Source organism: Noviherbaspirillum sp., from assembly GCF_035254865.1.
In the GTDB taxonomy this organism is placed as follows: Bacteria; Pseudomonadota; Gammaproteobacteria; order Burkholderiales; family Burkholderiaceae_D; genus Noviherbaspirillum.
In genome coordinates, this window is record NZ_DATFAF010000025.1 from 1 (window position 1) to 90,683 (window position 90,683).

Consider the following 90,683-nt stretch of genomic DNA (forward strand, 5'->3'; position numbering starts at 1 on the left):
GCGTTCGCCTACCTCGGCACGGTGGAGCCGGAAGCCTACAGCCTGGACCTGTCCTTCCGCATCCTGTTCATGATCATCATCGGCGGCGTCGGCTCCATCATCGGCGCCTTCTTCGGTTCGGCCTTCATCGTGCTGCTGCCCATCCTGCTCAACATCGTTGCGCACGGACTGGAGCTGCCGACCTCGGTCGCATCGAACCTGGAATTGATGGTATTCGGCGCGCTGATCATTTTCTTCCTGATCGTCGAGCCGCATGGTCTGGCGCGCTTGTGGCAGATCGCGAAGGAAAAGCTGCGCTTGTGGCCGTTCCCGCATTAATCGGTACGTTGGTTTAACAGTCGTCATTGCTGTCTTATAACAAGGAGGAGCACCATGAAGTTGATCAAGTCAGTCCTGCTCGGCGCCGCACTCGCCGGCACAGTCAGCGTCGCTGCAGCACAGGAACAGTACATTCCGATTCTGTCGTATCGCGTCGGCCCCTATGCAGCTGGCGGCTCCGGCTTCTACGGCGGCGCCATCGACTACTTCAACCTGATCAACGCGACCGGCGGCATCAACGGCGTCAAAATCAGCTGGGAAGAATGCGAAACCGAATACAACGCCTCGCGCGGCGTCGAGTGCTATGAGCGCCTGAAGTCGAAGAGCGGCGGCGCTTCGCTGGTGGAACCGCTCTCGACCGGCATTGCCTACGGCATCCTGGACCGCGTCGCTTCCGACAAGATCCCGCTCACGACCCTCGGCTACGGCCGTTCCGACGCCGCCAACGGCAAGGTCTTCCCCTACGTCTTCCCGCTGATCAGCAGCTACTGGAATCAGGCAGCCGCGATGATTACCTATCTGGGCAGCCTCAACGGCGGCGTGGAAAAACTCAAGGGCAAGAAGATCGTCGACCTGTATCACGACTCGGCATTCGGCAAGGAACCGTTCCCGGTTTTCGACGAGCTGTCGAAGAAGTACGGCTTCGAGCTGATCAAGATTCCGGTCGCGCATCCGGGCAACGAGCAGCAGTCGCAATGGCTGCAAATCCGTCAGGCCAAGCCGGATTACGTGATCCTGTGGGGCTGGGGCGTGATGAACGCGGTCGCGATCAAGACGGCGCAGCGTAACGGCTTCCCGCGCGAGAAGATCCTCGGCGTGTGGTGGGCAGGTTCGGAAGAGGACGTGATCCCGGCCGGCGACGCCGCCAAGGGTTACACCACGATGACCTTCAACACGCCGGGCAATTATCCGGTGCTCGACGACATCCGCAAGAAGGTCTATGACGCCGGCAAGGGCAACCTGGACGACAAGAGCCGCCTCGGTTCCGTGTACCACATGCGCGGCGTGACGGCCTCCATCCTGTGGGTCGAAGCGATCCGCAAGGCGCAGGAAAAGTACGGCAAGGGCAAGGTGATGACCGCGCAGCAGATCCGCTGGGGCTTTGAAAACCTGAACATCGACGAGGCCCGCCAGAAGCAGCTCGGCGCGCTCGGCATGTTCCCGCCGGTGAAGACCTCCTGCGACGACCACGAGGGTTCGGGCGCGGTCAAGGTGCAGCAATGGAACGGCAGCAAGTGGGTGCCGATCTCCAAGACCTGGGTGACCGGCGACAAGGCGCTCACGCGCAAACTGGTTGACGAATCGTCTGCCAAGTACGCCGCCGAGAAGAACATCACCCCGGCCTGCGCAAGCTGAGTATCTGAGTAGCGAGAATGGGCCACTCCTGCGGGAGTGGCCTCGCGCGAAGGCTTCCCCGCCGCTCCGGAGCCTTTGCGCGAGACACCTCCATTCCGTTTGAAACCGATTCAAGAAGAGACATCATGACAACGCAAATCGGAACGCCGGCCGCCAATGGCCAGTCCTCTGCCGGGCGCCCTTATCTATCCGTCAACAACATCGAGGTCATCTACGACCACGTGATCCTGGTATTGAAAGGCGTTTCGCTGCAAGTCCCGCAAGGGAAGATCGTTGCGCTGCTGGGCGCCAACGGCGCCGGAAAATCCACCACCATGAAATCGATCTCCACGCTTCTGCGCGGCGAACGCGGCGACGTGACCAAGGGCAGCGTCGAATTCAAGGGCGAACGCGTGGATCAGCTCACCCCGAACGAACTGGTCAAGCGCGGCCTGTCGCAGGTGATGGAAGGCCGCCACTGCTTCGGCCACCTGACGATCGAGGAAAACCTGCTGACCGGCGCCTATACGCGCAGGATCTCGCGCGCCGAACTGAAGGATTCGCTGGAAATGGTTTATCACTATTTCCCGCGCCTCAAGCAGCGCCGCATGTCGCAGGCCGGCTACACCTCGGGTGGCGAACAGCAGATGTGCGCCATCGGCCGCTCGCTCATGGCCAAGCCGTCGATGATCCTGCTGGACGAACCGTCGATGGGTCTGGCGCCGCAGATCGTGGAAGAGATCTTCGAGATCGTGAAAGACCTCAACAGCAAGGAAGGCGTGTCCTTCCTGGTGGCCGAGCAGAACACCATGGTGGCGCTGCGCTACGCCGACTTCGGCTACATCCTGGAGAACGGCCGCGTCGTGATGGAAGGCGACGCCAAGGATCTGGCCGCCAATGAAGACGTGAAGGAATTCTATCTCGGCGTGTCGGGCGCGGGCCGCAAGAGCTTCCGCGACATGAAGTTCTACCGCCGCCGCAAGCGATGGCTGGCCTGATGGTGCACCCGGAATGATTTGTCCACGGAAGGCACGGAAAGCACGAAAATTTTCGCCGGCCACTATTCGTTTTTTTCCGTGCCTTTGGTGTTTTCCGCGGACTAATCGGTTTTTTCTTAATTACTCGCGACCTGCGCACTACGCGCTTGCTCATCAGAAGTAGGCTCATCATGACCGATTTTTTCGATCCCCTGGAAACCCGCGACCCGGCACAACGTGAACGCGAGCTCATGGCTCGCCTTCCGCAACTGGTCAAACGTGCGCAGGGCGCGCCGGGATGGGCGCGCATCCTGCAGGGCGTGAACGCGTCGGATATCCATTCGCGCGCGGCGCTGGCGCAGTTGCCGGTCACGCGCAAATCGGATCTGAAGGATCTGCAGGCGAACGACGCGCCCTTCGGCGGACTGACCACGACGACGCCGCGGCAATTGCGCCATCTGTTCATGTCGCCCGGCCCCATCTTCGATCCCGAAGGCCATGACAAGGACTGGTGGCGTTTCGCCCGTCCGATGGCGGCGCTCGGCCTGCGCGCGGGACATGTCGTGCAAAATTGCTTTTCCTATCACTTCACGCCGGCCGCTTTCATGACCGAAGGCGGTGCCGCGAAGCTGGGCTGTCCGGTGATCCCGGCGGGCACCGGGCAGACCGAAATGCAGGTGCAGGCGATGGTGGAGCTCAAGCCGGATGCCTATGTCGGTACCCCTTCCTTCCTCAAGATCATCATCGAAAAAGCGCGCGAGATGCAGGCCGACATCAGCAGCGTGACACGTGCGCTGGTCGGCGCGGAAGCGCTGCCGCCCTCATTGCGCAAGTGGCTGCAGGACAATGGCGTGCAGCACGTGCTGCAGATGTATGGCTCGGCCGACATCGGCAATATTGCGTACGAAACGCAGACCGACGGCGAAGTCAATCCGGGCATGGTCCTCGACGAAGACCTGATTCTCGAAATCGTTCGGCCGGGAACGGGCGACCCGCTGCCGGAAGGCGAAGTGGGCGAAGTGGTCATCACCTCGTTCAATCCCGATTATCCCCTGATCCGTTTCGCCACCGGCGACATGTCCGCAGTCATGCCGGGTGTCTCGCGCTGCGGCCGCACCAACACCCGCATCAAGGGCTGGATGGGGCGCGCCGACCAGACCACCAAGGTGCGCGCGATGTTCGTGCATCCCTCGCAGGTGGCGGAAGTCGCGAAGCGTCATCCGCAAATCCGCAAGGCGCGCCTGGTCGTGACCGGCGAGATGGCCAACGACATCATGACGCTGCATTGCGAAGTGGATGGCACCATCGTCGAGGACGCGATCGTCGACACGATTCGCGATGTGACCAAGTTGCGCGGCGAGGTCAAGCTGGTTGCCTGCGGCAGCCTGCCTAACGACGGCAAGGTGATCGAGGATGCGCGCAAGTACGAGTAAGCGCGAGAAGGCAAGATTCAATATGGCTTCTTGATGACCTTGTCCGGCGATTTCCCGGGGCGCGGATTGACCACCGCGTCCACCCCGCTCGTTTCGCGCAGGTCCGTGTCCACCTGCCCGTTCTGCAAATCAAGATAGCCCTGCTTCATATCGTCACGCACCGTGCTTTCCTGGCTGTCGTCGGACTCGTCGCGTTCATGCGGCAGGCGCGGCGTCGCCTCCGGTTTGGTGGGCCGCTTGGTCTTGACCTGATGCTGCTTCAATGCGGTTTTCATGGCCTGCTCCCGGTAATGACAAGCAATAGGGTTTCGAGCCCGCGCCGCCATAAAGATTCCCCGCAGCCGCACTGATTCCGGGATTGACCGTCAAACTTTTCCGCTGGCAAGCATCTTTGCCACGCGTCTATTGCATTTCGCCGTCTTTGCATCCCATCAGCATCAAGTACGGGAATCATGCCGGCGCACCTGAGTCCAATCAACTGGCGATGTGCGCCGGCACATGTTTCGGCTAAAGAAGAGCGCTCTACTTGCGTTGCCCGCACCGACGCTCCCCCGCAGACGATCACGCCGGTTACTGCATTCCCGAAGATCGGGACGGTGAAAGCGATGCAAGATTTTTCAGGCGGCAAAAACGATGCGGAGGAGCGTGCGCTGCTGCGCTCGATGCTGTCCACGATGCTGGATTCCGTCATCGTGATCAATGAACGTGGCATCGTGGAAACGATGAATCCGGCCGCGGAGAAAATGTTTGGCCTCGACGCTGGCGAAATGGTGGGCCGCAATATCAGCGAATTGATGCCCTCGCCGCACCGCGAAAGCCATGACGAATATCTCATGCGCTATCTGCGCACCGGTGAAGCCCGCTTCATCGGCAGGAATCGGGAGATGACGGCGCTGCGCAAGGACGGCACGGTGTTTCCGATCGAGCTGGCGGTCAGCGAGATGATGATCGACGGCCAGCGCAAGTTCACCGGCGTGATCCGCGACATTACCGAACGCAAGCGCAACGAGGAAGCGCAGGCGGATCTGGACCAGCGCTTTCGCGCCGTCTATGAAAACGCTGCGATCGGCATTGCCGTGCTCTCGCCTGAAAAGCAATTCCTTTACGTCAATCGCAAGCTCACGCAGATCGTCGGCTATTCGCAGGAGGAAATGCTGGGCCGATCCACCGATGAGTTCGCATATCCGGTCGACATCGTGATGGGCGAAGAGCAGCGCCGTCGCTTGTTGGCGGGCGAAGAAGACAGTATCCAGGTCGAAAAGCGCTTCCGGCGCAAGGACGGTACGACGATCTGGGTGGACGCCAGCGTATCCTGCGTGCGCAAGACGAACGGCGATCCGGCCTACATGATCGCCGTCATCGAAGATGTGAGCACGCGCAAATCCGCCGAAGAAGCGCTGCAGAAGAGCAAGCAGGACTTGGACGTGGCGCTCGAAGGCGCGAATGTCCATTTATGGCATCTCGACTGCAACGCACGTCTGGTGCATTACCTCGACAAGCTGCCGAATGCGCTCGGTCTCGCGCAGGAGGATGCGCGCCCCGAACTGGAGTTCTGGCTGGCGCTGCTTCATCCGGAAGACCGCGAGCATATCCTGCATTGCCTGGCCGAGGTCGGCCATGCGCCGCCAGGCCCGATGGACAAGGAACTTCGCGTGCACTGCGCGGATGGCAGCTGGAAGTGGATGTTCGTGCGGGCGCAAGTGGTGGGGCGCGACGACCAGGGCATGCCGCGGCGCGTGGCCGGCACCTGCCTCGACATCACCGCGCGCAAGCTGGCGGAAGAAAAGATGCTGCTGCTTGCGCAGCATGATGCCTTGACCGGCCTGCCGAACCGGGCGCTGACGCGGGAACTGGGCGAGCGCGTGCTGGCATCCGCCCGGCGCGACGGCCTGCGCAGCGCAGTGTTGTTCGTCGATCTCGACCGCTTCAAGCCGATCAACGACAGCTACGGCCATGATGCCGGCGATGCTGTGTTGCGGGAAGTGGCGGCGCGCCTGTCGCACTGCATTCGCGCGGAAGATGTGGTTGGGCGGATCGGCGGCGACGAATTCATGATCGTGCTGGCCGACGTCGCCGGTGCGCGCGGCGCAGCGCATGTGGCGGCGCAATGCACCACGGTGCTTCGCCAGCCCTGTTTGTACGGTGAACTCTCCTTGCAAATATCGTCGAGCATCGGCATCAGCCTGTTCCCGGCTGACGGCAAGGATATCGATACGCTGATCAAGCATGCCGATACCGCGATGTACCACGCGAAGGAAATGGGGCGCGACAATTACCAGTTCTTCACCGGCGAGCTGAACCGGCGCGCGGCCAAGGTATTGAGCCTGGAAAGCCGCATGCGGGTCGCGCTTCAGAAGCATCAGTTCAAGCTGTATTACCAGCCGATCGTGGAAATCGATTCGGGCGCGGTGATTTGTGCTGAGGCATTGCTGCGCTGGCCCGATTCGGGTATCACGCCTGACCAGTTCATTCCGGTGGCGGAATGCACCGGGCTCATCAACCCGCTGGGCGAGTGGGTGCTCAACGAGGCCTGCCGTCAGCAGAGCGCCTGGCATGCACGAGGTGTCGGCGATATCCCGGTGTCGGTCAAGATAGCGACCGGGCAGTTCCGGCAGCCAGGATTCCGCTGCATGGTGGCGCGTGCGATGAAGAACAGCGGCATCGCGCCGTACCGGCTGCGCCTGGAGATCGGAGAGAACGCGCTGCTGCAGAATTTTTCCGCGGTCGTGGATGCACTGCACGCGCTCAGGCAGCTCGGCCTGTATGTCGTGCTGGAAGATTTCGGCAAGGGGAACGCGAGCTTGTCTTATCTAAAACAGCTTCCGGTCGACGCCATCAAGATCGACAAGGACTTTGTCCACGATCTCAACAGCGACCGCGGCAACATGGCCATCGCCGCGGCCATCATCCATATCGGCAAGGAGCTCGGACTGCAGGTGATCGCCGAGGGCATCGAATCGGAAGCAATCCTGCAATCGCTGCATGCGCGCCACTGCGAAGCGATGCAGGGATTCTATGTCTGCGAGCCGCTGGCAAGCGCCGATTTCGAGAGCTGGTACCGCAGTCGTGCCGGCGTGGCAATGACCCAGGGTTGAATGTTCTGCAACTGTTGCTGCACGCAATACTGCTGTAGGATGGCACCCGTGCGGCGGATCGGCCGCGAGAATCATTCAACACTTTGCCCTGAGGTCCGGCATCATGCCCTACAAAATCGATAGCGAATTCCACCGAGACAAAGCGCGTGCACTGCTCGCCGACGCCGAGCTCATTTTTGACGAAGCCGCCGTGCAGCAAGCCGTCGACAAGATCGCGCATGACCTCAACAAGCGTTTCAACCGCACCGAAGGCGCGGCGTTTCCGCTGGTGTTGGGCGTGATGGGTGGCGCGGTGGTTTTCTGCGGACAGTTGCTGACGCGCTTGAAGTTTCCGCTGGAGTTCGATTACATGCACGTCACCCGCTACGGCAGCAAGGATCAGGGCGGAAAGATCGAATGGAAAGTCATCCCGCGCTCGAACGTCGAAGGCCGCACGGTGATCGTACTGGATGACATTCTCGATGAAGGCGAAACGCTTGCGCATGTGAAGGAACGTCTGCTCGAGATGGGTGCTGCAGAGGTCGTGCTTGCGGTGTTTGCCGACAAGGACATCGGCAAGACGAAGCCGGTGGCTGCGGATTATGTCGGACTGGTTTTGCCGAACAAATTCGTGGTCGGCTATGGGATGGATGCCTACGGCTACTGGCGCAACCTGCCTGCGATCTGGGCGATCAAGACGCAGGGGTAGTCCGCTAAAAGCAGGTGTCCACGGAAAACACGAAAGGCATGGAAAAATTCCTTGAGGTTTCTTTCCGTGCCTTCCGCGTTTTCCGTGGACCCGATCCCTTACAGCGCCAAGCGCTTGCGCGCTGCCATGTACTCCGCCTTCAGCTTTTCCACCACTTCCGCCACGCTCAACACCTGGTCCATCAGACCGACGCCTTGACCGGCGCCCCAGATGTCGCGCCAGGCCTTGGCCTTGCTGCTGCCGCCGGAGCCGAAATTCATCTTCGTCTTGTCGGCGACCGGCAGGTCGTCCGGATCGAGGCCGGCGGCAATGATCGATTTCTTCAGATAGTTGCCGTGCACGCCGGTGAACAGGTTGGTGTACACGATGTCGGCCGCGGTCGAGTCGATGATCATCTGGCGATAGGCGTCGTCGACATTGGCTTCCCTGGTCGCCAGCCAGCGTGAGCCGACGTAGGCGAAATCCGCGCCCATGGCTTGCGCCGCGAGGATGGCGTCGCCGCTGGCGATCGAGCCGGACAAGGCAATCAAGCCGTTGAAGAACTTGCGCACTTCGCCCACCAGCGCGAACGGCGACAGCGTACCCGCATGGCCGCCTGCGCCGGCCGCGACCAGGATCAGGCCGTCGACGCCCGCCTCCAACGCCTTCTCCGCATGGCGGATCGAGATCACGTCATGCATCACGATGCCGCCGTAACTGTGGATCGCGTCCAGCATTTCCTTCGGCGGCGCGCGCAGGCTGGAAATGATGATCGGCACCTGGTGCTTCACGCAGACTTCCACGTCGTGCGCGAGGCGGTCGTTGGATTGATGCACGATCTGGTTCACCGCGAACGGTGCGACCTTGGTGCCGGGATGCGCTTGCCGAAAGGCGTCGAGATCGGCCTTCATGTCGGTCAGCCAGGTATCGAGCATTTCCGCCGGCCGGGCATTCAATGCGGGGAACGAACCGACGATGCCCGCCTTGCATTGGGCCTTGACCAGCTCGGGACCGCTGGCGATGAACATCGGCGAAGCGATGACGGGCAGGCTCAGGTTTTGCAGGGCTGCCGGGATGCGATTGCCACTCATGAATACTCCTTTGGTTAGGCACGAACGCCCGGCGCAACAGGGAGACCACTGGCGTTCATTGCGAAATTTTCAACACGTTTCTCGGAAATCCGATTGCGTTTTTCTGCAGTCTGTTTATCATGTTATCAGAAAAAACAATGTTTTTGTCAAACGGATTTTTGAATGAAACCCAGAAAACAAGCTGTTGGCGAGCGTGCTCCGATTGACTTCCGCCAGGCCCAGGAAGACCTGCGCGTCAACCTGCGCCAGGGAATGCTGGACGCCGCGACGCGCCTGCTGACCGAGGAAGGTCCGTCCGCGCTGACGGTGCGACGCGTGGCCGATGCGGTCAACTGCTCGACCACCCTGCTCTACTCTTTGTTCGGCGGCAAGGACGGGCTGGCCAATGAGCTGTATCTCGAAGGCTTCGCGCGGCTGAAGCAGGAATTCGCCGCCGCGAACGCACAGCCGGCGAAAGGCAAGGACAACAAGGACGGGCTGGCGCCGCTGCTGCAACATGCGCGCATCTATCATCAGTATGCGAAGCGCAACCCGAGCTACTACATGGTGATGTTCGGCGACGCGATCGCCGGCTTCGTGCCGCCAGTCGAGTCGCGCAAGAAGGCGTGGGAATCGCTCGCCGCCCTGATCGACACCTTCGAGCAAGTCATGCAGAGCGGCGCGCTGCCGCCGTCCAATCCGACCGCCGCCGCGCGCCTGTTATGGGCCGCGATGCACGGTGCGGTCAGCCTGGAACTCAAGGGCTACTACCTCAAGAGCGAGCGCGCCGATGAACTGTTCGACGCCGCAGTGAACGCCGTGCTGCGTTCGCTGCAAATGGGTCCCGCGGATGCCAAAGAGACACCGTCAAAACGATAACGACAAGCAAAGGAGCCGTCATGCCGTATCAATGCTTTGAACTCAGCATCACCGACAAAATCGCCCACCTCGTGCTCAACCGTCCCGCCGCGCTGAACACGATGCAGCCGGTCATGTGGCGCGAACTGACCGAGATCCTGCAGGAGCTGCAGCGCAACGCACCGGCACGCGCGCTGGTCATCTCCTCGACCGGCAAGCACTTCACCGCCGGCATGTCGCTCGACGTCTTCGCGGGCGAATCGAACGTGTCGATCAACGACAGCACCGCCGGCGGACGCGCCAACGTCGTGCCCGTGCTGGAAGACATGCAACGCGTGTTCAACCTGATCGAGGAATTGCGCATGCCGGTCATCGCCGCCATCCAGGGCGGCTGCATCGGCGGCGGCGTCGACATGATCTGCGCCTGCGACATCCGCCTTTCGACCAGGGATGCCTTCTTCTGCATCCAGGAAATCAACATCGGCATGACCGCCGACCTCGGCACCCTGCAACGCCTGCCCAAACTGATTCCGGAAGGCATCGTGCACGAACTCGCCTACACCGGTCGCCGCCTGCCGGCGCAACGCGCACTCGCAGTCGGCCTGGTCAACGACGTGTTCGACACGCAGGAAGCGATGCTCGAAGCGGCGATGCAAATGGCGCGCGAAATCGCCGAGAAGCCGCCAGTCGCCATCTGGGGCAGCAAGCAAGCGATCCATTACGCGCGCGACCATTCCACGCAAGACGCGTTGCGCCAGATGGGCTGGCTGCAATCCGGCATCTGGCGCACCGGCAACCTCGTCGAATCCTTTCTGGCCAAACAGCAAGGGCGCGCCCCCAACTTCGACGATCTGCCTCCGCTGCACTCCTTCGCCGAAGCGAAGTATGAATTGAAATAAGAGGCCACGGTCAAACAAGGCGACAAGCCAAGGGCAAATACGGCTGCGCCCAAGGCTGTTGCCTTCCCGCTGTGAGCTGCCGGCAAATGGGACGGCGAAGCGGATAAAGAAGCGAAACATGTCTGAGCCGAAGGCGAGTTGGTTTCGCTTCCCGCTTCGGCGTCCCATTTGCCGGGGACCCCGCAGGGGCAGCTCGCCGCGGTCGCCTTTTTTGCCTACTTTTTTGGCGAAGCAAAAAAGTAGGTGGCCCGCCGGGGCCGGTCCCGGCAAGCCTCCACGGAGAACCTCCAGCACCGCATCACCGAAGAAAAACCCCCGCCTACCACCAAAAAAAGGAGAACAAGATGTTCCAACCCAAGCTCATGCAAGGCAAACGCATCCTCGTCACCGGCGGCGGCACCGGCCTCGGCCGCGCGATGGCGGAAAAATATCTCTCCCTCGGCGCCGACCTCTACATCTGCGGCCGCCGCAAACCGGTCTGCGACGACACCGCCGCCGAAATGATGGCCCAATACGGCGGCAGCGTGAAAACCTTCGGCATCGACATTCGCGATGCGGCAGCAGTGGACGACATGGTGGAACAGATCTTCGCCGACGGCCCGCTCACCGGCCTGGTCAACAACGCCGCCGGCAACTTCATCTCGCCGACCTCCGCACTATCGCCACGCGGCTTCGACGCCATCGCCAACATCGTCATGCACGGCACCTTCTACGTCACGCACGCGGTCGGCAAACGCTGGGTCGAGATGGCGGCAAAAGGACAATGGAAGCCCGAAGACGGCTACCGCAGCGTGGTCTCGATCATCGTGACCTGGGTACTGAACGGCGGGCCCTTCGTCGTGCCATCGGCGATGAGCAAATCCGCGATCCATGCGATGACCATGTCGCTGGCGACCGAATGGGCGCAATACGGCATCCGTCTCAATGCCATCGGACCTGGCGAAATTCCGACCGAAGGCATGAGCAAGCGCCTGAACCCCGGCGAAGCGCCTGGCGCGCGTTCGGCCAAGATCAATCCGATGGGCCGCGCCGGCAAGATGGAGGAATTGCAGAATCTCGCGACCTTCCTGATGGCCGACGGCTGCGACTGGCTGACCGGCCAGGCGATCATGATGGACGGCGGCAATCACCTCGCCACCGGCGGCAATTTCTACGAGTTGCGTTCGTGGACGCCGGAGCAGTGGAAGGAAGCGCGCGATCGCATCGAGGCGCAGAACAAGAAGGACCGCGAGCAGCGCACGGCCTGAGCCGCTGTCACTGCCCGATCGCCGTCCGGTGATCGGCACGCGACAGGCTGGGCGGCGCGTCTTCAAATTTCTTCCACACGCGCCGCAACTGCCGGCTCGAATGAAAGCCGGCCCGCTCCGCAACACGCTCCATGTCGAGCTGCGATTGCGTCAGCAGGTCGCGCGCCAGGGCAATGCGGATGCGGTGCAGATATTCCACCACGCCGGTGCCGGTATGCTCGCGGAACAGCCGCGTCAGATGCCGCTCGCTGGTGCAGGCGATCTCCGCCAATTGCGCGTTGCTCCAGTCATTGGACGGATCGGCGACGATCGCATCCTGCACGCGGTGAATCGCCGGATGCAGGTGATTGCGATACGCGAGCCATGGCGACAACTGCGGATCGCTGCCGGTACGCCGCATGTAGATGACCATATGCCGTGCAATCGCGGCGCTGCACGCGTAGCCGGCAATCTGCGCCACCACATGCAAGGTCAGGTCGATGCCGGCGGTTGCCCCGGCGCTGCTGAAGGTCAATCCATCTTCAACGAAAATCCGGTTCTCCAGCACGTGCGCGCGTGGCGCGAGTTGGCGCAAACGGTCGCAATGCGCGTGATGCGTGGTGCACTGCTTTCCGTCCAGCAGGCCGGCATATCCCGCCAGTTGCGCGCCGGAACAAATGCTCAGCACCCGATAGCTCGGCTTCACCATGCGCTGCAACCATGCGACGGTGGCCCGCGCCGCGTCGCTGCTGAAATCATCGTCACTGCCGATGCAGGCGACGATGATCAGCATGGCATTGTCGGGAAGCGCATCCGGCAAGGGACTGAAGCCGGTGAGCCCCAATCCGATCGAGGTGTTGATATGCGATTCCGCGCTGATGTAGTGCACGCGAAAGTAGGGCGCCCTGCCGCCCTCTTCCGCGAAACGGTTCGCATAACGAAAGATTTCCGCAGGGCCGACGAGATCGGTGGCGAAGGTGCCGTCACGCAGCACGAAATAAACCGGGATCGTTTGATCTGACATGTTCGGTGCTTCCATTGGCATCCCATCGATATTCCATCTGTTTCGCCGTTGCCAGCGCCAGTTGCCGCCCGGCCAGCCGCTCGACCAGGTGCAGGCTCATGTCGATGCCGGCCGAGATGCCGGCTGATGTCACTACTTTACCGCAGTCCACCCACGGCGCATCGTGCTGCACGCGCACGGCCGGATAGCGCCGCTGCAAGTCATCGCCATCGTCCCAGTGCGTGGTGGCGGGCAAGCCCTCCAGCAGCCCTGCTTCCGCCAGCAGGAAGGCGCCGGTGCAGACCGATGCCGTGATCGTCGCGCTACCCGCCTGGGTGCGTATCCATGCGACCAGCTCCTTGTTGCCGAGCACGCCGGAGACATCGCCGCCCGGCACGATCAGCACATCGATATCCGGCGAGGGTGGCGGCACACAATCCGGCAAGATTTTCATGCCGCCTCGCGCATGCACCGGCCGCATCCCGGGCGCGACCAGGAAACAGCGGAACAGCGGTGCCGCATGGCACATGCGCGCCTGCACCCGCGATGCGGTGGAAAATACTTCAAAAGGACCGGCGAAATCGAGAACTTCGACCTCGTCAAAAACCAGTATGCCTATGCTCAGCATGATTCGCCTCTCGTGTCGATGCCTTGTTATCTGCATCGTAGGAGACGGCAGCGCAAGTCGATAGACGCGCGGAAGACAAGAAGCGGACAAAAACGGACATGCGCCGGAGGGAAGACTGGCGGTCCGCATAGATCAATATGCAAGCCATGTCTTGTCGCGCTGTCTTAGAACCTGTTTAGTGGTCCGAGCACGATGAGTGTCCAGGGAAAACACGGAAGTCACGGAAATCGGCAGAGATTTTTCCGTGTTTTTCGTGTCTTCCGTGGACAAGATTTTCCGCGCAGTGGATGCCGGACTAGCTAATCCTTGTTGACGAGCTGATCGACATGCACCTGCGCGGCACCGGCGCGCACCAGTTGCGCGACAGTCCAGTGCGCGAGTTCGGACGGTGATTTGTGCAGGTAGCGCCGATTCGCTTCCTCAAACAGGGAGATGCCGGACAGCAGCGACTCGAGTTGCGACAACGGAATGCTTTGCCTTTCCAGCAGCAGGAACTTGAGCAGCACCTTGACCGCGTTCTGCGCATTGCGCACCGGATCGCCGACGAAGTAGTCGAGGCGCGAGAAGGCGGTGTCAAGCGCCTTCTCGACCTCGGTGAACGGCGCGCCGTGGCCGGGAATCACATACTTCACATCGAGCGAGGCGATCAGCTTGAGCGTGTCGCGCACTTCCGCGAATCCGGACGCGCCTTCGAGTTCGGGAAACACGACGCCGAAGCCGTTCTCCCACAATGCGTCGGCGGAAATCAGGATGCGCTCATCGGGGCAGTAGAGGATCAGCGAATGTGGATCATGCCCCGGTGCGGCCAGCGCCTGCCATGTCATGTCGCCCAGCGTGAGGACATCGCCCGAGGCGATGGTGTCGTCGAAATCAAAGCGCTCGCATTGCTGGCCGGTCGCCTTGTAGGTCAACTCGTCATCATTCCAGGCACGCACCTTTGCGGCCTCGGCGGCGGGAATCGCGGTGCGGCAGGCGAAAGCGCGCTGCAGGCTCGCATTGCCGCCGCAGTGGTCGGAATGCAGATGGGTGTTGATCAGCAAATCGAGATGCCTGCCCTGCAGCGCGTTCCGCACCAGCGCCACGGTCTGCGCGGCATGCGTCACATAACCGCTATCGACGAGCGCAGTCTGCGCATGTCCGAGGAAGAGGATGTTGTTCGACGACAGCCAGCCGCGTTCGAACACGCGCATCGTTGCAGGCAGTTTCATTTTTTCATCTGGTAGGCCAGGGAAATCTTGGCGAATTCAACCAGCACCGCTTGCGAGCCGCCGTTGAACGTGGTGAAGGAATTCCCGGTGCGCACCACGAGGCGCGGCGGAAAAATCGCGCTCAGGAAGGGAATGCCGATCATCTTGGCGCTGCGGATATCGCGCCATTCGACATGGCGGTTGTACATCCAGCTTTGGGTGATGCCTTTGTCATCGACCGTGACGGTCGAGCGCAGGAACCAGTAGTAGCTGATCGCCAGCATCACCGCTGCGCCGAGCAGCAATGCCTTGACGCCGATCCCGTACTGCAGCAGCGGAAAGCGCGTGGCGATATTCACGCCGTATGCAGCGAGCAAGGCGGTCACCGCGGTGGCCAGCAATTTGAACCACGGGTTGTATGCGGGGCCGGAGACGGTGCGTTCCGGTTTGTAAAATTCGAATTTCATGGAGTTACCTGTTACGTTGTATGCCCTGCGGCAGGGTCTGCGCGCGCTTGAATGCGTCCGAGTCGAAGAACGGATCGCCACGCAGATAGGCCATCAGCATGTCGGTCGAATCCAGCCCCCAGAAGCAACGATTATCCACGACTGCGGTCGGGACGCCAAATACTCCTGCGGCGACGGCCTGTTCGCCATTGCTGCGCAACTGCTGTTTCACTTCCGGCGCGTTCAGCATTTCCGGGCTTGCATGCCGTTCGCGCAACAGTTCCTGCCAGTTGGCCTCCTCGGTCGGCAGCTTGCCTTCGCGCCAGACGTAACGGAACAGACGGTGCACCACCTCCGGCGTAATGCCGAGCGCAATGCACAGGCGCAGCAGCGGCAAGGGATTGAACGGATGATGCGCCGGCGGCTGCATGGGGATGCCGTGCTTGTGCGCCAGCCAGGCGCAATGCTCGTAGGTCCAGATGCGCTTGGGCAGGATTTCGGCGGGGCCCTTGTTGTCCCAATGCTGCAACAGGCCGGCGAACAGGACGGGCTTGAAATTGATCTGCACGTCGGCGGGCAGCGTGTGCAGCAGCTCGCTCTGCAGGTAGGAGAAGGGAGAAATGAAATCGAAATACCAGTCGAGTTGCTTCATCGCTTGCCTGCCTTTCGGTATTCAAATTGCATCGCGCATCTTCTCGATGGATTCAGAACAATGCTTCGCGCCGCCTTCTGATCTCCACCCACACTTGCCGCTTCACCTCTTCCGATGCAGTGCTCCACGCGGCGATCTCGTCGATGCTGCGCAAGCATCCCTCGCACAGGCCGGTCTGCGGATCCATTCTGCAGATGCTGATGCAGGGCGAAGGCACCTTGCCGGTATCGGTGGCCGGGTCGAAATCGATCATCACGCGACGGCGCTCGCCCTGGCCTTTTTCTCATCCAGCCTGGCGTTGAATTTCTCGGGCAGGATGATCATGCGTTCATGCTCGCCTTCAGTGATCTTGTCCACGCCGTCCCAGGCCTCGACCCAGAATTTGACGCGGCGCCCCTCGACGGCAGTCACCTTGCCGCGGATCTGCAAGCTCATCCCTGGTGGCGTCGCCGCGAGGTGCGAGAAATTCACATGCACGCCGACACTCTGCTCGCGCGGCCAGTCGACGTAGGGCATGATGCCGTTGGTGCAGGCCAGCTCCATCAGGCCGACCATATAGCCGGTCGCGAGCACGTCCGGCATGTCGCGGCAGAACGCGGTGTCGTGATAGAGCTGCGGCACGGTCGAGCGCTCCGGCACGACATAGGTCCATTCAAATGCGATACCTGGTTTGAGATCCGGGCTCATCTTGTCTCCTTCTCGTGTTTCTTTTCAGGCGGTCGTTTTCAGTGCCACGTCGGCCACCGGCGCACCCGTCATCTTCACCAACTGCTGCGGCGTCAGGTTGAATACCGCGTGCGGATGTCCGGCCGCGGCCCAGACGCTGTCGAGCTTGAGCAGATCTTCATCGACCAGCATCACGGTCTTCTGCAGATGCCCGATCGGACAGACGCCGCCGATCGCGTAGCCGATGCGTTCCTTGACGAATTTCGCATCGGCCTTGCCGAGCGCACCGACGATCGCCGCAACCTTCTTTTCATCCACGCGGTTGGCGCCGCTGGCCACCACCATCACCGCCGCGTCGTCGGACAGGCGGCGGAAGACGATGGACTTGGCGATTTCGGCAACGCTGCAACCAAGTCCGGCGGCGGCTTCGGCAGAGGTCTTGCCGGTTTCAGGCAGCATCACGACCGGCTTGTCATGGCCGATCGCGCGCAGCAGGTCGGCCACGCGTTGCGCGGTGTCGGGCAGTTTTTCTTGTGTTGAATCGTGCATGGGGTTTCAATCCGTGATCAGCAGGGCGACGCGGCGGCGCAATTCAGGCAGCAAGTCGCGTTCGAACCAGGGGTTTTTCTTCCACCAGGACTGGTTGCGCGGACTCGGATGCGGCAGCGGAAAATAGCGCGGCAGATATTCCTCCCAGGCCGCGACCGTCTCGGTCAGGGTCGGCTTGCCATTTTCGCGCAAATAGAACTCTTGTGCATAACGGCCGATCAGCAACGTCAGTTGCAAGTTCGGCATCGCCTTCAGCAGGCGCGGATGCCAGGCCGGCGCGCATTCCGGGCGCGGCGGAAGATCGCCGCTCTTGCCCTTGCCGGGGTAGCAGAATGCGGTCGGCACGATCGCGACCTGCTGCGCATCGTAGAACACCTCGCGCGACAGGCCGAGCCAGTCGCGCAACCGGTCGCCGGAAGGATCATTCCACGGGATGCCGGTGTCATGCACGCGCCTGCCGGGCGCCTGTCCGACGATCAGCAGGCGCGCACTCGCGCCCGCCTGCACCACCGGACGCGGACCATGCGGCAAATGCAGCTCGCATAGCCGGCAGGCACGGATTTCCGTCAGCAGCGACGGTAACTTGCGATGACTCACCTTCGCGGTATTCCCTGTACTTTCCTATCCTGCGCGCTTGGCGGCAATCGCATTGCCGGCACGGCTGACCGCCTTGCGTCCGAGATGCTGCGAGATGAACTGCCCCGCATCGACCACCTTGTCGAGGTCGATGCCGGTGTCGACGCCGAGACCGTTCATCATGTACAGCACGTCTTCCGTCGAGACATTGCCGGTTGCGCCCTTGGCATAGGGGCAACCGCCCAGTCCCGCGACCGAGGAATGGAAAGTCGCGATGCCGACTTCCATGCTGGCATAGATATTCGCCAATGCCTGGCCGTAGGTGTCGTGGAAATGACCGGACAGCTGCGCGATCGGGAATTCCTTCACGGCCCGCTCCATCACGGCCTGCACCTTTTTCGGCGTGCCCACGCCGATGGTGTCGGCGATGTCGATTTCATCACAGCCCAGCTCGCGCAGGCGGCGCACCACATCGGCCACACTTTCCGGCGAGACATCGCCCTGGTAGGGGCAGCCGAAGGAACAGCTGATGCTGCCGCGCAGGCGGATCTTGTTCCGCTTGGCGGCTTCCGCCACTTCGCGGAAGCGTTCGATGGATTCCGCGATTGAACAGTTGATGTTCTTCTGCGAGAACGCTTCCGACGCCGCGCCGAAGATCACCACTTCATCGGCTTTCGCCGCGAGTGCCGCTTCAAAGCCTTTCATGTTCGGCGTCAGCACGGAATAGATGACGCCCGGCTTGCGCCTGATGCGTGCCATCACTTCCGCCGAGGTGGCCATCTGCGGCACCCATTTCGGCGAGACGAAGGACGCGGCTTCGATGTTGACGAAACCGGCATCGGTCAGGCGGTCGACCAGCTCCACCTTGACGTCGGCGGAAATGGTTTCCTTTTCATTCTGAAGGCCGTCGCGCGGACCGACCTCGACGATCTTTACCTTGTTCGGCAATCCCATGTGCATCTCCTTGTCAGGCGGCCTTGAAGGCGAGCAGCTGCGCACCCTCGCTCACCTGGTCACCGACTGCATACAGCAGGTCTTCCACCGTGCCGTTTGCCGGCGCGGCAATGGTGTGTTCCATCTTCATCGCTTCCATGATCAGCAGCGGCTCGCCCTTTTCGACGCTCCGACCCTTGTCGACCAGCACCGCGACGATCTTGCCCGGCATCGGCGCGGTGAGGCGACCGCCTTCGGCTTCCGCTTCGCCGGCGTGCGCCAGCGGATCGTTGTAGTTCAGCGGGAAATGCGCGCCGCCGGTGAATACATGGAACATCTCGCCGTCGCGCACCACGGTGCCGCGCACCGTCGTGCCGTCGAGCTTGATGACCAGATGATCGCCCTTGCGCTCGACCAGGGTCATGGCGGAAGAGTGCGCGCCCAGCGTCACCGACCAGCCCGCGTCACGATATCCGACCGCTACTGGGTAAGCGCTTGCTTCGTCGGCAAAGTCCAGCTGCCGCAACAGCGTGCCGTTCATGCGCCATCCGCTGGTGTCGGCCCAGGGATCGTTGGCGGCGGCGTCGGCACTCCGCTCCGAGCTGAGGAGTGCTGCTGCCGCGAGTGCGAGCACCTGCACGGCAACCGGCTGCGTCGGCGGGAACAAGGCCGCGTGATGGCGTTCGATCAAGCCGGTGTCGAGGTCGGCGTGGGAGAACGGCTGGCTTTCCACTAGGCGTTTCAGGAAAGCGACGTTGGTGGCGAGGCCGACGATCTGGTATTCCGACAAGGCCTGCGCCATGTGGCCCAGCGCTTCCGCGCGGTCCTTGCCCCAGACGATGAGCTTGGCGATCATCGGGTCGTAGAACGGCGAAATCGCATCGCCCTCGCGCACGCCGGAGTCGATGCGCACCGCGGCCGGCTCGGTGGCGATGCTGCCCTTGCCGAGTTCGAAGCTCACCGCCTGCGGCGTGCGCATGTGACGCAGCGTGCCGATCGACGGCAGGAAGCCTTTCTCCGGATTCTCCGCATAGATGCGCGCTTCCAGCGCATGTCCGTGGATCTTCAGTTCGTCCTGCTTCTTCGGCAGCGCTTCGCCCGAGGCGACGCGCAACTGCCATTCCACCAGGTCGAGGCCGGTGATCATTTCCGTCACCGGATGCTCGACCTGCAGGCGGGTGTTCATTTCCATGAAGTAGAAGGAGCCGTCCTGGTTGGCGATGAACTCGACCGTGCCGGCACCGACATAGCCGACTGCCTTGGCCGCGGCGACCGCGGCTTCGCCCATCGCGTTGCGCCGCTCGGGCGTCATGCCCGGCGCGGGCGCTTCTTCCAGCACTTTCTGATGGCGCCGCTGCACCGAGCAGTCGCGCTCGAACAGGTAGACGCAATCGCCCTTGGTGTCGGCGAACACCTGGATCTCAATGTGGCGCGGACGCGTCAGATATTTTTCGACCAGCACCTTGTCGTCGCCGAAGCTGTTGATCGCTTCGCGCTTGCAGGAGTCGAGCGCGGCCTTGAAGTCGGCACTCTTCTCGACGATGCGCATGCCCTTGCCGCCACCGCCCGCGCTGGCTTTCAGCAGCACCGGATAGCCGATCTTGTCGGCCTGCTCCTGCAGGAAGTCGGCTTCCTGGCGGTCGCCGTGATAGCCGGGCACCAGCGGCACGTCCGCCTTTTCCATCAGCGCCTTCGCCGCGGACTTGGAACCCATCGCACGGATCGCCGAGGCCGGCGGGCCGATGAAGACCAGGCCGGCCTTGGCACAGGCTTCCGCGAACTCCTCGTTCTCGGACAGGAAGCCGTAGCCGGGGTGGATCGCCTGTGCGCCGGTGGCAAGCGCGACTTCGATGATCTTGTCTGCGCGCAGGTAGCTTTCCTTCGCGGGCGCCGGCCCGATCAGTACGGATTCATCGCATACGGCAACATGCTTGGCGTTGGCGTCCGCTTCCGAATACACCGCGACGGTTTTGACGCCCAGACGATGTGCGGTTGCGGCAACACGGCAAGCGATCTCGCCGCGGTTTGCAATCAGGATTTTGGTGAACACGCTTGCTCCTTTGAGCGCTTGCCCCGGCGGGCAGCCAAGGCAGGCGACGGGTTGTTTTATTGGTGGTAAATCTTCCCTGCCATCCCTCGCCCTGAAGGGGAGGGAATGTTCTTGATGACTAAATCAGCATTTCACTTCCTGCGTCACGTGCTTGGCGTGCATGCCCAGCTTCTCCAGCAGTGCGCTGTCGGCATCCGCATCCGGGTTGCCGGTGGTGAGCAGCTTGTCGCCGTAGAAAATCGAATTCGCGCCCGCCAGGAAGCACAAGGCCTGCACCGACTCGCCCATCTCGCGACGACCGGCCGACATGCGTACGCGCGCGGTCGGCATCGTGATGCGTGCCACCGCGACGGTGCGCACGAATTCCAGCGGGTCGATCGGCTCGGCGCCATGCAGCGGTGTGCCTTCCACCTGCACCAGGTTGTTAATCGGCACCGAATCCGGATAGGGATCGAGATTGGCGAGCTGCGCGATCAGGCCGGCGCGCTGGCGGCGCGATTCGCCCATGCCGACGATGCCGCCGCAGCAGACCTTGATGCCGGCATTGCGCACCTTGTCCAGCGTGTCGAGGCGGTTTTCATAGTCGCGCGTGTGGATGATGTTGTTGTAGAACTCCGGCGCGGTGTCGAGGTTGTGGTTGTAGTAATCGAGGCCGGCTTCCTTCAGCCTCTCGGCCTGTCCGTCTTCCAGCATGCCCAGCGTGGCGCAGGCTTCCATGCCGAGTTCCTTGACGCCGCGCACCATTGCTTCGACATGTTCCAGATCGCGATCCTTCGGACTGCGCCAGGCGGCACCCATGCAGAAGCGGGTGGCGCCATGTTCCTTCGCCTTGCGCGCGGCGGCGAGCACCGTTTCCAGTTCGAGCATCTTCTGCGCCTTCACGCCGGTGTCGTAGCGCGCGGCCTGCGGGCAGTAGCCGCAATCCTCGGGGCAGCCGCCGGTCTTGATCGACAGCAGCGTCGCCAGTTCGATTTCCTGCGGATCGAAGTTTTCGCGATGCACCTGCTGTGCGCGGAACAGCAAGTCGTTGAACGGCAGGTTGAACAGTTCCAGCACCTTATCGACCGGCCAGCGCTGCGCCACCATGGCCTTGCGCGCGGCGGGGGTCGAGACTTCGTGGAACGTAATCGTTTGCGACATGAATCACTTCCTTTGCACTAATTTGAAACGGGACAAACCGGCCGGCCTTGCGGCCAGCCCGGCAAACTTGAAAAATCGAGATGATCCGCCGCCGCCGAGGGCGACGCCGCAGCCATGCGGGGAATGCAGCCGAGCGAAGGCGCCGGCAGGCGAGCCGCCAAGGCTTCGAGATTATCCATGCCGTAGCGCATCTCTAGGTCGACCACATTGCCGACCCAGCCGGCCAGCTTCAGGCCGCGCGCCGCGATCGCCTCGGCGGTCAGCAGCGCATGATTCAGACAGCCCAGCCGCAGGCCGACCACCAGGATCACCGGCAGGGCGAGCTGCTGCGCCAGGTCGGCGGTGTCGCAGCTGTCGGACAAGGGCACGCGGAAGCCGCCGACGCCTTCGACCACCACCGCATCGGCCGCCGCCGCAATGCGGTCATAACAAGCATGGATATGCCGCAGGTCGATGGCGACGCCTTCCTGTGCTGCGGCGATATGCGGCGCCGCGGGTTCACGCAGCAGATAAGGCGTGGTCAGTTCGGTGGGCAGCGCGACGCTGGACGCCGCCGCCAGCAGGTCGGCGTCCTCGTTATGCAAGGCGCCGTCGCGCAGTTCCGCGCCCGCGGCAACCGGCTTCATGCCGGCAGCGCGCAAACCCTGCTGCGTCAGTGCGTACAACAAGGTACTCGACACCAGCGTCTTGCCGATTTCGGTGTCGGTGCCCGTCACGAAATAAGCGATTGAAGCACTCATGCAAATGCCTCCAGTAGATTGATCGCGCTGGCCAGTTCCGCCACGTCGCGGGCGTTATGCGCCGCCGACAAGGTCACGCGCAGGCGCGCGGTGTCGGGCGGAACGGTTGGCGGGCGGATGCCCGGCACCCAGAAGCCCTGCCCGTACAGCGCGGTCGCGGCGCGCATGGTTTCGTCATTGGCGCCGATGATGATCGGCTGGATCGCGGTTTGCGAAGGGACCAATTCCCAGCGCTGCAGGTTCAGCGCGCCGCGCAGTTGTTCGATCAGCGCCTTCAGATGCGCGCGCCGCGCCGCGCCCTCGTCCCCGGCGATGATATCCATGCTGGCCATCAAAGCATGCGCCAGCGCGGGTGCCGCCGCGGTCGTGTAGATGTAAGGACGGGCGCGCTGCACCAGCCACTCGATCACGGTCTCGTGCGCGGCGACGAATGCGCCGCCGACGCCGGCCGCCTTGCCGAGCGTACCCATGTAGATGAGGTAAGGCGAACGCAGCTCGAAATGCTCCAGCGCGCCGCGCCCGTTGGCGCCGAGCACACCGAAACCGTGCGCGTCGTCAACCACCAGCCAGGCGCCGTACTGTTCGCACAGGGAGAGCACGGCCGGCAGCGGCGCGAGATCGCCATCCATGCTGAACACGCTGTCGGTGACGACCAGCTTGTTCTTCGCCTTGCTCTGCTTGAGCATGCTTTCCAGCGCATCGGTGTCGCCGTGCGGATAGACCTTCACTTGCGCGCGTGACAAGCGCGCGCCGTCGATCAGCGAGGCATGGTTCAACGCTTCCGAAAAGATTTCCGCATCGCGTCCGCCGAGCGCACTGATGATCGACAGGTTGGCCATGTAGCCGGTGCAGAAATACAGCGCGCGCGGCGATTCCAGATGCGGCGACAGGAATTCGGCGAAGCGCTCTTCCAGCTGCGCATGCGCGCGCGAGTGGCCGCTGATCAGATGCGATGCCCCGCTGCCGACGCCGTAACGCGCGGCGCCTTCCTGCAAGGCTTCGACCAGGCGCGGATGCGCGGCCAGGCCGAGATAGTCGTTGCTGCAGAAGGCCAGCATGTCGCGGCCGTCGACCTTCACATGCGGCGCGCAGGGCGTCTCCGCGATGCGCAGGCGGCGGCGCAGGCTTTGCGCATCCAGATGCTGCAGTTCGCGTTCAAGTGTCACCAGCAGTTCCATGTTCATGCTCCGATCACTTTGTCGAACACGGCTTGCGTGCGGGATGCGAGGCCGGCGATTTCCTCGTCGTCGAGGATGTAGGGCGGCATCAGGTAGACAGTGCGTCCGATCGGGCGCATCAGCAATTCGTTATTCAGTGCTTCGGTGAAGAAGCGGCGCGAGAAGCTGCTTGCGGCGGCCACGTCGTCGATCACCGCATCAAACGCCCAGATCATGCCGCGCTGGCGGAAATTCTTCACGCGCGGATGTTCGGCGAGCGGCGTCAGCGCTTCGGTCATGCGCGCGGCGCGTTCACGATTGCGCTTGAGCACATCGTCGTCGTCGAAGATCGCCAGCGTCGCCAGCGCGGCGCGGCAGGCGAGCGGATTGCCGGTGTAGGAATGCGAATGCAGGAAACCGCGCCGCACATCGGCATCATAGAAAGCTTGGTAGATTTCATCGCGCGTCATCACCAGCGACAAGGGCAGGTAGCCGCCGCTGATGCCTTTCGACAGGCAGACAAAATCGGGCCAGATATTTCCCTGCTCGCAGGCGAAGAAGGTGCCGGTGCGACCGCAGCCGACCGCGATCTCATCGGCGATCAGATGCACCTGGTAGCGGTCGCACAGGGCGCGTACTTCGCCGAGGTAGACCGGATCGTACATCGCCATGCCGGCGGCGCATTGCACCAGCGGTTCGATGATGATGGCGGCGATATGCCTGCTGCGCTCCTGCAGCAACGTTTCGAATGCCTTCGCTGCGCGACGCGCGACATCGGCCGGCGTCTCGCCCTGCTCGGCGGCACGCGCATCGGGCGACATCACCACATGCGCTTGCTGCAGCAAGGGGCCGTAGGCATCGCGGAACAATTGCACGTCGGTCACCGCCAGCGCGCCGACCGTTTCGCCATGATAGCTGCCCTGCAGGCACACGAACTCGCGCTTGTCGGCATGGCCGGTATTGCGCCAGTAATGGAAACTCATCTTCAGCGCGATCTCGGTCGCCGATGCGCCATCGGATGCATAGAAACAATGGCCGAGCACATGATTGGTGCGCGCCGACAATTGTTCCGACAGGGCGATCACCGGTTCATGCGTGAAGCCGGCCAGCATGGCGTGCTCCAGCGTATCGAGCTGCTCCTTGAGCGCGGCGTTGATGCGCGGGTTGGCATGGCCGAACAGGTTGACCCACCATGAACTGATCGCATCCAGATAGCGCTTGCCATCCGTGTCGTACAGCCATGCGCCGCGCCCGTGGTTGACCGGCACCAGCGGCACCGTTTCGTGGTGCTGCATCTGCGTGCACGGATGCCAGACGCTCTTGAGGCTGCGTGCGACCTGGTCGGTTGCGGCACGGTGGGTTTTCAGACTTGCGTTCAAATACTGCTCCAAAACTGTTCCGTTCACTTCCCGTTCCTTCCTCGCGCAGGAGGAAGGAACGCGTTCTTCCTAAGTCAGCCAGTTCGGCTTGCGCTTCTCCAGAAACGAGCGCACGCCTTCCTTGCCTTCCTCGGAACTGCGGATGTCGGCGATGCGCGTTGCCGTATCCGCGATCAATGATTCAGTCAACGGCTGTCCCGCCACATCCTGCACCAGACGCTTGGCGTCCTTCACCGCATTCGGACTGTTGGACACCAAAGCCTTCACGATGTCCGCGGTGGATGCGTCGAGCGCATCGGCGGATACCACCGCATGCACGAAACCGATGCGCATCGCTTCCTGCGCGGAAAAGCGTTCCGCCGTGAGGAAATACCGGCGGGCGGCGTTTTCGCCCATGGCCTTGATGACGTAAGGCGAGATTGTCGCAGGAATAAGGCCCAGTTTTGCCTCGCTCAGACAAAAATTAGTTGCCTCATTGCAAATCGCGATATCGCATGCAGCGACCAGGCCCATGCCGCCGGCGTAGCAATCCCCTTGCACTTTTGCCACTACCGGTTTCGGGCAGGCATAGATCGTTCGCAGCATCTCGGCCAATTGCATCGCATCCGCACGGTTTTCCTCGTACGTATACCCGGCCATTTTCTTCATCCAGTTGAGATCGGCGCCGGCGCAGAATGCCGGGCCGCTGGCGGCGAGCACGATGGCGCGCATGGCCTCGTTCTGTCCAAGTTCGCGGAAGGCCTGCGTGATTTCGGCGATGGTGGTTTCGTTGAACGCGTTGCGCACCTCGGGGCGGTTGAGGGTGACCGTGGCGACGCGGCCTTCCATGGCGACAGTGAGTGTTTGGTAAGACATGATTACATCCTGAATACGCCGAACTTCGTGTCCGGAATCGGCGCGTTCAGCGATGCGCTCAATCCCAGTCCCAGCACCATGCGCGTATCCGCCGGATCGATCACACCGTCGTCCCACAGGCGTGCTGACGCGTAGTACGGATGGCCCTGATGCTCATACTGCTCGCGGATCGGCGCCTTGAATGCCTCTTCCTCCTGCGCCGACCAGGTGCCGCCCTTGCCTTCGATGCCGTCGCGCTTGACGGTCGCCAGCACGCTGGCCGCCTGCTCGCCGCCCATCACGGAGATGCGGGCGTTCGGCCACATCCACAACATGCGCGGGGAAAAACCGCGTCCGCACATGCCGTAATTGCCGGCGCCGAAGCTGCCGCCGATGATCACGGTGAATTTCGGCACCGAAGCGGTCGAGACGGCGGTCACCATCTTCGCGCCATTGCGCGCGATGCCTTCATTTTCATATTTGCGGCCGACCATGAAGCCGGTGATGTTCTGCAGAAACACCAGCGGGATCTTGCGCTGGCAGCACAGCTCGATGAAGTGCGAACCCTTCAATGCCGATTCGGAAAACAGGATGCCGTTGTTGGCGATGATGCCGACCGGCATGCCGAAGATGTGCGCAAAGCCGCACACCAGCGTGGTGCCGTAGCGCGCCTTGAATTCGTCGAATTCGCTGCCGTCGACGATGCGCGCAATGACTTCGCGCACGTCGAAGGGCTTGCGCGTGTCGGTCGGGATCACGCCGTACAGTTCGCGCGCGTCGTACTTCGGCGCGACCGGCTCGCGCAGCACCATCTGCTGCGGCTTCTGGCGATTCAGGTTGGAGACGATCTTGCGCGCCAGTGCGAGCGCATGCATGTCGTTCTGCGCCAGATGGTCGACCACGCCGGACAGGCGCGTATGCACGTCGCCGCCGCCGAGGTCTTCTGCGCTCACCACTTCGCCGGTCGCGGCCTTCACCAGCGGCGGGCCGCCGAGGAAAATCGTGCCCTGCTCCTTCACGATGATCGATTCGTCGCTCATCGCCGGCACATACGCGCCGCCTGCCGTGCAGGAACCCATCACCACGGCGATCTGCGGAATGCCCTTGGCCGACAGGTTGGCCTGGTTGTAGAAGATGCGGCCGAAGTGGTCGCGGTCGGGGAACACGTCATCCTGGTTCGGCAGATTGGCGCCGCCGGAGTCGACCAGGTAGATGCACGGCAGGTTGTTCTGGTCGGCGATCTCCTGCGCGCGCAGATGCTTCTTCACCGTGATCGGATAATAGGTGCCGCCCTTGACGGTGGCGTCGTTGCAGACGATCACGCATTCCTGCCCGGCCACGCGCCCGATGCCGGTGATGATGCCGGCCGCGGGCGCCGCATTGTGATACATGTCGTAGGCGGCGAGCTGCGAGAATTCCAGGAAGGGTGTGCCCGGATCGAGCAGCATCTGCACGCGGTCGCGCGGCAGCAGCTTGCCGCGCGACGTATGCTTCTTGCGCGCCTCTTCGCCGCCGCCCAGCGCGATCCTGGTGACCTTTTCCTTCAGGTCGTCGACCAGCGCCTGCATCGCCGCGGAATTGTCCTTGAACTCTTCGCTGCGCGGATTGAGTTTGCTTTCTAAATGCGACATTTCAACATCCTTTGTTGTGATTTTCCGCGCGCTTACGCGGTCTTTTCTTCATCCAGCTGCAGCTCTTGCTTCATCAGTTCGCGCATCTTGAATTTCTGCACCTTGCCGGTGATGGTCATCGGGAAGGCGTCGACGAAACGGATGTAGCGCGGCACCTTGTAGTGCGCAATCTGACCCTTGCAGAATTCGCGAATGCTCTCTTCATTCACGGTCGCACCGGCGCGCGGAATGATCCACGCGCACAATTCCTCGCCGTACTTCTTGTCGGGCACGCCGACCACCTGCACGTCCTGCACGCCGGGATGGCGATACAGGAATTCCTCGATCTCGCGCGGGTAAATGTTTTCGCCGCCGCGAATGACCATGTCCTTGATGCGGCCCGAAATATTGACGTAGCCTTCCGCATCCATCACCGCGAGGTCGCCGGTATGCATCCAGCCTTCGGCATCGATGGCTTCGGCGGTCTTTTCCGGATCGCCCCAGTAGCCGTGCATCACCGAATAGCCGCGCGTGCACAGCTCGCCGGAGGTGCCGACCGGCACCGTCTTGCCGGTGTCGGGATCGACGATCTTTACCTCCAGGTGCGGCTGCGTCTTGCCGACCGTGGACACACGCTTTTCGAGCGGCGTATCGGTCGTGCTCTGGCAACTGACCGGGCTGGTTTCCGTCATGCCGTAGGCGATCGTGATTTCGCTCAAGTGCATGTCGCTGACCACGCGTTTCATCACTTCGATCGGGCAAGGCGAGCCAGCCATGATGCCGGTGCGCAGCGTCGACAGGTCGAACTCCTTGAAGCGCGGATGATCGAGTTCCGCGATGAACATGGTCGGCACGCCGTGCAGGCCGGTGCAACGCTCCTGCTGTACCGCCTGCAGGACCAGCAGCGGATCGAAAGCGTCGTTCGGATAGACGATGGTGGCGCTGTGCGTCAGGCAGGCCAGGTTGCCGAGCACCATGCCGAAGCAATGGTAGAGCGGCACCGGGATGCACAAGCGGTCAGCCGGCGTGAGGCGCATCGCCTCGCCGATGAAGAAGCCGTTGTTCAGCACATTGCGATGGGTCAGCGTCGCCCCCTTGGGGAAGCCGGTGGTACCGCTGGTGAATTGAATGTTGATCGGGTCGGTGTTCTTCAGTGTCGCACCGATCTGCGCAAGACGAGGATCGGCGGGATCGCCGGTCGCCATCAGGTCGGAAAAACGCATCATGCCCGGCACCTGTTCTTCACCGAGCTGTATCACCGTTTTCAAGGATGGCGCGCGTGCCGCGCTCAGCCTGCCCGGCGTGGCGTTATCGATTTCCGGCGCAACGGCGCGGATCATCTCGAGGTAATCGCTGGTCTTGAAGGTCGTCATCGTGATCAAGGCCTTGCAATCAACCTTGTTCAACGCGTATTCGAGCTCCGCGATCCGGTAGGCCGGATTGATGTTGACCAGAATGATGCCGGCCTTCGCCGTCGCAATCTGGGCCATCAGCCATTGGGCGTTGTTGTGCGACCAGATGCCGACACGGTCGCCCGGCTGCAGTCCCAGGCCGAGCAGCGCGCTGGCCAGTCGGTTGGACTCCTGCTGCAGCTCGCGATAGGTATAGCGAAGCTGCTGATGGCAGGACACCAGTGCTTCGTTCTCGGGAAAACGGCTGACCGTGGCATCGAAGAAATCGCCGATCGTCTGTTCGATCAACGGCGACTCCTGACTGCCCCGGTCGTAGCTTGTAACCAACTGCGCCATTTACTCTCTCCAGTCATTTTGTTGTAAAAAAACTGCCATCGACGTAATACCACCGGCCCTCTTCGCGCACGAAGCGACTGGTTTCGTGCAAGCGGTGCGCGCGACCGCCGATCTTGTAGCGCGCCACGAATTCGACCGTCGCGGCATCACCCGCCGGAACATGCTTGCGCACTTCCAGACCCAGCCATTTCGTGTCTTCGTCCTGCGCCACCGCCTCGGCCGGCCGCGTGCTTGCATGCCAGGTCGATTTCACATAATCCTCGTTGTGCAAGGTGTAGGCGGTGTAACGCGAACGCATCAGCTGCTCGGCGGTTTGCGGGATGTCACCCTGGTCGATGAAACGCCCGCAGCACTGCGCGTAGTGATTGCCGCCACAGGGGCACGGGGTCGGCTTGGAAATGCGTGTCATGAGTTCTTTTGAAAATGCTTGTCCACGGAAATCACGAAAAACACGGAAAGAAAACCAATGAATTTCTTTTTCCGATGAGGGGTATTTGTGAAACCAAGACCGGTCAGATGAGTCCTTGAACTTTTCCGTGATTTCCGTGAACAAACAAGAATCAATGCTGGCCCTTGCTCTCTTTCACGCCGACCGGCGCGCCTGCCGCCTTCCATGCGCCGAAGCCGCCTTCGATGTGTGCGACGTTTTCCAGCCCCATGTCCTGCACGGTCTTGGTGGTGAGCGCGCTGCGCCAGCCGGCGGCGCAGAAGAAGATGAATTCCTTCTTTTCGCCGAACACCGGCTTGAAGTACGGCGAATCGGGGTCGACCCAGAATTCGATCATGCCGCGCGGGGCGGAGAAAGCGCCGGGAACGATGCCTTCGCGTTCCAGCTCGCGCACGTCGCGCACATCGACGAACTGCACGTTCGGGTCGCCGAGCTTGGCCCTGGCCTGCTCCACGCTGTAGGTCTTCACCTGCGCCATCGCCTCATCGACGAGCGCCTTGTATCCTTTTTTCATTGGCATGATGTCTCCTCCGGTGTCAGATCTTTCCGTACTTTAGAAATGCCTCGAGCTGGTCGAAGCGGTCGAAGCCCCAGAACGGTTCGCCATCGACAATCACGAAGGGCGAGCCGAATACGCCGCGCGACATTGCCGCGTCGACATCGGCTTTCAACTGCTCCTTGACGGGCGCACTGTTGGCGCCGTCGATCACCGCCGCCGTATCCAGTCCTGTCTTGCCGGCGATCGCTGCGATGGCATCGGTATCGGCGATATTGCTGCCGTCAACGAAATAGGCGCGGTACACCGCCTGCGCGAACTCGACTGCCTTGCGCTCGCCGTGTGCCTGCCGCACCCACAGCATGGCGCGCGCGGCCAGCTGCGTCGCCAGCGGAAATGCGGGCGGGCGCTGATACGGAATGCCGTAAAAGCGCGCGCTGCGCTCGAAATCGCGATACGCGTATTCCCCCTTCAAGGGCACCATCGGCAAAGGCACGCCGCCGGTCGTCTTGAACACCGCACCCAGCAGCAGCGGATGCCAGTTCACCTTGCGGTCGTACCTGGCCGCGAGATGATCGATGCGCGTCGATGCGAAATAGCCGTAGGGCGATGAAAAATCGAAATAGAAATCGATGGCATTGCTCATGGTCTCCTCCGTCTTTTATTTCACGCCAGCGCGCGGCCGATCAGGATCTTCTGGATATCGCTGGTGCCTTCGTAGATCTGGCAGACGCGCACGTCGCGATAAATCCGCTCGACCGGAAAATCGCTGACATAGCCGTAACCGCCATGGATCTGAATTGCATCGGAACAGACGCGCTCGGCCATTTCGCTGGCGAACAGCTTGGCCATCGCCGCCTCCTTCAGGCAGGCGCGGCCCGCGTCCTTGAGGCTGGCCGCATGCCAGATCAACTGGCGCGCCGCTTCGATTTGCGTCGCCATGTCGGACAGCTTGAACTGCACCGCCTGGTGCTCGAACAGCGGCTTGCCGAAGCTGGTGCGTTCCTTGGCGTAGGCAAGCGCGGCGTCGAACGCGGCGCGCGCCATGCCCACCGATTGCGAGGCGATGCCGATGCGACCGCCTTCCAGTCCGGACAAGGCAATCTTGTAGCCCTGCCCTTCGTCGCCGATCAGGTTCTGCGCCGGAATGCGGCAGTTGTCGAACAGGATCTGCGCCGTGTCGGAGGAGTGCTGCCCGAGCTTCTCTTCGAGGCGCGCCACGACGTAACCGGGTGTGTCGGTCGGGACCCAGAATGCGCTGATGCCGCGCTTGCCGGCCGCCTTGTCCGTCACCGCCATCACGATCGCGACATCGGCATACTTGCCGCTGGTGATGAACTGCTTCACGCCGTTCAACACGTAGTGGTCGCCATCCCTGGTCGCCGTAGTGCGCAAGGCGGCGGCGTCGCTGCCCACATGCGGCTCGGTCAGGCAGAACGCGCCCAGCATCTCGCCGCGCGCCAGCGGCTTCAGCCATTGCTCCTTCTGCGCGTCGTTGGCATACATCATGGCGATGCTGCACACCGGGCAGTTGTTGACCGAGATGATGGTCGAGGTGCCGCCGTCGCCGGCTGCGATTTCTTCCAGCACCAGCGCCAGCGAGAGGTAATCGAGCCCCGCGCCGCCGAGTTCTTCCGGCACGGCGACACCGAAGGCGCCGAGCGCCGCCAGCCCCTGCAGCTCGTCCTTCGGAAAATGATGTTCCTTGTCCCAGCGCGCGGCATTCGGCGCGAGGCGTTCCTGCGCAAAGCTGCGCAGCGCATCGCGGATCATTTCGTGTTGTTCTGACAGAACCATCTTGTTTTCTTTTCCCTGTTGGCGATGCGCCGCGCGCACCGATCGATGTTTACCAGTCGAGTCTCTTGCCGCTGCGGCTGCGATATGTCCCCGTATCGGCCGGCGTCAGCGATGCCATCACCTGCAGCAATCCGCGCACGCTTTCTTCCGCCGTGATCGCCGCGCCCGGCCCGCCCATGTCGGTCTTCACCCAGCCCGGATCGAGCGCGACGAAGGTCGCCTTCGGGTAGTCGAAGGAAGCGCTCTTGACGACCATGTTCAAGGCCGACTTCGATGCGCGATACAGCCAGCCGTAGCTCGACTCCGTGCCGCTCACGCTGCCCATGCCGCTGCTGAGAAAGCCGAACCTGCCGCCAGCGGCTTCCACCATCGGCGCCACCAGCGGAATCGCCTGCATCGCGCCGAGCACGTTGGTGTGCATCACCTGGTCGAAGTCCTTTAGCGTCGGCGCAGCGCTCGCGCTGTCACGCGGCCCGAACACGCCGGCAACATACACGGCAAGATCGAGCTTCACGCCGTCCAGCTGCCAGCCGAGTCCGGCCTGCGAGTCAGGGCTGACGACGTCGAGCTTGAGCGCTTCGGCGCCGTCCGCGCGCAATGCCGCCAGCGCCGCGTCGTCGCGTGCAGTGGCGAAAACCTTCCAGCGGTCCGCCAGGAGCTGGCGGACAAATTCGTGGCCGATGCCGCGAGAGGCACCGATAATGAGTGCGGTAGGCATGACGAGATCCGGGACAGGAAGTCAAAAAACCTTGATACGGGTTCCCTCCCCCTGCATGGAGGAGGGAACCGGGCAGTGGATCGGTAAATGAAGCCGCTTACACCAGCTCGATTGCCATCGCCGTACCTTCGCCGCCGCCGATGCACAGCGAAGCGACGCCCAGCTTGCCGCCGGTCTTCTTCAGCGCGCCGATCAGCGTGACGATGATGCGCGCGCCGGAAGCGCCGATCGGATGGCCGAGTGCGCAGGCGCCGCCGTGGATGTTGATCTTCTCGTGCGCAATGCCGTGGTCGCGCATCGCTGCCATCGGCACGACCGCGAACGCTTCATTGATCTCGAACAGATCGACATCCTTGGTGGTCAGGTTCAGCTTCTTGTACAGCTTGTCGATGGCGCCGACCGGTGCGGTGGTGAACCAGTTCGGCTCCTGCGAATGCGTGGCATGGCCAAGCACGCGGGCGATCGGCTTGCAGCCGAGCTTCTTCGCGGTCGAATCGCGCATCAGCACCAGCGCGGCGGCACCGTCGTTGATGGAGGACGAAGATGCCGCCGTGATCGTGCCATCCTTCTTGAAGGCCGGCTTGAGCGAAGGAATCTTGTCGAGCTTGGCCTTGAGCGGACCTTCGTCCTTGTCGACCACCACGTCGCCGCCCTTGCCCGCCACCGTGACCGGCGCGATTTCCCATTTGAAGGAGCCGTCGGCGGTCGCCGCCTGTGCGCGCTTGACGGATTCGATCGCGAACGCATCCTGCGCTTCGCGGGTGAACTCGTATTTGGCCGCGCATTCCTCGCCGAAGGTACCCATCGAGCGGCCCTTCTCGTAGGCGTCTTCCAGGCCGTCGAGCATCATGTGGTCGTACATCATGGCGTGGCCGATGCGATAGCCGCTGCGTCCCTTCGGAATCAGGTAAGGCGCGTTGGTCATCGATTCCATGCCGCCGGCGACGACAATTTCATTGGAGCCGGCGAGGATGGAGTCGAAGCCGATCATGGCCGCCTTCATCGCCGAGCCGCACATCTTCGACATGGTGACCGCGCCGGTGGAAACCGGAATGCCGGCCTTGATCGCCGCCTGGCGTGCCGGCGCCTGGCCCTGGCCCGCCATCAGGCAGTTGCCGAACAGGACTTCGCTCACCAGATTCGGTTCCAGCCCGGCGCGCTCGACCGCTGCGCGAATTGCCACCGCGCCCAGATCGGAAGCCGACAATGCCGCGAAATCGCCCAGGAATGCGCCCATCGGGGTGCGTGCGGCGCCAACAATAACAATAGGATCGTTCATCATTTTCTCCAAAGGTCTGCGAACTAGGCAGCTTGCGCCGCCGGGGGTAAGGGTTTGTAGCTGAAACGCAATTCCTGCGGATACGGGAACACATCTTCGACGATGCCTTCGAGCAGGCGCTGCTTCGCGTTCTGCCAGTACTGTTGCGTCAGCAGGTCGGCATGGTGCTTCAGGAAGTACTTCCGCACTTCCGGGTTGCCGAGCAGGAAGGTCTCGAACTGCTCCGGGAACACGTCGTTCTTGGCGACCGGATACCAGGGCTCGCTCGACATTTCATCTTCCTCGTTGCGTGCCACGGGAATCGTCCGGAAATTGCAGTCGGTGATGTATTCGATTTCATCATAGTCGTAAAACACCACGCGTCCATGACGGGTCACGCCAAAGTTCTTGTACAGCATATCGCCCGGAAAGATGTTGACGCCGACCATATCCTTGATGGCATTGCCGTACTCGACCACGCCGTGTTCGACCGCCGCATGGTCGCCGCGCTTTTCCGCTTCCGACAGCCAGATGTTGAGCGGCGTCATGCGGCGTTCGATGTACAAGTGCTTGATGATGATCTCTTCGCCCTCTTCCTCGACGATGGAGGGCGCGACCTCCTTCAGTTCGGCCAGCAGATCCATCGAGAAGCGCGAGCGCGGAAAGGCGACGTTCGAATATTCGAGCGTATCGGCCATGCGGCCGACGCGGTCATGGTATTTCACCAGCAGGTATTTTTCCTTGACCTGGGCACGGGTGGTTTCCTTCGGCGGCGGGAAATGATCCTTGATGACCTTGAACACATAGGGGAAGGACGGCAGCGCGAACACCACCATCACCAGGCCGCGGATGCCGGGCGCGGCCTCGAAGCAGTCCGAGGAATGATGCAGGTGATGCAGGAAGTCGCGGTAGAACGCATTTTTGCCCAGCTTCTGCAGACCGAGGATGGTGTAGATCTCGCTGCGCGGCTTGTACGGCATCAGCGTGCGCAGGAACTGCACATAGGCCGAGGGCACCTCCATGTCGACCATGAAGTAGGCGCGGGTGAACGAGAACAGCACCGTGATCAGGGTCGGGTCGAAGATCACCGTGTCCAGCACCATTTCGCGCTTGCGGTTGTACAGGATGGGCACAACGAAGGGATAGATGCGGTTGCCGTTGATGCCCTTGCCGACGATGTAGGCGCCCTTGTTGCGATAGAACAAGCTCGACAGCACCTGGATCTGGTGGTTCGGCTCCAACAGGTCGGAACCGAACAGCGCGCGCATGCGCGACTCGACAAAACCGACGTCGCGGTCGAGATCGGCGAAAGGTGCCGCGAGTTGGAAATTGGTGACGATGCGCTTCAGGGTGTAGTGCAAGCCGTCCGTCGCCGGATAGTACACGCGGTAGGTCGGCAGCCCTTCTTCCGGCTCGATGTACTCGGTCGAGACGGCGGGCCGCACGAAGATGAAGTCGTTATGGAAATAGGCGCGGTGCAGGATGTTGCAGCACACCGAATTGAAAAAGGTTTCCGCCAGTTCCGGCTGCTTGTGGTTGATCAGCAGGCCGATGTAGTGCAGTTTCACTTCGCGCCAGACATCGTCGCTGATTTCCTCCTGGTCGTATTCATCCTCCAGGGTCTGGACGCATTCATGCACGCGGTGATCGTAAAAGGCGATGCGTTCGCGCGCCTTGATCTGCGCGGTTTTCCAGTCGCAGGTTTCGAAGTAGCGCTTGGCATCCTGGCTGGCGGCGCGGAACAGGCGATAGTGCTTGTCGAAGCCGTCCAGCATCGTGCGCGCGATATCGAACGCGATCTGCGAGGAGAGGAGCTTGGGAAAGGCGGTCAATGGCATCGTGATAGCTCGAATTGTTTAATCCAAGCCTCCAGTGTAGCCAAATCCATGCGCCCGCCGTCGCAAACCGCACTCCGCAGCATGACGCCGGGCAGCGCATTTGCCGCGCGGCGGTGTCGGAGTATCGAGGTGAGCGGGATGTCCATGATGGATATTACTTCGCCATGTCAAAAGATCACTACCGTAAGACTACGAGTTGCCATGCCTTCAACTTTCGGCACCGTTTGCGTCGGCGAGCAACACTTGAGCGGCATCAAGTACCGATGGCGGAAATTCGGTGGTCTTGCGCGTATCCGTATCGAGGAACGCGCCGACCAGTTCGGTGGTCGCCACTTCCTGCCCGGTTTCGCTGTTGAACATGCGGTGCAGGAAGCGCACCGTCTTGCGCCTGATTTCAAGCAGTTCGCTGGTCACATGCAGCAGCGAACCGGCATGCACTTCCAGCTTGTATTGCGTGCGCTGGTCGAGCGCGACCATGCCGCGCCTGTTCTCCTTCAGGAAGCCGGGCGTGAGGCCGATTTGCGCGAAGAAATGCCAGGTCGCCTCGTCAAAGCGCGCGGTGTAGAACTGCACGTTCATGTGCCCCACATGGTCCATCGACCAGGGATAGACGAAGCCGCGATATGTTTCGATCTGCATGGCCGCTTCCTTTACATGCTGGTTGAATCGCCCTGCTCGCGCGGCAGCACCGCCATGGTGGCGGTCAGCTTGCTGATGAGCGTCTTCTTGTCGCCGGCCATGGCGAAGACTTCGGATTCGACCACGTGGAAGGCCTTGCCGGGCCTGAGCACGTGCGCGCGGCATCGCAGTTCTTCGCCCTTGCCGGGACGCAGCAGGTGCAGCTTGAACTCCAGCGTCAGGATGTACTCATGGGCGGGCGTGACCGACATGGCCGCGCCGCCGGCGGTATGGTCTGCCAGGGTCGCCTGGACACCGGCGTGGATGACGCCGGTGTGCTGCAGATGACGCGGATGGATGCGCAAGGATGATTCGCACCAGCCGGGGCCGAAATCGACAAGCTTGATGCCGAGATCGGTGAGAAAGGCGGCTTCACGGAAACCGTCTTCCACAACCTGACGATAATTGGGATCGGGCGCTCGCATTGGCTGGTCTCCTGCGCGCTACGAGCACCTCGCAGGAGGAGCTCTGCGGCGGTCTGTTTTTATTTTGTCTCTGCAAACAATTCGCGCCCGATCAGCATGCGGCGGATTTCGCTGGTGCCGGCGCCGATTTCGTACAGCTTGGCGTCGCGCCACAGGCGGCCGGTCGGGTTTTCATTGATGTAGCCGTTGCCACCCAGCGTCTGTATCGCTTCGCCCGCCATCCAGGTCGCCTTTTCGGCGGAGTACAGGATCGCGCCGGCGGCGTCCTTGCGCAGTGCGCGCACCAGTTCCGGACTCTTGGCACGGTCGCAAGCCTGACCGACAGCGTAGACGTAGGCCTTGCATGCCATCATGGTCGAATACATGTCGGCAAGCTTGCCTTGCATCAGCTGGAACTCGCCGATCGGCTGGCCGAACTGCTTGCGCTCGTGGATGTAGGGCACGACCACGTCCATGCAGGCCTGCATGATGCCCAGCGGACCGCCGGACAGCACGGTGCGCTCGAAATCGAGGCCGGACATCAGCACGTTGACGCCCTTGCCCAGACCGCCCAGCACGTTTTCCGCCGGCACTTCGCAATCCTGGAACACCAGTTCGCCGGTATGCGAGCCGCGCATGCCCAGCTTGTCGAGCTTCTGTGCGACGGAGAAACCCTTGAAGCCCTTTTCGACCAGGAAGGCGGTCATGCCGCGCGGCCCGGCTTCGATGTCGTTCTTCGCGTACACCACCATCACGTCGGCATCCGGGCCGTTGGTGATCCACATCTTGGAGCCGTTGAGCACCCAGCGGTCGCCCTTCCAGTCGGCGCGCAGCTTCATGCTGACGACGTCGGAACCGGCATTCGGTTCGGACATCGCCAATGCGCCGACGTACTCGCCGGAAATCAGTTTCGGCAGATATTTCTTCTTCTGCTCTTCGGTGCCGTTGCGCTTGATCTGGTTGACGCACAGGTTGGAGTGCGCGCCGTAGGACAGGCCGATCGAAGCGGAGGCACGCGAGATTTCTTCCATCGCGACGATATGCGCGAGGTAGCCCATGTCCGTACCGCCGTACTCTTCGCTGACGGTGACGCCGAGCAAGCCGAGTTCACCCATCTTTTTCCACAGGTCCATCGGGAACTGGTCGGTGCGGTCGATTTCGGCGGCGCGCGGTGCGATTTCCGCCTGTGCGAATTGCTGCACGGTTTCGCGCAGCGCGGCGATGTCTTCGCCATGGTCAAAAGTCAGGCCGGGCAGGTGGATCATGTCTTCCTCTCCTTATTGGTGGCATACGGTGGCATAGCGCCAATCTTGCAGGATCATACCGCCAATTGACGTTTACGTAAACGTAAAGCAGGTACGGTGAAAATACGGTATTGCTGCCGGATCAGGCCGCATCTTTCAGGCGGCGCGCGGCGGATTTTTTCTCCGCCAGCGCCGCCTTCGCGCCTTTGTCGCCCGCGAGCAGACGACGGCATTCCTCCTCGTGCGCCGCGATTTCCGCCAGCGTCACTTCCAGATCTTCGCGCTGGCGTTCCAGGGTTTCGCGATGCTGCGCCAGCACGGTCAGAAAGCGCTTCAGCTGCGCCGTCGTGTCCTTGGGCGATTCATACATGTCGACCAGCGCCTTTATCTCCAGCAGGCTCAGGCCGAGCCGCTTGCCGCGCAAGGTCAACTTCAGGCGGGTGCGCTCGCGCGGACTGTACACGCGGGTGCGGCCTCCCGCGCCTTCGCGCTTGGGGCTGAGCAGGCCCTGGTCTTCGTAGAAGCGGATCGCGCGCGGCGTGATGTCGAACTCACGGGCCAGTTCGGTAATGGTGTAGGTCGGCATGGAAGGCGTCAGCAGCAAAGGGAGTTTGTGTTTACAATCGTCGAAACCGATTGCAGTTTACGTTAACGTCAATCAGTCGTGCCATTGTAGGCGCGCCGGCGGCAAATGTGAACATGTCAGATTGATAATTTGCATACCGAAAGCCTCATTGATGAATCATCTCGAATCGCAGCTCAGCTATCCCCTCGGCAACACACTCCCGCCCGCCGGAACCGTTCAGGAAGTCGCCCCCGGCATTTTGTGGCTGCGCATGGGGTTGCCATTTGCGCTCGATCACATCAATCTGTGGCTGGTCCGCGATGAGGCGGGCTGGACGGTGGTCGATTGCGGCATCGCCACCGACGCCACGCGCGCGTCCTGGGAAACGATCTTTGCGTCGCATCTGGACGGCTTGCCGATCGTGCGCGTGATCGCCACGCATTGCCATCCGGACCACGTCGGCTTGTCGGACTGGCTGTGCAAGCGCTGGAACGCGCCCTTGTGGATGACGACCGGCGAATACGGCTTTGCGCGCATGATGTCGGCTTCACTGCCCGGCGCGGACGGCGTGGCGGCGCTGCCGCACTTCCAGCGCCACGGCCTGACCGATCCGGAAATGATCGAGCAACTGCAAAACCGCAAGAGCTATTACCCGTCGCTGGTGCCGGCGGTGCCGGCGTCCTATCACCGCATGCAGGACAAGCAGGTATTTCGCATTGGCGATCATGCCTGGCGCGTGATCACCGGCTTTGGCCATGCACCCGAACACGCATCCCTGTATTGCGCCGATCTGAACATCCTGCTTTCCGGCGACATGGTTCTGCCGCGCATTTCGACCAATGTCTCGGTCTTCGCCATCGAGCCGGAATCCAATCCGGTGCAGCAATATCTCGACTCGCTCGAAAAATACCAGGACCTGCCGGACGACACGCTGGTGCTGCCTTCCCATGGCAAGCCGTTTCGCGGACTGCATACGCGCATCGGCCAGTTGAACGACCATCACCGCGAGCGGCTGGCGGAGGTGATCCAGGCCTGCGCCGTGCCGCAGTCGGCGGCGGACATCGTGCCTGTCATGTTCAAGCGGAAACTGGATGCGCACCAGCTGACCTTCGGCATGGGCGAAGCGCTCGCGCATCTGCACAAACTCTGGTTCGACGGCATGCTGGCGCGCGAAACCGGCAGCGACGGCATCGTCCGCTTCCGCCTGCGCGGCTGACGATCCACTGACCTGACCTCATTCAGAGCACCCACGGCATGCACACGCCGCGGGGTTTTTGTCGATCTTTTCTTCCTTCCGATCGATTTTTCCCGCACTGGTATCAATCCCGCGTGTCAAACTTGACTGATTTTGTCAATTATGTGTTACTTTTACTGAACACATCTGGTCACAAGAAGTTCCTTTCATCGAGAGACTGACTGTCAATGGCTGACATGGAATAGTGCGCGGTCATGAATCCATCAATTGAACGCGAAGGTTTTAGCGAACGGCTGCAGCTCGCCCTGCGCAATGCCGATTACTCTCCCGACAGCCCGACCCAACTGGCGCGGGAATTCAACATCCGCTTTGAAGGCCGCCCGATCACGGTGCATGCCGCGCGCAAGTGGCTGGTCGGCGAAGCCATTCCCACCCAGGAAAAACTGCGCACGCTGGCCCAGTGGCTGGGGGTGCCGGCCGAATGGCTGCGTTTCGGCGGCACCGAAACCCACACCACCGTGGACGCTCCGGGAAGCCCGGCGCGCTTTGAAACGGCCGACGTCAAGCTGATCGCCGACCTGCAGCGCCTGGACGACCATCACCAGGCCATCGCGCGCGACTTCATTCGCATGCTGGTGCGCATGCAACGCCAGAAATAAGCTAGGACCCGTCCAGGGTCCGCAGATACCGCAAGCCGGCGATTGCCCGGCTGCCGTACCAGGACATCATTTCGCCGTCGAGCAGCCGGACCGGCTTGCCGATCTGCTTCTCCAGGGCGTCGACATGTGTCTCGGTAAAACGATACGGTTCGCTTGACAGCAGTACGCCGTCAATCGATTGCACCAGCGCATCCGACCATTCGAAGCTCGGATAACGCGCAGCCGTGCCAGGCGCATTCCAGCATTGCCAGCCGATCTCCGCCATCATGTTTGCGATATAGGTATCGCGCGACACCGTCATCCACGGATCTTTCCAGATGCAATAGAGCATGGTTTGCGGCGGCCCCTTCGGCATCGCCCGCAATGCCTTGTATTCCTGCTCGAAGGCCGCGCACAGGGCTTCCGCCGCCGGCTCGACGCGAAAGATGCCGCCAATCAGTCGAAACAGTGCAAGATTGTCCCGCGGCGCCAGCGGATGCGTGACGATGACATGCGGAACAAACTGCGCGAGGGCGTCCACCGAGGATTTCTCGTTCTCATCGATGTTGACGATCAGATGCGTCGGCGCAAGATTGCGGATCTTGGCGATGTTAACGTCTTTGGTGCCGCCGATTTTCGGGACATCGCGCACGATGTCGGCCGGATGCACGCAGAACCCCGTGCGCCCGACCAGCCAGGGCGCGAGCCCGAGCTCGCACAGCAGTTCGGTGATCGACGGCACCAGCGACACGATGCGCGGCGCCAGCATCGGCGGCGGCGCGATCGGCCGATGCGCGACACCCAGCGCATCAAGCCCCCCGCTCAATTGCGCCTCTTGTGCGGCGCGTTGGCAAAGGCCAGGTCGAACAGCCAGTTCGGCAGCGCCCGCACCACTTTCGCCGCAATGCTCATCTGCCACGGCAGCACGACCGAGCTGACGCCCGCATCGATGGCAGCAGCGGCCTTGGCGGCGAATTTATCCACCGGCATCAGGAAGGGCATCCGGTACTTGTTGATCCGCGTCATCGGGGTATCGATGAAACCGGGCGCAATCGTCACCACCCGGATGCCGCTCTTCTTCATTTCCACGCGCAAGGACTCGCAATAGCTGATGACCGCCGCCTTCGACGCGCTGTAGGCCTCCGCGCCCGGCAGGCCGCGCACCCCGGCGATGCTCGCGATGCCGACCAGGCGGCAGTCGCGGCTGCCCGATCTGGCCTGCTCCTTCATGACACCGATGAACGACGAGAAGGTTGCGACCGTGGCAGTCACATTGGTGGCAAAGATCCGCTCAAACACCGGAAGGTCTTCGGCGTATTCGGTCAAGGTGCCCTGGGAAATCCCGGCGTTGGCAATGACGATATCGGCACCGCCCGCTGTCCTGATGAAATGCGCCGCCGCATCCGCCAACGCACCGTGGTCGGTAACGTCGAGCGCATACAGTTGATGACGTTCCGCATTGGGCAGGCTGGCGGCCAGTTCTTCCAGCATGGGCCGGCGTCGCGCGGCCAGGCCGAGCGTTGCGCCTTGTGCAGCATAGTGGCGTGCAAGTGCGGCGCCAATGCCGCTGGATGCCCCGGTGATGAATACGCGCTTCATAAGTGTCTCGATTCTCCTTTGTTCTTGTTGGATGCTGCTCTGGAAATAAAAAAGTCCGTCCTCTCGCGAGGACGGACCAGCAGTTTAATACGTTGTTGCTATTTTGCTCTTTTTTTGCTCTTTATTTGTTCTTTATTTGCTCTTCTTTGCAGCGGCGGGCGCTGCTGCCGAACCGTTCTTTTCCTTCGCCACTTTCGCCACCAGCGCGTTCATCACTTGCAGTGTCCCTTCGAACAGCTCCGACTCCGGACGATTGCCCATGCTGGCGCCGACGATGGACGGCGAGGTCAGGAAGCGGCCGTCGATGGCCACCAGCGGCACGCCGTCGACCTGATAGTCTCCCTGCAGCTGTGCGGCGCGGCGGGCCTTGCTTTGCACGCCGAAGGAGTTGTAGACATCAAGAAACTTTTTCTTGTCGATGCCGTTCTTGGCGACGAAATCGGCGATCGCGTTGTCGGTGTCGAGACGCTGGTGCTGCACATGGATGGCATTGAACACCTTGGCATGCATCTCATCCACCTTGCCCATGGCGTCCAGCGCGTAATACAGCTTCTGCTGCGGAATCATGGAATCGCGGAAGGCAACCGGCACGCGCTTGAACACGATGTTGTCGCCCTGCTTCTTCACCCACGCTTCCAGATCCGGTTCGAAGGCGTTGCAGTGCGGGCAGGAATACCAGAAGAACTCGGTGACTTCGACCTTCTTGCCGGAATCGGTCTGCTGCGGCTTGTCGAGCGTGCGATAGTCGACGCCATTCTGCGGATTGTTCGGCGCAGCGCTCGCGCCGATGGCGACCAGGCCCAGCGTCAGTGCTGCCAGTGCATGTTTAAGAAAACGCATATGCTTCCTTTTTTCTTGGTGAAATAACTATTTCGCGATGCGCACCACCGCCGCATCGACGCCGTTGTCAGACAGTTTGCCCCGGACCTTGTTCATCGCATCGAGTTGCGTGAACGGACCGACGCGGACCCGGTACAGGACGCCGTTTTCCGACTGACGCTCGGATACCTTGGCCTCCACGCCTTGCAAGGCGAGCTTGGCGCGCATGCTTTCGGCATCAGCCTGTTCGCGGAAAGCGCCCGCCTGCAGGAAATAGGTCCACTTTTCTTCCGCGCCATCCGCCTTGGCCTCGGCAGCGGCATCCGCTTTCTTCGCCTTGTCGGGCGCCGCCTCGACCACCGGCGCCTTGCCGTCCAGCTTGGGGTCGACCTTCACGACTTCCGCTTTCTTGTCCGGCTGCGGCGCGGCGGTGTTTTCCGGCGGTGTTTCCTTCATGAAGTCCTTTGCCGCGTCCTTCGCGGCGGCCTTGTTGCCATACAAGGGCTTGTTCGGATCGCCGATCTGGCCGGCGGCCGGCTCGGCGGTCTTCTGCCGGCTGAACTTGTCGGTGAACGGCACCGGCGTCTTGTTGATGGTGACCGCCACGCCGAGCGCGATACCAAGACCGATGATCAAGCCGATGATGATGCCTAAAATCGTTCCGCCCTGTTGCCTGTTGTACTTGTGCATACGTCCTCAGTTACTTCATGTTACATGCGCGCCGGGGCAGATACCCCGATCAGCGCCAGCCCGTTGCGCAAGACCTGGCGTGTTGCATACATTAACGCAAGACGGGCCATTCTGGTGGACGCATCGTCGACCAGCACCCGCTCGGCGTTGTAATAGCTGTGCAGCTCGCCGGCCAGGTCGCGCAGATAGAACGCTACCTGATGCGGGCCGAGTTCGTCGAGTGCTTTCTGCAGCATTTCCGGATATTCCGCCAGCTTGGCCAGCAGGGCCGCCTCGCGCGGCGAAGTCAGCGCTGACAAATCGACACCCTTGAGCGTCGCTTCATCGCCGGCCCATTGCGCCATCACCGAGCAGATGCGCGCATGCGCGTACTGCACGTAGTACACCGGGTTTTCGTCCGATTGCGACAATGCGAGATCGACATCGAAAGTGAATTCGGTATCGGCCTTGCGCGAGATGAGGAAGAAGCGCACCGCGTCGCGTCCGCGCGTAAGGTCGCGTTCGCCGTTCTCGTCCTTTGCGTCGCCGGCCGACCATTCGATCAGGTCGCGCACCGTCACGTAGGAGCCGGCGCGCTTGGAAATCTTGACTTCCTCGCCGTTCTTCATCACGGTGACCATCTTGTGCAGCACGTAGTCGGGATAGCCCTCGGGGATGCCGAGGTTGACCGCCTGCAGGCCCGCGCGCACGCGCGCGATGGTGCCGTGATGGTCGCTGCCCTGCACGTTGATCACCTTGCCGTAACCGCGTTGCCACTTGGTGATGTGATAAGCGACGTCCGGCACGAAGTAGGTGTAGGAGCCGTCGGACTTCTTCATCACGCGGTCCTTGTCGTCGCCGTAATCGGTGGTGCGCAGCCACAGCGCGCCGTCCAGCTCGTAAGTCTTGCCGGCCTTGATCAGCGCATTGACCGCGGCTTCCACCTTGCCGTCGTGGTAGAGCGAGGATTCGAGGTAGTAGTTGTCGAACTTGACGCCGAAGGCCTGCAGGTCGAGGTCTTGCTCGCGGCGCAGGTAGGCAACCGAGAACATGCGAATCGATTCGAGGTCGTTGGCGTCGCCGGTCGCGGTGACCGGCTTGCCGTCGCTGGCGGCCACGGTTTTCTTCGCCAGAAAATCGGCGGCGATGTCGGCGATGTAGTCGCCGTTGTAGGCCGATTCCGGCCAGTGTTCGTCGCCCGGCTTCAGGCCGCGCGCGCGCGCCTGCACCGAGTAGGCGAGATTGCCGATCTGGGCACCCGCGTCGTTGTAGTAGAACTCGCGCGTGACCGCATAGCCTTGCACTTCCAGCAGGGACGACAGCGCGTCGCCGAGCGCGCCCTGACGGCCGTGACCGACGTGCAGCGGACCGGTCGGATTGGCGGACACGAATTCCACCATCACCTTCTTGCCCGCGCCGCCCGTGCTCCTGCCGAATTGCGCGCCTTCCTTGAAGATCGCATGGACCACCGCCTGCTTGGCGGCGGTCGCGACGCGCAGATTGATGAAACCCGGGCCGGCGATGTCGGCCGTCTCGATCAAATCGCCCTTGTTGGCGAGGACCGATGCGACGATGGCCTGCGCCAGTTCGCGCGGATTCTTTTTCAGCGGCTTGGCCAGTTGCATCGCGATGTTGCAGGCGATGTCGCCGTGCGCCGGATCGCGCGGGCGTTCCAGCACCACGTTCGGTTGCAATTCGGTTCCGACGACGATGGGCGCAAGCGCGGCCTGGAACAGGTCGATAATCTGTTGTTTTTGTGAAGCGAGCATGGGATAAAAAATGATGGCTCTAGTGGGTCACCCCATGGCCATCATGTCAAATGTGAGGATGGGGAGAATTATACCGGCTCGCCCTCAATCTCCCAATTTGTCGCGGCAATACGAAACGAGGAATCGTTCCATCTGAAATGCCTGCGGTATCCATGGTGATTCGGACAAGTTTTGCGGAAGCAAGTAAATATAGGTGCAGGCGGCGAGGATTTCGCCGGATTCCAGGGTCACCTTGACTGCCTCGCGCCGGTAATCCGCGCCCTCGAAAGCGTCGAGCGCATCGACATCCTGCGCGGACACATCGAAATACAGCAGGCCTTGCACCGTCTCGCCGGCCCTGGGCACCATGCCGGGATAGGTTTCGCCGCTGATCGCGAAGCGTGCGTGGCCGTCGAGCCGGGCCGGCGCAAAGCGGTAGGCGCCGCGCACCACGCGCGTCCAGACCTGCGCGAACATCAGCGAGCCATAGGTAAAGACATGCATATGAAAGCCGCTCTAGTAATCCGCCCGCACCATGGGAACGGTCTGATCCTCTTCGTACACGCTTACCCGATTGCGGCCCTGCTCCTTCGCGCGATAGAGTGCCGCATCTGCCGCCGCGATCAATTCCGCCGGCTGCTCGTGCGCGACCGGCAGCATGGCCGCCACGCCGAAGCTGACCGTCACGCCCGGCCCGATACGCGAGGCGGCATGGGGAATCTGCAGGTCGACGATCGCCTGCCGCATGCGTTCCGCAATGGCGGCAGCGTCCTCGGCCGCAACTCCGGGCAGCAGCGCCGCGAACTCTTCCCCGCCGAAGCGCGCCACCAGGTCGGTGGGACGCTTCGGCACGGAGCGCAGTGCCGCGGCGATTCGTTTCAGGCAATCGTCGCCCGCCGGATGGCCGTAGTGGTCGTTGTAATTCTTGAAGAAGTCGACGTCGGCAATGACGATCGCGACCGGCTTCGATTCGCGCCGCGCACGGCTCCATTCGAGATGCAGGCGGCGGTCGAATTCGCGGCGGTTGGCAATTTGCGTCATCCCGTCTTCGGCCGAGATCTTCGCCAGCAGTTCCACCGCGTGGCTCAGTTCGTCATTGCGCTCGATTTCGCGCATGCGCGCCAGATAGGCGCGACGCTGGTCCTGGTCCATCCTGAAATTGGCGATCAGGCTGATGGCAACGGCTGCCAGGCAGAACAGCAAGTTGTTGAACCTGACTTCCGGCGTCAGGGCGCCGAAGCGGGTCAGCGTCAGCCCGTACATGAGCGCCATCAGCAGGGAGGTGATCAGCGCACTGCGAAAGCGCAGGTTCAGCACGATGTTGCCGAACAACAGGATGAGCGTGATGCCGGTCTGGAAATGCGCCGCATTCGGATGCCTGCTGAGGCCCGCGATCCAGGGCATGCTGATGCCGGACACGATCAGGGCCGCGGAAAGCAGCATTTCGCGCGCAAACGGACGCCGCAGCGTGTACACGAACCAGGTCGTCAGCAGGAGAAACGGCACGACCACCAGGAAACGGATCGCCCACGCCTGCTGATAGGCGTCCGGCACCATGGCAGGATCGGTGAGCGCGAACGCGGAATACAAGAGCACCGCCGTCAGGCCGGTCTTGTATATCCGGCGTTCGCGCATGCGGTCCATCTCGGCCTGAAACGCAGCCTCGACCTTGCGCGGGAACTTGTAGCGATAGTGCCAGAAGCTGCGGTCGGCCTCGGATTGCGGCGCTGATTCGTCTTGCGTTAAAGAGTCGCGGGACATGGGTCTTTCCAGCCGTTCCGCGCGGCCGGGCCGCAACGGTGTTAACAGAAATGGCAGGCTTCCTCTTACAGCTTAGTCTTCAGCACGCGGCGCGTCCAGTGCGAGCCGATGCGATTCAATTGTTCAGAAGGCGCTTGCGTAGCGCACCGCCAACAGCTTTTCCGCCGCCACGTCGATCATGTTGTTCGGATCGCGCCGCACGGTCAGCGACACGCCCACGGTACCGCGCCGGCCGACCGGCGCCAGGTAATTGATTTCGGCGCGCATCTCGCGTCCCAGCGGCACCATGGAAAAAATCAGCCGTTCGCGCGAGGAACTGCCGCCCTGACCGGACAGCATGTCCATCACGATTCTGCCCGAATAGGCTCGCATCGGTTGCGATAAGGACAAGCTCATGCGATCGCCTTGCTTGATGCGGTCTGCGGCCACCAGTGCGACTGAAAAGGCATTGGTCCTGGCACGCGTGATTTCGGTGACCAGGCTGTCGGTCGCCGTCATGCCGGGCGTCACGCCGTACGAGGCCTGCCCGGCGAGCGTCACCTTGGGCGCCAGCAGCAGCGCGCCGGCCAACTGCACCGCACCGGTCGACGTGCCTGCGCCGAAGGACATAGCGCTGCTCGAATAGGCGCCGAGATAGGCGTTGGCTTCATTGGTCTGCGACATCGACACCGACAATGCCGCGCGGCCGAAACTGCGCGACACTTCGAACAGGGCGGAACTCGCATGCACCGGGACCGCCGATGACGGCAGCGCAATGCCGTCCTGCGATGCCAGCAGGCGGTTCAGGCCGGCGCTCAGCACGCCGAACTTCAGCTTCACTTCGCCGACCTGCTGCGCGAGCGCCGCGTGCGAGGCATCGGGCACCAGCGTGAAGTAGGGATTGGACAGCGCACCCACCTGTTCCAGCGACGCGCCCTCCGCCAGGCGCAGTCCGCCCGCACCGAAATAACTGCCGGCCAGTCCGCCGACGCCGAATGCGGCCTCGGTGCCGCGGCCCTGCGCAGACGAGTAGGAAAAGGAGACAATCCGGGCTTGTGCCAGTTCGAATCCGTGCTCCGATCCCGACGCACGCAAGGTCCGCCCGTAGGCAACCGAGAACCTGCCGCCGCCGTCGAGCAATCGCTCCACCACTTCCATCCGGCGGTCCATGCTGTCGAATGCCTGTTCCAGCGACAGTGGCGTCGGCCGCACCACCGCCGCCCCCATGTCAACCTGGAAGTCGCGCTGAAAATCGTCCACGCCGAACACGCGCAACTGGCCGGCGGCGGCCAGGTTCCACAGCATGCTGGTCGCCGGCGAAGGCTGCACCGATCCGCTCAGCACGTTAATGCGCTTGCCGTTGAGCGTGGTGGTGGTGACCTCGCCGATCGGCTGCAAGGCGCGCTCGATATTCAACAGCCCGCGTCCGTAGACCGGGTCGATGCCGGGCGCGCCCAGGTCGGTTGCGGTCACGAACAGGATGGTCGCAATCTGGTCCGCGCTCAAGGACGGCCACATCTGCTTCACCAGCGCGGCCGCGCCGCTGACCATGGGCGTTGCCATCGACGTGCCCGACATGTATGCATACTGGCCGTCGAGATAGGCCGATACGATGGCCGAGCCGGGCGCGACCAGGAACCAGGGCGCGGTATCGCCGGCGCGGTTGGAATAGGACGCGATGCGATTAGTCGCATCGACGGCGCCGACCGCGATGATCTGGCTGTTGGCCCAGCTTTCCCTGGCGAAGCGCGCCGGCCAGTCCGGATTGCGCATCCCGTGGTTGCCGGCCGCCACCACCATCAGCAGGCCGGATCGCACCGCTTCCTGCATCGCTTGCGGATCGTAGCTGCCACCCGCGCCCACGCTCATGTTGACGATCGCGGCCTTGCCGATTGCATGGCGCAAACCGCGATCGAGCGCCGTCGTGGAGCCGGTGCCGTCATCCCGGAACACCTTGATCGGCAGCAGGCGCGCGTCGTAAGCGACGCCATATACGCCATAACCGTCGCGCCGCGCGGCCAGAATGCCGGCCACATGCGTCCCATGCCCGTCACGGTCGACGATGTCGCCGCCGCCGTCGAGCGCGTTGTAGCCGGCGATGAGCTTGCCCGCCCCGGCGAATTCACGATGATTGCTGATGCCGGTATCCAGCACGGCGATCGTGACACCGCTGCCGGTGACGCCGAGCAGGTGCGCATAATCGGCCTTGATGCGAGACAGGATCGAGACGGAGTTGCTGCGCTCGATATCGACGGCGACCAAGTCCTCCGCACGCACCGATGCGGTGAAGGCTGCGGCAAGCGCCAGCGCGGTGACACCGGGGGAAAAGAAGTTGGAGGTGAACATATGTCGCCTTTCTCCGGTTTCTGCTTGTCGGAAAAAGGGCGACGCTGCGCCAGCTACGGCGGCCCCGCTAGCTTGCGGCAATCGACAGCATATTTACTGTCTGATCACGCGCGAAGTCCGGAAGCTTTGCGTCCCCGCCTTTCAGCGGGTTTGCCCTTAGTACCTGTTCGGTATGTTTTGGGCAAGCCAAAAACATACCGAACAGGTTCTTACGATGCCGTCGTGGTTTGAATCACATGTGCATATTTCCATTGTGCATCGTAATTCTGGAAATGCAAATGAATCGCGCGCCAATCCCGCTACGTGGAGTCGCTGCGCGACAACAAGATGTCGAACTGGAATTCAAAAGAGGAAAGCCGCGGCGTGCCGGCCCTTGTCAATCGGCCAAGTCGGCCTGGCCTTCCAGCCATTCGCGCCACACCGCCATCAGCACGGCGATGATCACAGGTCCGACGAACATGCCGACCAGGCCGAAGGCGGTGAAGCCACCAATGACGCCGAACAGCACCAGCAGGAACGGGATGTGCGAGGCGCTGCTGATCACCAGCGGACGGATCAGGTTGTCGACCCAGCTCACCACCAGCGAACCCCACAGCAGCAGGCCGATACCCGCCCAGGTATGGCCCGACAGCAGCAGCCACACGCCGAGCGAACCCCAGACCAGGGGCGTGCCGAAAGGCAGCAAGGCCACCAGCGCCGTGAGCGCGCCCAGCAGCGCCGGCGCGCGAATGCCGGCGGCCCAGTAACCGATGCCGGCCAGGATGCCCTGCGCCAGTGCGGTCAGCACCAATCCGTACAGCACTGCCTTGGTGGTGCTGCCGATGGCAAACAGATAAGCGTCGGCGCGCGTCCCGATAAAGCGACGCATCGCCGCGCGCACTTGGCTGAGCAGGACGTCGCCGTCGCGATAGACGAATACCACGGTGAGCAAGGCGAAGGCCAGCCTGGCCGCATTGCGTCCGACGCCGCCGATCAGCTCGGTCAGTTCGCCGAACCAGCGCTGCGCCAGATCGAGCGCTTCGGTGCGCAGTGCGTAAGGGTCGCCGGCGATGCGGTTGAAGATCTGCTGTAGGCGTTCGCCCAGCCAGGGAACCTCCAGCACGGCCTCCGGCAGGCGGCGCGGTCCCTGATTCAGATAGCTGGAGATGCCCTGCGCAGCGGAAATGAATTCGGTTTGCATCAGGCTGATCAGCCACAGCAGCGGCAGCACGAAGGAAGTCGTCAGCAGCAGGCTCATCAGCAGCGCGCTGCCGATCGCGTTATCGTGCAATGCATGACGCAGCCGCGCATACAAAGGCCAGGTGACATAAGCGAGGATCAGCGCCCACACCACCGGCGCAATGAACCATTGCATCACCAGGAAACCGAGTACGGACAGGCCGCCCAACGACAGCCAGAGCAGGACCGTGCGTGTGGTGGCGGATGGATCGCGTTCGATCATGATCGCGTGTGCTTGTTCTGTTCTCGTTCCCTTTCAGGTCATTATCACGCCGAAGGCGCGATGGCATCTCGACTTTTCGCAGACTTCTTGATCCATGCAATGCTGCGCGACCAGCCTCCCCTTTCGGGGAGGCATTGCTGCTAATGCATGCGACGCAGCGCCGTGCGCCCGACCCGATCGACCGCACGGTTGATCGCGATGTACATGTCGGCTTCGGTATCTTCGGCAACGATATCGGGCATGCCATTCAGCACGAGGTGCACGGTGCAGCGCTTGTCGATACCGCCACGCGGACCGTTGATGTCGGCCAGTCGCACCGTCACCTGCTGCACCTGGCCGGCCGCGTGCTTCAGCGCAAAATGCAGCCGGCGCTGGGCATGCTCGGCAAGCGCGTTGGTCAGTTCAAATCCTTGGGCGCGGACATCGACTTTCATGACAGACTCCTTCGTGTTGGGTGAATCGGCCGTTTGCTGCCGGCCTTGCATTCAATCTAGTCCACCGGAAGCCTGTTTAAAATTCGAATATCATGTCGTTTCAGTTCGAAAAATTCGAATCATCGTGAGTACGATCAATTACAAACATCTGCATTACTTCTGGGTCGTCGCCAAGTGCGGCGGCATCGGCCGCGCCGGCGAGCAGCTGCACCTGACGCCGCAGACCATCAGCGGCCAGATCGGCATGCTGGAAGAAGCGCTGGCCACCACCTTGTTCGACCGCGTCGGACGGCGGCTGGAACTCAACGATACCGGCCGCATGGTGTTCAGTTATGCGGATGAAATCTTTACGCTGGGCGAGGAACTGGAGGACATGCTGCGCAATCGTTCCGGCGGCCGCCCCTTGCAGTTCACCGTCGGCGTGGTCGATTCGCTGCAGAAATCGATCGTACGCCTGCTGCTCGAACCCGCCCTGAACCTGCCGGAGACCCTGCGCATCGTTTGCCGCGAAGGCAAGCTCGACACGCTGCTGGCCGGGCTGGCGATCCGCGGACTGGATATCGTGCTGGCCGATGGTCCGCTGCCGTCCAATAGCAATGTGCGCGGCTTCAGTCATTTGCTGGGCGAATGCGGCGTGGCCTTCTTTGCCGCGCCCGCATTGGCCAGACGCTACAGGAAGGCATTTCCGCACAGCCTCGACGGCGCCCCCTTCCTGCTGCCGGGCGAGGATGCGGCGCTGCGCCCGCGCCTGCTGCGATGGTTCGACAAGGAGCGCATCCGGCCGCGCATCGTCGGTGAGTTCGACGACGGCGCGCTGCTCAAGGAGTTCGGCGAAGCCGGCGTTGGCATCTTCGCAGCACCCACGGCGGTCGCCGCGCAAGTGAAAAAACAATACGGCGTGCAGGAAATCGGCCGCACCGACGCCCTCACCGAACAGTTCTATGCGATCTCGGTGGAACGGCGTCTTTCCCATCCGGCCGTACTTGCCATCAGCACCGCGGCACAGAAGCGCGTGGCATCGATCTGACACACCATACGGTGCTGTCTGGAATCTTGATCTGGGACAAGGAAATCAACGCGCTCTTGGCGCACTGTTGCAGGGTTCAGTGTCATTTCCCTCATTACCGTGCGCCGTGCGAACAAGCCGGCGCAGCTTGCCCTTCGAGGCCGGACCTGCATGCTACCCGCTTACATTTCGCACAACGACTGCAGCCAGCATGAGATGGGCGCATTTCATCCGGAATGCCCGGAGCGCATCGAAACCATTCGCAAACAGTTGCTGGCCGAAGGCGTGCTGGACTTCATGCAGCTGCATGAGGCGCCGCTGGCAACGGCGGAGCAACTCGCGCGCGCCCACACCATGGCGCATGTGCGCGAACTGGCGGCCAAGTCACCGCGCGAAGCTTACGAACAGGTCGATCCCGACACCTGGATGAATCCGCATTCCTACCGCGCGGCATTGCGTGCGGCCGGCGCGATGGTGAAGGCAACCGACCTCGTGCTGCGCGGCGCCGCGCCGGTCGCGTTTTGCAACATCCGGCCTCCCGGACATCATGCGGAACGCGACTCCGCCGGCGGCTTCTGCTTTTTCAACAACATCGCTGTCGGCATCCGCCATGCGCTGGACGCACACCGCATCAAGCGCGTCGCGCTGATCGACTTCGACGTCCATCATGGCAATGGCAGCGAAGACATCCTGCATGACGATCCGCGCGTACTCATGTGCTCCACCTACGAAGAGAACCTTTATCCGTTTTCCGGCCGCGAACCCATGGGCCAGAACATGGTCAATGTCGGGTTGCCGCCGCATTCGGGCGGCACCGCGTTTCGCGCAGCGGTCGAATCCAGCTGGATCCCCGCGCTCGACGCATTCCAGCCCGAATTGCTGTTCATTTCGGCAGGCTTTGACGGCCATCTCGAAGACGACATCAGCAATCTGAGGCTGGTCGAGGCGGACTACGCATGGGTCACACGGCAAGTGATGCAAGTCGCGGCCCGCCACGCCAAGGGACGCGTCGTGTCCTGCCTGGAAGGCGGCTATGCATTGCCTGCCCTCGCACGCAGCGTCGTCGCGCATGTGAAAGTCTTGATTGGAGCAGATTAAAGAATTGGCATTTCAGATCAGCCCGGGGCAGATCGCGCCTGGATGCCCCTCCGCTTTGGGCTGCCGAAGAGACAAACAGCAGACAACAGAACCTGCGATACTGAACAATAACCCTATATGACGATTAGCAAAACATGGACAAGCATTACCTCACCCCCCTCTTCTCCCCAGGCTCGATCGTCGTCTTCGCCGGCGACATCAGCGCCCCGGAAACGCAAACCGGCCCCGGCCGCCTGATCACCGAACAACTGCGCGACGGCAGCTACAAGGCCCCCGTCACCTTCCTCGACATCGGCATGACCGGCACGCTGAGCGACCTCGCGCAATCGCGGTCCGACCTCGCCATCATCGCCCTGCCATCCGAGCAACTGACCGCCGCGCTCGAAGTCGCGGCCCGCATCCAGAGCAAGACCGCACTGATCATTTCCAGCGGCGTCGATGCCAAGCTGGCCGCCGAATTGCAGGCGATCGCCAGGCAGCACGGCATCCATCTGCTCGGCCCCAATTGCATGGGTTTCCAGCGCCCGCACCTCGGCCTGAACGCGAGTGCGCTCGGCTCGCTCGCACGGCCCGGCTCGCTGGCGCTGGTCTCGCAATCCGGCGCGCTGACGTCGTCGATCCTCGACTGGGCCGTCAAGAACGGCGTCGGTTTTTCTTCGGTGGTCTCGCTCGGCGCCAATACCGCCGTCGATGTGGCGCAAGTGCTCGACTTCCTGGCGGAGGACCGTTCGACGCAAAGCATCGTGGTCTACTTGGAAGGCATTCGCAACGCGCGGCGCTTCATGAGCGCGCTGCGTGCCGCCGCCAACGCCAAGCCGGTGATCGTGCTGAAGGCCGGGCGCAAACCGGCCGGCGAGAAAGCGGCGCTCACCCATTCCGGCGCCATCGTCGGCAGTGACGACGTATTCGACGCCGCGCTGCAACGCGCCGGCGCGGTGCGGGTGCGCACCTTCGTGCAACTGTTCTCCGCTGCCAAGGGACTGTCGGGGCGCAATCTGCCGGTCGGCAAACGCATCGCCATCATCACCAACGGCGGCGGACCCGGCGTGCTGGCAGCGGACTGGGCCAACGAGCTGGGCCTGGAACTGGCCGCGCTGCCGCCGCAAGCCGCGACCGAGCTGGCGCCGCAACTATCGCCGCTGGCCTGCCTGCAATCCCTGATCGACCTGGCCGAAGACGCCGATGCCGCGCATTACCGCGCAGCCATCACGGCTTGCGCAGCGAGCAATGGCATCGACGGCATCCTGGTGATCCTGTCGCCCAAGCCGGGACTCGATACCACCGCCGTGGCGCAGGCGCTGGCCGATCTGCATCCGTCCGTCGGCAAGCCGCTCGTTACCTGCTGGATGGGCGACGAACGCGCGGTCGACGCGCGCAAGGTCCTGACGGCCGCCGCCATACCAACTTACCGCACACCGGAAGCGGCGGTCGATGCCTTCAACAACATCGCGTCCTTCCATCGCAACCAGCAGCTGCTGCATCAGACCCCGCCGCCCTTGTCCGCGCTGGCCAAGCCGGACCTGGAAGGCGCACGCATTCTGGTGGAAAGCGTGCTGGCCGAACGGCGCCGGGTGCTGACCGAGATGGAATCGAAGGCGCTGCTGTCGGCCTTCCACATCCCGATCACGAAAACGATACTGGCGCGCTCGGCGAGCGAGGCGATCCTGGTCGCCAACCAGCTCGGCTATCCGGTCGCGCTCAAGATCGACTCGCCCGACATCGCGCACAAATCCGATGTGCAGGGCGTGGCGCTCAACCTGCACAACGCGGCATCGGTGCGCGACACCTGGCATGACATGATGGCCACCGTCAGCCGCTTGCGGCCGGATGCGCGCATCAATGGCGTGACGATCCAGAACATGTCGGGCAAGCCGCTCGGCCGCGAACTGTATATCGGCGTCAGCACCGACGAGCCTTTCGGCCCGGTGATCTCGTTCGGCGCCGGCGGCACCATGATCGAACTGATCGCCGACCGCGCGATCGAACTGCCGCCGCTCAACCAGTTTCTCGCGCAGCGCCTGATCGACCGTGCGCGCTCGGCCGAGACGCTGGGCAACTGGCGCGGCGCGCCGCCGGCCGACCGCGAGGCGCTGGAGCAGATTCTGCTGCGCGTATCGGAGATGGTGTGCGCGCTGCCGCAACTGCGTGAAATGGACATCAATCCGGTAATCGTGGACGAAGCCGGCGCGCTGGTGGTCGACGCGCGCATCGTGATCGATCATGCTCCGGCCGGCACTGACAACTACAACCATCTCGCGATCCTGCCGTATCCGTCGTCGCAGGAGCAGGAATGGCCGCTGCGCGGCGGCGGACATTACACGGTGCGGCCGGTCCATCCCGACGACGCGCAGATGCTGCAGGATTTCGTGCGCCGCATGTCGCCGGAAAGCCGCTATTTCCGTTTCGTCTCGACCATGCGCGAACTGTCGCTGAAGATGCTGGCGCGCTTCACGCTGATCGATTACGACCGCGAAATGGCGCTGGTGGCAATCCTGCGCGAACGCACGCCGGCCGCCGATGGCGGCTTCACCGAAACCGAGCGCATCATCGGCGTGTCGCGCTATGTCACCAACCCGGACCTGACCACCTGCGAATTTTCACTGGCGGTCTCCGACGACTTCAATGGCAAGGGCGTGGGATCGCGCCTGATGCTTTCCATCATGGATGTGGCGCGCAGCAAGGGCTTGTCGCAGGTCGAGGGACTGGTGCTGACCAATAACGCACCGATGCTCAAGCTGATGCGCAGCCTCGACTTCGAGATCAGGAAATACGAAGAAGATCCGGATTTCCGCTTGTGCGTGCGGGTGCTTTAGCAGGTATTGACCTGCCGGCGATTACTTCGCATGGCAGGTCATGCAGAGCTTGCTGCCTGCATTCGAGACGCGCAGGAAAGTCGGATTGAAGTCGCTGTCGCGACCTGCCGAGGGAACGCCGTGCGGATCGTGGCAGGATGCGCATTCCACCTGCACCTTGCCATTGGTCACATACAGGCGGATGTCGCCGCTGTCCATGCTGCCGCTGTTATTGGTGTCAAAGAAGCGCGCCGCACCCTGCGAACCGCTGGGTGCATTGAAGTCGGTGCCAGGCCCGTTTTTGGATGGGAAGGTGACGCCCACCGGATGGTCGTTCCTCAGATCGGTGCCGATGGCGGCGACCGTGAAGTCGGTCGCGCCCGCGCCGAGGAAGCCGGCACCCGTCGAATGGCAGGCCAGGCATTCGCCCTGTGTCAGGCGCAAGTGCACCGACGCATTCTGCCCGCGCGGATTGACCCAGGTGTTGAGAAAGGAATCGTTCTGCGTGGTTTCCTGCGATTTCAAATAGCGACCCGAGCCAGGCATGTTGATGATGGAATCGACTGCGGTCTGGCCATCATGGCATGACAGGCAAGCCAGCGAATTGTTGCCCGGCTGGGAAACCTCACCCTGCAGCGTCTGCGTGCCGAGCTGATTGTAGGTGGTATAGGTTGTCACCTTCATGGTGCGGTTCCACAACGGCAGGTTGGTCGTCGTGTTGGCGCCGTGAGGCGTGTGGCAATAGACGCAGATCTCCTGGTAGTCGTTGCGGTAGTTGTCCATCATCGCGCCGCTCGGCCCGCCCGCAACCTGCCGCTGCGTCAGGTTGTGCCGCGTATTGCTGATGCTGCCCCGGTTGCTGAACTTGGTCGTCAGGTCGCCGGCTCCGTAGGCAAGGCCGAAGACGCTTCCGAGCAGCAGGAATGCAACAATGATTTTTCGCAGTGTCATTTGTCTCCGATGTCCGTATTATTTCGCCGCCTGCAGGATCTTGTTGCCCTCGGCCTCGCTCAAGCGGCGAATGACTTCCACTTTGTTGAACAACTGGTCCACCACATATACCCGCCCGGTCTCGTCGACCGAGATACCGCTCAGCAGGCCGTACTGCCCGGGACGACTGTCGCGGCTGGCCTCGCCCACCGTCAGCAGCAATTGCCCGTCCGGACTGAAGATCTGAAAATTGTTGAAGCTGGCGTCGCTTACGTAGATATTGCCGTCATCATCGACGGCAATGCCGCGCGGACGCGCCAGGTTGCCCGGATTGACACCCGGGCTGCCGAAAGCGCGCAGGAACTTGCCGTCGCGGTCGAATGCCTGCACCCGGAAATTTCCCGAATCCAGCACATACAAGGTGCCGTCCGGAGCGACCGCGCCCTGCAGCGGCACATTGAACTGGCCGTCGCCGCGGCCGCGCGTGCCGATCACCTTCAGCTTCGTGCCTTCCTTGTCGTACACCACCACGCAATGCCGGTCGCTCTCGTTGTCGGAGCGGTCGATCGCATAGATCCGTTCGCCGTCGGGACTGACCGCCACGCCGGTCGGCCGCTCCAGGTCGGCCGGCCCGCCGATGGCGCGCTGGAACAGGCCGAGCTGGTCATACACGATCACTTGTCGCCGCTTGCTGTCGGCTACATAGACATTCATCTCCGCATCGAGCGCCAATCCCGCGGGTTGCTGCAGCGTGCCCGGCTGGCGCAGGCCGAAACGAAAGACCTTGCGCCGCGGGACATCGAAGACGACGATCGACCTGGTGCGGGTGTCGGCCACAAAAATATTGCCGTTGCGCGCCGCCACTGCCGCCGGCTTTTCGAACACCGGTGTGTCCGCCGTTGACTGGAGGCCGGTCAGCTCGGTCATCAGCTTTTCCGTGCCCTTCTGCGGCACGCGGATGTCGGCGGCGGAGCGCAGCACCGTCTCGTAGACAAAGCGCGGACGGTCCGGCGGTTGCGGCCACAATGCGCGCTTCGCAGGCTTGGCGGCCTGCTCCGGCGTTACCGCGCACGCAGCGAGCAGCACAGTGCACGCAAGCACGAAAAATCGCGGAGCGCGCAGGAAACGCAGAAGACGCAGGTCCGTCGCCATGGCAAAGCGAAACTCCCAAATTAAGAATCGAATCGCGATGGTTGACGGCGCAAGCTGCGCAACGGAATCCGTATCGCTCGGTCATGCTTCTTTCCTGCGATACATGACCACAGGAGCAACGCGGATACTAATGGAGGGCGAATGCCGCTGTAAATACAACAACTTGATCGCGGATAACGAATCCTGATTTTCTGGCGAAGCGATCTGCGCGGCGCGTGTGCGCACCGGCATTCAATCAGCCTTGGTCAGTCGGACTCGGACACGACCCGGTTGCGCCCGATGGCCTTCGCCGTGTACAACGCGGCATCGGCGCGCCGCATCAGGTCGCTGTGCGAGTCGGCATCGCGCAGGCTCGCGACACCGATGCTCACGGTGTAGGGAACAGCACTTCGCGTTCCCATGTCCCGGTCGCCTGCCGGTTTCGTATCGAGCGCCAGGCGCAGACGCTCGGCTGCGGCCTGCGCGGCATAACGATCGGTTTCCGGCAGCAGGACCGCGAACTCTCCGCCGCCGATACGCGCGAAATAATCGATTTCGCGCAGCACCGCTTCCGCGCGCAAGGCGACGTCGATCAGTACCTGATCACCGCCGGCATGACCGTAGCTATCATTGATGTGCTTGAAATGATCGATATCGATCAACAACAAGGACAAGGCATGGCGCGTTCGCCTGGCGCGCGACAGCTCGCGATCCACCAGTTCAAGGAAGGCGCCGCGCGACCAGGCGCCGGTGAGGGAATCGCGATTGGCGGCCTGTTCGGCCTGCGCCATCATTCTTGCATGCACCATCATCACCGCGCCGAAACTCAGCACCGGCAGGATGAATGCATCCATGGCGAGGAAGAAGCCATCCCAGGCTGCGCGCGGCATTTCGCCGGCGTCGAACAAAGCTTGCACAATGCGCGGAACATTTCCCAGCGCAACAAGCGACGCCGCCGACGCGCTGAAGAGGTAAGGAAAGCGCCAACGCACGGATTTGCGTGCGCGCAATAGCGTGAACACAATCGCCAGTGAAAGAGATGCTTCGAACAGGCCGAGCGCAGCGCTGCGCCATGCGGAGACATCCGGCAAATCATGGAGTACGGCAAGCGCCGCGACCAGCAGGCCCGCTCCGGCACTCGCGGCGAACCAGTGCATCCTGCGGCCGAGAAAGTGCCGGAATCCCGCAAACACCATGAGCACGCCGACAGCATGCAGTGCCGGCGCCGCGATGGCGGCGCCAGGCGGCAGCGCGTCGGCAAATGCGTGCATCAGAAGAGCGGTGCCTGCCAGGACGTTGGCCAGGCACCACTCCTTGATTCCGGGTATTCCACTACGGATCAAGGAGCCGAGCACGAGCAACATCAGCACACAAAACAGGGCCCCGGCCAGGAGGGTGTTGAATGTCGTCGACATAAGGAATGGAGTTCAAGCGGGAAGCACACGCGACTGCGCGCATGCATGAGTATAAGCAGATGTGCGCCGTCGCGTGAGAAATCTGTCTGGAGGAATCGCTCGATGATTTCCACAACGCATTGCATTGCTGGGCGCACACAGCATCGATACCGGAAATGTTCTCGCGGTGCTAACAATTCCTTACAACTCAGGGTCAACTCGTTCTGCATCGACTTCGTTTTGATGAGTGTAGTAAAACTTTTAGTTCAACCATCGAGGAGTGTTATGAAGACGTTGATTGCAACCCTGATCGCCGGCCTGTTTGCTACCGCCGCATTTGCGCAATCGAGCGCACCGGCTCCGGCCTCCAAGCCCGCTGCCAGCGCCACCAAGAAGGAAGCCAAGGCGGAAGAGAAGGCGACCAAGGCTGATGCCAAGGCGGAAGAGAAAGAGACGAAGGCAGCTGCCGATGCCAAGGCCGATGTCGTGAAGGCCGATACCAAAGCCGAAAAATCGAAAGCCAAGGCACACACCAAGGCGAAGAAGAAGATTGCCGCAGCAAAGAAGGACGCAGCCGAAGAGAAGGCTGACGCTGCCAAGAAGTAATCCTGGTGAACCGCGTGATTCGCGGAAAGAAAAAGGGGCGGAAATTTCCGCCCCTTTCTTTTTGTCCTGCCGCGCTTCGGCAATACAGTTTGCTGACGGAATTTATTTCCCTCGCACGCCAAGACGCCATAGCGAAGTGACTTCCGCCGCGCGCGCGGCGTGCAGCGGATCCGCTTCATCCATCGCTTTCGGATGACGCGGGCGCACATCGATTGTTCCCAAGACCTGCAATCCCGCACGTTCAATGTAGCCGAGCAATTCTTCGCGCGAACGCAAACCGAGATGCTCGGCAAAATCCGACAGGATCAGCCAGCCCTCGCCGCCCGGCGCGAGATGTGCGGCAAGTCCGTCGAGAAAGCCGCGCAGCATGCGGCTGTCGGGGTCGAACACCGCGTACTCGATCGGAGAACTCGGGCGTGCCGGTACCCAGGGCGGATTGCAGATCACCAACGGCGCACGCCCTTCCGGAAACAGATCCGCCTGCACGACCTCCACCTGCTTGCCGTAGCCGAGATGCACGATGTTTTCGCGCGCGCAGGCAAGCGCACGCGCGTCCTGATCCGTGGCAACGATACGCCGCACGCCGCGTTTGGCCAGCACCGCCGACAACACGCCGGTGCCGGTGCCGATATCGAATGCCAGCGTAGTGGAAGGCAACGGCGCCTGCGCCACCAGCTCGACATATTCGCCGCGCACCGGTGAGAACACGCCGTAGCAGGGATGGATGCGCGCGCCGAGCGCCGGAATCTCGACGCCCTTCTTGTACCATTCATGCGCGCCGATCAGGCCGAGCAATTCGCGCAGCGACGCGACGTAGGCTTCATCGGCAGCACCCCAGGCTTCGCTGCACGCCTGCTGTACATCGGGCGCGCGGCGCAGCGGAATCACATGGCCGGCGTCGAATGGCAGCAGGAGCATGCCGAGAATGCGTGCGCGCTGCGCCTGTTCCTTGCGGTGCAGGTGAAATGCCTGGTCAGGAGAGACGGCGACCACCGGTGCCTTTGCACGGCGCGGCTTGCGCTCGATGCGGCGCGCCAGGGCCTGCAACAATTGGCGTGCGTTCTGGAAATCACCGCGCCAAAGCAGTCCGCTGCCTTCGCAGGCAAGTCGGTAAGCGTTGTCGGCCGTCATGCGGTCGTCGGCAATGACGACGCGCTTGGGCGGAGGCACGCCGGCCTCCGAACGCCAGCGCGCGGCGTGCGGCGCGTCGCCCTCTGTCCATTGGATGATCGGATGGCCGCTCATCGCCGTATCCTGTCGGCGGTGGTCGGAAAATCAGGGAATTGCATGGCAGCGTCGCTCGAAGTGTGGGGAAGGCGCCGTGATCCGGCGCCGGCCACGAGTGTAACCCATCCGCGGCGGCATCCTGCCTTATTCGATGTCGATATGTGCGGTGCCGCCCTTGATGAAATTGCGCCACATGCTGCGGCATGCCTGCTGAAAGCGCGATGCGAGCAAGTCATGGTCGCACAGCACCGACGTCGCAAGCCGCTTGCGTGCGCCTTGGCGCAGCGTGCGCAATTTCGCCGGCGTGCCGACGAGTTGCGCCGCGATATGTGCCATCTCCTCGCCATCGGCGGCGATCAGGTTTGCCATGCCGGCGCCGCGCGCAATCAGCTCGCCGAAACGGCCGGCGTGATGACTGCCGGCGACCGTCAACGTGGGCACGCCCATCCACAGCGCATGCATCGCCGTGGTATGGCTGTTCCATGGGAAGCAATCGAGAATCAGGTCGATCTCATTATGCAACGCGAGATACTCTTGCATCGCGACATGACCGCGGAACTCCAGCCGCGATGCCGGCACACCATGTTCCGTAAATGCCTGCAACAGTCGCTCGCGTCCGCTCTCCGCGCCAAGGCCCTTGGCGACGAACAGCATTTTTGCGTTGGGCACGGCGTCCAGCACCTGCGCCCAGCGCGCGACCGTGGTGGCGCTCACTTTGTTGAGGCGGTGGAAAGAAGCGAAAGTCGGAAAGCCGTTCGTCGTCATTGGCAAGTCAGCGACCTCGACCGCGCTGTCTGGCAGGCGGTAGGACGCGAAACAATTGCCCAGCCTGCAGAGCTTTTCGGTGTAATGCGCCTCGGTCATGCCCACCGGATCAAGCAGCTTGTCGGTGAGGAAGTAGTCCATGTGCGGCAGGCCGGTCGTCGCCGCATAACCGAGATAGCTGGCCTGCACCGGTGCGACGCGAGTGCCGAACAGTTGCACGCGTTCGGATGTGTGGCCACCGAGGTCGAACAGAATGTCGATGCCGTCCTTGCGCACCAGTTCGGCGACAGCCGCGTTGTCGGAAAGATGGAAGGTGTCGGTCCAGCCGTCCGCATGTTGTCGCAAGCGCGTGGTGACTTCGTCAGCCGTGCGCACATCGGAATAGAAATGGAGCTGGAACTGCGTGCGATCGATGCGCGCGATCAGGCTTTCGATAAAGAAGGCAACCGGATGCTCGCGCAAGTCGGCCGAAACGAACCCCAGGCGCAGCGGACGATCGGGATTGCGGTTCACTTCGAGCGGCGCCAGCGCGGCCGCCTGCGGCGTGATGCGTGCCGCCCATTGCATGTGCTCGCGCAGGACTTGCATCGGGTCATGCGGCTCGACGAAATTGAGTGCGAACAGGCGCGCATTCTCGGTCGGCTGCGACGCGTTTTTCTCGAACAGCTGGATGGCCTGCGCGACGTCACCCATTTCGAGATAGCTGCGTGCCGCGTTGAACATTGCAACCCCTTCGTCGGGTTTGATCTGCAGCGCGCGCTCGCCGTATCGGACCGACTTGTGGAAATCACCGAGGGAGTAGTGGCACACGCCCGCGTTGAGGTTGAGCGTGTAGTTGTCCATGCCGAGCGCGAAGGCGCGTTCATAAGCGGCAAGGGCGCCCTCGAAGTCGGCCCTGCCCTGGCGCGCGATACCGAGCAGTGCCTGCACATCGGCCGTCTCGTGGCGGCGCACCAGCGCAGCCAGCACTTCGGCGGCCTCGTCGTATTGTTCGAGCGAGATCAGGCAGGAACCGAAGTTGTGCGTGGCCTGCGCATGCAAGTGCGGCGAAGAGTGGACGATGGCCTTGTGATAGCACGCCATTGCCTGTTCGAACTCGCCGCGGGCGGAATAGGAGATGCCGAGGTTGTACCAGAGGTCGCCATGCGTGGGATTGTGCGGGACGGCTTTCTTCAGTGCGCTTTCGGAACCGGCGTAATCGCCGAGCATGCCCTTGGCCTGCCCGAGCAGGAACCATGCTTCAAAGCCCTTGGGCGCTTTTTGCACCGCTTTTTCAAGTTCCGGCAGTGCCAGTTCGGCATTGCCGGCATGGAGGTGTGCCCTGGCTCGCTGCAGAGCTTTTGCGACGCGTTCTGGATACATGGATCATCTCTGGTAATCGGCCGACTGACCGACAGTCGCAGCGATGCTATCGGCGCACCGGGCGCGATTCCATGAACTCGATCAAGGTTTTCCGCGCGAAACTGCTGTTGCGCGCGTGCTTTTCCGGGTGATGACGGGACGATGTAGGCGACGACTCCGCAGGCGCGTAGGACAGGCTGCCGCACTCGGACAGAATCAGGGAGATATCGTGATTTTCGAAAGAATCGGCGTGTCGTTGTAACCCGGCAGGCGAATGCTGACCAGGCTGCCTGCGTTGAACGCAATGTCCTTGATCGGCGTGCCGGAAATGACGCCGGTGCGGCGGTCCAGCAGCAGGCCGGAGGGCAGCGCCGCGTCCTGCACGAACTCGCCTTTCCCGGCGCAGGTGGCCGGGACGCCCGAGAGAACCGGCGTTGCGGTGAGCGGCACGTTGACCTTGCCGCGCACATCGGCCGCGAGCTGTCCGTTGGTATTCCACTGCGCGGTGATGCTCAGCGGCGTCTCGGTGGAGCAGGGAATCAAGCCGTTCTCGCCGCCACATGCGGCGAGCGTCAGTGCGGCGACAGCGCTGAACAATCGTTTGGACATATCCTCCTCGTTGCACGGCGAAGCATGCGGCATGCGTACGCGCGCTGTATCGATCATATCGATATCGCAATCGCGTCACCGGTAGTTTTTCATGACCCTGGAGGACATTGTCTCGACTTTCCGGCACTCATCGGCCAGGCGGCCATTCAGTCATGGCATTTCCTTTTCTTCGGGCCGGGAGAGGCCGTTTGATGTCGATTAGTGGTTTGCCACTACAACAGGCGCGCCCCGCTCTTGTAGACTAAGTCGATCGCGTTCATGCCAACCAACAAGAATCCCCTATCATGCAGACCTATCCGCACTTGCTCGCGCCGCTCGATCTCGGCTTCACCACGCTGCGCAACCGCGTCATCATGGGCTCGATGCATACCGGGCTGGAAGACCGCTTCTATAACTATCCGAAACTGGCTGCGTATTTCCGCGAGCGCGCGAAAGGCGGCGTCGGCCTGATCGTGACCGGCGGCATTTCGCCCAACCGGCAGGGCTGGCTGCTGCCCTTTGGCGGCACGGTCAGTAATGTGCTCGATGTGATGAATCATCGCTGCGTCACCGATGCGGTGCATGAAGAGGGCGGCAAGATCGTGATGCAGATCCTGCACGCGGGCCGTTACGGCTACCAGCCGTTCGTCGTGTCGGCGTCCGCGCTCAAGTCGCCGATCTCGAAATTCACGCCGCGCGCGCTGGACGAGAAGGGCATTGCGCGTACCATCCGCGACTATGTGCGTTGCGCCAAGCTGGCGCGGCGGGCTGGCTATGACGGCATCGAGATCATGGGCAGCGAGGGCTACCTGATCAACCAGTTCCTGTGCGCGCGCACCAATCGCCGCACCGACCGCTGGGGCGGATCGATCGAGAACCGCATGCGGCTGCCGGTCGAAATCGTCAAGCAGGTGCGCGCGGCGGTGGGAAGCGATTTCATCATCATGTATCGCCACTCGCTGCTCGACCTGGTCGAGGGCGGCAACACCTGGGAGGATGTGGTGGCGGTCGCCCGCGCGCTGGAACAGGCCGGTGTGAACATCATCAATACCGGCGTCGGCTGGCACGAGGCGCGTGTGCCGACCATCGTCACCTCGGTGCCGCGCGCGGCATTTCGCAGCCTTGCCGGCCGCCTGCGCCAGGCGATCTCGATTCCGGTGGTGGCGTCCAACCGCATCAACACGCCGGAGGTGGCGGAAGACATCCTCGCCACGGGCGACGCCGACATGGTGTCGATGGCACGCCCCTTTCTGGCCGATCCGGAATTCGTCAACAAGGCGGCGAGCGGCCGCGCCGATGAAATCAATACCTGCATCGCCTGCAATCAGGCTTGCCTCGACCATACCTTTGCCAACAAGCGGGCAAGCTGCCTGGTCAATCCGCGCGCCGGCCATGAAACGGAACTGGTGTATCACAAGACCGCGCAGGCGCGCCGCATCGCGGTCGTGGGAGCCGGACCTGCCGGCTTGTCCGCGGCGACGGTGGCGGCCGAGCGCGGACATGAGGTCACGCTGTTCGAAGCGAGCGACCGCATCGGCGGACAGTTCAATTACGCGATGCGCATTCCGGGCAAGGAAGAGTTTGCCGAAACGCAGCGCTATTACAAGCGGCGCGTCGAGCTCACCGGCGTGAAGCTGGTGCTGAACAGGAAGGTCACGCGCGAGGAATTGCTGCAACTCGGATTCGACGAAGTGATCGTAGCGAGCGGCATCGTGCCGCGCACGCCGGGCATCGAGGGCATCTCGCATCCCAAGGTCTTGTCCTACCTCGATGTATTGAAGAACAACGCGCCGGTCGGGCGACGTGTCGCGGTGGTGGGTGCGGGCGGCATCGGTTTCGATGTCAGCGAGTTCCTGCTGCACGATCCGCAGGTGCCGCTGCCGGAGCCGCTGCATCACTGGCTGGCGGAATGGGGCGTCGATCTGAAGGCGGGCAGCAACGGCGGCCTGTGCGCGCCGACGCCGGAGCAACCGGTGCGCCAGGTCTACCTGCTGCAACGCAAGGCATCGAAGCTGGGCGCGTCGCTGGGCAAGACCTCGGGCTGGGTGCACCGCGCCACCCTGCTGCGCAAGGGCGTGCAGATGATCGGCGGCGTCAGCTATCGCAAGATCGACGATCAGGGTTTGCACATCACGGTCAACGGCGAAGACCGCTTGCTGGAGGTGGACAACGTGGTGATCTGCGCCGGCCAGGATTCGCTCAGGGAATTGATGCCGGCCGAAGAGGCCGGGAGCGGGCCGCGTTTCCATTTGATCGGCGGCGCATCGGTTGCGTCCGAACTCGATGCGAAGCGCGCGATTCGCGAAGGCGCGGAGCTCGCCGCACGCTTGTAGTCGATTCGAAGACCTTGTGTTCACGGAAGACACGGAAAACGCAAGGCTGTTGAAAGGCTTCCGTGCCTTCCGTGTTTTCCGTGGACAAATCCGCTTTAAAGACCTTCACCGCCCGCTGTGCTTTCCCCGTCCGCCTCCACCAGGTGAACGTTGCCGAGCACCAGCGGCCCGCCGCATTCCGAACAGGTTTGCCCCGGCCTGGTGAGCTTGCCGCATTCCGTGTGCAGCAGCACCATCGGCGCGCAGTCTTCCCTCGGCAGCCATTCATTCCCGAAGCGCATCAGCTCCAGCACCACCGGGAACAATCCCTTTCCGACATCCGTCAGCTCGTACTTGTATCGCAGCGGCCGTTCCTGATACGGCGTCTTCGCGACGACCTTGGCTTCGATCAGGCGCGTCAACCGGTTGGTGAGGATATTCGTCGCCGCGCCGGTCTGCTTCTGCAAGTCATCGAAACGTTGCGAACCGCGGAACAAGGAGCGCAGCACCAGCAATACCCATTCATCGCCGATCAGGTGGGCGGAACGAACAATCGGGCAAGTCAGCGGCGCGGCCGGTTTCACACATTTCTCCATAATTTTCATTGTAATGACTTGCAAAATAAAAGTCACTGGTTTATGATGAATTCGTAGCTTGCAAAGTGCAAGTAACTAGGACACTGTTGCGGGGCGCAGGTATCCGGCGCCGGTTGTCGACCGCCCCTTGTCTTCCTGTCCTGACCTGATTAACCCGCTTGATGGAGAAATAACATGAACGCCAAATTATCCAGCATCGCCATTGCTCTTATCGCAACATCCGCCAGCGCCTTCGCTGCCGATCTCGCCGAACCGTCCCGCACCCGCGCCGAAGTGCGTGCCGAACTGGAACAGGCGTATGCCCAAGGCCAGGTCGGCCAGACCCGCGAATATGTCGACTTCACCCAAGCCGCCTCCGGCAAGTCGCGCGAGCAAGTCCGCGCCGAGCTCGCCGCAGCACAGGCGCAGCCGAAACCGGCAGTCAACACCGGCGAATACGTGGAGCCGGCACCCTTTGCTTCCTCCAAGACGCGTGCCGAAGTCCGCGCGGAACTGGACCAGGCCTATGCGCAAGGTGAAGTCGGACGCAATACGGAAGCCGTGGAATTCACCAATGTCGCGTCCACACGCAGCCGCGATGCCGTTCGCGAAGAAGCGATCCGGGCCGCCCGTACGCAAGGAAATCAGTCCGGCAGCTAAGAGGCACTGCACCACGACTTGCCGCGAATACAGCTTGTCTCCCTCTCCACGTCTCTGATGTGGCCTCGCCCGCACTTTGTTGCGGGCGTTTTTTCATCCAAACGCGATGTGCCTGCGCAATTCGCGCCGGAAAAGATGCGCCTTATCCCGCGTTTCCGCATTTGATCGCAAGGTGGTGGCGGCGGGTCATGCGCAGCCATTATCCTGTTCTCACTTCACGAGGAGAACCGCATGGAAACGCAACACACAAACCGCCGCCGCAAAGGTCTGTTCTTCCCGGTCATGCTGATCCTGGTCGGCACCCTGCTTCTGCTGGAACGCAGCGGGCTGATAGACCGCCATCTGCTTTGGCAATGGCTGCCGCTGCTGCCGGTCAGCCTCGGCGCCGTCATGCTGTATCGCAGGACCAGGACAGACTGATTCAGGGTTTCCCGTCGGTGGAAAGCACGCTTTCCACGACCTTGCTCGCGCGATGCGGCAGGTTGGCCGGATTGGCCGACTTGTATGCCGCCACACTGGCGAGCGCCTTGTACTAACCGATCGCCAGCAGGGCGCTGATCGCTTCGGCGGCAAGCAGCGGCACCGTTTCCCGCGCCTGCGGGTAATCCATCTATCCGAGCAGCGCGACTGCGTTGTTGCGGACCTTGGGGCGCAGGCTGGAATAGGTGCCGAGCGCCGCCTCGCACACGACGCTGACGGCTTCGTTGCCCCATGACTGGATGGTCTGCCCTGCATTGAGAGGGATCTCGATGGCGCTCAGGATTTTCAGCACGCGGATTTCATTTTCGGTGAGCATCGCGGTTTCCTCCTCGTTTTGCGTAGAACAGCGGACCGCCGCCGAAGTAGGAGTAGGCGGTGGACACGTCGACGTCGCGCACGAAGAAAAAGTTGAGCGCACCGGCCACGTCCCAATGGATGATCCCGAAGGGGAATTGATCGATCTCGGCAACGCCTTTGACGAGTTTCACTTTTTCATTGAACACGACGCGCCCGCTGCGCCTGTCGGTGGCGCGAACCCAGACTTCGGATGCCTGCGTCCCCTTTACCGCCAGGCGCACGTCAAAGAGACATACCGGCGCCCGCGGATGCGAACGTCCTGCGGAAATGTCGGGCACTGACAGAGCGGGAAACCGACAGTGGCAATGATTGTTTTGGCTGCGGGCCAAGCCGTCGCCGCCGTTTTTATTGCCAATTGAGTGCGATTCGAACGGGAAAGTTGCGCGCCGCTACCTCTTCTTCATGAGATCACGCAAACAGACCTGCGGTCCGTATCAGCGGGTGACGAGGCGACGGAAATCGGAAAAAAGCCGGACGCTGCGTGCGATCAAGACAGCGACCGGGCAAGGGTGATCGGATGGGGGAGCACCTTGCGAATGCAGGCGCAGATTCCTGGCTAGCGCGCCATGCCGTAGTAGCGTCCGCTCGGCGAGGTGGATTGATAGCGTCGTTCGGCGATGGTCCACAGCTTGGCGGCGCGGGCATTGCGGTCGTCGATCGATTTTTTTTCGCTGCCGCCGGCGACCGCGTCGGCCTGCAGGGCGTCCGCCACGCCTTCCTTGAAAGCCGTCCGGAAACCCTCGGAATCAAAGCATTTGTTCGAGCCCTTGCCGACCACGATGGTCATGGTCGAGCCGTCATTGGCGAAACCGCATTCGGCCGAGGCGGCCAAAGGCAGCAGTAACAGGAGGGCGATCATGAGCTTTGGCATGGAATTCCCATGAAAATGCAAGGCATGCCAATGCCGAAAGCGTGACTTCGCTTCAGAAGGCGGCCCCGCTGCCGTGAGAGATGACTCTGTTAGGCCGGAAGCTTTGCGTCCCGGCCTTTCGACCGGTTTGCCCTGCGGTTAGATTTGAATTGAGTATAGCACCTTGTTGCCGTATGTAAACTTTATTGCTTCATCATTATTTTTTGGCAATTTTTTCTGCCCGCACTCGCTGCCGGGCCCCACTTCAGGCAAATCCGGTGCGGCACCGACGTGCGCCGAAGCTATCGTCGCAATCGTTGCTTGCTCCACGATGCCGCAATATTTTCGATGACGGGATTTCTCGCAGCAGCAATCCTGTCCAAAAGGCGGGCACGCGTCGCGCGCCTTATCTCAGCATCAACTCAGCTTTGATGCAGCTTTGACCCAGCAGCAAGCAGTTCCCGCAACGTTCCAGTCAGGGAGCCGATAGCGACGCCAGATCGCATGATTCTTCATTGATGGAGACATTATGGGGCGGCAAAAACAAGGTCTTGCGCAGTCTTTTACCTTTGGCATCTTTCTCGTCGCGGCAGCCCTGCTCGCGGTCGCCGATTGCCGCGCGGCCTCGCAAGGCATGACGGAAGACGATCTGCGGCATGCCTCGGCGCGGGGCTGGCCGGACAATCTGTTCAATACTTCGCTCTACGCGGCCAACGGCAATGTGATCGAGATGTTCGGCGATGCCGGCCGATTCCTCAATCCGCTCGGATCGCTGCTGGAGGCGGACACCGGCTTTCGGGACGTTGTCTACAATCCCGCCGATCCGTCGATTGTGGCGGACCGCGACGGCAGCACGATGATCCGGCTGCCGAGCACCATCGGCGAAATCAGCTTGCGCAACATCCGCGTGAAGGGTTCAAACGGCGCCAGCTTCGGCAGCGTGACCATTCGGGGAATCGATCTGCGCGGCACGGTCATCAAGATCAGCAAGCATTAGCCGAAGCGCATGTCGGCGACGAAGGGATTGTGCTTGCGTTCGTCGCCGAAGGTGGATGCCGGGCCGTGCCCCGGCACGAAAGTGACGTCGTCGCCGAGCGGCCACAGCTTGTCGCGAATGGAATGAATCAGCGTGTCGTAATCGCCGCGCGGAAAATCGGTGCGGCCGATCGATCCCTGGAACAGCACGTCGCCGACCAGCGCCAGGCGTTCGCCGCGGTGGAAGAACACGACGTGTCCGGGCGTGTGGCCGGGGCAATGGAGTACTTCCAGCGTCTGCGCGCCGAAGGATACGGTGTCGCCGTCCTTGAGCCAGCGATCCGGCACGAAGGGATCGGCCGGCGGAAAGCCCATGCGCCGCGTCGCCTCGCCGAGCTGGTCGAGCCAGAACTTGTCCTCGATGTGCGGGCCTTCGATCGGCACGCCGAATTCCTTGCGCACCACGTCGGCGGCGGCGCAATGATCGAGATGGGCATGCGTCAGGAAGACTTTTTCCAGCGTCACGTCGAGCTGCTTCAGTGCGTCGCGCAGGCGCGGCACGTCGCCGCCCGGATCGACCAGCGCCGCGCGCCGGGTCTCTTCACACACCAGGATGCTGCAGTTCTGCTGATAGGGCGTGACGGGAATGATGGCGCATTGCATGATGAGGCGGCGATTGGAAAAGCGGTAGTATGCCATGGCCCCATTTAGCGAGCAGCTGGCAAGGCAAAGCATGTCCACGGAAAACACGGAATACACGAAAAAAAAAGACAACACAGGTTCTTTCCGTGTTTTCCGTGTATTCCGTGGACGATATTATTTTTCTTCGCTCAGTCCGCGAAGTTGTTCTCGGTATGGAAGCCGAACAGCATCTGCACCGGATTGTGTTCGTCATACGGCGAGTTGGCGTCGCCTTCCACTTGCGTGAGCTGGTTGCAGAAGCGTGTGATGTGCTTCTTCGTGCCTTCGAAAATATCGTGGTACTCGGCCCAGCCCCAGATGTAGAAAAATTTCGTGCCTTTTTGCACCGCTTCCAGGTCTTCCTTGCTGAGCGTGCCGGGTACCGCTTCCACCATGCTCTTCGGTCCGGCGATGGTCGGGATCAGGTCTTCGCGCGCATGCGGGAAATCGAAATCCTTGGGCAGCGGCTCGTCCAGCAGGCGATAGGTGGTGTTGATCGACAGGCCCTTGGTCGGCGTATTGCCGCTGTTGGCCCACACCGGGTGAATGGTCCACTGATAATGGTTGGTCTGCGGATCGTGATGCAGGTAGGTCTTGATCTCGCGGATGAACATGAATGCGCGTTGCCCGGAAATCAAGGCGTCTTCCGCCACCCGCGCGCTCTTCTCGGCGACGCTTGCGCTGTCGCTTGCAACACGCACGGCGTCGCGCATGCGGCGTGCCTGTTCCCATCCGAGCAAGACCAGCAGGCCGGCAAACACGGCGAGCAGCACGTCGGTGATCTTCACCTCAAAGAGGAAGCTGTCGAGCCAGCCGGTTTCCTTCGTGCTCGGCACAGACGCAGCGGTTTCCGCCTTGAGCGGCACGCTGTCTTCCCTGATTGCCGGCGCTTCTGTCTTGGGCGCGGCGGCTTCCGGCTTCGCCGGGACACTGTCGGTCGCGGCCGGCGTGGCTTCCACCTTCGCCGGTGCCGCTGGCGATGTCGCTGCCTGTGCCACTATCTGTGTTGCTGCCGGCGTCGCTTCTGCCATGGCAGCTGCCGCGTCCGTTGCCGCCGCCGCGATGACCGTATCAGCGGGCGCGGCCTCGGCGTGGCGACTGTGTTTCGTGGAGCGACGGGAGGATTTGTCCTTGCTGCTCGCGGCAGCCGCTTTCGAATCCTGTGCCGCCGCGGCTTGCGGCGTGTCCGATTGCTGCGGATCTTCCGCGTACGCTTGCTTGCCGAGGCCAACGGCGATCAACAACGCCGCACATAGATGTCTGACTTTCATGGTTCGTCTCCCGGGTGAGTAGCTGATTGGGCAATGCTGGCGAACATTGCCCAAAGTCTTGGAAAGCACATTAGTCAGGAAAAACTTGCCGGAGTTCAATATCGCCGCGCGAATGACGAGGCTATTTTCAAAGGAATTTCCGGCCGTGCCGGACTGCCGAAGGACGTCGTTGTCGCAGTGATATTGACCGGCAGCCTTGCAATGTTGTCGAGCAGGCTCGCCTTATTTTGTTTATCATTAAATCGAACGAGTGTTCTATTTTTTTTGATAAAGCCATCCATGCCCACGCCGCATCCTTTTGATCAAGCCATTTCCCTCACGCGCGGTGAGGATGACCTGTTTTACGGCCATACCTCCGAGCACTACTGGAATGCCATCTCGCCCTTCGGCGGCACCACCGTCGCGACGCTGCTGCAAGCGATCCTGACGCATCCGCAGCGGCTGGGCGATCCGCTTGCGCTCACGGTCAATTTCGCCGGCCCGATCAAGAAAGGGCCTTTCACGGCACGCGTGCATCCGGTGCGCACCAGCCGTTCCACCCAGCACTGGCAGATGGAGATCCACCAGGGCGAGGACAGCGAACCGGTGATCACCGGCACCGCGGTTTTCGCGGTGCGCCGGGAGACCTGGTCGGATACCGAATCGAAGCTGCCCGATGTGGCCGGGCCGGAGGGACTTGTCTCCTATGTGCCGCCGCATGCGGTGCCCTTCCTGCAGCGTTACGACCTGCGTTACGTCGACTGCGACCCGCTGGCCGGCGGTGAGAGCAGCGTCACGCAATGCTGGATCGGCGATGTGCCGCGCCGCATGCTCGACTTCCCTTCCATCGCCGCCTATTGCGACGTGTTCGTGCCGCGCGTGTTCGTGCGCAAGGGCGCGCCGCGACCGATCGCAACGGTCACGCTCAGCATCAACTTCCATGTCGATGAGGCGGTGCTGGCACAACACGAGGGTATGGAAGCCTTCGGCAAGGCGAAGGCGAATGCCTTCAACGGCGGGTTCTACGATCAGGAGGCGCAGCTCTGGTCACGCGATGGCACGCTGCTGGCGACCACGCATCAACTGGTGTGGTTCAGAGACTAGCAATCCCCATCACCGCGCGCAGCACATAGCCGGTCATGAAGGAAAGGCCGGCCGCCACGCTGCCGGTCAGGAGCGTGCTCAAGCCCGAGCGTATGACCGGCCGCGCGAAGACCAGGCTCTTGAGCATGCCGATCAGGAAAAACACCAGGGCGGCCAGCACGGCGCTCAGCACGAACTGGCGCTGCACCGGCAAGGCACTGAAAAACAGCGGGATGAGCGGAATCGCGCCTGCGGTGAGAAACGCGACAAAGGTCGTCAACGCCGCCCGCCACGGGCTTGCTCCCGTCTTCTGCACGCCATGCTCTTCGGTGAGCATGGTGTCGATCCACAATCGCTCGTCACTGCAGATGGTGTCGACGATCTGTTCGAGCTGCGCGCCGTCAAAGCCCTTGGCGCGGAATATCTGCCGCACCTCTTCACGCTCGCCTTCGGGGACGGTCGCGATGTGCTCCGCTTCCATGCGCCGGATGCCGTCGATGAATTCATGCTGCGCCTTGATCGATTCATAATTGCTGACGGCCATGCTGAAACCGTCCGACAGCAGGTTCGCGAAACCGAGCACCAGCGCGACCGAGACCGGAAACTGCGCGCCGACCGCGCCCGACACCACGGCAAAGGTGGTGATGCAGCCGTCGATCGCACCCAGCACCGCATCGGACACGTTCTCCGATGCAGCCGTCTGGCGCAGGCGCTGCTCGATGGCGTCCGGTCGATGTTCCCGATGGAGATCCTCAAGGCTGGGCTTTTTCACTGAGGCGGGTCCGCTGAATGTCCGCTGCATGCGCGCTGCGGAAGGAGTCGGTTTTCATCTTGCCATGCTCATGACGGAATCACAACCTGCTTCATCGGCATGCGCGGCGGATATACTATTGCCGGCCGCTATGGCTTCCGGAATACTTATTCTGGGTTAAGGAAATGCCGTGCATGATTCATTAGCATGGTCTGGAAAGTTCTTGACGATACAGTAGGAGGTGCGCAGTGCAGCATTACTACGTCAACAAGGAAGCAAAGCCGGACGGACATCACGAAGTCCATGTTCCCCGGTGCATCCACCTTCCGGAAGCCAGCGACAGGGTCTACCTGGGCGCGTTCATCAGTGCCAGCGAGGCCATGCGCCAGGCGCTATCGCATTACGGCGATGCGCGCGGTTGCCGCTGGTGCTGCAACGCAGCCCAGGCCGCGCAAGCCTAACGCTGAAGCGGCGATTCGCTGAAATCGGAATTTGCGGCGGCGGGCGTCAGATCAAGTCCCGCAGCCGGTAATACAAGACCCCGAGCGCCACCGCCGGCGTGCGTATCCACGCGCCCCTCGGAAATGGGAAATGGCGGATGCGCGACAGCAGGTCGAAGCGCTCCGCCTGGCCGGCAATGGCTTCGGCCACCAGCCGGCCTGCCATGCCGGCCAGCGCGAGGCCGTGGCCCGAGAATCCCTGCAGATAGTAGATGTTGCCGCCCAGCCGGCCGAAGTCGGGTGCGTGATTGATGGTCACGTCGACGAAGCCGCCCCAGGAATACGGCACCGCCAGATCCGCCAGTTGCGGGAACACCGCCAGCATGCGTCGCCGCAAGTGCTCGACGAGGTCGGGCGGGGTCGCGCCGCTGAAGGCATCGGCCCCGCCGAACAGCAGGCGATTGTCGGCGCTGACGCGAAAATAATCGAGCACGAAGTTATTGTCCGACACCGCCGCGCGGTAGCGGATCAGGGTGTCGGCGCGTTCGGGGGACATCGGTTCGGTGGCGATGATGTAGGTGCCGGCCGGGATGATGCGTCGCGCCAGTTCGGGTGCGAGCCGGCCACCGTACTGTTCGAGATAGACATTCCCCGCCAGCACCACAAAGCGGCATTGCACCTCGCCGTCGCCGGTCTTCACCAGCGGCTTGTCGCCGCGCTCGATGCGGATTACGGCCGAGTCCTCGAACATCTGCACGCCGGCGGCCTTCGCCGCCTCGGCCAGTCCGAGGCAATACTTCAGGGGATGCAAATGGCCGGACAGCGGATCGAAGGCGCCGGCGAAGAACTGCTCGCTGGCGATCCAGGTGCGGATCTCCGCCGAACCGATCCAGCGCATCGAGTAACCATAGGCGCGTTCCAGGTGCTCCACCCAGGCGTCCAGCGCGCGCGCCTTCTTGCCATTCACGGCCAGCGTCATGTAGCCCGGCGTGTAATCGCAATCGATGCCGCAGCCCGCGATGCGCTCATTGAGCAGGCGCAGCGCCTCGACTGAAATCTCCCAGGCATGGTGCGCCTCCTGCGGCGGCAATTGGCGTTCCATCGCGGCCTGGCCCGCGTAGCCGACGATCACCTGCCCGCCGTTCCTGCCGGACGCGCCCCAGCCTATGCGGCGCGCTTCCAGCAAGGCCACCGAGTAGCCGCGCTCGGCCAGCTCCAGCGCCGCCGACAGGCCCGCGTACCCGCCGCCGACCACGCAGATATCGGCCGTGATGCGCCCCGCCAGCGCCGCGGCCGCGGGTGGCCGCAGCACGCTCGCTTCATAGTACGAGCAGTCGTTGAGCCCGGTTTCTTTTTTCAGCAACACGGGAAATCCCCGTCATGATCGGCGATGATTACAAGATAGACTACGTGACGCGAAAGTTCTTGAATTGCCAGGTGTCGCCGTCGTCGACGTCTTCGCCGAACAGGCGACCGCGCTCGCACAGCGGATTCCAGTCGCCGTAGACGCCGACCACCTCGCCCAGATAGGGCCTGGCGATCTGCATGATGGCCTCATGGTCGAGATCGTCCGGTTCGATGATGCCGGCATGCGGATTGCGCAAGGCCCATACGATGCCGGCCAGGATGCCGGCCGCCACCTGCAGGCTGGTCGCGTTGTTGTACGGCGCCAGTTCGCGCGCCTGTTCGATGGACAGGCGCGACCCGTACCAGTACACCCCCTTGGCATTCCCCATCAGCAGCACGCCGAGCTCGTCCATGCCGGCCACCACTTCGTCGCGGATGATGCGCTTGTCCGAGGGCACCTGCCAGTTCCTGCCCGCCATTTCGTGGATCGACAGCACCGCATCGTCGCACGGGTGATAGGCGTAGTGCACGGTGGGTCGGTACAGCACTTCCCCATCCCTGCGCAGGGTCAGGTGGTCGGCGATCGAGATCGATTCGCTGTGCGTGATCATGAAGCCGTGATACGGCCCTTCCAGCGGTGTCCAGCTGCGCACGCGGGTGGCGGCGCCGGGGCGTTGCAGGTAGATCGCGGCGCCGCTGCCGAAGGCATGCCGCTCTGCGTCAGCCGGCCAGTGCCGCTCATGCGTGCCCCATCCGAGTTCGGCCGGCTGCAATCCTTCGCCGATGAAACCGTCGACCGACCAGGTGTTGACGAATTCGCCGCGCCGCTTGCGTCGCGCGGTGTGCTGGGTGTCGCGCTCGGCGATGTGAATCGCCTTGATGCCGAGCTGCTGCGCCAGCCCCGCCCAGCCCGGATGATGGACGGGATTGGCGACCGCCATGCCCTTGTCGGCGGCCATCCGCAGCAAGGCCTGCTTGACGAAGATGGAGGCCAGGCCGGGATTGGCGCCGAGCGTCATGATGGCAGTCGGTCCGGCGGGCTGTTCGTGACGCAGGGCCAGCAGCTCTTCGCGCAAGGCGTAATTCGATCGCTGCGAGGCCGACAGCGAAGCATCCCAATAGCCGCCCGCCCACGGCTCGATGCAGGTGTCGAGATACAGCACGCCGCGCTGGCGGCACAAGGCGATCAGTGCGCGGCTGGATACATCGACCGAGAGATTGAGCAGGAAGTCGCCCTCTTGCAGCAGGGGTTCCAGCACCGCGCGGTAATTCTCCCTTTTGAGCGGCAATACCTTGTGGGCGACGCGGAATTCCCGCGCGATATGCAGGCCGTCGATGTCAGCGGAAATGATGCGGATTTGTTCGGGATCGATATCGAGATGACGCAACAGCAGCGGCAGCGTAGCCTGTCCGATGCTACCGAAACCCACCATGACCAGCCGTCCGCGGAATTGTGCGTGTTTCAGTTGTTGTTTCATCGTGTGCCGGTTTTCCTGACGTGGCGCAGCCATGCGTCCTTTGCGCGAGGCAACAGAACGCGCTTCTGCGCCGCCAATGCATCGCTGGAAATTGGACATTGCAATGACGCTGCGGTTGCAATCAAGCCGCAGTGCCCTTGCTTCCGCCGATAGTAGAAAGCGAGAACGTGCGCCGTCCCTTGCGCAATTTCAATGCGCGGCAGGAATCAGCGTTGCCAGTGCAGGCGCAGCAAGTGCGCCGCCTCGTTGTAATGGAAGGTGAGATCGCCCTTGTACGCCCGTTCAAGCGCTTCGCCGATACCGCGCGCGAGGTGCACGTCGGTGGTCTCGATCAGCAGGCGGCCGTCTTCGGCGCGGAAGGACATGATGCGCTGCATCGGGTGCTCGGTCTTCTCACGGATTTCCGCATGGCGTATCAGATTGATGATCTCTTCCTGGTGCTCGCGCGCGAAGTTGCCGCTGATGCTGATGTAACCGGCGGCCAGTCTGTCGGCGATCCTGCGGCAGGCCGGGCAGCGGACAGCGACCGCATCGGCAGGCGGCAGCGCCCACTGCCACCGGCCGCTTTCATAGACCGCGGCGCATTTCTCGCACACGGCCGGCCCGGAAAGTTTTTCATCGTTCTGATAAGGATCATGGTGCTGTTCGTCGAGCGCCTGCAGATGGCGGCCCGGACCAAAGGCCGATAGCGGCGGTTGTGCTGAATGCATGACGTGATCTCCCTTGCAAAAGAAGCGACGCGGGCAACGCGCGTTCAGTGGACGTTCAGTGCGCGTAGCGGGGACGATCGCCGTGTTCCCGGCGCGGCATGCCGTAGTAGCAGGCTTGCCTGGCGCCTTTGCGTCGCGCCGGAGCGAGCAGGCATTGCGCCGCGATCTGGAACCACTCCTCGGTCGAGAGCAGGCGGCAGGCGGCGGGCAGCAACTCCTTCTCTTCCAGCGAGAAGCGTTCGTGGAGTTGTGCGCAGTAGAGCTCGATGGCCGTGACCAGCTGTTCGGCGCCGGCTTCCTGGCCGGTGAGAATGCGTTGCGCCTGGTCGCAGGCATAACGCAGGATGCGCGTCGAATTGGTGTTGAGCGAGTCGAGCCGCAGGAACATGCTGGCGTCGTCGCATGAGACGTTGTGCACGGTTGGCGTGAGGTAGAGTTCCACCTTGCGCTGATGGCAGAAGCGGTTCACCTTCATGAGGCGTTTGAAGACCGTTTCCAGCCAGGGCAGGTTGACGCCCTTCTGATCGGTCCACGGTCCCATGTGCAGGGAGCGTTCCAGCCCGGCGAGAATGCGTCGCGCACTCTGCTGTTCCTTCGACAGCATGCCAATGGAATAGGTGATGGTCAGCATAGCGCATTCCTTTTTTCGGAGACGCGGCGCATGCGATCGACGGTAACGCCGATGCGATCATGCCCGGGGCAAGCACCGGCTTCATTCCATCCGGTTTTGTGTTGTCTCCGCCAGGTATTGCAAAACCAGCATTCTCCAGCGTACACGAAGACGCCGATCGAAGCATCCGGCACGCTTGACTGTCATCAATGAAATCTCACCTTGCACCGAGGATTTTTTCCGGGCTTTTCAGGCGGCAACACGGTGTGCACCCTTGCCGAATGAGAAGTCCAGACTGCTTATCGTTTCCATTCAAACAGCTGCGCCGTGGAATCCTCGAAATGATTGACCCAGGTCAAAAGTGTTTCATGACTTGTATTTGGGCGTGGCCTACATTGATTAGGCACTGAACAGACGCTTTCCGGAGCGCCGCTCTCGCCGGCGCTATTGGCGCAGGTCGACTGACAAGGAGAATTGAAATGCCGCTACCTACGCAAGACCAGATCTCGGCCGCGACGCGGGCGCAACTGCAAGCGCAGCTTGACCTGTGGACGAGCCTCAACAGCAAGGCGATCGAAGGCATGATGCAGCTGGCCGATCTCAACATGGCTGCGGTGAGGAAGAGCCTGGAATCCTCTTCCCAAGCCACGCATCGCCTGCTCTCGACGGACAAACCGACTGCGCCGTTCTGGATGGAGTCGTCCCGCTCGCAACAGGATATCGGCGACGTGCTGTCCTACAGCCGCGCCGCGGCGCACATCGCGCTCGGCATCGGCGCCGAAATGGCGAAGCTGATGGAAAAGCAGATCGACAGCGGCAGCCAGGAAGCGGTCAAGCTGTTCGGCGACGTCGCCAATACGATTCCGAACGGCAGCGCGATGGAGTTCATGAAGTCGGCCCTGGGCAACGCAGCCTCGAGCTACCAGCAGTGGGTCAAGACGACCGAGGAAGCCACCGAGACGATGAGACACGGCCTGTTGGCCGGCACCGAAACGGCGGCACAGCAGGCCGCGAAGACACACCGGCGCGCCAAGCACTGAGCCCGGTCCAACCCTAGACCGAAGCCAATACCGGGGCCAATACCACCGCTGCCTGCGGCACGGCGGCATGGATCGCGTCGTCCACCGTTTCCAGCCACACGAAGGCCAGTCGCTGGCGGGCCTCTTCCGGAATGTCTTCCAGGTCGCCCTTGTTGCGGCTCGGCAGCAGCACCGTCTGAATGCCGGCCCGCAGCGCCGCCAGCACCTTTTCCTTGACGCCGCCCACCGGCAGCACCAGTCCGCGCAGGCTGATTTCTCCCGTCATCGCGCAATCGCTGCGCACCGGCTTGCCGGTCACCAGCGAGAGCAAGGCGATGAACATCGCCACGCCCGCGCTCGGCCCGTCCTTGGGCGTCGCGCCGGCCGGCACGTGCACATGGATGTCGCTCTTGTCGAACAGCGCGATGTCGATGCCGTAATCCGCCGCATGCGCGCGCAGCAGGCTCAGTGCCGCCTGCGCGCTTTCCTTCATGACGTCGCCCAGTTGCCCGGTCAGGATCAGCTTGCCCGAACCCGCACTGCGGCTGGCCTCGATGAACAGGATGTCGCCGCCCACCGGCGTCCACGCCAGCCCGGTCGCGACACCGGGCACGCTGGTGCGCATGGCAATCTCGCTTTCGAATTTCGAGGCGCCGAGGATGGCGTGCAGGTCGGGCTCGTCGATACGCACCTGCTGCGCGCTGCCCTCGGCGATGCGCACCGCGGCGTTGCGCAGGACGCTGCCGATCTCGCGCTCCAGGTTGCGCACGCCGGCTTCGCGCGTGTAATGCTGGATCACGCCGTGCAAGGCGGCGTCGGTGATCTCGCACTGCTGCGCTGACAGGCCGTTGGCGTCCAGCTGGCGCTTGACCAGATAGCGGCGCGCGATCTGCGCCTTTTCCTCTTCCGTGTAACCCGGCAGCGTGATGATCTCCATGCGATCGCGCAGCGGGCCGGGAATGGTGTCGAGCATGTTGGCAGTGCAGATGAACATCACGCGCGACAGGTCGAACGGGACCGCGAGGTAGTTGTCACGGAAGCTGCCGTTCTGTTCCGGGTCCAGCACTTCCAGCAGCGCGGCCGAAGGATCGCCATGTACGCCGATGCTCAGCTTGTCGACTTCGTCCAACATCATCACGCAGTTGCGCGATCCGGCCTTGCGTATGGCCTGGATGATGTTGCCCGGCAGCGCGCCCATGTAGGTGCGGCGATGGCCGCGGATCTCGGCTTCGTCATGCACGCCGCCCAGGCTCACGCGGGCGAACTTGCGGCCGGTGGCGCGCGCGATGCTCTGGCCGAGCGAAGTCTTGCCCACGCCGGGCGGGCCGACGAAGCACAGGATCGGACTCTTGCCATCCGGCTTGAGCTTGTGCACGGCGAGGTATTCGAGAATGCGCCGCTTGATCTTTTCCATGCCGAAGTGGTCTTCGTCGAGAATGCGGCGCGCTTCGGCGATATCGATCCGGTCCGGCGTCTCGTGCGACCACGGCAGTTCGCTCAGCCATTCGAGATAGGTGAGCAGGATGGAATATTCGCCGGATGCGTCCGGCATGCGCTCCAGCCGCTTGAGTTCCTTGAAGGCGTGCAGTTCCACTTCCGCCGGCATGCCCACCTTGCGGATCGCCTGCTCGAGCTGCTGCAGCTCGGTGCTGTTGGCGCCGCCTTCGCCCAGTTCCTGCTGGATGGTTTCAAGCTGCTCGCGCAGGATGATCTCGCGCTGCCGGTCGGTCAGCCGCTCGCTGGTCTGTTCGTCAATGTCGCGCCGCAGACGCAGGACCTCGATGCGATGGCCGACCAGCGCCAGCACCTTGTCGAGCCGCGCATGCAGGTCGACGGTCTCCAACACGTCCTGCTTGTCGGCCGGCTTCAGGTCGATCAGGCCGGCGGTCAGGTCCGCCAGCGAAGACGCCGACATGACGTTCTGCATGACGCCGACCATTTCCTCCGGCACCTGCGGCATCAGGTTCAGGGTTTCCGCCAGCTTTTCCTTGAGCTGCAGCATGCGCGCTTCGACATCCGGGCCGTCGGATTCGTCGTCGCTCAGGCGCTCCACGCGCGCGGCGAGGAAGGGATAGCCGGGCAGGAGTTCCAGCACGCGAAAACGCTGCTCGCCCTGGCACACGACATGATGCGAGCCGTCGGGCGTGGTGATGTAGCGCAGCACGGCGGCGGCGGTGCCGATATCGTAGAGGTCGGCCCGCCCGGGCAGGGCGGCATTGGCATCGCGCTGCAGCAGCACGCCGAGCTGCCTGCCGCTGCGCGCCGCTTCCTGCGCGGCGGCGACGCTGATGTCGCGCCCGACCGTAATCGGCATGACCAGGCCGGGGAACAGCACGAGATTGCGCACCGGGACGATGATCAGCACGCCCTCCGGCAGTTCGATGGCCGGCCCGAGGTTTTCCGGTGCGACGCTGGTGTCGATGCTCGTCAGTGTGGCCACGTCGGATTCAGCCACTACGCCGAACAGATTGCCCGCACGATCGTCAATGTTCATGGTTCACCTGATGGGCTGGTCGGTTCATGGGATTTTGCGCAAGCTCAGCGTCAGGCAGCCGTTCGCCCAGCTGCGCCCCCCGAGCTCGAACAGGCCCGGCGGCAAATCGATATGCCGCTCGAAACGGCCGTAGGGAATCTCCAGCCTGCGCAGCACGGAGCCGCCGGTACCACTCATCGGCCGCTCGGCCGATATGAACAGGGTGCCGCCGTCGATCAGCAGCGTCACGGAATCGGGCTCCACGCCGGGCAGGGCGATCAGGATGGCCAGCTCGGACTCGGTTTCGAAGATGTCGAGCGGCGGCTCCCAGCAGGGCCTGCCCAGCTGCGCTCCCGGCTGGAAAAAACGCCGTTGCAAACGGTTCGCCCGTTCCAGCATGTCCAGGGCTTCGGACCACATCAGTTTGAACGGATCGCGCGGCATAGGCCTCCACTCTCCACCGGCCGCGCGACGCGCCGCCGGTCAGCTACGATAAATGCGGTACCGTTGCCGCGTGACGCGGCAAGGCTCCACTCAGTGTCCCACAAGGGGAATGAAGGCTTGCATGCTCTGGATCAAAGTTTTTCGACCCGAGCAGCACAATTGGACGTGCATGACGAGCGGCGCAAGCCTTGTTGCACCGCAGAATCATTCGAAAAGAAAGGCGCAGAAGCCGATCTCAATGACGCAGGCCCGGCGCGACCGATCTTTGCTGGCGTGCCGCGATCATCCTGCTCTCGAAAGCCTGCATCTCATGCCCGATGGCGCTCAGGTCGAGCCCGGCCTGCTGCACCTTCGGGAACAGTTGGTGTTCTTCGAGCTCGATGTGTTTGAAAATGGCGTCGGCCAGTTCATGAAAGAGCTGCTCGGCTTGCGGATCGCTTTCATCCATCAGCTTGAGCCGGTCGATCAACTGGCGCGCCTGTTCGTGGTCCTGCTCGCAGCGTTCGACGAGCGACGCATCGGCGTCGTTCACGCGCGGGTAGAACACGCCCTCTTCCAGCGAGGTGTGCATCTCCAGCAGCAGCAGGACATGCGAGCCGGCGTCCCTCTTGTCGTCCACGTCGCCGGCGTGAAAATAGTTGTCGAATAACCGCCGGACCAGGTGGTGGTCCGCCCGGAGCGCATCCATCGGCCGATCCACCGGAAATTCGCGCCGGCCGGTCGCCGCGCGCTGCGAAGCCACCGGCGACGCGCTGTCTTCCTCGCTGGACCAGCCTTCCGAGCCGGCCGCGTAGCTTGAGGTGGGAATCGGCGCATTGCGCGGTTCGCCGCGATCGCCTTCGGGCGACGCTGCATCGATCGGGGCGCCATGCTCCCGGCTGCGCCAGACCTCGGTGCCCGGCCCGTGCGACTCGATGAAATCCTTCATGCGCGCCAGGTCCAGCTTGAGCCGACGCGACAGCTCGCTCGCGCTTTCGCCGGCCATCGAGCCGGGCACTTGCGAAGCATCGGATTCGAGCGTGACCGTGACATGCGCGTCGTCCGGCCCGGCGGCTTCCACTTCCACCATGCCGATGTTGGTCGGGCCGCTGGTATTGCGCCAGGCGATGCAGCGGTCGGCCTGCCGCTCGGTGATTTCCGCATCCCATTCCACGTTGCGGTTCGCCATCCGGGTGGTCCAGTGCAGATGCCTGTCGTCGATCTGTTGCACGGCTTCGACTTCGTCCATGAACTCGGGATAGTCTTCGAAATGGGTCAGCTGGTTGAACACGGCATGCGCCGGAACATGGATATCAATGGATTGCTGTACGGTTGCCATAATGAATCTCCTTCACGTGTGCAGCGCGCGATGGGCCCGCGCGGCGTCATGAGATCTGAGAACGCAACTTGCGTAACAAGTTGCGGAATTTGCGTGCTCTATTTGCGTCGAAGGACATGCGGCATGAACTGTCCGCGAAATTCATGCTCTATGGAGGACATCATGGATGTCGAAGTCATCTACCGTCAGGCCGACGGCTCGCAGACCGAGCTCGGCGTCAGGAAGCTCAGTCACATGCCGCCGACCGGCGAGCCGTTTGAACTGGATCATCGGCAATACGTGGCGACATCGTACGCCGGACCGGATGCCGAAGGCCGCTATCGCCTGTTCGTCGAAGACGACCCCGGCGCGACGCGGCATTAAGGCTTACAGCAAGCGCTCGATCACGTTGCGCGTGATCGAGTCGACGCGCGCATCCTGGCCGCTGGCGAGCACCTGCGCCCAGTCCGTCGTGCCCGCTGTAAACACGGTGCCCCTGGGCGAGAAAACGCCCATGGTCGCCGTGTGGATGCCTGCGCCTGCCGCATGCCGCATCCTGCACGATGTAGCCGCCACGATGCGCCCTTCCGGCTCGAACCCTTCGGGCAGCCCCCTGCACTAATATGAAAGCCGCTAGGCTGGCCATTGCCAGTCGTCCGCCGCACCGCGCGGCGCGGCATATTTCCCGCATCACCACCGCGCCGTCTTCCCAGCGGTAGAACACGATGCGAATGCGCGGTGCGTCGGTTGAAACATGCCGCACCAGGCGTTCGCCAGGGGCGACGCTAGTGCGGTGAGGATAGCCTTGAATCATGCGCAACTCCGGCTGGCGTGGGTTCGGTGTATCGCGCCCTGCTGCACCCGTCACGCAAGGGCAGGCGTGGGCGAGAACTTGCCGGATATGCGGAGAGAAATGCGGAACGCAATGCAAGGTGAATCGGGTGGATCGGAAAGCGTGGTTTGCTAACTCACCGGTTCCGGCTCGACACGCTTGCGTATCAGGAAAGGCGGCATCGCCAGTGCGTGCATCGGCGTGCGGCGGAAAGTCTCCAGCGCCTCGGCCGGCGTTTCGACGACGGGTTCTTCCTTGCGATTGAAGGAAGTGTTCAGCAGCACCGGCACACCGGTGCGCGCCTCGAATGCCTTCAGCAGGCGGCGCAGCATCGGATCGTCCTGTTCGCCCACGGTTTGCAGGCGCGCGGTGCAATCGACGTGCGTGACCGCGGGGATGATGGCAGCGGCCTGCGCACGCACCGGCGCGGCGAACTGCATGAAAGGAGAAGGCCGGAAGATGTCGAAGAATTCTTCGGCACGTTCGAGCAGCACGATGGGCGCGAGCGGGCGAAACCATTCGCGCTGCTTGACCCTGGCATTGATCCAGTCGCGCAGGCTGCCATGGCGCGGATCGCCGAGGATGCTGCGATGCCCGAGTGCGCGCGGACCGAATTCGCTGCGCCCCTGATACAGCGCGACCACCTTGGTGGCGCACAGCAGGTCGACCATGCGCACGCACAGGTCCTCGTCGCGCTCGACGCGCTCCACGATCAGGTCGTCGGCATCCTGCAACGCTGCCTCGATATCGGACGTCTGCGGCTCGGGCCCGAGGTAATCGTTGGTCCAGCGCCAGTCGCAGCGCTGGCCGGCCAATTGGGTCAGTCCATACACGGCACAGCCGAGCGCGGTGCCGGCGTCGCTCGGCGCAGGCGGAATGAAGACGCGCCGGAACGGCGTCTCGCGCAACAGCCGGTCGTTGGTCGAGCAGTTGAGGCCGGTGCCGCCCGCGAAGCACAGGTTCTCCGAGCCGGTCTGCCGGTGCAGCCAGTGGGCGACTTCAAGCACCGCTTCCTCGAATGCGCGCTGGCCGGCTGCCGCCAGGTTGGCGGTGTCGGCGAAGCGCGTCTTGTCTTCGCTGGTGTAGCGAAATCGTCCGCGCTCGTGCAGGATCTCGAACCAGCGCGCGGGAATCGTCACCTGCGCGCCGTTCACTTCCAGCGGCGGTAGGCCGAGCGCGTGCGGATTGCCGTGCGGCGCGAGGCCCATCACCTTGCCCTCGCTGCCCTGACCGGGGAAGATCGCGTGCGTGAGCAGAAAGTAGAACATGCCCAGCCCGACCATGCGCTGCTCGTCGCGATCCCACACTTGCTTGTCGATGCAGGCGATGCTCTTGCGGTCGGCATGATAAAAAGAGGAGATCTCGCGCCAGTCACCGGGCACCTCGCCGACGCCGCGCCATGACTCCGTCAACTCGGACACCGGACTGCCCTGTCCGTCAATGATCATCACCGCCGCTTCCTCGAAAGGCGAGGGGTGAAACACGCTGTAGAGATGCGCCAGATGATGCGAGATGCGAGCGCGCCGGCAGCCGGGAGCGAGCACCAGCGTTTCGCGCAACTCCTGCTCGTAGGCAGCGAGCTGTTCGATTTCGGCATCGCCGGAATAGCATTCCACCAGCACGTCGATCGGTTGCTCCAGGCCGGGCAGCCTGGACAGGTAGACCTTGCGCACATCGTCGAGCCTGCCCCAGTGGTGCTTCTGCCGCGTGATCCGCTCCTTCTGGATCGCCCACTGCAGTTGCGAACCCTGCATCAGACAGATGCTCGCATCCTGCGTGCGGTTAATGCCGAGGACCCTGGGCCTGTCACTCATCGTGCTCTCCTTTTTTGTTAGTGTACCGCTTGTCATTTATTGATCACGCCGATTTGCCGATTCCTGATCCCATGTCATTCGTAACCGGGAGTAATCCATCTGGACATTTCGCAAATTTGGAGGCGCCCTGCACGGATAGTTCGAAGATCCGCTCATTTTCCGCCGCAAATCTGGCCGCAGCGCCGAAATCGCACCCGCTTATCGATCACGTTTTCTTTCCCAGCGAAATTTGATTTCCAAATGGGAACAAACTACCGCCCGACCGGTCTACAAGCGGTGCAGGACCTTGTAAATTTTTTCTCACGACAGGATGGATGCGATGAAGTGGTTTTATGAATGGAGACTGAAAAGGGTCCGGGCGGAAATTTCTGCGCTTGAAGAAGCAACGCATGTGAAGTTACTGGATGACTACACCGGCCATTCCAGATTGCGGGTATTGCTTCGGGTGGCGGAAAGCCTGGAAGAAAAACTCAGCAATTTTCCCGGTCATTCACACGCCAGCGTTCCCGCCAGCGTCCCCCCAAGCCCGCCAGCAAGCGCACAATTGCCGCAAGAGCAGTAACTCCCGAGTTTCAGGCCTGAGCGTCGACGCGCCGATGCGTCGATCGCAGGCCTAACCATTCAGATCCGTCAATCACAGGTTTGAATGTTCCGACCCTATGCCCATCAGGAGCGGCAGGCCGGCAAGCGGTGTCGAGCCGCGCGAAACGAGTGCCGCGCACACGCTTGAAGAATCCCAGGTACTTGAATTCTCCGATGGCGCGACCGAGAAGCCCAAGTGCGAGCGCGTCCGAAAGCACGGCCGGGACGGTCTTGCGGACGGCAAGTGCTACATGCATGGCGAGCTGCCGAAGGTCGAAAAGTGTTTCCGCGCCTTGCCACGCCCGACCTGTTATCACAACAACCAGTCCATCGGAAGCAAGACAGCTCTCCCGTGGCACGTCGTGGTTCATCGCATCAGCGCAATTTCATCATCTCCTGACGAAACACCATGGCGCGACTACGCACCGTGCGCGCTCAATGCCACAAATTCGCCAACCAGCTTGCCCACAACTTCACCGGCATGCTCCAGCTCCGATGATACGGAGAGCCTGGCCTTGCCCTTGCGAGCAAGCATGCGCGTGAACTGCTGCCACTGCGCCGGCTGCTCGAGGAAGGAGCGCGCCGTAAATTCGCCCAGGATCGGCTGCTGATACTCCATCGTGTTGCGTTGGATTACGAGGCGGCTGGAAATCCCTTCCGAGCGCAGGCGCGTGTGAAGCAGCGACCATGCGGCAAGGATTGCCAGCGCGGACGCACTGCCGCCAAACACGGTATCGCGGTGATTGATGTTGGGTGCGAGTGGAGCACGAAGGACGACCTCGTCCTGCGCCACTGAAACAACGGAGGCATCCATTGCCCTGGACAAGGGAATGTGTTCGTGAAGGTACATTTCCAATTCTATTGCGAGCATGCGCTCTCCTGGTTAATGCGTGTGGCGGGATTACTCGGGCGCTCGCGGTCCGTGTGCAACACCTTGTCAGGCGAAGCCGCGTGTCGCTGCACGATCAATCTTAACTTGGCCCGCAAAAACAACTGCGTGCCGAAAACTGATCCTCCGATAAAAAGTGAATTCGCAAGAAAACGGCGCAGCGCGTCGCTTAACCAGCTTGGTTCCCAACGTCGCAAAATCAGCGAAAGCGAAACGCAAACAACAATAACGACCCAAGGCAGCACACTCTTTGCAACCCCAGGAGTAGGCTCGTCCCAAAGCCTTTTGGCTTCGGCCACGGAAATATGCAGTTCACGCGCAAGCAAGGCCGGCCATGTCGCAAAAAGATTTCGCCGATCTAGCGCCGCCTATGCCGGCCGGCGGTCCGCACGGCCATCGGCCTTGAGCGCGGCGTACGATGGCGCGTCCACTGCGGCGATATGCCGGTCATGAATTCGCGCCAGCAGAAGCGTGGCGATTGACGCGCCGATCAATGCGAAAAACATGTCTGACTGCGTATCCCATGGATCACCCTGGGTGCCGAGGAACTGGTCCGCTCCCTGGCCAAGTGCGAGGGCCGCCCACCATTCAATCAATTCATACCAGGCGCTGATGGCCATCGCAACACACACCGCCAGAAATGCGGCCATCCTGCGCCCGGATACATAGCCGCATCGAACAAGAATCTCCCTTGCGACCAGCGCCGGCACGAGCCCCTGCGCAAAGTGACCGATCTTGTCATAGGGATTGCGCCCCAGAGAGAGCAGGTCTTGCGGCCGGAAACCCAGAGGCACGCGAGCGTAGGTGTAGGTGCCGCCCAGGATAAGAATCAAGGCGTGGCAAAAAATCAGGCCATATAACGCCTGATTAGGCGACATACCCCTCTTCCGGTCAGCGCGCGCGCCGGTAGTGCATGGCGACCGCACCGCAGCGGAGCGGCTTCGCCGAGACCAGCTCGAGCCGTCGCGTGCTAGGGAGCCCGCTCTGGTACAGGGTCGGGCCGTGGCCGACGATCCGGGGGTGGACGAGGAACTTGTACTCGTCGATCAGATCCAGCCGGTCCAGCTCGGTCGCGAGCTTGCCGCTACCGAGGAGCACGCCGGCCGGTGTCGCGTCCTTGAGCTTCTCCACGCCCGTTCGCAGGTCGCCGGCGATGTGGTGGCTGTTGGTCCAGGGGAAGTCCTTTCGCGTAGAGGACACCACATACTTCGGCTTGTCCTCCAGCTTGACCGCCCACTCGCGCATCGCTGGCGGTGCTTCGGTGTCGCCGCGGGCGACCGCTGGCCAGTAGCTCTCCATCATCTCGTAGGTGACGCGGCCCCACAGCATCGCCCCGCCCTCGTCCATGAGGTGGGTGAAGAAGGCGTGCGTTTCGTCGTCGACGATTCCTTCCTGGTGGTCGACGCAGCCGTCCAGAGTGACGTTGATACTGAAGGTTAAGAGTCCCATGGTGTCCTCCGCTCGAAATGCGCGACGAGCCGCTTGCCGTCTGGCTCCAAGGGCGCGAGCCCCAATTCGCGAGGTGCTCACCCTGTGTCGCTTACTTTCGACGTTAGGCTGGGGTTGCAAGCTTGAGCCCAACAATACCGGCAACGATAAGCCCCAGACTTAAAATCCGCAAGGGGTTTGCTGAATCGCCAAGCAGAACAATGCCTAGTATGGCCGTGCCAACTGCACCAACACCGACCCAAATTGCATAGGCAGTGCCTACCGGAAGGGATTTCATGGCGATGCCAAGCAAACCGAGGCTAATAATCATGGAAAGCACGGTGGCGATGGTGGGCCAAAGTCGGGTGAAGCCTTCAGTGTATTTGAGCCCTACTGCCCAGCCAACCTCAAACAAGCCAGCGACAACCAAAATGAACCAGTTCATATCCATCTCTCTTTCTTGGGGTCGTCCCCGGACAGGATAGAGAGGTGAGGTCGTCCTCACTTCGGTGAAACCTAACGCCGCGTTGATCAGCGCGCGCGCCATGGGCCGCGAAGCGGCATGCTCTCTGGCACGTGTCTGGGCTGAACATCGAGTTAGGCGGCACCTGTCTGGCTCGCCCTGCCGATTTTATAACGCAACTCGGCCATGCCTTCGTTAACGCGATTTACGGACGTAAGCTGAAGGACAGGACTGAAGACTCGGCGTGGGAAGACGGGCTTACCGTGACCGAGAGAAACCGAGCCTATCTGGACAATGAGCTCATCTAGAAGGCCCGCATCAAAAAATTGCCCTGCGAGATCACCTCCGCCCATGACCCAAATATTTTTGGTGTTGGCGACTTCCTTCATCTGAGCATGCACAGGCCGGATATCACCCTGAACGAATCGAATGTCCGCCCCTGCAGGAGCATCAAGCTTACGACTAGAGAAGATCCATGCAGGCTGCGAATAGGGCCAGGCCTCCTCATCCACAGCACCGAGTCTGACAGCATGTCTCAGCAACCATTCGTAGGTTGACGATCCCATTGCAATAGCACCAACCTCCGAAATAAAGGTGGGATAACTCGTTTTTTCAAGTTCTGCTAACGGAAACAGCCACTCTAGCGAATTGTCTTCGGTAGCGATGAATCCATCGAGGCTCGATGCAGTGTAGTACTGGGTCTTCATGTCTTTCTCCTTCGGCCCAATACCGGAGTGGGTTGTGCCGCCTAACG

The 90,683-nt window shown here is 62.3% G+C and carries 93 protein-coding genes, 1 pseudogene and 2 riboswitches; of the genes and pseudogenes, 24 read left to right on the plus strand and 70 right to left on the minus strand.

The annotated features are described in order from the left end of the window. From VJ651_RS07175 to VJ651_RS07190, 4 genes are all read left to right on the plus strand, one after another. The coding region (locus VJ651_RS07175) for an ABC transporter permease subunit (RefSeq protein ID WP_414691318.1) at positions 1-318 on the plus strand (318 nt) is incomplete at its 5' end. Between the two features lie 54 nt (positions 319-372). Further along, positions 373-1,674, plus strand: a complete 1,302-nt coding sequence (locus VJ651_RS07180) for an ABC transporter substrate-binding protein (protein ID WP_324106788.1) — start codon at positions 373-375, stop codon at positions 1,672-1,674. 125 nt (positions 1,675-1,799) lie between these two features. After that, on the plus strand, positions 1,800-2,651 hold the full coding sequence (locus tag VJ651_RS07185; RefSeq protein ID WP_324106789.1) for an ABC transporter ATP-binding protein: 852 nt from the start codon (positions 1,800-1,802) through the stop codon (positions 2,649-2,651). Between the two features lie 170 nt (positions 2,652-2,821). Further along, a complete protein-coding gene (locus VJ651_RS07190; RefSeq protein WP_324106790.1) occupies positions 2,822-4,063 on the plus strand; it encodes a phenylacetate--CoA ligase family protein in 1,242 nt (413 codons plus the stop codon). A gap of 17 nt (positions 4,064-4,080) precedes the next feature. On the opposite strand, the gene VJ651_RS07195 is transcribed toward VJ651_RS07190, so the two are convergent. Then, positions 4,081-4,338 (minus strand): hypothetical protein, encoded by a 258-nt coding sequence (locus tag VJ651_RS07195; protein ID WP_324106791.1) that lies wholly within the window; start codon positions 4,336-4,338, stop codon positions 4,081-4,083. 330 nt (positions 4,339-4,668) lie between these two features. Here VJ651_RS07195 and VJ651_RS07200 point away from each other — a divergent pair, with 330 nt between their 5' ends. Both VJ651_RS07200 and VJ651_RS07205 read left to right on the plus strand, forming a co-directional pair. Further along, positions 4,669-7,158 (plus strand): PAS domain S-box protein, encoded by a 2,490-nt coding sequence (locus tag VJ651_RS07200; protein ID WP_324106792.1) that lies wholly within the window; start codon positions 4,669-4,671, stop codon positions 7,156-7,158. 103 nt (positions 7,159-7,261) lie between these two features. Next, positions 7,262-7,846 carry a hypoxanthine-guanine phosphoribosyltransferase gene (locus tag VJ651_RS07205; protein ID WP_324106793.1) on the plus strand — a complete coding sequence of 195 codons (585 nt, stop codon included), beginning with the start codon at positions 7,262-7,264 and terminating at the stop codon, positions 7,844-7,846. A gap of 98 nt (positions 7,847-7,944) precedes the next feature. Here VJ651_RS07205 and VJ651_RS07210 read toward each other — a convergent pair whose 3' ends face one another. Continuing rightward, positions 7,945-8,916, minus strand: a complete 972-nt coding sequence (locus VJ651_RS07210; RefSeq protein WP_324106794.1) for a nitronate monooxygenase family protein — start codon at positions 8,914-8,916, stop codon at positions 7,945-7,947. A 162-nt stretch (positions 8,917-9,078) separates the two neighbouring features. On the opposite strand from VJ651_RS07210, the gene VJ651_RS07215 reads away from it, so the two are divergent. From VJ651_RS07215 to VJ651_RS07225, 3 genes are all read left to right on the plus strand, one after another. Next, positions 9,079-9,774: a TetR/AcrR family transcriptional regulator gene (locus tag VJ651_RS07215; protein WP_324106795.1), complete on the plus strand. Its 696-nt coding sequence runs from the start codon at positions 9,079-9,081 to the stop codon at positions 9,772-9,774. A 20-nt stretch (positions 9,775-9,794) separates the two neighbouring features. Then, a complete protein-coding gene (locus VJ651_RS07220) occupies positions 9,795-10,652 on the plus strand; it encodes an enoyl-CoA hydratase-related protein (protein ID WP_324106796.1) in 858 nt (285 codons plus the stop codon). A 344-nt stretch (positions 10,653-10,996) separates the two neighbouring features. Next, positions 10,997-11,899 carry an SDR family oxidoreductase gene (locus VJ651_RS07225; RefSeq protein WP_324106797.1) on the plus strand — a complete coding sequence of 301 codons (903 nt, stop codon included), beginning with the start codon at positions 10,997-10,999 and terminating at the stop codon, positions 11,897-11,899. A 7-nt stretch (positions 11,900-11,906) separates the two neighbouring features. On the opposite strand, the gene VJ651_RS07230 is transcribed toward VJ651_RS07225, so the two are convergent. From VJ651_RS07230 to VJ651_RS07370, 29 genes are all read right to left on the minus strand, one after another. Beyond that, positions 11,907-12,902, minus strand: a complete 996-nt coding sequence (locus VJ651_RS07230) for a GlxA family transcriptional regulator (RefSeq protein WP_324106798.1) — start codon at positions 12,900-12,902, stop codon at positions 11,907-11,909. Continuing rightward, positions 12,862-13,509, minus strand: coding sequence for a DJ-1/PfpI family protein (locus tag VJ651_RS07235; RefSeq protein WP_324106799.1), 648 nt, complete (start codon positions 13,507-13,509; stop codon positions 12,862-12,864). Before VJ651_RS07235 ends, VJ651_RS07230 begins: the two co-directional genes overlap by 41 nt. A 299-nt stretch (positions 13,510-13,808) precedes the next feature. Next, positions 13,809-14,717, minus strand: a complete 909-nt coding sequence (locus VJ651_RS07240) for an MBL fold metallo-hydrolase (protein WP_324106800.1) — start codon at positions 14,715-14,717, stop codon at positions 13,809-13,811. After that, on the minus strand, positions 14,714-15,163 hold the full coding sequence (locus tag VJ651_RS07245) for a hypothetical protein (protein ID WP_324106801.1): 450 nt from the start codon (positions 15,161-15,163) through the stop codon (positions 14,714-14,716). The genes VJ651_RS07240 and VJ651_RS07245 overlap by 4 nt, the downstream gene beginning before the upstream one ends. A gap of 4 nt (positions 15,164-15,167) precedes the next feature. Then, a complete protein-coding gene (locus tag VJ651_RS07250; protein ID WP_324106802.1) occupies positions 15,168-15,794 on the minus strand; it encodes a 2-hydroxychromene-2-carboxylate isomerase in 627 nt (208 codons plus the stop codon). 52 nt (positions 15,795-15,846) lie between these two features. Then, positions 15,847-16,047 carry a DUF1289 domain-containing protein gene (locus VJ651_RS07255; RefSeq protein ID WP_324106870.1) on the minus strand — a complete coding sequence of 67 codons (201 nt, stop codon included), beginning with the start codon at positions 16,045-16,047 and terminating at the stop codon, positions 15,847-15,849. Next, positions 16,047-16,481: a thioesterase family protein gene (locus VJ651_RS07260; RefSeq protein WP_324106803.1), complete on the minus strand. Its 435-nt coding sequence runs from the start codon at positions 16,479-16,481 to the stop codon at positions 16,047-16,049. The genes VJ651_RS07255 and VJ651_RS07260 overlap by 1 nt, the downstream gene beginning before the upstream one ends. Positions 16,482-16,505: 24 nt before the next feature. Further along, the gene (locus tag VJ651_RS07265; RefSeq protein ID WP_324106804.1) at positions 16,506-17,009 is read right to left on the minus strand and encodes a YbaK/EbsC family protein; all 504 of its coding nucleotides are present in this window, start codon (positions 17,007-17,009) and stop codon (positions 16,506-16,508) included. A 6-nt stretch (positions 17,010-17,015) separates the two neighbouring features. Beyond that, positions 17,016-17,606 (minus strand): uracil-DNA glycosylase family protein, encoded by a 591-nt coding sequence (locus tag VJ651_RS07270; protein ID WP_324106805.1) that lies wholly within the window; start codon positions 17,604-17,606, stop codon positions 17,016-17,018. Positions 17,607-17,630: 24 nt separating this feature from the next. Continuing rightward, positions 17,631-18,539, minus strand: a complete 909-nt coding sequence (locus VJ651_RS07275) for a hydroxymethylglutaryl-CoA lyase (RefSeq protein WP_324106806.1) — start codon at positions 18,537-18,539, stop codon at positions 17,631-17,633. Between the two features lie 13 nt (positions 18,540-18,552). Continuing rightward, positions 18,553-20,568, minus strand: a complete 2,016-nt coding sequence (locus VJ651_RS07280) for an acetyl/propionyl/methylcrotonyl-CoA carboxylase subunit alpha (RefSeq protein WP_324106807.1) — start codon at positions 20,566-20,568, stop codon at positions 18,553-18,555. A 123-nt stretch (positions 20,569-20,691) separates the two neighbouring features. Further along, positions 20,692-21,708 carry a biotin synthase BioB gene (bioB, locus tag VJ651_RS07285; protein WP_414691319.1) on the minus strand — a complete coding sequence of 339 codons (1,017 nt, stop codon included), beginning with the start codon at positions 21,706-21,708 and terminating at the stop codon, positions 20,692-20,694. 17 nt (positions 21,709-21,725) lie between these two features. Continuing rightward, positions 21,726-22,448 carry a dethiobiotin synthase gene (gene bioD / locus VJ651_RS07290; protein ID WP_324106808.1) on the minus strand — a complete coding sequence of 241 codons (723 nt, stop codon included), beginning with the start codon at positions 22,446-22,448 and terminating at the stop codon, positions 21,726-21,728. Beyond that, positions 22,445-23,626, minus strand: a complete 1,182-nt coding sequence (bioF, locus tag VJ651_RS07295) for an 8-amino-7-oxononanoate synthase (RefSeq protein WP_324106872.1) — start codon at positions 23,624-23,626, stop codon at positions 22,445-22,447. The genes bioD and bioF overlap by 4 nt, the downstream gene beginning before the upstream one ends. 2 nt (positions 23,627-23,628) lie before the next feature. Beyond that, positions 23,629-24,984 carry an adenosylmethionine--8-amino-7-oxononanoate transaminase gene (gene bioA / locus VJ651_RS07300; protein ID WP_324106809.1) on the minus strand — a complete coding sequence of 452 codons (1,356 nt, stop codon included), beginning with the start codon at positions 24,982-24,984 and terminating at the stop codon, positions 23,629-23,631. 69 nt (positions 24,985-25,053) lie between these two features. After that, complete coding sequence (locus tag VJ651_RS07305) at positions 25,054-25,839, minus strand: enoyl-CoA hydratase/isomerase family protein (RefSeq protein WP_324106810.1); 786 nt, start codon at positions 25,837-25,839, stop codon at positions 25,054-25,056. A gap of 2 nt (positions 25,840-25,841) precedes the next feature. After that, positions 25,842-27,449, minus strand: a complete 1,608-nt coding sequence (locus VJ651_RS07310; protein WP_324106811.1) for a carboxyl transferase domain-containing protein — start codon at positions 27,447-27,449, stop codon at positions 25,842-25,844. Positions 27,450-27,481: 32 nt separating this feature from the next. Then, positions 27,482-29,176: an AMP-binding protein gene (locus VJ651_RS07315; protein WP_324106812.1), complete on the minus strand. Its 1,695-nt coding sequence runs from the start codon at positions 29,174-29,176 to the stop codon at positions 27,482-27,484. Between the two features lie 13 nt (positions 29,177-29,189). Next, complete coding sequence (locus VJ651_RS07320; RefSeq protein WP_324106813.1) at positions 29,190-29,585, minus strand: YchJ family protein; 396 nt, start codon at positions 29,583-29,585, stop codon at positions 29,190-29,192. A 151-nt stretch (positions 29,586-29,736) separates the two neighbouring features. Next, positions 29,737-30,144 carry a rhodanese-like domain-containing protein gene (locus VJ651_RS07325; protein WP_324106814.1) on the minus strand — a complete coding sequence of 136 codons (408 nt, stop codon included), beginning with the start codon at positions 30,142-30,144 and terminating at the stop codon, positions 29,737-29,739. A gap of 16 nt (positions 30,145-30,160) precedes the next feature. After that, on the minus strand, positions 30,161-30,766 hold the full coding sequence (locus tag VJ651_RS07330; RefSeq protein ID WP_324106815.1) for a 2-hydroxychromene-2-carboxylate isomerase: 606 nt from the start codon (positions 30,764-30,766) through the stop codon (positions 30,161-30,163). Between the two features lie 20 nt (positions 30,767-30,786). Further along, positions 30,787-31,917 (minus strand): acyl-CoA dehydrogenase family protein, encoded by a 1,131-nt coding sequence (locus tag VJ651_RS07335; protein ID WP_324106816.1) that lies wholly within the window; start codon positions 31,915-31,917, stop codon positions 30,787-30,789. A gap of 49 nt (positions 31,918-31,966) precedes the next feature. Continuing rightward, complete coding sequence (locus VJ651_RS07340) at positions 31,967-32,635, minus strand: SDR family oxidoreductase (RefSeq protein WP_324106817.1); 669 nt, start codon at positions 32,633-32,635, stop codon at positions 31,967-31,969. Between the two features lie 97 nt (positions 32,636-32,732). Further along, positions 32,733-33,914, minus strand: coding sequence for an acetyl-CoA C-acetyltransferase (locus VJ651_RS07345; RefSeq protein ID WP_324106818.1), 1,182 nt, complete (start codon positions 33,912-33,914; stop codon positions 32,733-32,735). A 23-nt stretch (positions 33,915-33,937) separates the two neighbouring features. Beyond that, positions 33,938-35,725: a bifunctional isocitrate dehydrogenase kinase/phosphatase gene (gene aceK / locus VJ651_RS07350; RefSeq protein WP_324106873.1), complete on the minus strand. Its 1,788-nt coding sequence runs from the start codon at positions 35,723-35,725 to the stop codon at positions 33,938-33,940. Positions 35,726-35,938: 213 nt separating this feature from the next. After that, entirely contained in the window at positions 35,939-36,370 is a 432-nt protein-coding gene (locus VJ651_RS07355; protein ID WP_324106819.1) for a thioesterase family protein, read from the minus strand. Between the two features lie 11 nt (positions 36,371-36,381). Then, complete coding sequence (locus tag VJ651_RS07360; RefSeq protein WP_324106820.1) at positions 36,382-36,834, minus strand: PaaI family thioesterase; 453 nt, start codon at positions 36,832-36,834, stop codon at positions 36,382-36,384. A 59-nt stretch (positions 36,835-36,893) separates the two neighbouring features. Then, the gene (locus VJ651_RS07365; RefSeq protein WP_324106821.1) at positions 36,894-38,078 is read right to left on the minus strand and encodes an isovaleryl-CoA dehydrogenase; all 1,185 of its coding nucleotides are present in this window, start codon (positions 38,076-38,078) and stop codon (positions 36,894-36,896) included. Between the two features lie 121 nt (positions 38,079-38,199). Further along, positions 38,200-38,643 carry a MerR family transcriptional regulator gene (locus VJ651_RS07370; RefSeq protein ID WP_136419689.1) on the minus strand — a complete coding sequence of 148 codons (444 nt, stop codon included), beginning with the start codon at positions 38,641-38,643 and terminating at the stop codon, positions 38,200-38,202. Positions 38,644-38,794: 151 nt separating this feature from the next. On the opposite strand from VJ651_RS07370, the gene VJ651_RS07375 reads away from it, so the two are divergent. Both VJ651_RS07375 and VJ651_RS07380 read left to right on the plus strand, forming a co-directional pair. Next, positions 38,795-39,838: an MBL fold metallo-hydrolase gene (locus VJ651_RS07375; RefSeq protein ID WP_324106822.1), complete on the plus strand. Its 1,044-nt coding sequence runs from the start codon at positions 38,795-38,797 to the stop codon at positions 39,836-39,838. 233 nt (positions 39,839-40,071) lie between these two features. Continuing rightward, positions 40,072-40,476 (plus strand): hypothetical protein, encoded by a 405-nt coding sequence (locus tag VJ651_RS07380; protein WP_324106823.1) that lies wholly within the window; start codon positions 40,072-40,074, stop codon positions 40,474-40,476. 1 nt (position 40,477) lies between these two features. On the opposite strand, the gene VJ651_RS07385 is transcribed toward VJ651_RS07380, so the two are convergent. From VJ651_RS07385 to VJ651_RS07430, 10 genes are all read right to left on the minus strand, one after another. Further along, positions 40,478-41,224 (minus strand): helical backbone metal receptor, encoded by a 747-nt coding sequence (locus VJ651_RS07385; protein WP_324106874.1) that lies wholly within the window; start codon positions 41,222-41,224, stop codon positions 40,478-40,480. A 53-nt stretch (positions 41,225-41,277) separates the two neighbouring features. After that, positions 41,278-42,054, minus strand: coding sequence for an SDR family oxidoreductase (locus VJ651_RS07390; RefSeq protein ID WP_324106824.1), 777 nt, complete (start codon positions 42,052-42,054; stop codon positions 41,278-41,280). Positions 42,055-42,186: 132 nt separating this feature from the next. Further along, positions 42,187-42,894, minus strand: a complete 708-nt coding sequence (locus VJ651_RS07395) for a thiol:disulfide interchange protein DsbA/DsbL (RefSeq protein WP_324106825.1) — start codon at positions 42,892-42,894, stop codon at positions 42,187-42,189. Positions 42,895-42,921: 27 nt separating this feature from the next. Continuing rightward, positions 42,922-43,563: an SPOR domain-containing protein gene (locus VJ651_RS07400; protein WP_324106826.1), complete on the minus strand. Its 642-nt coding sequence runs from the start codon at positions 43,561-43,563 to the stop codon at positions 42,922-42,924. Between the two features lie 20 nt (positions 43,564-43,583). After that, positions 43,584-45,311, minus strand: a complete 1,728-nt coding sequence (argS, locus tag VJ651_RS07405; RefSeq protein ID WP_324106827.1) for an arginine--tRNA ligase — start codon at positions 45,309-45,311, stop codon at positions 43,584-43,586. 84 nt (positions 45,312-45,395) lie between these two features. Beyond that, entirely contained in the window at positions 45,396-45,794 is a 399-nt protein-coding gene (locus VJ651_RS07410) for a gamma-glutamylcyclotransferase family protein (protein ID WP_324106828.1), read from the minus strand. 12 nt (positions 45,795-45,806) lie between these two features. After that, complete coding sequence (locus VJ651_RS07415) at positions 45,807-47,051, minus strand: diguanylate cyclase (protein ID WP_324106829.1); 1,245 nt, start codon at positions 47,049-47,051, stop codon at positions 45,807-45,809. 123 nt (positions 47,052-47,174) lie between these two features. Continuing rightward, positions 47,175-49,376 (minus strand): S8 family peptidase, encoded by a 2,202-nt coding sequence (locus tag VJ651_RS07420; protein ID WP_324106830.1) that lies wholly within the window; start codon positions 49,374-49,376, stop codon positions 47,175-47,177. A gap of 54 nt (positions 49,377-49,430) precedes the next feature. Beyond that, a riboswitch (cyclic di-GMP riboswitch) is annotated at positions 49,431-49,541 on the minus strand. Between the two features lie 211 nt (positions 49,542-49,752). Then, complete coding sequence (locus VJ651_RS07425) at positions 49,753-50,817, minus strand: AI-2E family transporter (RefSeq protein WP_324106831.1); 1,065 nt, start codon at positions 50,815-50,817, stop codon at positions 49,753-49,755. A gap of 140 nt (positions 50,818-50,957) precedes the next feature. Further along, positions 50,958-51,251 carry an HPF/RaiA family ribosome-associated protein gene (locus VJ651_RS07430; RefSeq protein ID WP_324106832.1) on the minus strand — a complete coding sequence of 98 codons (294 nt, stop codon included), beginning with the start codon at positions 51,249-51,251 and terminating at the stop codon, positions 50,958-50,960. Between the two features lie 124 nt (positions 51,252-51,375). Here VJ651_RS07430 and nhaR point away from each other — a divergent pair, with 124 nt between their 5' ends. The 3 genes from nhaR to VJ651_RS07445 all read left to right on the plus strand — a co-directional run bounded on the left by nhaR (position 51,376) and on the right by VJ651_RS07445 (position 56,168). Beyond that, positions 51,376-52,278 (plus strand): transcriptional activator NhaR, encoded by a 903-nt coding sequence (nhaR, locus tag VJ651_RS07435; protein ID WP_324106833.1) that lies wholly within the window; start codon positions 51,376-51,378, stop codon positions 52,276-52,278. 150 nt (positions 52,279-52,428) lie between these two features. After that, complete coding sequence (locus VJ651_RS07440) at positions 52,429-53,355, plus strand: histone deacetylase family protein (RefSeq protein ID WP_324106834.1); 927 nt, start codon at positions 52,429-52,431, stop codon at positions 53,353-53,355. A gap of 134 nt (positions 53,356-53,489) precedes the next feature. Then, positions 53,490-56,168, plus strand: coding sequence for a bifunctional acetate--CoA ligase family protein/GNAT family N-acetyltransferase (locus VJ651_RS07445; protein ID WP_324106835.1), 2,679 nt, complete (start codon positions 53,490-53,492; stop codon positions 56,166-56,168). Positions 56,169-56,189: 21 nt separating this feature from the next. On the opposite strand, the gene VJ651_RS07450 is transcribed toward VJ651_RS07445, so the two are convergent. From VJ651_RS07450 to VJ651_RS07460, 3 genes are all read right to left on the minus strand, one after another. Continuing rightward, the gene (locus VJ651_RS07450; protein WP_324106836.1) at positions 56,190-57,098 is read right to left on the minus strand and encodes a cytochrome c3 family protein; all 909 of its coding nucleotides are present in this window, start codon (positions 57,096-57,098) and stop codon (positions 56,190-56,192) included. Positions 57,099-57,116: 18 nt separating this feature from the next. Further along, positions 57,117-58,229, minus strand: a complete 1,113-nt coding sequence (locus tag VJ651_RS07455; protein WP_324106837.1) for a 6-bladed beta-propeller — start codon at positions 58,227-58,229, stop codon at positions 57,117-57,119. Between the two features lie 245 nt (positions 58,230-58,474). Beyond that, the gene (locus VJ651_RS07460; RefSeq protein ID WP_324106838.1) at positions 58,475-59,623 is read right to left on the minus strand and encodes a GGDEF domain-containing protein; all 1,149 of its coding nucleotides are present in this window, start codon (positions 59,621-59,623) and stop codon (positions 58,475-58,477) included. A 264-nt stretch (positions 59,624-59,887) separates the two neighbouring features. On the opposite strand from VJ651_RS07460, the gene VJ651_RS07465 reads away from it, so the two are divergent. Then, a complete protein-coding gene (locus VJ651_RS07465; RefSeq protein ID WP_136419707.1) occupies positions 59,888-60,208 on the plus strand; it encodes a hypothetical protein in 321 nt (106 codons plus the stop codon). A 102-nt stretch (positions 60,209-60,310) separates the two neighbouring features. On the opposite strand, the gene VJ651_RS07470 is transcribed toward VJ651_RS07465, so the two are convergent. The 3 genes from VJ651_RS07470 to VJ651_RS07480 all read right to left on the minus strand — a co-directional run bounded on the left by VJ651_RS07470 (position 60,311) and on the right by VJ651_RS07480 (position 64,150). After that, on the minus strand, positions 60,311-61,453 hold the full coding sequence (locus VJ651_RS07470; protein WP_324106839.1) for a class I SAM-dependent methyltransferase: 1,143 nt from the start codon (positions 61,451-61,453) through the stop codon (positions 60,311-60,313). 126 nt (positions 61,454-61,579) lie between these two features. Then, positions 61,580-63,562, minus strand: coding sequence for a tetratricopeptide repeat protein (locus tag VJ651_RS07475; RefSeq protein ID WP_324106840.1), 1,983 nt, complete (start codon positions 63,560-63,562; stop codon positions 61,580-61,582). 195 nt (positions 63,563-63,757) lie between these two features. Further along, positions 63,758-64,150: a putative Ig domain-containing protein gene (locus VJ651_RS07480; protein ID WP_324106841.1), complete on the minus strand. Its 393-nt coding sequence runs from the start codon at positions 64,148-64,150 to the stop codon at positions 63,758-63,760. A 284-nt stretch (positions 64,151-64,434) separates the two neighbouring features. Between VJ651_RS07480 and VJ651_RS07485 the strand changes: the two genes are divergently transcribed. After that, positions 64,435-66,462, plus strand: coding sequence for an NADPH-dependent 2,4-dienoyl-CoA reductase (locus tag VJ651_RS07485; RefSeq protein ID WP_324106842.1), 2,028 nt, complete (start codon positions 64,435-64,437; stop codon positions 66,460-66,462). A 95-nt stretch (positions 66,463-66,557) separates the two neighbouring features. On the opposite strand, the gene VJ651_RS07490 is transcribed toward VJ651_RS07485, so the two are convergent. Continuing rightward, positions 66,558-67,025 (minus strand): helix-turn-helix domain-containing protein, encoded by a 468-nt coding sequence (locus VJ651_RS07490; RefSeq protein WP_324106843.1) that lies wholly within the window; start codon positions 67,023-67,025, stop codon positions 66,558-66,560. Between the two features lie 186 nt (positions 67,026-67,211). Here VJ651_RS07490 and VJ651_RS07495 point away from each other — a divergent pair, with 186 nt between their 5' ends. Beyond that, positions 67,212-67,676, plus strand: a complete 465-nt coding sequence (locus tag VJ651_RS07495; protein WP_324106844.1) for a DUF4148 domain-containing protein — start codon at positions 67,212-67,214, stop codon at positions 67,674-67,676. Positions 67,677-67,907: 231 nt separating this feature from the next. Next, positions 67,908-68,096 (plus strand): LiaI-LiaF-like domain-containing protein, encoded by a 189-nt coding sequence (locus tag VJ651_RS07500; RefSeq protein ID WP_324106845.1) that lies wholly within the window; start codon positions 67,908-67,910, stop codon positions 68,094-68,096. 190 nt (positions 68,097-68,286) lie between these two features. On the opposite strand, the gene VJ651_RS07505 is transcribed toward VJ651_RS07500, so the two are convergent. The 3 genes from VJ651_RS07505 to VJ651_RS07515 form a co-directional block, all read right to left on the minus strand. After that, positions 68,287-68,472, minus strand: coding sequence for a hypothetical protein (locus VJ651_RS07505; protein ID WP_324106846.1), 186 nt, complete (start codon positions 68,470-68,472; stop codon positions 68,287-68,289). After that, a complete protein-coding gene (locus VJ651_RS07510) occupies positions 68,456-68,791 on the minus strand; it encodes a hypothetical protein (protein WP_324106847.1) in 336 nt (111 codons plus the stop codon). Before VJ651_RS07510 ends, VJ651_RS07505 begins: the two co-directional genes overlap by 17 nt. 278 nt (positions 68,792-69,069) lie before the next feature. Further along, complete coding sequence (locus tag VJ651_RS07515; RefSeq protein WP_324106848.1) at positions 69,070-69,384, minus strand: hypothetical protein; 315 nt, start codon at positions 69,382-69,384, stop codon at positions 69,070-69,072. Between the two features lie 55 nt (positions 69,385-69,439). After that, positions 69,440-69,526, minus strand: a riboswitch (cyclic di-GMP riboswitch). A 366-nt stretch (positions 69,527-69,892) separates the two neighbouring features. Between VJ651_RS07515 and VJ651_RS07520 the strand changes: the two genes are divergently transcribed. After that, complete coding sequence (locus VJ651_RS07520; RefSeq protein WP_324106849.1) at positions 69,893-70,360, plus strand: hypothetical protein; 468 nt, start codon at positions 69,893-69,895, stop codon at positions 70,358-70,360. Here the strand turns inward: VJ651_RS07520 and VJ651_RS07525 are convergent. The 3 genes from VJ651_RS07525 to VJ651_RS07535 all read right to left on the minus strand — a co-directional run bounded on the left by VJ651_RS07525 (position 70,357) and on the right by VJ651_RS07535 (position 72,571). Next, positions 70,357-71,001: an MBL fold metallo-hydrolase gene (locus VJ651_RS07525; protein WP_324106875.1), complete on the minus strand. Its 645-nt coding sequence runs from the start codon at positions 70,999-71,001 to the stop codon at positions 70,357-70,359. The genes VJ651_RS07520 and VJ651_RS07525 overlap by 4 nt on opposite strands. 167 nt (positions 71,002-71,168) lie before the next feature. Further along, positions 71,169-72,290 (minus strand): hypothetical protein, encoded by a 1,122-nt coding sequence (locus VJ651_RS07530; RefSeq protein ID WP_324106850.1) that lies wholly within the window; start codon positions 72,288-72,290, stop codon positions 71,169-71,171. Between the two features lie 95 nt (positions 72,291-72,385). Then, entirely contained in the window at positions 72,386-72,571 is a 186-nt protein-coding gene (locus VJ651_RS07535) for a hypothetical protein (RefSeq protein WP_324106851.1), read from the minus strand. Here VJ651_RS07535 and VJ651_RS07540 point away from each other — a divergent pair. Continuing rightward, positions 72,570-73,373, plus strand: coding sequence for a thioesterase family protein (locus VJ651_RS07540; RefSeq protein ID WP_324106852.1), 804 nt, complete (start codon positions 72,570-72,572; stop codon positions 73,371-73,373). The two genes, VJ651_RS07535 and VJ651_RS07540, sit on opposite strands and share 2 nt — an antisense overlap. Here the strand turns inward: VJ651_RS07540 and VJ651_RS07545 are convergent. Then, positions 73,363-74,124 (minus strand): VIT1/CCC1 transporter family protein, encoded by a 762-nt coding sequence (locus VJ651_RS07545; RefSeq protein ID WP_324106853.1) that lies wholly within the window; start codon positions 74,122-74,124, stop codon positions 73,363-73,365. The genes VJ651_RS07540 and VJ651_RS07545 overlap by 11 nt on opposite strands. 227 nt (positions 74,125-74,351) lie before the next feature. Between VJ651_RS07545 and VJ651_RS07550 the strand changes: the two genes are divergently transcribed. Further along, positions 74,352-74,564 (plus strand): hypothetical protein, encoded by a 213-nt coding sequence (locus VJ651_RS07550; protein ID WP_324106854.1) that lies wholly within the window; start codon positions 74,352-74,354, stop codon positions 74,562-74,564. A gap of 46 nt (positions 74,565-74,610) precedes the next feature. On the opposite strand, the gene VJ651_RS07555 is transcribed toward VJ651_RS07550, so the two are convergent. The 4 genes from VJ651_RS07555 to VJ651_RS07570 form a co-directional block, all read right to left on the minus strand. Next, positions 74,611-75,909, minus strand: coding sequence for an FAD-binding oxidoreductase (locus VJ651_RS07555; RefSeq protein WP_324106855.1), 1,299 nt, complete (start codon positions 75,907-75,909; stop codon positions 74,611-74,613). A 40-nt stretch (positions 75,910-75,949) separates the two neighbouring features. Then, a complete protein-coding gene (locus VJ651_RS07560; RefSeq protein WP_324106856.1) occupies positions 75,950-77,368 on the minus strand; it encodes a homospermidine synthase in 1,419 nt (472 codons plus the stop codon). 206 nt (positions 77,369-77,574) lie between these two features. Further along, a complete protein-coding gene (locus VJ651_RS07565; RefSeq protein ID WP_324106857.1) occupies positions 77,575-78,078 on the minus strand; it encodes a BCAM0308 family protein in 504 nt (167 codons plus the stop codon). A 55-nt stretch (positions 78,079-78,133) separates the two neighbouring features. Then, complete coding sequence (locus tag VJ651_RS07570) at positions 78,134-78,709, minus strand: hypothetical protein (protein ID WP_324106858.1); 576 nt, start codon at positions 78,707-78,709, stop codon at positions 78,134-78,136. A 458-nt stretch (positions 78,710-79,167) separates the two neighbouring features. Here VJ651_RS07570 and VJ651_RS07575 point away from each other — a divergent pair, with 458 nt between their 5' ends. Next, positions 79,168-79,728 carry a phasin family protein gene (locus VJ651_RS07575; protein WP_324106859.1) on the plus strand — a complete coding sequence of 187 codons (561 nt, stop codon included), beginning with the start codon at positions 79,168-79,170 and terminating at the stop codon, positions 79,726-79,728. 13 nt (positions 79,729-79,741) lie between these two features. Here VJ651_RS07575 and lon read toward each other — a convergent pair whose 3' ends face one another. From lon to VJ651_RS07590, 3 genes are all read right to left on the minus strand, one after another. Next, complete coding sequence (lon, locus tag VJ651_RS07580) at positions 79,742-82,201, minus strand: endopeptidase La (RefSeq protein ID WP_324106860.1); 2,460 nt, start codon at positions 82,199-82,201, stop codon at positions 79,742-79,744. A 24-nt stretch (positions 82,202-82,225) separates the two neighbouring features. Continuing rightward, positions 82,226-82,624 carry an Hsp20/alpha crystallin family protein gene (locus VJ651_RS07585; RefSeq protein ID WP_324106861.1) on the minus strand — a complete coding sequence of 133 codons (399 nt, stop codon included), beginning with the start codon at positions 82,622-82,624 and terminating at the stop codon, positions 82,226-82,228. Positions 82,625-82,859: 235 nt separating this feature from the next. Beyond that, the gene (locus tag VJ651_RS07590) at positions 82,860-83,942 is read right to left on the minus strand and encodes a hemerythrin domain-containing protein (protein ID WP_324106862.1); all 1,083 of its coding nucleotides are present in this window, start codon (positions 83,940-83,942) and stop codon (positions 82,860-82,862) included. Positions 83,943-84,104: 162 nt separating this feature from the next. Here VJ651_RS07590 and VJ651_RS07595 point away from each other — a divergent pair, with 162 nt between their 5' ends. Continuing rightward, positions 84,105-84,305, plus strand: a complete 201-nt coding sequence (locus VJ651_RS07595; protein WP_324106863.1) for a hypothetical protein — start codon at positions 84,105-84,107, stop codon at positions 84,303-84,305. Positions 84,306-84,308: 3 nt separating this feature from the next. On the opposite strand, the gene VJ651_RS07600 is transcribed toward VJ651_RS07595, so the two are convergent. Continuing rightward, positions 84,309-84,497 carry a hypothetical protein gene (locus tag VJ651_RS07600; RefSeq protein WP_324106864.1) on the minus strand — a complete coding sequence of 63 codons (189 nt, stop codon included), beginning with the start codon at positions 84,495-84,497 and terminating at the stop codon, positions 84,309-84,311. A gap of 387 nt (positions 84,498-84,884) precedes the next feature. Continuing rightward, on the minus strand, positions 84,885-86,567 hold the full coding sequence (locus VJ651_RS07605) for a carbamoyltransferase family protein (protein WP_324106865.1): 1,683 nt from the start codon (positions 86,565-86,567) through the stop codon (positions 84,885-84,887). 319 nt (positions 86,568-86,886) lie between these two features. On the opposite strand from VJ651_RS07605, the gene VJ651_RS07610 reads away from it, so the two are divergent. Further along, positions 86,887-87,129 carry a hypothetical protein gene (locus VJ651_RS07610; protein ID WP_324106866.1) on the plus strand — a complete coding sequence of 81 codons (243 nt, stop codon included), beginning with the start codon at positions 86,887-86,889 and terminating at the stop codon, positions 87,127-87,129. Between the two features lie 10 nt (positions 87,130-87,139). Here the strand turns inward: VJ651_RS07610 and VJ651_RS07615 are convergent. From VJ651_RS07615 to VJ651_RS07640, 6 genes and pseudogenes are all read right to left on the minus strand, one after another. After that, positions 87,140-87,355, minus strand: a pseudogene (locus VJ651_RS07615) (DUF3995 domain-containing protein); the annotation flags it as partial. A 212-nt stretch (positions 87,356-87,567) separates the two neighbouring features. Next, positions 87,568-88,020 carry a YiiD C-terminal domain-containing protein gene (locus VJ651_RS07620; protein WP_324106867.1) on the minus strand — a complete coding sequence of 151 codons (453 nt, stop codon included), beginning with the start codon at positions 88,018-88,020 and terminating at the stop codon, positions 87,568-87,570. 386 nt (positions 88,021-88,406) lie between these two features. Next, positions 88,407-88,916 (minus strand): DUF2238 domain-containing protein, encoded by a 510-nt coding sequence (locus VJ651_RS07625; RefSeq protein ID WP_324106868.1) that lies wholly within the window; start codon positions 88,914-88,916, stop codon positions 88,407-88,409. A 13-nt stretch (positions 88,917-88,929) separates the two neighbouring features. After that, positions 88,930-89,487, minus strand: a complete 558-nt coding sequence (locus VJ651_RS07630; RefSeq protein WP_324106869.1) for a dihydrofolate reductase family protein — start codon at positions 89,485-89,487, stop codon at positions 88,930-88,932. A 103-nt stretch (positions 89,488-89,590) separates the two neighbouring features. Then, on the minus strand, positions 89,591-89,911 hold the full coding sequence (gene sugE, locus VJ651_RS07635; protein WP_324106876.1) for a quaternary ammonium compound efflux SMR transporter SugE: 321 nt from the start codon (positions 89,909-89,911) through the stop codon (positions 89,591-89,593). A 152-nt stretch (positions 89,912-90,063) separates the two neighbouring features. Beyond that, entirely contained in the window at positions 90,064-90,636 is a 573-nt protein-coding gene (locus VJ651_RS07640; RefSeq protein WP_324106877.1) for a dihydrofolate reductase family protein, read from the minus strand. Between the last annotated feature and the right edge of the window lie 47 nt (positions 90,637-90,683).

Excerpts from the sequence above, each read along its gene's own strand:
- VJ651_RS07385 (WP_324106874.1), bottom strand. The coding sequence starts at position 41,224 with ATGCTGGCGCCGCGCATCGTGTCGCTGGTGCCGTCGATCACCGAACTG.
- VJ651_RS07440 (WP_324106834.1), top strand. The coding sequence starts at position 52,429 with ATGCTACCCGCTTACATTTCGCACAACGACTGCAGCCAGCATGAGATG.
- VJ651_RS07575 (WP_324106859.1), top strand. The coding sequence starts at position 79,168 with ATGCCGCTACCTACGCAAGACCAGATCTCGGCCGCGACGCGGGCGCAA.
- VJ651_RS07205 (WP_324106793.1), top strand. The coding sequence starts at position 7,262 with ATGCCCTACAAAATCGATAGCGAATTCCACCGAGACAAAGCGCGTGCA.
- VJ651_RS07390 (WP_324106824.1), bottom strand. The coding sequence starts at position 42,054 with ATGAAGCGCGTATTCATCACCGGGGCATCCAGCGGCATTGGCGCCGCA.
- VJ651_RS07485 (WP_324106842.1), top strand. The coding sequence starts at position 64,435 with ATGCAGACCTATCCGCACTTGCTCGCGCCGCTCGATCTCGGCTTCACC.
- VJ651_RS07410 (WP_324106828.1), bottom strand. The coding sequence starts at position 45,794 with ATGCATGTCTTTACCTATGGCTCGCTGATGTTCGCGCAGGTCTGGACG.
- VJ651_RS07395 (WP_324106825.1), bottom strand. The coding sequence starts at position 42,894 with ATGCGTTTTCTTAAACATGCACTGGCAGCACTGACGCTGGGCCTGGTC.
- VJ651_RS07210 (WP_324106794.1), bottom strand. The coding sequence starts at position 8,916 with ATGAGTGGCAATCGCATCCCGGCAGCCCTGCAAAACCTGAGCCTGCCC.
- VJ651_RS07355 (WP_324106819.1), bottom strand. The coding sequence starts at position 36,370 with ATGCAGATCGAAACATATCGCGGCTTCGTCTATCCCTGGTCGATGGAC.
- VJ651_RS07340 (WP_324106817.1), bottom strand. The coding sequence starts at position 32,635 with ATGCCTACCGCACTCATTATCGGTGCCTCTCGCGGCATCGGCCACGAA.
- argS (WP_324106827.1), bottom strand. The coding sequence starts at position 45,311 with ATGCTCGCTTCACAAAAACAACAGATTATCGACCTGTTCCAGGCCGCG.
- VJ651_RS07625 (WP_324106868.1), bottom strand. The coding sequence starts at position 88,916 with ATGTCGCCTAATCAGGCGTTATATGGCCTGATTTTTTGCCACGCCTTG.
- VJ651_RS07190 (WP_324106790.1), top strand. The coding sequence starts at position 2,822 with ATGACCGATTTTTTCGATCCCCTGGAAACCCGCGACCCGGCACAACGT.
- VJ651_RS07200 (WP_324106792.1), top strand. The coding sequence starts at position 4,669 with ATGCAAGATTTTTCAGGCGGCAAAAACGATGCGGAGGAGCGTGCGCTG.
- VJ651_RS07325 (WP_324106814.1), bottom strand. The coding sequence starts at position 30,144 with ATGCCAATGAAAAAAGGATACAAGGCGCTCGTCGATGAGGCGATGGCG.
- VJ651_RS07630 (WP_324106869.1), bottom strand. The coding sequence starts at position 89,487 with ATGGGACTCTTAACCTTCAGTATCAACGTCACTCTGGACGGCTGCGTC.
- VJ651_RS07315 (WP_324106812.1), bottom strand. The coding sequence starts at position 29,176 with ATGGCGCAGTTGGTTACAAGCTACGACCGGGGCAGTCAGGAGTCGCCG.
- VJ651_RS07520 (WP_324106849.1), top strand. The coding sequence starts at position 69,893 with ATGGGGCGGCAAAAACAAGGTCTTGCGCAGTCTTTTACCTTTGGCATC.
- VJ651_RS07585 (WP_324106861.1), bottom strand. The coding sequence starts at position 82,624 with ATGCCGCGCGATCCGTTCAAACTGATGTGGTCCGAAGCCCTGGACATG.
- bioD (WP_324106808.1), bottom strand. The coding sequence starts at position 22,448 with ATGAGTGCTTCAATCGCTTATTTCGTGACGGGCACCGACACCGAAATC.
- bioF (WP_324106872.1), bottom strand. The coding sequence starts at position 23,626 with ATGGAACTGCTGGTGACACTTGAACGCGAACTGCAGCATCTGGATGCG.
- VJ651_RS07430 (WP_324106832.1), bottom strand. The coding sequence starts at position 51,251 with ATGAAAGTCGATGTCCGCGCCCAAGGATTTGAACTGACCAACGCGCTT.
- VJ651_RS07375 (WP_324106822.1), top strand. The coding sequence starts at position 38,795 with ATGAATCATCTCGAATCGCAGCTCAGCTATCCCCTCGGCAACACACTC.
- VJ651_RS07180 (WP_324106788.1), top strand. The coding sequence starts at position 373 with ATGAAGTTGATCAAGTCAGTCCTGCTCGGCGCCGCACTCGCCGGCACA.
- VJ651_RS07400 (WP_324106826.1), bottom strand. The coding sequence starts at position 43,563 with ATGCACAAGTACAACAGGCAACAGGGCGGAACGATTTTAGGCATCATC.
- VJ651_RS07305 (WP_324106810.1), bottom strand. The coding sequence starts at position 25,839 with ATGTCTTACCAAACACTCACTGTCGCCATGGAAGGCCGCGTCGCCACG.
- VJ651_RS07265 (WP_324106804.1), bottom strand. The coding sequence starts at position 17,009 with ATGCACGATTCAACACAAGAAAAACTGCCCGACACCGCGCAACGCGTG.
- VJ651_RS07230 (WP_324106798.1), bottom strand. The coding sequence starts at position 12,902 with ATGTCAGATCAAACGATCCCGGTTTATTTCGTGCTGCGTGACGGCACC.
- VJ651_RS07620 (WP_324106867.1), bottom strand. The coding sequence starts at position 88,020 with ATGCTCGCAATAGAATTGGAAATGTACCTTCACGAACACATTCCCTTG.
- bioB (WP_414691319.1), bottom strand. The coding sequence starts at position 21,708 with ATGTCGCAAACGATTACGTTCCACGAAGTCTCGACCCCCGCCGCGCGC.
- VJ651_RS07540 (WP_324106852.1), top strand. The coding sequence starts at position 72,570 with ATGCCCACGCCGCATCCTTTTGATCAAGCCATTTCCCTCACGCGCGGT.
- VJ651_RS07370 (WP_136419689.1), bottom strand. The coding sequence starts at position 38,643 with ATGCCGACCTACACCATTACCGAACTGGCCCGTGAGTTCGACATCACG.
- VJ651_RS07345 (WP_324106818.1), bottom strand. The coding sequence starts at position 33,914 with ATGAACGATCCTATTGTTATTGTTGGCGCCGCACGCACCCCGATGGGC.
- VJ651_RS07505 (WP_324106846.1), bottom strand. The coding sequence starts at position 68,472 with ATGCTCACCGAAAATGAAATCCGCGTGCTGAAAATCCTGAGCGCCATC.
- VJ651_RS07310 (WP_324106811.1), bottom strand. The coding sequence starts at position 27,449 with ATGTCGCATTTAGAAAGCAAACTCAATCCGCGCAGCGAAGAGTTCAAG.
- lon (WP_324106860.1), bottom strand. The coding sequence starts at position 82,201 with ATGAACATTGACGATCGTGCGGGCAATCTGTTCGGCGTAGTGGCTGAA.
- VJ651_RS07455 (WP_324106837.1), bottom strand. The coding sequence starts at position 58,229 with ATGGCGACGGACCTGCGTCTTCTGCGTTTCCTGCGCGCTCCGCGATTT.
- VJ651_RS07365 (WP_324106821.1), bottom strand. The coding sequence starts at position 38,078 with ATGATCCACCTGCCCGGCCTGACTTTTGACCATGGCGAAGACATCGCC.
- VJ651_RS07560 (WP_324106856.1), bottom strand. The coding sequence starts at position 77,368 with ATGAAACAACAACTGAAACACGCACAATTCCGCGGACGGCTGGTCATG.
- VJ651_RS07610 (WP_324106866.1), top strand. The coding sequence starts at position 86,887 with ATGAAGTGGTTTTATGAATGGAGACTGAAAAGGGTCCGGGCGGAAATT.
- VJ651_RS07255 (WP_324106870.1), bottom strand. The coding sequence starts at position 16,047 with ATGATCGATTTCGACCCGGCCACCGATACCGGCAAGGTGCCTTCGCCC.
- VJ651_RS07215 (WP_324106795.1), top strand. The coding sequence starts at position 9,079 with ATGAAACCCAGAAAACAAGCTGTTGGCGAGCGTGCTCCGATTGACTTC.
- VJ651_RS07260 (WP_324106803.1), bottom strand. The coding sequence starts at position 16,481 with ATGAGCCCGGATCTCAAACCAGGTATCGCATTTGAATGGACCTATGTC.
- VJ651_RS07320 (WP_324106813.1), bottom strand. The coding sequence starts at position 29,585 with ATGACACGCATTTCCAAGCCGACCCCGTGCCCCTGTGGCGGCAATCAC.
- VJ651_RS07185 (WP_324106789.1), top strand. The coding sequence starts at position 1,800 with ATGACAACGCAAATCGGAACGCCGGCCGCCAATGGCCAGTCCTCTGCC.
- VJ651_RS07535 (WP_324106851.1), bottom strand. The coding sequence starts at position 72,571 with ATGGATGGCTTTATCAAAAAAAATAGAACACTCGTTCGATTTAATGAT.
- VJ651_RS07360 (WP_324106820.1), bottom strand. The coding sequence starts at position 36,834 with ATGCGAGCGCCCGATCCCAATTATCGTCAGGTTGTGGAAGACGGTTTC.
- VJ651_RS07425 (WP_324106831.1), bottom strand. The coding sequence starts at position 50,817 with ATGATCGAACGCGATCCATCCGCCACCACACGCACGGTCCTGCTCTGG.
- VJ651_RS07330 (WP_324106815.1), bottom strand. The coding sequence starts at position 30,766 with ATGAGCAATGCCATCGATTTCTATTTCGATTTTTCATCGCCCTACGGC.
- VJ651_RS07515 (WP_324106848.1), bottom strand. The coding sequence starts at position 69,384 with ATGCCAAAGCTCATGATCGCCCTCCTGTTACTGCTGCCTTTGGCCGCC.
- VJ651_RS07220 (WP_324106796.1), top strand. The coding sequence starts at position 9,795 with ATGCCGTATCAATGCTTTGAACTCAGCATCACCGACAAAATCGCCCAC.
- VJ651_RS07530 (WP_324106850.1), bottom strand. The coding sequence starts at position 72,290 with ATGAAAGTCAGACATCTATGTGCGGCGTTGTTGATCGCCGTTGGCCTC.
- VJ651_RS07465 (WP_136419707.1), top strand. The coding sequence starts at position 59,888 with ATGAAGACGTTGATTGCAACCCTGATCGCCGGCCTGTTTGCTACCGCC.
- VJ651_RS07225 (WP_324106797.1), top strand. The coding sequence starts at position 10,997 with ATGTTCCAACCCAAGCTCATGCAAGGCAAACGCATCCTCGTCACCGGC.
- VJ651_RS07445 (WP_324106835.1), top strand. The coding sequence starts at position 53,490 with ATGGACAAGCATTACCTCACCCCCCTCTTCTCCCCAGGCTCGATCGTC.
- VJ651_RS07450 (WP_324106836.1), bottom strand. The coding sequence starts at position 57,098 with ATGACACTGCGAAAAATCATTGTTGCATTCCTGCTGCTCGGAAGCGTC.
- VJ651_RS07380 (WP_324106823.1), top strand. The coding sequence starts at position 40,072 with ATGAATCCATCAATTGAACGCGAAGGTTTTAGCGAACGGCTGCAGCTC.
- VJ651_RS07195 (WP_324106791.1), bottom strand. The coding sequence starts at position 4,338 with ATGAAAACCGCATTGAAGCAGCATCAGGTCAAGACCAAGCGGCCCACC.
- VJ651_RS07570 (WP_324106858.1), bottom strand. The coding sequence starts at position 78,709 with ATGCTGACCATCACCTATTCCATTGGCATGCTGTCGAAGGAACAGCAG.
- VJ651_RS07565 (WP_324106857.1), bottom strand. The coding sequence starts at position 78,078 with ATGCATTCAGCACAACCGCCGCTATCGGCCTTTGGTCCGGGCCGCCAT.
- VJ651_RS07245 (WP_324106801.1), bottom strand. The coding sequence starts at position 15,163 with ATGAAATTCGAATTTTACAAACCGGAACGCACCGTCTCCGGCCCCGCA.
- VJ651_RS07240 (WP_324106800.1), bottom strand. The coding sequence starts at position 14,717 with ATGAAACTGCCTGCAACGATGCGCGTGTTCGAACGCGGCTGGCTGTCG.
- sugE (WP_324106876.1), bottom strand. The coding sequence starts at position 89,911 with ATGAACTGGTTCATTTTGGTTGTCGCTGGCTTGTTTGAGGTTGGCTGG.
- VJ651_RS07590 (WP_324106862.1), bottom strand. The coding sequence starts at position 83,942 with ATGGCAACCGTACAGCAATCCATTGATATCCATGTTCCGGCGCATGCC.
- VJ651_RS07475 (WP_324106840.1), bottom strand. The coding sequence starts at position 63,562 with ATGTATCCAGAACGCGTCGCAAAAGCTCTGCAGCGAGCCAGGGCACAC.
- VJ651_RS07495 (WP_324106844.1), top strand. The coding sequence starts at position 67,212 with ATGAACGCCAAATTATCCAGCATCGCCATTGCTCTTATCGCAACATCC.
- VJ651_RS07640 (WP_324106877.1), bottom strand. The coding sequence starts at position 90,636 with ATGAAGACCCAGTACTACACTGCATCGAGCCTCGATGGATTCATCGCT.
- VJ651_RS07470 (WP_324106839.1), bottom strand. The coding sequence starts at position 61,453 with ATGAGCGGCCATCCGATCATCCAATGGACAGAGGGCGACGCGCCGCAC.
- VJ651_RS07460 (WP_324106838.1), bottom strand. The coding sequence starts at position 59,623 with ATGTCGACGACATTCAACACCCTCCTGGCCGGGGCCCTGTTTTGTGTG.
- VJ651_RS07605 (WP_324106865.1), bottom strand. The coding sequence starts at position 86,567 with ATGAGTGACAGGCCCAGGGTCCTCGGCATTAACCGCACGCAGGATGCG.
- VJ651_RS07275 (WP_324106806.1), bottom strand. The coding sequence starts at position 18,539 with ATGGGATTGCCGAACAAGGTAAAGATCGTCGAGGTCGGTCCGCGCGAC.
- VJ651_RS07420 (WP_324106830.1), bottom strand. The coding sequence starts at position 49,376 with ATGTTCACCTCCAACTTCTTTTCCCCCGGTGTCACCGCGCTGGCGCTT.
- VJ651_RS07250 (WP_324106802.1), bottom strand. The coding sequence starts at position 15,794 with ATGAAGCAACTCGACTGGTATTTCGATTTCATTTCTCCCTTCTCCTAC.
- VJ651_RS07335 (WP_324106816.1), bottom strand. The coding sequence starts at position 31,917 with ATGGTTCTGTCAGAACAACACGAAATGATCCGCGATGCGCTGCGCAGC.
- VJ651_RS07415 (WP_324106829.1), bottom strand. The coding sequence starts at position 47,051 with ATGTCCCGCGACTCTTTAACGCAAGACGAATCAGCGCCGCAATCCGAG.
- VJ651_RS07595 (WP_324106863.1), top strand. The coding sequence starts at position 84,105 with ATGGATGTCGAAGTCATCTACCGTCAGGCCGACGGCTCGCAGACCGAG.
- VJ651_RS07500 (WP_324106845.1), top strand. The coding sequence starts at position 67,908 with ATGGAAACGCAACACACAAACCGCCGCCGCAAAGGTCTGTTCTTCCCG.
- VJ651_RS07480 (WP_324106841.1), bottom strand. The coding sequence starts at position 64,150 with ATGTCCAAACGATTGTTCAGCGCTGTCGCCGCACTGACGCTCGCCGCA.
- VJ651_RS07525 (WP_324106875.1), bottom strand. The coding sequence starts at position 71,001 with ATGCAATGCGCCATCATTCCCGTCACGCCCTATCAGCAGAACTGCAGC.
- VJ651_RS07235 (WP_324106799.1), bottom strand. The coding sequence starts at position 13,509 with ATGCTGAGCATAGGCATACTGGTTTTTGACGAGGTCGAAGTTCTCGAT.